Here is a 110174-nt window from a genome sequence, read left to right as displayed (position 1 = left end):
TTCATCAACCGTTCGCTGGGGCGACCAGACCTTCAGCTCGCAGGGTTAATCGCGGCCTGAAAAGTCGAACATCGCGTGAGTTTAGCTTTTTGTTGCGCAACGACTGGCCCGAACTGCGCTCCATCATCGACAAGGGACTGGCGTCCATCACAGAGCCCGAGCGGCGCGAATTGCGCGACTACTGGTTCGGCCCCCCGATCCTGGCTCCGGATCCGGCGGAGGAGGCGCTGTCACTCAGCCCGGAGGAGCAGGCCTATCTGCAGCGCAAGGGCCGACTCAAGCTATGCGTCGACCCCGACTGGCTGCCCTACGAGGGCCTCGACACCGAGGGGCGCCACCAGGGCATGTCGGCCGACTTTTTACAGCTGTTCGCGCGGCGGCTCGGCGTCGAACTGAGCGTGCACCCCACGCGCAACTGGAGCGAAACCCTGGCGGAGGCCCGGCTCCGTCACTGCGATCTGATCGCGCTGATCAAACCGACACCCGAGCGTCGTACCTATCTGGATTTCACGGCTCCCTATCTGTCCTTCCCCTATGTCGTGGCCACCCGCAACGACCAGTTTTTCATCGAGGACATCGAACGCAAGCTGGACGAGACCTTTGTCGTGGTGCGCGGCTATGCGGTCGCCAACGAACTGCGTCGACGCTACCCGGCGATTCGCCTGCTCGAGGTGGAGACGACCCGGGATGGATTGGAGAAGGTGCGCGACGGCGAGGCATTCGGCTATATCGGAGCCACGGCGGCGGTCGCTTATGCCCTGGGGCGCTACGGTATTCTCGGCGTCAAGGTGGCCGGCCGCTTGCCGGACGGCTTTGATCTGGGGGTGGCCACCCGCAACGACGAGCCGCTGCTGGGCCAGGTGTTCCAAAAGGCGGTGGACAGCCTGACTCCAGAGGAGATACGACGCATCCGAGACAAGTGGCTGGCCGTCGACGTGCAACGGGTGACCGACTACACCCTGTTGTGGTGGGTACTGGGAGCGGCGGCGGCGCTCTTGACGCTGTTCGCCTACTGGAACCGCCAGCTGCAACGATCCCGGCAACAGACCGAACAGGCGCTGGACGAACTCCATGTGGCCCAGCATCAACTCGAGCAGCAATACCGGCAACTGGAGCGGCTGTCGGTCACGGATCATCTCACTCAGATCCACAACCGGGCCAAGCTCGATGAGGTCTTGGAGCGCGAAATCCGCCGAGCCGGACGCCATTCGATCGGCGTGGGCGTGATCATGGTCGACGTGGATCACTTCAAGCTGGTCAACGATACCTACGGTCACCAGGCGGGGGATCAGGTTCTGGTGGCCATGGCCGAGCTGCTCCGGCGCCGAGTGCGAGACATCGACATGGTCGGCCGCTGGGGCGGCGAGGAATTCCTGGTGCTCTGTCCCGGCACGGACCTGGAGGGCGTCCAAACGTTGGCCGAGCATCTGCGGGCGGCGGTCGCTGAACACGAGTTCCCGGTCGTGGGACACAAAACCGCCAGCTTCGGCATCGCGACCTATCGGAGCGGCGACTCCGTCGAGAGCTTGGTCGCCCGGGCCGATCGCGCGCTCTACGCGGCCAAGGCCAATGGGCGTAACCGTGTGGAGGAAGCGCCGGACGACAGAAGGGCGATGTCGGCGGCAGCTTCCGAGTAGACCAGACATTCCAAGAGCGAATTGTTGGCCATGCGATTGGCTCCATACAGCCCGGTGTGCGGTCTCGCCGCTGGAATAGAGTCCGGGCAGATCTGTGCGAGCCCAGCGAAGAAAGGCGGACGCAACAGATGCGTCCTCTAGCAGCGCAACCGGCCGTCGATCACTCCAGATCGATAGACATCTCGGTCGCCCCCGCGCGCGCGCCGAACACGCGAATGTCCTCGCGGATACGCTCGCGGCAGGTCGCGCCGAGTGCTTCGCGATCGCCCTGCATGACGACGGTCAGGCGCAGATCCGGTTCGCGCAGACAGAGACACAGCCGCAGCTCGATGCGAGCGCGCTCGTGGGGCGGCTTCAGCCGCAGATCCAGCGTCAGCTCGAACGACGCTGTCGCCAGACGCGGACGCCGTGTCCAGACGCTCATCAGCACGCAGTTCGGATCCTGGCAGCGGCGGCGTAGCGCATAGGCCAGCTCGCGATCACAGAAGACACCGACGGTGCGCTCGATCTCGGTCAGGTGACGCTGGGCCTCGCGCAGCCGTTGGGGTGTCTCGACCTCGTGCTCGATCTGCCGGCGCATCACGCGCCGCAGACGATCGAACGACTTGGGCAGGGTTCCGCTATGGAAGCCGCGCCGCAAAAAGCCGCGCAGCGTCTCGCCATGACTGCCGATGATGGCCGGCTCGACCGGGGTCAGCGCCAGGTGCTCGCGCCGCACGGCATAGAGTCCGGGTTTGACGTCCACCGCGTTTGGCGCGCGCACATGATTGGCGGCATAGATCTTCCAGTTTTCCTTCAGCTCCCAGACCAGAAAGCCGGCCAGCCCAGGCAGCAGCAGCACAGTGAGCGTGACGAAAGGAATGGAAATCCATTTCGGCAGCAGCTGATCAAGCATCTCGACCATGAGCGAGGTGATCAGTGGCAGGAAAGGCAGCATCAGCTTGTGCGCGATGGTGACCAGCGGAAAATGCTTGATCGGGTTGATCTGCGGCTCCACCAGAACCGTGACATAGAACTGGATCACCCATTCCAGTACGCGCCACACCGGCATCAGCAGCGCCTTGAGCGTCAGGGCGATCCAGGATTCACCGAGATGATGACTCAGACGCTCTTCGATCCGGTGCAGTCCCTGCTGAAAGCGCCGCGTGACCTCCTTGAAGAAGAGCATCAGCTCCTGGATCAGCCCGATCACCAGGGTCTGGTTGAGGCGGCGCAGAAACTGGCCGCCGGCACTGACGAGGTCGTCGAGCAGACGGCGTCCACCGGGCGTATTGCGGATGAGTACGCCCAGCACCAGCGTCAGCGCGGTCAGCGAGAGATTCAGCTCGATCAGATCACCCTCGATGAGGCTAGCCAGCCCGATGACCGGCAGCATCAGCAGCGTTCCGCTCAGAAAGGGTCTGAGCAGATTGCGGTCCAGGCCCCGCACCAGTTCGGTCGCGAGGATGCGCCTGACCGGAGGCCAGCGCAGGAAGCGTCTGAGACCATCAAACAGCAGCAGTCGCAGCGTCCACCAGAGCACCTGCAGAAACACCCGCACACCGAGGCGTCCAGCCCGGGTGTAGGCGAGTCCGTTGATCACCAGCCCAAGCCCCAGGATCAGCCAGAGACTGGTCAGATGGAAGGTCGCCTCCAGAGTCGGCAGGATGCCGATGAGGACATCGAGCGTCTTGAGACCGAGAAAAGCCAGTCCGATCGGAAGGATCAGATGACGGAGCGCCAGCCGGCCCTGTGGCGTGCCGAAGAGTGGCGCGCCGAGTCGTTGCAGACCCTTGATGTAGATTTCGCCGGGGCGATAGAGGCCGGGCAGGGCGCGTTCGGCGCAACGATCGAAGCGTGCCAGCCGGTCGCCGGAGCGCCACTCGTCGAGCGTGAGATCGGGCAGACGCAGCAGGTTGCGCGCCACGATATCGCGCATGTCAGTGAACTTGAGATGACGCCGGTGCTCGATGACGTCCAGCAGCTCGCGCAGCAGCTTGTTGAACGCGACCTCTTCGCGATGGGTGCGCGGGGTGAATCCGGCTTCTTCCAGGGCGCGTTTGAGGTGCGGCTTGAGCTGATGCTCCAGATGCTCGGTGAGGCGGCCGGAGAGCGCGCTCAGCGGGCGGCTGCAACGTTCGACGTCCTCGATGGGCCAGCCGAGACGTTCCAGGCGATTCTGGATCGTATCGAGTAGGCGCAATGCCTTGAGATCGGCCTGGAAGGGTAGAATCTGGCGCGCCGGCACGCGCCCGAGCGAGCGCAGCCAGGCGATGGGGTTGAGCTGATAGTAGGTGGCGCGACTCTCGCGCAACACTCGCTCCAGATCCCGAAACAGATCGAGCGCGACCGGCTTGCCATCGAGGATTTCGTCGCCGAGTCGCTGGATCAGCGCTTTCAGCTCACGACTCATGCCGGCATTGAGCTTCCACAGCGACGCCAGCCGGTTGGCCAGCGATTCTTCGGCAGCACGATGGCGCTGGTCGATGAGCCACAGCACACGGCTCGACTCAGTCGTGCCGGGGTCGAACATGGACGCGAAACGCCGCCGGGCCACGGCCAGATGTGCGATGGCGGCGGCAGCGTGCTCAGCCCGATCGGCACGCCGGGCACGTCGGACCGCCAGTCTGAAAAGCGGCAGAAAGAGCGCCAGGCGCAGCCCCTGGGCCGGACGTGGCGAACCACGGCGCCAGAGTCGGTGGGTCAGATCCAGCAGGGGTTCCAGGATGATCGCGACCAGCACCAGGGCCAGATCCTGAAGCCGTGTCAGCCAGTTGCGTTGACTCGATCGCGGATCAGGGTGGAAGGCGGCCACGCACTGATCCATGGCTGTCCCCTGGATCTGGAACCTGGTCTGGATCCAGGGTGCCGTGTCTGCGGTCGGTTCGTCCTGGGGTGTGAGCGAATCCGGTTTGGCCGCGAGCGCCCGGATCGAACGGTGGATCTCCAGATCGGCGTCCGATTTGGCATAGGGAAATCCAGACGGCAGCAACGGTAGCCGGGTCGGATAGCCGCAGCCTGGGTCGGGCCGGGAGGATTCGAGCAGCATCGGGAGTGGCCCGTCCAGGCTCGGTGGTGGCAGATCCAGACCACTCTCGCCGATCCAGGCATCGAGGACACGCCAGTCGTGGATGGCTGGAAAGAAATAACCGCGCGCGCCCGGACTGAAGTAACGCAGGCGCATGACCAGTGCGACGAAGGCCCGACAGACCAGTGTGTCGTCCAGTCCAGTCGGCAGCACGCCATCGCGCGTGAGGACGTCGCGCACCTCGTCCAGAGCGATCTCGCCGATCAGCGTGCGCAGTCGCGCCGGTCCAAAACGCGCCCTGTCGGTATCGCGATCATGCGCCATCTGCCAGGCGCGCGCGATCTCGCCCTCGAAGCGGTGTGCCCAATACTCACGCAGCAGGCCGATGAACGCCTCGTGATCCAGGCGCAGATCCAGCGGGATCGGCAGCAGAATCACATATTCGGGCAGGTTGAGTCCCTCGATGACCACCAGGGCTTCGGGATTCTCGTACTCCAGTGCGCTCAGGAAGTCCTCGCGCGACATGACGTGATAGCTGAGGCTTGGGATGGAACCCGTGCAGCCGAAGGGTTCCAGATGCTCGGCGACCAGACGTTCGAGTGCGCGCGGATGGAAAAGAAAGATGCCTTCAGCCGGCTTGAAGACACTCGCGCGAAACTCCTTCGCGGCGGACTCGGCGGTTGTCGGCGGCGGACGGGACATGGCTCCAGACACGCTTGAACGGTGTCGAATCTTGGAGTCAACGAGGGATCGGGAGTTGAGCCGGCTGGACGATGGAATCATCGATGGGTGCCAGGGCGCTGTTCGGACATGGAATCAGGGGTATAATCAATCGTTTTGTACTGAACTGCCAAGGATTTCAATGGCACGGCTCGGAAGCATAGCATGCGCGAGCTGGACTCCAGATGGATCGACATTGCATTCATGGCCTCTCTTGGATAGCGAGCTCGCCCACTATGCACTACCGCGTCTTCTATCTCTTCGATCGCTCTGGTGAAGCCATCTCCTCGGTCAGTGCCGTGGAAATGAGCGCCAAGGCCATCTGCGAGCAGCTCCTGCCGCGTCTTCAGACCGAGGACGATTATCTCGGTCTCATCGATACGCGCGAGAGTATCCTGCAGATTCTCTATGAGCCGTCCGAGCACCGCTACTGGGTGGAGTTACCGGTCGATGCCGCCAAGGCGTCCTATGGGCGCTATATGGAACTCGACGAACTCAAGGAGTTCATGCTGACGCTGCCGGAAGTCTTCGAGCGCGAGGTCATTCCGGGTCTGGAGTACCGCCCCTGGTAGCGGAGAGCGTTTAAGGCCCCGCCCCAGGTTGTTTCAGGGTACCGCGCACCAGGCGCACGCGCCCGTTCTGCGACTTGCCGGCCCGGAAGTATTGGCCGCTGAAGAAGCTCACCGACCAGGCACGATCCAGCCCCCCCGTATCGACCGAGGACGACCAGTACAGACCCGAGGGTGTGTTCGGGAAAACCTGCGGATTGATCGCCGGGCCGTCATGACATTTTTCGACGATGGTCAGGAGTTCATCGCCGGTCGGCAGTCGCCACGCCTCCTGTGACTTGGCGGCCAACCGCATGGCTTTCGTCCAGGTATGCGTGGCGGGCCGTCCGGCACAGCCATTGGATTCAGCGTCCCAGCGCTGCCCGAGCGCGCAACGCTGCCATTCGAGACTGGTGCGCTCGTGTCGGACTACGGCCCCGTCCTCCAGCAGACTGAATTCGGTCGAGGGCGTCGTCTCGACCTCACCCTTCAGGCAGGCATCGGCCGCGAGCGGGATTGGAGTGTTCTCCTGCGCCCAGAGCGGGGCTGGGAGGCAGGGGATGAGTAAGCTGATGGACATGGCCATCTGTGTCAGGTATCGCATGATCGCAAGATGGGTGCATCTGAGTTAGGATCAGCGCCGGAATCTCCGCCTGCGCCAGTTTCGTGTATTCTTGAACGAGAACGCGGCCCGTCTCGGCGTTCAGTCGATGTCTCTAGCGAAACCCCGCCTCCTTAACACCGCGCATGAACGAGGAACAGAGGACTATGAACCAGCAGACCGCCATGACCTCCGAGCCGGATGTCCCCGCGACCATCGCCTTTCCAGCCGGCATTCCAGGGTTCGAGCATCTGAAGAGCTACCGCCTGACGCATTCAGAAACCGACGCGGGGCGCGTCTATCGTTTGCGCGCCGAGGATGACGCTGAGATCGAGTTCACGCTGGTCGATCCGAGACTCTATGCGCTCAATTATGTGCTCGAACTCGACGATGCGGAACAGTCCCTGCTGCAAGCCGACGATCCAGAGGATGTGATGGTGCTGCTCATGCTCTGGAAGGACACAGAGGCGAGCAGTACCGCGCCTGGGCTGAACGCCAATATCGGTGGTCCCATCCTCATCAATGTCGTCAAGCGCCTTGGGATGCAGAAGATCATCGACAGTCCGCGCGTGGAACTCAGTATCTCCAATTGATTGAAGGTGTTTCGATCGGACCAGAGTTGCGGATTTTGAATGTCGCACTCGAACACTCCAGTTTATCCTCCGTGCTCACTCGACACCGGGCGCTCCATCACGCGCGCCCGGTGTCTCCAAAGGCCAATAGCGGAGCGCGATAGACTGTGAAGAACTTCCTGGAACTCATCAAACACTGTCTGACCGAGGTGCACGAGATCATGCCCTGGGATCTGGAAGAACGTATCCAGGCCAACCCGGAGCTGCTGATCGTCGATGTGCGTGAACCCGAAGAGTTCGCGGCCATGCACATCGAGGGTTCGATCAACGTCGCGCGCGGCATTCTGGAGTCGGCGTGCGAGTGGGACTACGAAGAAACCGTGCCCGATCTGGTTCAGGCGCGCGAGCGCGAGATCGTGGTCGTCTGTCGCTCGGGCTACCGGAGCGTACTGGCCGCCCACTCGATGAACGTGCTCGGCTATAGCAATGTCGTCTCGCTCAAGACCGGACTGCGCGGCTGGAAGGACTATGAACAGCCGCTCGTCGATGGCGACGGCCAGCCGGTCGACCTCGACGACGCCGATGTCTATTTCACGCCTCGACTGCGCCCCGAACAACACCGTCCAGCCTGATGTCCGCCTGCCCGATATGCACGACCGTCTCACCGACAGCCAGCGTCACGCGATGATCGCGGTTGCCGCCTATTATCTGGCCGAACGGCGTGGTTTCGCGCCCGGTCAGGCTGAGGCCGATTGGCGGCTGGCCGAGCGCACCATCGATGCCATGATCGCCAGCCGACATCTAACGGCCGGCACAGATGACGAGGCGCGCGGGCGCCTCGTCCGCAATGCCCTGGTGATTCAGGAGACCGCCGGTGATCGCGCGGTTTCAGCAACGCCGGATCCCGCCTCTGAGACCGCCCAGGGTTGACTGACACCATGGAACATCGCGCACGCAAACGCTTCGGCCAGAACTTTCTCCACGATCCACTGGTGATCGACCGCATCCACGGCGCCATCGACGCGCAACCGGGCGAGCGTCTGGTCGAGATCGGGCCGGGGCAGGGCGCCATCACCCAGCGGCTGTTGACGCGGGCCGGTGCGCTCGACGTCATCGAACTCGACCGCGATCTCATCGAGCCGCTACGTCAGCGACTCGCTGATCTGGGTGAGTTGCGCATCCATAATGCCGATGCGCTCGACTTCGACCTGCGCACACTCGCAGACGCCGAAGCCGCTGCATCGCTGCGGCTCGTCGGCAACCTGCCCTACAACATCTCGACCCCGCTGCTGTTCCATTTCCTCGACCAGCTCGATGTGCTGCGCGACATGCACCTGATGCTGCAAAAGGAGGTCGTCGACCGGATCGTCGCCGAACCGGGCGATAAGACGTACGGGCGACTCTCGGTCATGGTCCAGAGCCGTTGTCAGGCCACGAGTCTGTTTCGCATCGGCCCCGGTGCCTTCAAGCCCGCGCCCAAGGTCGAATCGGCCTTTCTGCGTCTGCGTCCGCTGCGACCGCTCCCGCATCCCATCGACGATCCCCAGCTCCACGGGCGATTGGTGGCCGCTGCCTTCGGTCAGCGCCGCAAGACCCTGCGCAATAGTCTGTCTGGAGTCGTCGCCCCGGAACTCATCGAAGCGGCTGGAATCGACCCGAAACGTCGCGCCGAGGAACTGGATGTGGCCAGCTATGCGCGATTGGCCAATCTGGCGGCCTCAGCCATGGGTTGACGGCATTCAAGCCGAGCGTTCGCTGGCCGTTAAGGGGTGTATGCCCACCGTGCGCCGGAGCAGGTCTCATGAATATTCAGTCCCAGTTCTCATCACTCGTCTCCAATAGCCTGACCCTCAAGTCCCACACTCAGGTTGGAGCGCAGTCGGGTTCTCCATCCCTGCGCGAGCCGGCTGGGGCGCTCTCCAGCCTTCAGGAGAAGGCGCTCGGCGCTATCGCGCGCGAGATTCCAGGCATGGATGCCCCAGGGCTGAAAAAGCTCGATCCAAACGAATACACCCCGGAAAAAGTCGCTGATCGCATCACCAGCTTCGTCGCCATGGGGTTGGAGAATGCCCGCGCTCGCGGCAAATCCGAAGAGGAGATCCAGTCGCTCTACGAGAGTGCGGTCAGAGGCGCCGAGCAGGGCTTCAAGGAAGCCAAGGACATTCTGTCCAATCTCAAGGTGCTCGAAGGTAATGTGGCCGAACAGGTTGGGGCGACCGAGAAGCTGACCTTCGAGGGACTGGCCAAGCTGTCGCCGAACCAGCCCAAGACGGAGACGACCGGAGCACCAGCACCGAGCACAACCTCTGGCGTGGCGGTCGCCGAGCGTTATCAGCAGGCCGAAGACTTCAGTCTGAAGCTCAAGACCCGCGATGGCGACGAGGTCGAGATCAGCTTCAGTCGCAATTTCGATGCCCAGAGTAGCTTCGCTGTCTCGCAAGATGGCGAGGGCAACAGCGCCGCCGTCATGGATATCAGCCAGTCGGAGAAGACCGGCTATCTGTTTAGCGTGAAGGGCGACCTGAGCGAAGATGAGCTGAAGGCTATCCAGACATTGGTTCAGGATGTCGGCAATTTGGCCAAGGATTTCTTCGGCGGTGACGTACAGAAGGCGTTCGAGCAGGCGCCGGATGTCCGCTTCGACTCCTCCCAGCTCGCGTCCATGAACCTGACCATGAGCCGCTCCGAGAGCTACAGCGCCGCCCGTGCCTACGAAGGGACACAGAAACTGGCGGCGCCCGAGCAGGAAAACGCGGGTCGTCGTCTTGGACACATGATGCGCGAGCTGCGCGACAGCGTCGAGCGCCCGGAACTCGACTTTTTCAGCCAGCCCGATCAGGCCGCCGGCCAGATCCTGCAAGGACTCGTCGAGCAGGATGGCCGTTTCCAGGGCGCCGACGCCGATCAGCAGGCGCGCTACCAGGAGTATGTGCAACGTCTTCTGAGTTCGCTCGAACCGGAGCAATCAAACTAAAACATTGATCCAAAGCAGTGTTCAACAGACTGCAAAATGACTTAGGATCGTCCCTAGGGTAATCGAGTCCAGCCAGTACGCTCGTCGGCCTGTATGAGGCTCGGTTTGATCATCAAGGGGCGATTCCGCCTGTTGTACCGAGTGTGTTCTCTGCTCGGTTGGTGCATGAGGGAGAAACTGGTGTCCAACCAGCCATTGCCATCGCTTGCGGTCTGGGTCCGCGCTTCATGGAAGCCGGTTTTGTTTGGAATCCTGGCCGCTGGTTCGATCCTGATCGTCAACCATGCCGCGCCTTTGGCCTGGATTCTCGCGGCACTGATGCCCGTACTCGCTCTCCTGCTGGCCTTCGTCCAGCAGCGCGAATTCCAGGCCAGCCTCGCCGCCGCTCGCACCGAGATCCAGACTCAGCTCGATCACAAGACGCGCCAGTTGGACGCCTGGGAGCGGGCGTTCGAACGCCTGGGCATCGAGCTGTTCCCGATTTTTGCGCGCCACATCGAACATTCGCGCCAGCTCACCGAGCAAAGCATCACCCATCTGTCGCTCTCCTTCAGTGATCTGGTCAAAGATCTGGAAGAAGTCGTCTCGACCACCCAGTCGGGCAATCCTCAGGATCAGGCCATCGTCGGTCAGTTCGAGCAGAGCCGCGCGACCCTGACCGAGGTAATCGCCGACTTCGAAGCCATTCTGCGTCGTGAGTCGTCCATGACCGAGCATGTCGACCGTCTGGCCAGCTATGGCGATCAGATGCGCCAGATGGCTCAGGACGTGCGTTCAGTCGCCGAACAGATCAATCTTCTGGCACTCAATGCCGCCATCGAGGCCGCGCGCGCGGGCGATCAGGGACGCGGTTTCGCGGTGGTGGCCGACGAGGTACGCAAGCTGGCCGGCTCCTCGGCCGATACCGGTGCGCGCATCAGCGCCAAGGTCGAGGAGCTGGCGCGCTCGCTGGCCCAGACCCAGTCGATGGTGAAGTCCTCGATGTCGAGCGCCGATGAACTGGTGCGCGACTCCGAGCACAAGGTCGAGGTCGTCATGAACCGCCTGCTTCAGACCACCGAGTCACTCGACGAGGAGGCGCAGCGCTTGCGCGCTCTCAGCGAGGGAATTCGCACCCGCATCGCCGCCTCGCTGGTGGATCTCCAGTTCCAGGATCGCACCAGTCAGGTGCTGGTCCATGTCTGCGAGGGACTGGAGCGCCTGAGCGAGCGGTTACAGACGACCGCTCAGCACGACCTGAGCCAGCAGGAGCGCGATATCCTGGAACTCGACGGACTGCTGGCCCAGATGCTGGACTCCTATAGCACCATCGAGGAACGGGATCTACACCATGGCGGCGGTGCGCCGACGAGCGCGCCGGCAGCCGCCTCTGAGTTGACATTCTTCTGAAACGGAGTCGGGCATGGCGAAGACGATCATGGTGGTTGACGATTCGGCCTCCTTTCGCAGTGTGGTAGGGATTGCGCTCAAGGGCGCGGGGTATGAGGTTCTCGAAGCCTGTGACGGGCGCGACGCGCTGGCTAAACTCAATGGCACGAAGATCCATCTCATCGTCAGCGATGTGAACATGCCCAACATGGATGGCATCACGCTGGTCAGCGAGGTCAAAAAGCTGCCCAATTACAAGTTCACGCCGATTCTGATGCTGACCACCGAGAGTCAACCCGAGAAAAAAGAAGCCGCGCGCGCCGCCGGGGCAAAGGCCTGGCTGGTCAAGCCCTTCCAGCCGCCGATGCTGCTGGATGCAGTCTCCAAGCTGATCCTGCCCTGAAGCGTCGGCGTCACAGGCTCACAGCGATAACGAGGTCAGGATGAACGCTCAACCAGAATGTCCGACCGACACCGATCCACTGGTCCTCGACGGTGAGCTGACCATCTATACGGCGGCCGAAACGGCGGCGCGGCTGCGCGCACATCTGGCTGAGCGCCGCGTCTGCGCTCTGGATCTGTCCGGGATCAGCGAACTCGACGGCGCCGGTCTCCAGCTTCTGCTGTGGCTGCACGAGACCCTGCGCGCGCGGGGCGGAACACTGCGTCTGGTCGCGTACAGCCCGGTCGTAGCCGAAGTGTTGAGCCTGCTCCATCTCACCGCTCAGTTCGATCTCGATTCCGCCGGCGCGACGGTGGGAGGTGCCTCATGAGTCTCGACAGCGCACGCGAGGCGTTTCTGGCCGAGGTGGCTGAGCTGCTGCAATCCATGGAGGATGCCCTGTTGGCCCTGGAGGACGATCCCAAGGATCCGGAATCGCTCAACGAGGTCTTTCGGGCCATGCATACCATCAAGGGCACGGGTGGTGTGTTTGGTTATGACTCCATCGTCGACTTCACCCATACCGTCGAGACCCTGATGGATCAGGTGCGCTCGGGTCAGGTGCCCCTGACCCGGCCGCTGATCGCCGCCCTGTTCGAGTGCCGCGACCATACCGCGCGACTTGTCGAGGCCATTGTCGAAGCCTCGACGCCGGAAGCACCGCTGGATCCTGAGCTGGCGCGCGCCGGCGATGCACTGCTGGCGCAGCTCAGCCCCTCCGGCAAGGCCGCGCGTGCAACCGCGCCCTCGACCGCCGCGCCTTCGGCCGCAGACCCCAAGTATCTGCCCGTGGTCAGCGATCTCTGGATGATCACGCTCAAGTTCAAGCACGACACCTTTCGCGACGGCATGGACCCGTTGTCCTTCCTGCGCTATCTGGGTTCGCTGGGCGATCTGGTCCATGTGACGACCCTGCTCGACCCCGAGGCCACGCGCGAGGACGGCTTCGACCCCGAGAGCTGCTATCTGCATTTCGGCATCGGCTTTCGCGGCGAGGTCGATAAACCCACGCTCGCCGGTGTGTTCGAATTCGCCGATCAGGACTGCGAGATCCGCATCCTGGAGCCGGACACGGCGCAGTCGAAGTATCTGGAACTGCTGGCCGCCGTACCTGACGATCAGGTCGGTTGGATCGGCGATCTATTGTTGCGCATCGGCGCCCTGACTCAGGGTGAACTCGACCGCGCACTGGAGACGCAGGCTGCTGAGTCAGGCGAAGCGTCCGATGGCGAGGAGGCCGAGCGCAAGCGGCGAATCGGTGAAATTCTGATCGAACAGGGATCGATCAAGCCCGCCGTGGTCGAGCAGGCCGCACGCACCCAGGAGGCCGTGCGCACACGGCGTCAGGAGGAGGCACACTTCATCCGCGTCGACGCTCAGCGACTCGGGCATCTGATCGACCTCATCGGCGAACTGGTCACCAGCAGCGCGGCCATCCGCGTCCTGGTCAAGCGTGCCGGGGTCGAGGACATGAATGAGGTGATCGACGGGGTCGAGTATCTGGTCTCCGAGATCCGCGACAACGCGCTGCAACTGCGCATGGTGCCGATCGGCGAGTCGCTGTCGCGCTTCAAGCGCGTGGTGCGCGATGCCAGCCGTGAACTCAGCAAGGAGATCGAGCTGGTTATCACCGGCGGCGAGACCGAACTCGACAAAACCGTGGTCGAGAAGATGATCGACCCGCTCACCCATCTCATCCGTAACGCCATCGATCATGGTATCGAGACGCCCGAGGTGCGCCGGTCGCACGGCAAGCCGTCCCAGGGCACCGTTCGCATCAACGCCTATCACGACTCAGGCCACATCGTCGTCGAGATCGCCGACGATGGCGCCGGACTCGATGCCGAGCGCATCCGCGCCAAGGCCGAGGCCGTCGGTCTGGTCAAGTCCGATGACGTCTTGACACGCGAAGAGACGCTGCGCCTGATCTTCGCCGCTGGACTCTCGACCAAGGAGCAGGCGACCAACCTCTCCGGTCGCGGTGTCGGCATGGACGTGGTGCGGCGCAATATCGAGGCGCTGCGCGGCACGGTCGAACTCGACAGCCATTTGGGCGAAGGCACGCTGGTCACGATTGTGCTGCCGCTGACACTGGCCATCATCGATGGCTTTCTGGTCAGCGCGGGTCCGGATCAATATGTCATTCCCCTGGCCCAGGTCGCTGAGTGCGTCGAGATGGGCGCGGCCAGCGGCATTAAGCGTCATGGCGAGCACTACATCAATCTGCGCGGCGAGGTGCTGCCCTTCATCCGTCTGACTGAACTCTTCGAGAATGCCGACCCCAGACGCCGTGCCGGCCGGCGCGAGAGTCTGGTGGTGGTGCGCTTCGGCCATCACAAGATGGGACTGGTGGTGGACGCGCTGCTTGGCGAGTTGCAGACCGTCATCAAACCGCTCGGCAAGGTGTTCGAGCGGCTGCGCGGGGTGGCGGGCGCGACCATCCTGGGCACGGGCGACATCGCGCTCATTCTGGATGTCGCCGAGCTGGCGGCCATCGCCGAGGGGCAGCGCGATAGCGCCGGCAAGCGCCCGGTTGTCACCTGAGGGCGGTTGAGTCAAACGCAGGCTTCGATCCAATTCTTACTGGGAGAACACGCATGTTTCGCTCCATGACGATGGCCAGAAAACTCATCCTGGGTTTCACGGCGATCCTGACGTTGCTCGTCATCGTTGGCGTCCTGTCCTACTTCACCATCGATGGGGCTTCGATCGGGTTTGCCTCCTATCGCGAGAAGGCGATCCGCGCCAACCGGATGGGCGAGATGCAGGCCGCGATGCTCATGGGGCGGATGGAGGTCAAGGATTACATCAAGGCCCATTCCGATCAGGACGTGCAGCAGTTCGAACAGCACCTGGCGACGACCGAAAGCATCCTTAAGGAGCTACAGGGGATCATCCGGGATCCCGAGCGCAAGGCCAAGATCGACGCCTCGGCGACCAATATCGAGACCTATGGCAAGACGTTCGAGCAGGTCGTCGTCCTGACCCGCGAGAGCGACAAGCTGGACGCCGACGTGCTGGCCGTCAATGGCCCAGTGATCGAGCAACGTCTGACCCAGATCCTCGAAAGCGCCAACCAGTCCGGTGATACCGCGGCTGTTCTCAAGTCCGCGCGCGGTCTGCGTAATCTGTTGCTGGCACGCCTCTATGTGCGCCGCTTCATCGGCGACAACGCCCAGGCGGACGTGGATCGTGTCAATCAGGAGTGGGGCGAATTCGACACGCAGATGCAGGAGATGGACGCCAGCCTGCAAGATCCGCAGCGTCGCGCCCTGCTAGCCGAGGTCATGCGGCTCAAACGTGACTACAAGACGGCGTTCGACCGCGTCGTGCAGCTCATCGATGAACGCAATCAGCTCATCACCGAGACGCTGGACGTCCTGGGACCGCGCTTTGCGGCTAATATCGAAGCCATCAAACTGTCCTACAAGAGCGAACAGGATCTGCTTGGCCCCCAGGTTCAGGCGTCCAATGATCGCGGCATTTTCGTGATCTCAGTGCTGTCCCTGATCGCGCTCCTGGCCGGCATCGGCATCGCCTGGCTCATCATTCGCGGTGTCATGGCCCAGTTGGGCAAGGATCCGGGCGTGATCGCGGATGTCACCAAACAGGTCGCCGCCGGCAATCTGGCCATCGACTTCGATCAGACCAATCTGCGCGGCGTTTACAAAGACATGTATGGCATGGTCGAGCGTTTGCGCCAGATCGTCGGTGAGGTGCGGGTCGGGGCGGATAATCTGTCCTCGGCTTCCAGCGAGGTCAGTTCCACGGCGCAGGCCCTCAGTCAGGGCGCCACCGAACAGGCGGCGAGCGTCGAGGAGACCACGGCGAGCATCGAGCAGCTCAACGCTTCGGTACAGCAGAACACCGAGAACGCGCGCGTCACCAATGGCATCGCCAAGAGTTCCGCCGAGGAAGCCCGCCGTGGCGGCGAAGCTGTGACGCGCACGGTGTCGGCGATGAAGGAGATCGCCAGTAAGATCGGGCTGATCGAGGACATCGCCTACAAGACCAATCTGCTGGCGCTCAACGCGGCGATCGAGGCGGCGCGTGCCGGAGAGCACGGTAAAGGCTTCACGGTAGTCGCCGCCGAGGTGCGTAAGCTCGCCGAGAATAGCGGCGTAACCGCTCAGGAGATCAATCAGTTGGCCACCAGCAGCGTGTCGATCGCCGAGGAGGCCGGCAAGCTCCTGGAGCAGATGGTGCCCAACATCGTCAAGACTGCCGATCTGGTCGAGGAGATCACGGCGGCCTCCGGTGAACAGGCGGCGGGGATCGGCCAGATCAACGAAGCCATGAGCCAGCTCGACAAGGCCACGCAGCAGAACGCCTCCTCTTCGGAAGAGTTGGCCGCGACAGCGGAGGAGTTGAGCGGTCAGGCCGGTCAGTTGCAGGAGACCATGTCCTTCTTCCGCACCGGTGCGGGCGGATCGCGCGCCAAGGGACGCGCCCGCGCACCGGCGCCGGCGGCGACCCGCGTGCGCGAAGAGGAGCCGGGTACGGTCGACCTTGAGGACTTCGACCACAAGGACTTCGAGCGCTTCTGAGGAGGTTGACATGGGCGAGATGGTATTGAGCAACCGCACGAGCGCCGCCGCTCACAGCGAGGTCGACGACGAGGTCACCCAGTACCTGACCTTTGCCGTGTCTGATGAGCGCCTGGCCATGTCGATCGACGCGGTCAAGGAGATCATCGAGACGCCGGCCGTCACCCGTGTTCCCATGACCCCGGACTATATTCGCGGCGTGATCAATCTGCGCGGCAGCGTGGTGCCCGTGATCGATCTCGGCGCGCGCCTGGGACGCGGGCCGGTCGTCCTGACCAAGCGCAGCTGTATCGTGCTGGTCGAGGTGCATGTCGGCGACGAGGCCCATGTGCTCGGAATGCTGGTCGACGAGGTCAAGAATATCCTGGAGATCGCGCGCGAGGACATCAAGCCGCCGCCTGAGTTCGGCTCCGAGATCCGCACCGACTTCATCGAGGCGATGGGGCGTGTGGACGAGGTCTTCGTCATCATCCTCAGTGTCGATCATGTACTGTCCATGCAGGAGCTGGCGGCCCTGCGCCGGCTCAGTCAGGAGGCGGCCCTGGGGGGCGCGGATGGGGAGTCCTGAAGGATCGCCCGCGCGGGGTGATGCCCGCGCGGGCACGATGCCACAACCGGATGTCGTACCGCTCAAGGATCGCGAATTCGAGCGTTTCCGTCATTTCATCCACGAGCGAGCCGGCATCAATCTGGCGCCGCACAAACAACAGATGGTCAGCGCACGTCTCCAGCGACGTCTGCGCCATCTGGGGCTGCGCAGTTTCGATGCCTATCTGGAGCGGGTCTTCGAGCCGGACCAGGATCACGAACGCCAGCATCTGGTCGATCTGCTGACGACCAATGAGACCTACTTCTATCGCGAGCCGGCACATTTCGAGTATCTGCGCGAGCATGTCCTTCCGGCCTATCGTGGCCTCGGCCTGCAGGTCTGGAGCGCGGCCTGTTCGACCGGCGAGGAGGTCTACACCCTGGCCATGGTGCTGGCCGATGCTCTGGGACAGGGCGACTGGCACATCCTGGGCACGGATATCAGCCGGCGGGTGCTGGATCAGGCGCGCCAGGGACTCTATCCGCTCGAACGCGCTCGCCATCTGCCGCGCGCCTGGCTGGAGCGCTACTGTCTCAAGGGTGTGCGTGCGCAAGCCGGCAATCTGCTGATCGAGCCTAAGCTTAAGTCACGGGTGAAGCTGGAACAGCACAATTTGCTGCAACCGCGCCGCGACGGCGAGCGGTTCGATATCGTTTTTCTGCGCAACGTGTTGATCTATTTCGATCCACCGACCAAGCAGCGTGTCATCGATCGTCTGTTCGAGTCGCTGCGTCCCGGTGGACTGCTCTTCATCAGCCATGTCGAGTCGCTGCAAGGGATCAAGACCCCGCTGGTGATGATCCGCCCCTCGATCTTTCAGCGCCCGAGCGCGCGTCGGGGAGCGCCATGAGTACGATGGCTATCTCGGAAAAATCGATCAAGCGCCGTCTGGTGCGGCCCGGCGAACAGGCCGTCACCGACAAGTCCATGATCCTGACGACCCTCTTGGGGTCATGCGTCTCCGTCTGTCTCTTCGATCCCGTCGCGCGTCTGATGGGCATGAATCACTTCCTGCTGCCGATGCGCAATCCAGCCAACCGCGAGCCGCTCCTCGCCACCGATGCCGGACGCTATGGACTCTGGGCCATGGAGATGCTGGTCAACGACCTGCTCAAGCGCGGCGCCCGACGCGAGCAGCTACGCGCCAAAGCCTTTGGTGGCGCCAATGTCCTGCGCGAGTCGACGGATACGCGGATGGATCATTTCAATATCGGCACGTCCAATGTGCTCTTCGTGCGTCAGTTCCTCGACCGCGATGGCATCCCGCTCGTCGCGGAGGATCTCGGTGGGTTGCATGGACGCCAGATCCATTTCTACGGCGGGGATTATTCGGTGTTTCTGCGCCGGATTCCGCGCGCCGGTGTCGAGCGCGTACTGAGCGACGAGCAGCGCTATCTGCAGAGCGCCATCGCCGCCAAGCAGCGTGGTGCGCCAGCCGATTTTTTCTGAAAACATCCCGGCAGACGGATCGGTGGGCCACATCCCCGGCTGGGGCGCGCTTGAATGGACGGTTTTTCAATGACTGTGAAGGTATTGATCGTGGACGACTCAGCCGTCGTCCGACAGGTGCTCACCGAGCAGCTTTCGGGCATCGCGGGCATCGAGATCCTGGGCGCGGCACGTGATCCGCTGTTTGCGCGCAAACTGATGGAAAAACAGTGGCCGGATGTCATCGTGCTCGACATCGAGATGCCGCGCATGGATGGCCTGACCTTCCTGCGCCAGCTCATGGGCGAGCGTCCGACGCCGGTCATCATCTGCTCGACCCTGACTGAGAAGGGCGCTGAGATCACCATGCAGGCGATGAGCGCCGGCGCGGTCGACATCATCGCCAAGCCCAAAGTCGGTCTGCGCCAGTTCCTGGAAGAGTCCAAGACCCTGCTCGGCGATGCCATCAAGGCCGCCGGGCATGCGCGCATGGAGCGCGTCTCGTCCGGCTCGCGCGCTAAAACGGCCATGACACCCACCCAGAAGCTCCCGGCTGATGCGGTACTCGCCGAGCGCGCGTCCTTGCCCATCGCCGGCACGACCGAGCGCGTGGTGGCCATCGGCACCTCGACCGGCGGCACCCAGGCGCTCGAATATGTGCTCACCCGCCTGCCGCGCACCGCGCCCGGCCTCGTCATCGTTCAGCACATGCCTGGGCAGTTCACGGCGGCCTTCGCCGCGCGTCTCGATCAGCTCTGCCAGATCGAGGTGCGCGAGGCGCGCAACGGCGACCGCGTGATCCCCGGACTGGCCCTGATCGCCCCTGGTACCGATCATCTGTTGCTACGTCGCAGCGGCGCGCAGTACCGGGTCGAGGTCAAGGGCGGGCCGCTGGTCAGCCGCCATCGTCCCTCGGTGGATGTGCTCTTTCGTTCCACGGCTCAGGCCGCCGGACCCAATGCCGTCGGCATCATCATGACCGGCATGGGCGACGACGGCGCGCGCGGTCTGCTGGAGATGCACCAGGCCGGCGCCCTGACCATCGCCCAGGACGAGCAGACCTGTGTCGTCTATGGCATGCCCAAGGAAGCAGTCAAACTCGGCGGCGTGGATGCCGTGGTCGGGCTACCCAGCATCCCGGGCCTCGTCACCCAGGCGCCGACGCGCCTAGCCTATCGGCACCTGCATGGTTTGCCGGCGTCTGGGTGATCCGGCTGAATCCCGTCGGTTTCGCTCAAACCCTGAAGTGACCCACCAGCTCCTGCAACTCAGCAGCCAGCCGCGCGAGCTGTTCAGACGCTTCTGTGGTCTGGAGTGCGACCTGTGCATTGCTCTCGGCGGCATCCGAAATACTGGTAACGTTACGGTTCATCTCCTCGGCCACGGCACTCTGTTCCTCGGCTGAGCTGGCGACCTGGGTATTGACGTCGTTGAGCGTGGCAACGGCAGTGGTAATGGCGTCGAGAGACTGCTCGGCCTCCAGGGCACGGCTACGGCTGTCCTCGGCATGCTTACGGCTGTCGTCCATGACCGACACGGCACGGCGGCTGGCCTGCTGGAGACGCTCGATCATGGCCTGGATTTCCTGGGTCGAGGTCTGGGTCCGATTGGCCAGTGAGCGCACCTCGTCGGCGACCACCGCAAAACCGCGTCCGGCCTCGCCGGCGCGCGCGGCCTCGATGGCGGCATTGAGCGCCAGCAGATTGGTCTGCTCGGCCACGCCCCGGATCACGTCCAGGATCTTGCCGATCTCCTGACTGTCCTGACCCAGCGCGCGAATGACCTCCGAGGCCTTCTGGATCTCTTGGGCCAATTGCTCAATGTGCGACATGGTGCCATAGACCACGTCCTTCCCGGAGGTAGCAGCATCCTGAGCGACATGCGTGGTGTCGGCACCATGCTGGGCACTGCGTGCAACCTCCTGGGCTGTGGCGCTCATCTCGTTCATGGCCGAGGCCAGTTGATCGACCTCGTGGCGCTGCTGGCTGATGCCAGCATTGGTCTGCTCGGTGGCTCCGGCCAGGCTCTGCGCCGCCTGCGCAAGCTGTCCGGTGGAATCGAGGATGCGCCCGATGAGGTCGCGGAAATTGTCCATCATGGCGTTGAACGCCAGGCTGGCCTGGCCGATCTCGTCGCGGCCCTGGATGGGAAGACGTCGACTGAGGTCGCCATCGCCCTTGGCGATGCCGTCGAGCCCCTGGGTCATCTGCTTGAGTGGGCGCGTGACGAAGCGTTTGGTGAAGACATAGAGGAAGAGCAGGACGGGCAGGCTCAGCATGGCCGCAATCACGAAGATCTTGATGGCGAACACATCGACCGCGTGATTCACATCCTCGAGATCGATCCGCATGCTGACAGCGCCGAGCACCGAGTCGCGTGGCGCGAGTGCGTGGCAGGTCGTGCAGTTCTTGCCGAGATAGTCCTCGCGGGCGAAGGCTGCGGTAACCGCGCGTAGGGTCCGGCCATCCTCGGCGAGTTCGAGATAGGATTCGCCTGTTTCCAGAACACGGCGCTCGATGTCGTCGCGCGGCTGTTCATGCTCGGTGCCAGGCCCGTACTGCTTGGAGACATTCTCGCCACGCAGTACACGCAGATCCTCGACATTTTTCAGCTCGATGATCTGATCCAGGAAGGCGGCACGCTGATTGATGGTGCCGGTGATCATCAGGGTCGTGAGGCCGGCCAGGGTCATCTCGTGCAGGGTGCTGGTGAAGGCGGCCGCCTGATCAATGGCCGTCTGGCGCTGCTCGTTCGCGGTCCAGAGAATCAGTCCGCTCCAGGCCGGCAGCAGAATGAGCCACATCGCGCCCACGAGGCGTACCCAGATCGGTAGATCATTGATTCGTCGCATCACCGTTCTCGCTTATCGTTGTTCTTAAATCAGGGGTTGGACGCTGGACGCCGTGCCTGCTCGAACAAGACACGATTATCCGTGCCTGCCTCGCCACGCATGTGCGTGTAGAGCGCCTGAACCTGGCTCCAGTCTAATTCAGGAAAGTGTTCGCGTGCTTCCGCGATCTTCTCGTGTAGCAGGATCTCGGATTTCTCAGCGACGAGCGCGGCATGTCGGCCGATGCCTTCCTCACGGATGAAGAGGCAGCCGTCGATGAGATCGGCCAACTTGACGACATAGGCCAGCGCCGAACCGGCAAGTGCACGCTGGCGCTCGACGATCTCGGGAGCGATCTCGTGCTCGATGCGGGAGAGCGGATTCTGATCGCCCGCAATCTCGGCGATGCGACGCTTGAGTGGCGAGGGCAGATCGCCGGTCAGCAGTTCCGGCGTGTCATGCGTCAAGGCGTATTCGAGCACCAACAGCCGTGTTTCGGCGGCAATGTCGTCGCCAAGCAGACGTTGCATCAGCTCGCGCGCGATCATGGTCACCAGATAATGATGCTCAGCCAGCGTCTGATTGCGCGCACAGCGCACTGAATGCCAGCGGGTGACATGCCCCGAGCGGGCGATGTCCTGCATGTTGAGTCTGAGATGGCGCATACTGAAAATATTCCGTTGTCCTGGTATAAGCATCCACGCAAACAACTCAGAAGCCAAGCGACCCTATCGACGATCAGCCTCATGTCACTGGATCCTGATTGCCTTGCCCGGCTCAAACTGCGGCAGGCACCCTTTGATACCGCCACCAGCGAGGACTTTCTCTACAGCGATCCGCTGTTGGAAAGCCTGAGCGAGACGGCGGCGCGTGCGCTCGCGGCGCCGGGCGCTGTGGTCGTCCTGGCCGGTCCCGATGGCTCCGGGCGCAGTATCCAGCTGATGCGCCTGCTCGGCGCGCTCGATGGACAGTATGAGCTGATTGCCTTTCGCGGTCGGCCGAACATCCCCTTCGATGCGGTCGATGTCACCATTCGCGCTCACCTGCGTGCCGGCGGCTTCGACAATCCTAACCGCTCTGTAGCCGATTTGCTGGCCGAGCGCACGCGCTCACGCGCGCAGCTCATACTGGCGATCGATGATGCGCATCTGCTCGGCGGCGAGGGGCTGGTCAAGCTGGTGCGATTGCGCGCGACCGTCCTGGAAGCCGGCGGGCAGGGGTTGCGGCTCATCCTGGTGGGTGATCCATCCCTGAGTCGCGGGCGACTGCCATTGCCTGATCTGCTCGACGATTCGCAGGTCGTGCGCCTGAATCTGCGGCCCTTCAATCTCGAACAGGCGGGCGCCTATCTGCGGCATCGCCTGCGGGTCGCGGGCCTGGAAGATCCCGATAGCCTGCTGAGCCGGGGCGACATTGCCGTGCTGCAGGGCAGCGCCAAGGGGCTGCCGACGGCGCTCAATGCGCAGGCGAATGCCTGGCTGGCACGCCGCTGTAAAAGTCTGGATGGGGGACTCAAGTCGTCACTGGGCGGGCGGGCGGCCGGCTCCAGCCTGCCGCCGGTCGTGAGTCCCGAGCCGGTGCACGCCACTGCGTCTCAGGTCGAATCCCTACCCGACCTTGAAGAGGAGTCCTTTGCGCCCTCCGAGGAGTTCCTGGATCTCGAACCGGATACCTATGAACCCTCCGGGCTTCCGCCCAAGGAACCGCAGCTCTCGGACTTTCTGGTCGGCGAGGAGGTGCCCACGGCGCTGGCGCAGAGCGAGTTCGAGCAAATCCTGCAGCGTGTGCGCCAGCATCAACCCTGGGAGGCCACCACTCCCGAGCCCAAGGCCGCCTCGCGCGAGGAGATCAAGGCCACAGCCCCCAAACCCACTCTGCCTTACTGGAATCGTCCCTGGTTCATCCCGGTCGTTCTGGTCGTCGTCCTGCTCGCCATCGCGGCGCCCGTGGTCTGGCAACTCATGATCGACGCCAAGCCTTCGGCCTCACTCGAACGCACGACATCGCCACCCGTATCGCGGACGGCTGAATCTGAGTCGCCACCTGTGGCTCCAGACGTCGATCCAGCGTCGACGCCCTCTGAATCCGTGGCGGTGGCCGAGGTTCCACCATCACCAGATGTGGATGAGCCCCCGAACACACCGGATGAAGAGCGGCCATCCGCCAATGCCGTGCCGCAACCAGAGGCTGAGGCTGAGGCTGAGGCGCCCAAGGATGTGTGGAGCGAGGATTACGAGTGGCTGATGCGTCAGGATCGGGAGCGGTTCACCATTCAGCTCGTGGCCGCGCGTGATTTGCAAACAGCGCGCAGCGTACTCGATCCGCATGATCTGGAGGGTCTTCATTATCTTCAGACACGCTCCTATGTAATCGCTGTGCTCGGCAGCTTTCCGAGTCGAACTCAAGCCGCGCGTGAGCTGCCCGGTCTGCCGGGTCCGGTGCGTGACAACGGCCCCTGGATTCGCACCATTGGCTCAATTCGCGAGAGCTTGCCTTGAAGAATCGATGGGTGGATCACAAAATCGGCTTTCACCCGCTCGCTGATCGAGGGTATCGACTAAACTACTAGGGTAAGTTCATGGATCGAGGTCGAGTCTCTTGGAGATCCATTCGGTTGGTTATTTTTCAGCATCGCCACTGACGCGCCGTTCCGACACGCCAGCGTCGGCGGCGTTTGGCGCTCCGGAAAATCCAGTGGCGCAAGTGCGCGATCCCGCGCTCGAGGATCCCCGCGCCATTGAGGAAACGGCCGAGACCGAGGCCGAGCGGTCAACCGAGGATCAAGACCCGACGGCCGAGACGGGACCGGATGGCGAGACGCTCGCGAGCGACGATCAGCGTATGATCGAGCAACTCAAGCAGCGTGATACCGAGGTGCGTGCCCACGAACAGGCGCATGTCGCCGCCGGCGGTGGTAATGTCACCAGCGGCCCCAGCTATTCGTATCAGACCGGGCCTGATGGCAAGCGCTATGCCATTGGCGGCGAGGTCGGAATCAATACTTCGATGAGTTCGGGCGATCCCGAGGGTAATCTGGAAAAGGCCCGTGCCATTATTCGGGCCGCCATGGCGCCCGCCGAACCCTCGTCCCAGGACGTACGTGTCGCGGCCTCGGCCCGTTCCATGGAGGTGCGGGCGCAGCAGGAGATCCGGGAACGTCAAATCCAGGAATACGAAGCGGTGATGTCAGCAAGTGCTGGGGATCGCGACTCGACGTCGGCGGCCGAAACCTCACGCAACAGCGTCACGGATTCAGCGATGGGGCCGAGTTCTGGAATGACAGGCGGACAAGCGCGGCTAGCGCGACAGAACTCCAGCGTGTTCGCCGCTTCGGTCGGAGCAGGATTGAGCCAACTGGCCTAACCCAAGTGCGATGTCAAGGAACAGCGGATAGCCGCAGGCGCTAGGCCATCTCATTGACATAGCGGCCGGTGCCCTCGGGAGGCACTGGCGCGGGTGGAGTCGCCTCGGTGACGCTCTGAATCATTTGCTCAGCCGCATCGGCTTGCATTTTGTTGGCTTCGTTCAGCATAGCGATACCGGCACTGGTGTCAGTCTTGGTGCTGGCGAGTGTGTTGCTGTAGCTGGGTAGGGCCGTTGTGGATGAAACGTCCATCGCTTGACCTCGTGCTTTATCTTGGGTAATCCAGGACGCGATGCCTCGATGACCGGTGATGATCCACGTGGGATCCGGGGAGATGACGGAGGATTTGCGAATCCTCTCGCAACATCGACTCAGTCACATGATAGGACAGACTGCTCAATCATGTTGCGATAGGCGCCGCATTTTCAATATTTGAGGGTCGTGTACTGGGCAAGGTTCCCTTGGGTACCGACACGGGCGCGGCTCAAGTTGTACGTCCGGATGCCGTTAATGAGGGTGTATCCTGGAGGAGATGGTTGCCATGCCATTCGAACTCGAACCGCGCCTTGCATCAACGCTGCCCAGCAGGTTTCAGCCTGAGCCACGCCGTTTGGATTCCAGCGGATTGGTGAGTGGTTTTCTGCCGGCTTTCCGCCATCTTGCCACCGGTGAGATCCGGCTCTGTCAACTGGCCGATGGTCGTATCTCCGTGCGCCATCTGCTTGATTCACTGCCCGACGATTGGATTCAGGAACGCGATTCCAGCGGGCGGCCCGCGACACTGGTCAGCGACATCGAGCCAGGCTTTCTGCGCGGTATTCAATTCTGGACACTGGAAAATCTGGCCCATCCCGCACTCGATGGATGATTCCAGACGGCTGGTTGCTCAGATCAATGCATCCGTGTTCTGGCGGGCACGAAACGGTAAGGATTAACCGACGATGAATCCAGACAACGATAGACGCGAGCATCTGCGCCTACCCGTCGAGGTTGAGGTTGAGCTCTACCGCTCCGGACAGTCCATGTGCCTGGTGTGGACGGAGGATCTGAGCAACGGTGGGGTGCTGTTGATGATGAATGGTCACAGCAACTGGCCGCCGATCGGCACCAAAGTTCAGATACGGGTCTCGGGTCCACTGGGCGGAGACGAGGTAGCACCCCTCGTGCATGCGACCGTGGTGCGCCATACGGACGTCGGGGTCGCGGTTCAATTCGACGAGCTGCCCCATGCCTGAACGAGCCGGATCAATCGTCAGGATGACGCGAACTTCAGTGAGGTCGATGCGATGTTACTGACAGCCACCTCCAGTACCACACTCATGCTCTCCGCGACCAGAGAGCAGCCTCGGCCCGACACGGCTCGCGACACCCGCGTCCGCACGCCCGTACCAGCCGCCCCGAGTGCGATTCCATCGAGTTCCGCCGGCTCCGAAACACTGAATCTGTCCGAGCAGGTCAAGGCGCAGCTGGAGCAGGATCTGGATTATCAGATTCTGCGCCGTGCCTTCGCGCTCGATAATGATGGCGTGGAGACACAGGGACGCGCGTCCGAATCGACGCACACCGACCAGCCCGACACCCTGTCTGGCGTGAGCGCCGACCAGTTCGATCCGCCAGCGATCCCCGCTGGACTCTCAGCGCAGTCGTTCGAGCTTCAAGCCTCGACTCAGCGTCTGGAAATGTCGATGCGCGGTGGCGATGCCGCTGTCATGTTGGCCGGGGCGAATGCTCAGCGGTTCGAGTTGAACGTCAATGCGGTTCAGGTCGCCGATCCGCTGGTACTCGATCTCGGTGGAAGCGGTATCACGACTACGGGGCTCGAGTCCGGTGTCGACTTCGATCTGAATGGCGACGGTCGGCTTGAACGCATGAGTACGGTGACCGGGGATACCTGGTTCCTGGCGCTCGACTGGAACGACAGTGGGCGCATCGACGACGGGCGCGAACTCTTTGGCGATCAGAACGGAGCCGCGCACGGATTCGCCGAGCTGGCGCGTCATGATGACAATAGCGATGGCCGCATCGACGATCAGGATGCGGTCTTTGCGCGTCTGCGCCTGGTGCAGTTCGAGACCGACGGTTCGCAGACGAGTCAAACACTCGAACAGGCCGATGTCGCGGCCATCGAGCTGGCCTATAAGAACACGCATCAGGCACTCGATGCCTACGATCAAGTTGCCCAAACCGGGCGTTTCGTCCGCGCTGATGGCCGACAGGGTGAGGCGGCAGATATACTGCTTGGCTATCACGATCTCGCCTGACCCATCCTCGATTACGCCTGGCTGGGAACGCGGGTTTTCAGTCGGAGCATCCATTCGATCAACGGACGCGCCGATACATATCGGAACGCGACGTGATCCTGCTAGACTAGTTGTCAGTGTTGTCTGATCCTTCTTTAAGGAATCCATTCGTTATGCCGCAGACACCAGAAAGCCTGGAGGTTTTTTCGATGCTCGCTGAGATCGAACTCACGTGCGATTTCAGCGAAGAAGCGCGTCGGACGCTCGCCGAGCAGTGCCGCATCGAGGAGCATTCGATCAAGGAGCGCGTCAAGTTGACGGCCCTGAAGCCGGATCGCTTTTTTTTGATCGATGGCCATATCGCGCGTCTCGAGAATGGCGTCATCGAGCGACTCCAGGCCTTTCAGGGCCTCAGCGAACCGATTGATCTCATCGGTGAAACCCTGGCGCCCGATGCCTGTCTGGTGACCGAAACACCCTGTCTGTTTCTGAGGATTCCAGGCGCTGCACTCGAATCGGTGCACTCGACCGGTCTCGAAGTCAGTGACATCGAACTCGACCCGGCCGAGGGTGAGTTCCTGGCCGAACTCTACCACCTGATCAACAACAACCAGCTCGTGCTGCCGGCGCGACCCGAGGTGGCGCTCAAGATCCAGGAGATGACCAATGATCCGGAAGCCGGCATCGAAGCCTTGACCGAGATCATCCAGCGCGACGGCACCATCGCCGGCGCTCTGTTGCACACCACCAACAGTCCGCTGTTCCGGGCCACCAAGGAGATCAAGACCATTCGCGAGGCGGTGGTGCGTCTCGGATTTCGCAACACACGGATGCTGGCGGTGAATCTGGCCCTGCGCCAGGCGTTTCTGGCCAAGCACGAAGTCACCCGGATCGCGATGCAGGAATCCTGGACCGAGAGCGTACTCTGCTCGGCGTATGGCTGTGTCATCGCCGATGTCACTCAGCATCTCGACCGCGAACGCGCGCTGCTCGCCGGACTCGTGGCCGGAATCGGCGCCGTACCCATCATCCAGTTCATCGAGACACGCGCTCCGGGCAAGACGCTGCCGATGGTCCAGTCGCTCGTGGCCAAGCTCACGAGCATCACCGGCGTGTTGGTGATCAACTACTGGGGGCTGGGCGACGATCTCGTTGAGGTCGCCGAGCATTATGGCGACTGGGGATATCGCGCGGCGGCACCGGACTATACCAGTATCGCCACCGTAGCGCGTTGGGCGGCCCTGCAGAGCGAGGGTCGCGAGGTTCCGGAGGCCGGCACGGTACCGGCGTTCGAGGTGTTGGGACTGGCGCCGCCGCCGCCCGGCGAGCCGATCGCCGAGCTGGCTGGTAGCGAGCGGATGCTCAATACCTTGAAATCCATGTTCAATATGTGACGGCTCGCGTCACTGTCTTTGGTGTGAGGGAGTGTGCGGCGTGTCCTTACCGACCATCAAGAGCTTAGTTCAGGGAACCGGTCGATTACTGGCGATCCCGCGCGTGGTCGGCGAGGTGTTGCGCCTGCTCGACGATTCAAACAGTCGCCAGTCCGAGATCGCCCGACATCTGGAGCAGGATCCGGCGCTGGTGGCTATCCTGCTACGGCTGGCCAACAGTCCGGCTTTTGCTCCGGCGCGCACGGTCGATTCGGTTGAGCGCGCCATCATGCTGCTCGGGCGCGAACATCTGCGCCGACTGGTGATCGCCGGCGCCGTCACTCAGGCGGCGGATCATCTGCCCAATCAAGACATGCTGCCGCTGGAGATCTTCTGGCGCCACTCGGCGTACTGCGCGGTCATTGCGCGTTTGCTCGCTGAGCAGCTCGAACCCCGTCTGGCCGGTTCGGTCTTTCTCGGCGGGTTGCTGCATGATCTGGGGCAGCTCCTGCTCTTCACGCAGGAACCTCAGGCCGAGCATCAGGCGTTTCTGAATTCATTGGGCGAGCTCGACACGCTCTCGCCACCTGAGGCCGAACGCGCGGTGCTCGGCTTCGACCATGCGCAGCTCGGCGGCGCCCTGGCTGAACATTGGGGGCTGCCCGAGAGTCTGGTGGCCTGCATCCGCTATCATCACGATCCGCTCGCCGCGCCCGAGGAGCACGCGCTCGCCGTGTCCCTGGTGCATGTAGCCAACAGCATCGCCCATCTGGCCGAGTTCGACTCCAGGGATCTGCACGACGCCCCGCCGATCGAACCCGAGATCCTGGCGCGTCTCGATCTGCACACCGAGCAGCTCATGGCGCTCATCGAGCAGGCGCAGTATCAGATCCTCGCCGTCGAGGCGCTGCGCAATCCCAAGCTGGCCGAGTAGGGCGCCCGCCCGTCCTGGACCTCAGAACAGCGGTCCCCAGTAGACCCCGAACAGCAGCACCGCCGAAGCCGAGACGGTGATGAGGATGTTGTCGTCGATGGGGCCGAACTCATAGCGTTCGACCACGGTCGCGACCACCGCCGAGATCAGTCCCCACACCGGGATCGCCGGTTGCGCCATGGCCCCGATGATCCAGCCCATGGGCGCGCTGACGATCAGCATGAAGACACTGCCGATCGGACTCTTGGAACGCTTGCGGATGAAGGCATTGCGCACGATGCCGGTCACGCCGTCGCCGAAGGCCATGTAGAGCGCGGGCAGGATCGCCAGCCAGGGATCGTTGAGGATCCACCACAGCGCCGCGATCGAGGTCGACCACATGAGGGCAAACTTGACGTCGTTGCGGTTGTCGTCGGTCTGGAACCAGTAGAAGCGCATCCCGGTGGCATGAGCCAGGTTGGTCAGGAGCGTCAGCAGCAACCCGCTGACCAGTGGAAACCAGGGATCGACGAACACCAGCGGCACGGCCAGGGAGCCGACACCGCCGGCCAGCATGTGCACGATCTTACGGTTGTAGTAGACGGCGCGGATCGGCTCCATGCCGCGCCGGACCATGGCCTGATAGGGCAGCCGCGTCAGGACGAGCACGGCCAGCACATAGAGGCTCAGTCCGGCGGCCCAGTAGAGCTGAGAATGGAACTGCGGGTCGAGAGTCATGCGTGTCGAATCCTCGTCAGGGTCGAGAAGGATGGGCGCGCCATCATACTCAATCGTCCTGACTGGCGCGGTGTCCATTCACGTTATACTGTACGCCTTCGATCCGGCCGCGATGGCACGGATACCGGGCAACCCCTTCATCGACACATCCACCATCGACCCGATCCCCATGCCGAGCACAATGTCCGACTCGCCCGTGATCCGCGTGGAGTCCGTCAGCTTCTCCTATGGCGAGACCCTGGTGCTCGAACGCATCGACCTGAGCATCACGGCCGGCGAGTTCGTGGGACTGGTCGGACCCAATGCCGGCGGCAAGAGTACCCTGCTGAAGCTGATCCTGGGCCTGATTGAACCTCAGTCCGGGCGCATCCGCGTACTCGGTCGCCCGCCACGCGAGGCCGCGCGCGCCATCGGTTACGTTCCTCAGTTCCCCAGCTTTCCGCGCGACTTCCCGATCTGCGTCGAAGAGGTCGTGGCCATGGGGCGGATCGGACTCGGGTCGCGCTGGTCGCTCGGCTGGTCGAGCCGCGCCGACCGCGTGGCGGCCCGGCAGGCACTCGCCAAGGTCGAGGCCGCCGATCTGGCACGGCGCCCGATCGGCCAGCTCTCGGGCGGACAGTTGCAACGGGTGCTGCTGGCGCGCGCCCTGGTCGGTGAGCCACGAATCCTCATCCTCGACGAACCCACGGCCAACATCGACCAGCGTGCTGAGAACGACATCTTCGACCTACTCGCCGAACTCAACCAGCGTCTGACCATCCTGCTGGTCTCGCACGATATCGCTTTCATCTCCGAGTACGTCAGCCGCGTGGCCTGTCTCAACCGAACCCTGACCTGTCACGGGACCAGCGCCATCGACGGCGATACCATCCAGCATCTCTACGGCGGCCATGTCCGCCAGGTCGAGCACCAGCATGGCTGAATTTTTCACGGCACTCGCAACCTATGGCTTTTTACAGAGCGCGCTGACCGCCGGTCTGCTGGCCAGCGTCGGCTGTGGCGTGATCGGCCCCTTCGTCGTCGTCAAGCGCATCGCCTTCATGGCCGGCGGGATCGCGCATTCGGTGCTCGGCGGCATGGGCGCAGCACTCTATTTCGGGGTCGATCCGTTCGCCGGGGCGCTGATGGCGGCCATCTGCTCGGCGTTGCTGATCGGGGCGGTGCGTCTGAGCTGGAAGACCCAGGAAGACACGCTCATCGGCGCGCTCTGGGCGATCGGCATGGCCATCGGCGTGCTCTTCATCGCCAAGACGCCTGGGTATTCCTCGGACCTGATGAGCTTTCTGTTCGGCAACATCCTGCTGGTGCCGACGCGCGAACTCTGGTGGATGGCGGGGCTGGATCTGGTGCTGGTGGCGACTGTCGCGCTCTTCTATCGCCAGTTCATGGCCGTGACCTTCGACGAGGAATTCGCGCGTCTGCGCGGCGTGCCCGTGGCGCTGTTCTATCTGCTGCTGCTGTGTCTGGTCGCCGTGACCGTGGTGCTGCTGATCCAGGTGGTGGGGCTGATCCTGGTCATCGCGCTACTGACGCTGCCGGCCGCCATCGCCGGCCATTACGTCCATTCACTGGGGGTCATGATGCTGATCGCAACCGGACTCGGGGCGCTCTTCACCACGCTGGGTCTGGCGCTGTCGTTCGGACCGGATCTGCCGGCCGGACCGACCATGATCCTGCTCGCCGGCGGTGTTTATATCCTGTCGGCGCTGGTCAGCCGTCAGTTACACCGTCGGCGCGCCTGGCGTCAGGCGACGGCGGTTAGCGGGTAGGGGGGGCGCGTCATGCCAACCACGGGTGAAGCCCTGGAACGGGTGCTTGACCGCGCTGAGGCACTCTGCCGGCAGCGCGGCGTCAGACTCACGCCGCAGCGGCGGCGCGTGCTGTCGATCCTGTGTATGGCCGAACGCCCGCTCGGTGCCTATGAGATCCTGGAAATCATGCGCGAGGGCGCGCGTGCTCTGGCCCCACCGACCGTCTATCGGGCGCTGGATTTCCTGCTCGAACAGGGGCTTGCACACAAGATCGAGAGCCTGCATGCCTTCGTCGGCTGCACCCATCCCGAGCATCCACATGCCAGCCAGTTCCTCATCTGTGCCGAATGCGGTCGTGTGACCGAACTGGAGGATGCGACCATCGCACACAGCCTGACCCTGGCCGCCAGCGAGAGCGGTTTCCGGCCCAGTCGTCCGGTGGTTGAATTGATCGGCACCTGCGCCGATTGCGTGCTCAAGCACGCCTAGCGGCTCATGCCGGATTGGTTGCTATCGCTAGCCGTCCTGATCCCGGGGTTGGTTGGACTCATCCTGGGTGTTGCACTCCTGTGCGGGGCGATCACTGTTTCGGCGCGCGCGACCGGCGGAGCGCGCCGGTGGCCATCCGCACCCGTGTTCGCGCTGCTGATGAATCTCCCCGCGCTGGCGGTGCTGCTGCAAGCCGTCGGCTCTGGCGCCAGCCGCATGGCGCTTGGCGTCATCGTCGGCGGACACCTGCTGGGCGTCCTGCTGACGATCGGTGCTGTATCACCGAGCTGTTCCGCGAGCCGGCAAGACCGGCCGCGTGCTCAGCGTCTGCTCGGCGCCTCGGTCGGCGTCTGGGTGTTGATGCTCGATGGCGGTATCGCTCGAATCGAAGGGGGTGGACTGATTCTGCTGTGTCTGCTCTATCTGGCGTGGTCGGCCCGATGCTGCCGTGACGATGCAACTGGAATCGCACTGTTCCAGCCGGTTCTGGGTCTCGGTCGCTGCTGGCGCCGGATCAGTCGTGCGCTTGTCGGTCTGACCGTGCTGAGCCTGGGCGCGCAACTACTGGCCATGGGCGCGCTCGATCTGGCGTTCGTCCTGGAGCTCGACCGCTGGACGATTGGACTGACGCTGGTGGTGCCGGCCAGTCTTGGTTCCAGTTGGTTGGCCATGGTGACACGGAGGCCACGACAGGCGGATGCATCCGTGATCGGTCCAAGCCGCTGGCTCGATTTCAGTCTTGTCAACCTGCTCGGTCTAACCGGTCTGGTCGCGCTGGCGACGCCAGGCGGTCTCGATCTGACGCGCGAGACGGTGCAGGTGTCCTGGCTCCTGGTGATCCTGAGCGCGCTCCTGGTTTGGTTGTCGCTCGTGCGCGACGACGAAGGTTGACCCAATCGCGACGTTCGGCGCCGTCTGGCGCTTGACACCGATGGCGAGCGCGTCAAACTGGCTGGCCGCTGATCATGTAACTGGAGGAGTGTGTGGCCGAAGCGATCCTGACCCGTATCGAGATCAGCAAGGACTATCTCAATTTCAGTTCCGGTCATTTCACGCTGTTCTCGGCGACCGAGCGCGAGAACCTGCACGGTCACAACTTTCGGGTGCGCTGCGCGGTCACGGCCCAGGTGGGCGAGGGCGGTCTGACCTTCGACTATGTGATCCTCAAGCGCGCGCTCAAGGCACTCTGCGACGCACTCGACGAGCGCGTGCTGCTGCCGCTGGAATCGCCCTATCTGCGCATCGAGCATCAGGACGGGCTGGTGCTGGCGCACTTCGCCGACGAGCGCATCCCCTTTCTGGATCGCGACGTTCTGCTGCTGCCCATTCGTAACGTCACCATCGAGGAGCTGGCGCCGCTGCTGCTTGGGCGGCTGCGCGCGCATCCCGAGATTGCTGCCATGGCCCCAGCGATCCGCGCCATCGAACTCGGTGTCTCCTCGGGACAGGGACAGTGGGCCATCGCTCAATGGGAGTCTCTATTCGCATGAACCAACTCATCATCACCGGCGCCAGCTCCGGTATCGGACGGGCTATTGCGGCCCGCTTTCTAGCCGATGGCTGGCGCGTGCTCAATCTGTCGCGGCGGCCCTGCCCGGAGCCTGGGGTCGAGAACCTGAGCGTCGATCTGGAGTCGCCCGCCAGCCTGGAAACACTGGCCGAGTCGCTGCCGGGACGGATCGATGGCGAAGGCCGTACCTGTCTGGTGCACAACGCTTCGATCATGCGTGCCGATCGCATCGACGCCCTGCCGGATGTGGATCTGCGCGCGGTGCTCGAACTCAACCTGCTCGCGCCCAATCGGCTCAATCAGCGCATCCTGCCGCGTATGGGGGCGGGATCGAGTGTGATCTACATCGGCTCAACCCTGTCCGAGAAGGCCGTGCCGGGCGTGGCCAGCTATGTGATCGCCAAGCATGCGCTCGTCGGCATGATGCGCGCCACCTGTCAGGATCTGGCTGGACGCGGCATCCATACCTGCCTGATCTGCCCCGGCTTCACGGATACCGAGCAACTGCGTGCGCTCATCGGCGACAACCCGGAGACGCTGGCCGCCATCAGCGGGATGAACGCCTTCGACCGGCTGATCGCGCCCGCGGAAATCGCCTCAGCGGTCGCCTTCGCCGCCGAGGCGCCCATGCTCAATGGATCGGTCATCCATGCCAATCTCGGGCAGCGTGAACGCTGATGGCGACGCAACAGGACGAGGGCGATGATGCAGCGCGCGTCGTCTGCATCAGTGGCGGCACCTCGGGGATCGGCGCGGGTCTGGTCGCGACCTTTCTCGATGCGGGTGATCGGGTCTACACCTTCGGACGTCAGCCCACGAAGGTCGAAGACTTGCGTGTGCGCTGGCCGGATGCCGTTGCAGCGGGCCGTCTGGTGGCCCTGGTCGGCGATGTCGCGGACGCTGGTTTTCGCCGGCGGCTGACGGAACGGCTGGAACAGGACGCCGGTCGGCTGGATGTGCTGGTCAACAATGCCGGCGTCATTCGCGACAGCGGCACCCTGGAGGAGAGCCTGGAGCACTGGCGCGAGACCCTGGAGATCAATCTTGTCGCGCCCTTTGCACTGGTCCAGGTCTGCGCGCCTTTGCTGGAGCAGGCCGCCGCGCCGGTGGTGATCAATCTGTCCTCGGCCTGCGCCCAGCATCCCTTCACGACCTGCACCTCGACCAGTTATTCGGTTGCCAAGGCCGGACTCGACATGCTCACCCGCCGGCTGGCGCTGGCGCTCGGTCCGCGCGGGATTCGGGTCAATGGGGTCGCGCCCGGCGTGGTTGAATCCGAGATGTGGAGTGGGGCGGCTGATCTGATGCGCGCGACCTCTGAGCGCCGTCACGTCCTGGGCCAAGAGCCGGTCACGCCAGCCGACGTCGCTGAGGCGGTGCTCTTTCTCGCCTCGCCGCGTGCTCGGCTCGTGACCGGAACCACGCTCAACGTCGATGCTGGCTATACGCTGGGCTGATAGCGCCTCGCTCTTGGTCCGGCGGTTGCACGGTCGTAGCCGCTATCCCTCCCCGCCCTGAAGGACGGGGTTTCTCGTGGAGGAACTGATGAATTCCAGTCCCTTGGTCTGCACGGCGGCGGGCAGGGTGGTCATGCGCTTGATGACCTCGTTTTGCATCCGCTTGCTACTCCTGTGAGTTGCTCCAGTGCCGAAGTGTAGCCGAACCGTGGCGCGCGGTCGCTGATCGCGGTTAAGTCCGACAGGTGACGGGGCCAAGCGCTTTTCTTTGGCTTTTTGTAATCGCTCGATTACAATCAATCCCATGTTCACAATCAAACGCACCGACGCCTTTGCCGCCTGGCTGGACGGGCTGAAAGACCGGGCCACGCGCGAGCACCGACATCGCCCAGGCCATCGCCTTGGCGGCCACCATCGAGGACTGACCGATGACCGAGACGATCCGTATCGCTGACCTGCCCGACTTCGACCCCGCCGAGCACCTGAAGGACGAGGACGACATTGCGGCCTATCTGACGCTGGTGATCGAAGAAGGCGACCCATCTGAATTGGCCCATGCGCTGGGCATCGTCGCCCGTGCACGCGGCATGACCGAGATTGCCAAAGCCAGCGGGATCGCGCGCGAGGCGCTCTACAAGGCGCTGCGCCCCGATGCTCAGCCACGCTTCGAGACCGTCAATCGGGTCTGTCATGCCTTGGGGGTAAAACTGGTAGCCCAGCCGCTGGAACGCCATGCAGCGTCGGCACGGCTTCCACCGCAACCTTGCGTGGGTGATGCGGCTGAAGCCGCACCTACGACCCCATCGATATCAGGCTGATTTTAGACCGACAAGGGCCTTTTCCACAGCCTGCCACCAATTTTCGCCTTCGGCGATGACCTGATATCCGGCCTCGGTTCAGTGCTGGGCACACTGCGGCGCCTCACCCGTGCGCAAATCGGCAGCGGCTGGCCGCCGATCCAGTCATGTCTCACACAAAACACTGGGGCGCGATGCATCAATGGGTCCAACGATTGTCTCAACGCATTAACTCAATCAATAGAATTGATAAAAACAACTGTTGCGTGCAACTCGAATCGGCTATATGCCGCCTCTATCGTTATCGTCTCGTTTCGTTCAATCCCCGAGGTAGAGGAGATGCTGGATTCCGAAGTTGGTTATGGTGATGAGCTCATGGAGCGCGTCCCACCCATCCTATCCCAAGAGTCGCGCGGTCAGTCGGCCAACCTGGACGTGCGCCGCCGCATCGAGCACATGCGTGAAATCAAGCGCCTGCGCGAACTGCTCGATGATCCCGAGTTCAACGAACTGAACTGACAGTCGGTCCGGGCGGCACCCTCCGCCCATGTTTCACGCGACGATTTCACGCAATTCCGGCGCCTGAATTCCGCGGTGTCTCATCAGGCGACTGTAGCCGGACATCCAGCGGCGCTTTGGTATAGAGGTGCACATCGCGCTGCGGGAAGGCGATCCCGATGCCTTCGGCTTTGAAGGTGTCGTAGATCGCTTGATGCAACTCGGTGATGACACCGATGCGTCCATCGAGTGAATCCATGTAAGCGCGCAACACCAGTGTCAGCGCGTTGTCTCCGAACGACTCGAAGCTGATCAGCGGTGCCGGGTCTTTCAACACGCGCTCGTGCTTGCTGGCAATTTGCGCCAGGAGTTCAAGCGCCCTGTTGGCATCGCTTCCATACTCGATCCCGACCGGAATCGTGATGCGGTTCAATTGGTCTGTCAGTGTCCAGTTGAGCAGCCGGCCGGTGATGAACTCCTTGTTCGGCACCAGCAGCTCCTGTTTGTCCCAGTTACGGATGGTGGTAGCGCGGATGCGGATATTGGTCACCACGCCTGTGGTGTCGCCAATGGTCACGATGTCACCGACACGCACCGGACGCTCGAACAGGATGATCAGACCGCTGATGAAGTTGGCGACGATCTCCTGTAGACCGAAACCGATACCCACGCCAAGCGCGGCCACCAGCCATTGCACCTGCCCCCAATCGAAGCCAAGCGTACTGAAGGCGAGCAGAAAAGCGGCCGCCGTGATCAGATAGCTCGACAGGGTCTTGATCGTATAGCGCGCCCCGGCCGAAACCGAGTCACTCTGGAGCAGCAGGATTTCGAGCAGTGCCGGCAGGTTGCGCGCGGCAATGGTGGCCACGACCAAAATCAGTAGGATCAGCCCCATGTCGGCGATCGTGACCGGGATCGTTTGCTCGATCCCGTCGACGATGCCGGTGTGATACCAGAGTGCGAAGCGTTCGAGGAACCCGAAAGCCGGCAGCACCTCGGACCAGGTGGCCCAGATGGCGAAGGCGCCACCAATGAAAACCGACGCATTGATCAGGCGCCGGGTTTGTTCATCGAGTGCAGCGAGATTCGGCTCGGGTTCCTCGACCTGAAAGATCTCGGTCACGACTCCGGCCTCATGGTGCTCGCTATCAGCGGCCTGCTGGGCCCGACGTGCGGTTTGACGCTCAAGCGCCGCCTGGAACGCCAGGCGGCGGCGCGTGACGATCAGCCAGCGCACGATGGTCTGGTGCAGCGTGATCAGAGCAAGGATGGTCCAGACCTGATAGACCAGGGACTGAAACAGGATGCCCGCCGTGTAGACGTAGCCGACGATGGCCAGGACCGCCAGCGCCAGCGGCGCGCCAACGATCGCGGGGAACCAGACGCGACGCAAACGGTGGAGCCAGCCCTTGGGATGATCGGTCAGAAAGCGGCTGATGGCGCCGTGATTCGGGTTGAGCAGGCGCGCGAAGAAGACCGCGAAGCCGAGCATGGTGGCGATCAGGAGCAAGCGCCCGAGTCCATCGTCATGGACGGGATCGTTGTATTGATGCAGCGCAATGACGATGAAGGCAATCGGCACGATGTAGAGCGTGAACACGCCGAAGTCACGCCGCAGACGCTTGAGCACGTTCTCTTTCCAGCGAAAATGCCGCTCGGCGACACCTCCCGTCATGCACAGCAAGCGGAAGGCGCGTAGATAATAGAGTCCAAAGGCGACCTGGGCCAGGGCGGCGCCAAACGCGCGCGTATAGGCCGTGGCTTCGGTCGAGAGCAGGAGTTGCTGGCCGATTAGCCAGCTAAGAAAAGCAATCGGCGTGGCCGCGATGAGTGTCAGGCCGATCGACTCAAGCGTGAACTGGATGCCGTCGGTACGCACGCGGCGCAGTGGTTCGGCGCGTGCCCGGATCGCGCGCCGGATGGCTGGATTCTTCCAGATCAGGAGCACTCCGAGCGCCAGACCGAGCCAGAAGAGTGGCGAGTGACGCAGGCGCTCGACGAGCGCGCGTCCAATCTCGCGCCAGCCATCGAGCGAGACCAGCCAACCCAAGGCGCTGGGCAGGCTTTTGAGCGTCTCCAGGTTAATGCTCGTCGAACTGCGCACCCAGAGCAGGCGCTCGGCCAGGAAGTCGTCATAGGACTGGGTGACTTGCATCACCTGTTCGGCGCTATAGTTCAGATCACCGAGTTTGCGGATGTAGTCGTCCTCACTCTTGATGATCTGGCGTAACAGGCTGCGGCGCTGCTGGAGCACCTCCAGCAGCTCGGCGCGAATCGCTTTGGAGTCGACCGCTGGCGCGTCGAGCGCGAGATCCCCGATATAGCGGTCAATGTCGCGGAGATGACGTTCCTCTTCGCGATAGCGGATCTGGCGCAACGTGGCATCGGCGATCCGGTTTTCGCGCTCGCGGATGGTGTCACGATACTGGCGCAGATCCGGCATTTGATTACGCTGATCGAACAGAACCTGTCCAAGCGAGCGCGTGAGTCCGGCCGCCTCCAGTCGTTGCTGAGCACTCCGGTACTCGTCCTCGATACGCTTGCGTTCGGCTTCGGTATGTGAAAGATCATCACTCAATCCGGCGAGACGGCTGGCGCTCTCACCCAGTGCCTTCGTCAGCGCCGCATTGCCCTGGATGAACTCGCGCACCATGGGATCTTTGTCCTCGGCGTCGCGCTGCGCGCGATCGGAGGCAATCTGCTCGGCACGCGCCTGCTGCGAGCGCCGTTCGCTCAGCGCCTCCTCGAGTACATGCTGTTTGGCCTTGAGTTCGCGCAGATTGAGCGAAGCCAGCTCATGGCGGGCCTTGATCAACGCCTCACTCGCCGATTGGGTGAGCAACTCCTGTTCCAGCATCCGCGCTTCGCTCCAAAGCGCCTGTCGCTGTGTCTCCGACACCCAGTGCTTGGCTTGAGCCAGCTCTTCAGACGACTCGCCGGCGAGCGTGGTTGGCTGGGTGTCCTGGTCGAGTGCATCGAGGGCTTGTTTGATGGCGATCAAGCGCTCGCGCACCAGGCCCGGACGCGACTGGCTGGAATCAATGAGCTTGTCGAGTTCGCTGACACGAATCTCCTGCACGGTCGCATCGGCCATAACCTGGTTGAGCTGCTGGCTGATCTGGTCGATCGTGAGTCCACCCGGCACGGATGGTGGTGCCTTGGATTTGTCTAAAGCGAGTTGGCGCTCCAGAGATTTCTGGAGTTGCTGCGTCTGCTTGGGCGCGAGCTTCAGCGTCTCGGTCAGCTCAGTCAGACGCTCGCCGAATTTCTCGATCTCGTTGAGATTGGAGAGTGCGTGACGATAGAGATCGCTCAAGTTCGATTTGAGCGCCTCGTCCGTTCTCGTGCTCGACTGCAATTCGGCGAGCTGCTGCTCGATACGGTCTTTGGTTGGCAGTGAGGTCGTGGTGCTGGCTGCCGCAGAGAGTGGCAGGCGCGCGTTGGCGTCCTGGGCCCGGGTCGCCGCCGTCGAGACGAGCATCAGAAGCGCGAGCAGCCAGATTGAGAGGGCGGTGAGAGACGATCGTGACGCGCATCGCCCAAGCATAAAAGCCTGGTTTTTATGAATAAATTTTGACATATACACAAAACTTTAACGAACTCAGTTCCGGCTCTCAAGGCCGGGTTCAGAGGCTAGCCCGCTTGAAATAAGGGAATTGTTGACTAATTTAGTCCAGTGACCATTCATCCCCTAGCAGGCAGCACTATCATGAGACTATCGACCAAAGGCAGATACGCGGTGACCGCTATGCTCGACCTGGCCCTGCACGCGGGCAAGGGACCGGTGACGCTGGCAGACATCTCATCCAGTCAAGGCATCTCGCTATCTTATCTGGAACAGTTGTTCGCGGCACTGCGGGCGAAGAAGCTGGTGCGCGGCGTGCGCGGTCCGGGCGGCGGTTATTATCTGGGACGCGCGCCGAGCGAGATCACGATTGCCAACATCATCTGCGCCGTCGACGAGTGGGTGGAGCTGACGCGCTGCGGCGGGCGCCAGAATTGCCGCGAAGGCCAGCGCTGCCTGACCCATCATCTTTGGGATCAGTTGAGCGATGAAATCTTCGGTTTCCTCAGCGCGATCTCACTTCAGGATCTGGTCGACAGAGGCGGGCATCCAAGCCTTAATCAGGCGTCCCAGCCCGTTACGCTCGAACCCGAAAAGCACCGGCGGGCGGCTTGATCGCTTCCAGCACTGAAAAAACCCTCCCGGCAGTGGTATGCTTCACAGCTTCTGTCCAGGCCGCCCGCTGGACTCCGTCGGCGGACGGCTCGGCCTTTTCAACCACAGCTTGACGATTCATGGGTGCCATGGCAGAGCAGCCGGACGGTTTGATTTCGATTCAGGACTTCGTGCGCTGGGGCGCGAGCCGCTTCAACGCGGCCGGTCTCCACTTCGGGCACGGCACCGATAACGCCATCGACGAGGCGGCGCTGCTGGTGCTGAGCGCCCTGCACCTCGATCCCAATCTGCCCGCACACTTCCGCGACTGCCGGCTGACGCCTGTCGAGCGGGTGCAGGTCTGCGCACTCATCGAGCGCCGGGTCGTCGAGCGGGTGCCGGCGGCCTATCTGATCGGCCGCGCCTGGTTCGCGGGGCTGGAGTTTCGGGTCGATGCGCAGGTGCTGGTGCCGCGCTCGCCGATCGCCGAGTTGGTCGAAGTGGGTTTCGATCCCTGGATCGACGCCGATCGGGTCAGCCGGGTGCTGGATCTGTGCACCGGCAGCGGCTGCATCGGCATCGCGGCGGCCGTCTATCTGCCGGATGCCGATGTCGATCTGGTCGACATCTCGCCCGAGGCGCTGACAATTGCGCGTGACAATGTCGAGCGTCATGGTTTAGGCGACCGGGTGCAGGTGTTCGAGTCCGATCTGTTCGCCGTGCTCGGTGATCAGCGTTACGACGTAATCGTTTCCAACCCGCCTTATGTCTCGCGCGCCGAGTTCGAGACCCTGCCGGTCGAGTATCACAACGAGCCGCATCTGGGGCTGCTCGCCGGCGATGACGGACTCGACATCGTGCTACGCATCCTTGACGAGGCGGCGGCGCATCTCAACGAACGCGGCATCCTGGTCGTTGAGGTCGGCAACTCGCTGTCCTTCCTGGAGTCGCGTCTGCCGGGCGTGCCCTTCACCTGGCTTGAGTTCGAACGTGGGGGAGAGGGCGTCTTCCTGCTCACGCGCGAGCAACTCCTCGACTCTCAACCGCTCATCGAGGAGGCGCTCTATTCCTGAGTCCGTGACCAGGGATCTGGCCGGCAATCGTTGCACAAGCGATTCCATATCCAAGCCCCGCCTGAACCAGTGCATCGAGTCCCGGCGCCCCGGACTCGGTCCAGACGGGGATGATGCCTGAACAGGCTTTACACGACAGGCCGATCGGGGGCCACAGGCGCACCCCGCGGCTGGAGGATTGAACGGTGGAGCAAGGCGTTTCCTTCGACCTTGATTTGATTCGTCGCTACGACCAGAGCGGTCCGCGCTATACCTCGTATCCCACAGCGGTCGAGTTCGACGAGTCCTTCGACGAGGCGGCCTACAAGGCGGCCTGCGCGCGTAGCAATGAGAGCGGACGGCCGCTCTCGATTTATTTCCATATCCCCTTCTGCGATACGGTCTGCTTCTATTGCGCCTGCAACAAGATCGCGACCAAGGACCGCTCGCTGGCGCCGCCCTATCTGGAGCGCGTCTATCGCGAGCTGGAAATGCAGTCGGCGCTGTTCGACAGCTCGCGCGTGGTCGAGCAACTGCACTGGGGTGGCGGCACCCCGACCTTCCTCAGCGACGATCAAATGATCGAGCTGATGGAGGTGACGCGCCGTCATTTCACCCTGGCGGGCGACGATGTCGGCGAGTTCTCGATCGAGATCGACCCGCGCGAGGCGGATGCCTCCACGGTCAAGCTGCTGCGTCGCATCGGCTTCAACCGCATGAGTCTCGGCGTGCAGGACTTCGACGAGCGGGTCCAGGCAGCGGTCAACCGCTTCCAGACCGAGGCCCAGACCATGACGGTGCTGGAGGCCGCGATCGCCGAGGGCTTCCGCTCGACCAGTATCGATCTGATCTACGGCCTGCCGTTTCAGTCGGTCGAGAGCTTCGGCAAAACGCTGGAGCGCATCATCGAAGTCAATCCGCAGCGGCTGTCGATCTTCAACTACGCCCATCTGCCGGAGCGCTTCAAGGCGCAGCGTCGCATCAGCGAAGCCGACCTGCCGGCGCCCGAGGTCAAGCTCGATATCCTGCAATCGACCATCGCGCGTCTGACTGAGGCGGGCTATGTCTATATCGGCATGGACCACTTTGCGCGTCCCGACGACGAGCTGGCGCTCGCCCAGCAGGCCGGCACCCTGTACCGCAACTTCCAGGGCTACTCGACCCATGCCGACTGCGATCTGATCGGTATCGGTGTGACCTCGATCGGTATGGTCGACAACACCTACGGCCAGAACCGCCGTGAGCTGGCTGAGTATTACGCCGACCTCGACGCCGGGCGTCTGCCGGTGTTCCGTGGCATCGAGCTCAACCGCGACGATCTGATCCGACGCGACGTCATCACTCGCCTCATCTGTCACTTCGAGCTGGACAAGGCCTCGGTCGCGTCCATGTGGGATATCGCGTTCGACGACTATTTCGCCGACAGTCTGGCCAAGCTCAAGGGCATGGAAGAAGACGGCCTGGTCAGGATCGATGCCGACAAGATTCGCATCCTGGCGCGCGGCCGCTTGCTGGTGCGCAACATCTGCATGGCCTTCGACGCCTATCTGGCCGCCAAGACCGGACCGATCGGCTTCTCCAAGGTCATCTGAGTGAACAGCCAGGGTCGCCGATGGCGATCCTGGCTCCTGGTCGGCTGTCAAGTGCGCGGTTCGTGCTATACTGAACGGCTTTTGAAGGCGTGGCCCCAGCGTGGCGGCGTCGAGATTTTTTATTGACAGGCGTGGCGCAAGAGCTTGGCGTCCGCAGGAGAGATTCAATGCAAGTGTCGGTTGAAGCGGGCGAGGGGCTTGAGCGGCGGATGCGGATCGACCTCCCCTTCGAGGAGGTCAGCGCCGAAGTCGAGCAGCGGTTACAGAAACTCGCGCGGCAGGCCAAGCTGCCGGGGTTTCGTCCCGGCAAGGTGCCGATGAAGGTACTGCGTCAGCGCTACAACGAGCAGCTCCACCAGGAAGTCTTTGCCGACATGGTGCAGAAGAGCCTCTTCGAAGCACTCAATCAGCAGTCGTTGCAGCCGGCCGGAATGCCGCATATCGAACCGGATCTCGACATCTCCGCCGGTCGCGTGGCCTATACGGCTGTCTTCGAGGTCATGCCTGAGATCGCGCTGGCCCCGGTGGCTGACAAGGTCATCAAGCGTCCCGTGAGCGAGCTGGCCGACAGCGACCTGGATGACATGATGCAGCGTCTGCGTAAGCAGCACCAGACCTGGGAGCCGGTCGAGCGCGCGGCGCAGTTAGGCGATCAGCTCAGCATCGACTTCGTCGGCACGGTCGACGGCGAAGCCTTCGAGGGCGGCACCCTCAACGACTTCAAGCTCGAATTGGGTTCAGGCCGTCTGATCCCCGGTTTCGAGGAGGGCCTGATCGGCGCGACGGTCGGCGAGACGCGCGTGCTTGATCTGACCTTCCCCGATCCCTATCAGGCCGAGCATCTGGCCGGTAAGCCAGTGCGCTTCGAGGTCACGCTGGAGTCGATCACTGAGCCCTGTTTGCCTGAAATCGATGCGGAGTTCGTCAAGAACTTCGGGGTCGAGGACGGCGATGTCGAGCGTTTCAAGGCCGACGTGCGCCGCAATATGGAGCGTGAATTGAAAGAGCGTCTCACCGCCCGCACTAAGGAGCGGGTGATGGACATGCTACATGAGGCCAATCCGGTCGAGCTGCCCAAGGCGCTGATCCAGAGCGAGATGCGCACCATGGCCGAGCAGATGCGTCAGGCACTGGGTGGTGGTCAGATGCAACTGCCACCTGAGATGTTCGAGTCGGGTGCAAAGCGTCGGGTGGCGCTGGGCTTGATCCTGGGTCAGGTCATTCGCGATAACGACATTAAGGCAGATCCGGCGCGCGTGCTCGAGACGGTCGAGCGTATGGCCGCCAGCTATGAGCACCCGCAGCAGGTCGTCGATTACTACTATGGCGATGCCGAGCGTCTGAGTTCAATCCAGGGGCTGGTTATGGAAGAGCAGGTGGTCGATCTGATGCTCGAACAGGCTCAGGTCGAGGACGAACCCATGACCTTCGCGCAGCTCACCGAGTAAAGCGCTGCGGAAACACCCGCTCGTCCAGCGGCGGCGACCAGCATCGGAATGATTCCGATGCATCAATCCATGGGCGCCGCCGCCATCGCGGCTCGACATTTCTCTCTTTTCAACGATCATTCGAAGATTCCAATCCATGAGCACACCCCTGAGTCGCACCGATTGGCAGCCCCAAGGTCTGGGGCTGGTCCCCATCGTGGTCGAGCAGACCGCACGCGGCGAACGCTCGTTCGACATCTATTCGCGTCTGCTCAAAGAGCGCGTCATCTTTCTTGTCGGTCCGGTCGAAGACCACATGGCGAATCTGGTGGTCGCTCAACTGCTGTTTCTGGAATCGGAGAATCCGGACAAGGACATCCATCTCTATATCAACTCGCCCGGCGGTTCGGTCACGGCCGGTCTGGCCATCTATGACACCATGCGTTTCATTCGTCCCGACGTGAGCACCATGTGCATCGGTCAGGCGGCGAGCATGGGCGCGCTGCTGCTGGCCGGCGGCGCGGCGGGCAAGCGCTTCTGTCTGCCGCATTCGCGCATGATGATCCATCAGCCGCTCGGCGGCTTTCAGGGTCAGGCGACCGATATCGAGATCCATGCGCGCGAAATCCTCTATATCCGCGAGCGACTCAATCAGATCCTGGCCGAGCATACCGGGCAGCCGATCGAGAAGATCGCCGAGGATACGGATCGCGACCGTTTCATGGATGGCGAGACGGCGCGTGAATACGGACTGATCGACAAGGTCATCACCGAACGCGGTCCCGTGACATCATCGCAAAAGACCTGACCCGATTCATCATCCAGCGGCGCCTCTCTCCGTCGCCGGGACACAGGAGGGGCGCGCAATTTCGTAGCGAATCTGTGACGTTGTCCAGGTTCCGTGCTCAAGTTTCTTGCCATATAGCTCCAAATGGTTATGATTGAACCCGCCTCATTCGGGAATGCAGGAGTCGCATCCCTTACAGCCCCCCCGGAGACTTACACCCGATGAGTGGAAACAGCCACAAGAGCGACGACGGTAAACTGCTCTATTGCTCCTTCTGCGGTAAGAGCCAGCACGAAGTGCGCAAGCTCATCGCGGGTCCATCGGTGTTCATCTGCGACGAATGTGTCGAACTCTGCAACGACATCATTCGTGAAGAGATGGAAGAGAACGCCGCTGAGACGACCAATCATCTGCCCAAGCCGCGTGAGATCAACGCTAAGCTCGACGAATTCGTGATCGGGCAGGAGAAGGCCAAGAAAGTCCTCTCGGTCGCGGTCTACAACCACTACAAGCGGCTCGAAGTCGCCGAAGCCAAGGAAGACATCGAGATCGCCAAGAGCAATATTCTGCTCATCGGTCCGACCGGCTCGGGCAAGACCCTGCTCGCCGAAACGCTGGCGCGTCTGCTCAACGTCCCCTTCACCATCGCCGATGCCACGACTCTGACTGAGGCCGGCTATGTGGGCGAGGACGTCGAGAACATCATCCAGAAGCTGCTGCAGAAGTGCGACTACGACGTCGAGAAGGCACAGACCGGTATCGTCTATATCGACGAAATCGACAAGATCTCGCGCAAGTCGGATAACCCCTCGATCACGCGCGATGTCTCGGGCGAGGGCGTGCAGCAGGCACTGCTCAAGCTCATCGAGGGCACTGTCGCCTCGGTGCCGCCGCAGGGCGGGCGCAAGCATCCGCAGCAGGAGTTCCTGCAGGTCGACACCTCGAACATTCTGTTCATTGTCGGCGGTGCTTTCGCCGGTCTCGACAAGGTGATCCAGAACCGTTCCAAGAAGACCGGTATCGGCTTTTCGGCTGAGGTCCAGAGCAAGGACGACAATCGTCAGATCAGCGAGCTGCTGAGCGCGGTCGAGCCGGAAGATCTGATCCGCTACGGGCTCATCCCCGAGTTCGTCGGACGTCTGCCGGTGCTGGCGACCCTGGAGGAGCTCGACGAGGCGGCGCTGATGCGCATCCTAACCGAGCCCAAGCATGCGCTGGTCAAGCAGTATGCGCGGCTGTTCGAGATGGAAGGCGTGCAGATCGAGATCCGCGACGACGCCCAGCGCGAGATCGCCCGCAAGGCGATGGAGCGCAAGACCGGCGCGCGTGGTCTGCGGACCATCATGGAGCAGGTGCTGCTCGATACCATGTACGATCTGCCCTCCATGGATCACGTCAGCAAGGTCGTGATTGATGCTTCGGTCATCGCCGGCGAGAACAAGCCCTTCCTGATCTACGACCGGATCGAGAAACAGGCCGTCGCGGCTGATTGATCTTTCCGTTCGACGCGGTTTCCGCCGCGCTGGCACCACACGAGGGTGCCAGACGCGGTGGATGCGTGGTTCAGACATCACGGCGATGCCACGTCCGCCGGATTGCGCAAGGCCGAACGCTACCCGGCCATCACCCTGCCAGACAATCGGACTTGGTCCGCAGGCGTTGAAGAGGCTGGTCTCGGCCCCGATCCTGTCAGCATACTCACCATTCCGACGTTCTCCGATCCGCGACCGCGTCCCGGTACCGCTCGCGAACCCCACCTGGTGGAACGTCGCTTCAACGAGAACAGGTTTCCATGGCTCAAAACATCCCAGCGTCCGGTCGCGAGCAATTCACCCAGCAGGAAGTCCCCGTGCTTCCGCTGCGGGACGTCGTCGTTTATCCACACATGGTCATCCCGCTGTTCGTCGGGCGCGACAAGTCGATCCGAGCCCTCGATGCGGCCATGGCCACCGACAAGCAGATCCTGCTGATCGCGCAAAAGAGCGCCGATGTCGACGATCCGCAGGTCAAGGATCTCTATGAAATCGGCACCCTGGCTAATATTCTTCAGTTGCTCAAGCTGCCCGACGGTACAGTCAAGGTGCTGGTCGAGGGCAGCCAGCGCGCCCAGATCGACCGCTTTCTGACCACCGAGGACGCCTTCTCGGCGCTCATCCGTCCCATGTCCGAGACGCTGGAGATGGACGAGCGCGAGCAGGACGTACTCATGCGCTCGGCCCTGACCCTGTTCGATCAGTACGTCAAGCTCAACAAAAAGGTACCGCCCGAGGTGCTGACCTCGCTGGCAAGCATCGACGATGCCGGCCGGCTCGCCGACACCATGGCCGCGCACATGGCGCTCAAGCTCGATGAGAAGCAGCGCGTGCTGGAGATGATCGGCATTGCGGCGCGGCTCGAACATCTGATGAGCCTGATGGAGGCCGAGAACGACATCCTGCAGATGGAAAAGCGCATCCGTGGGCGCGTGAAGCGTCAGATGGAGAAGAACCAGCGCGAGTACTATCTCAACGAGCAGATGAAAGCGATCCAGAAGGAACTGGGCGAACTGGAAGACGCGCCCAATGAGATCGAGGATCTGGCCAAGCGTATCGAAACGGCCGGAATGCCGCGCGAGGCGAAGAGCAAGGCGCTCGGTGAGCTGAACAAGCTCAAGCTGATGTCGCCGATGTCGGCTGAGGCGACCGTGGTGCGCAACTATATCGACACCCTGGTCAGCGTGCCCTGGAAGAAGCGCACCCGTATCCGCAACGACATCAAGGTTGCCGAGGCGGTGCTCGACAAGGACCACTATGGTCTGGAGAAGGTCAAGGAGCGCATCCTCGAATATCTGGCCGTGCAGCAGCGTGTGCGCAAGCTCAAGGGACCGATCCTGTGTCTGGTTGGGCCGCCCGGTGTCGGCAAGACCTCGCTCGGGCAGTCGATTGCGCTCGCGACCAACCGCAAGTTCGTGCGCATGTCGCTCGGCGGCGTGCGTGACGAGGCCGAGATCCGCGGCCATCGTCGCACCTACATCGGCGCGCTGCCGGGCAAGATCATCCAGAATCTGTCCAAGGCCGGCTCGCGCAACGCCTTCTTCCTGCTCGACGAAATCGACAAGATGGCCATGGACTTCCGTGGCGATCCGGCCTCGGCGCTGCTGGAAGTGCTCGACCCTGAGCAGAACCACACCTTCGCCGATCACTATCTGGAGGTGGACTTCGACCTGTCCGAGGTCATGTTCGTCGCCACGGCTAACACGCTCAACATCCCGCCGGCGCTGCTCGACCGCATGGAAGTCATCCGCCTCTCGGGCTATACCGAGGACGAGAAGACGGCTATCGCCGAGCGTTATCTGGTGCCCAAGCAGACGCGCAACAACGGTCTCAAGAGTTCCGAGCTGGCGATTCGCGAAAATACCCTGCGCGACATCATTCGTCACTACACCCGCGAGGCTGGCGTGCGCAACCTGGAGCGCGAGATCTCCAAGCTCTGCCGCAAGGTGGTCAAGGAGATCCTGCTCAAGAAGCGCGACACGCCCACGGTCATCACGCCCAAGTCGCTGGAGAAATATCTCGGTGTGCAGCGCTATCGCTATGGTCGCGCCGACGAGCACGACCAGATCGGTCAGGTCACGGGTCTAGCCTGGACCGAAGTTGGCGGCGAGCTGCTGCGCATCGAGTCGGCGCTGGTCCCCGGCAAGGGTAAGTTCACCTACACCGGTCAGCTCGGTGATGTGATGCAGGAGTCCATCCAGGCCGCCATGACGGTGGTGCGCTCACGCGCCGACGCGCTCGGCGTACCGGCGGACTTCCACAACCAGTTCGACATCCACATCCATGTCCCCGAGGGTGCCACGCCCAAGGACGGACCAAGCGCGGGCGTGGCCATGTGCACGGCTCTGGTCTCGGCCCTGACCAAGATTCCGGTGCGCTCCACGGTCGCCATGACCGGCGAGATCACGCTGCGCGGCGAGGTGCTGCCGATCGGCGGACTCAAGGAGAAGCTGCTCGCGGCCCATCGCGGCGGGATCGAAAGTGTCATCATCCCGCTGGAGAACGAGCGCGATCTGACCGAAATCCCGAAGAACATCAAGCAGCATCTCAAAATCCATCCGGTGCGCTGGATCGACGAAGTGCTTGATCTGGCCCTGATTCGGCATCCCGCCCCCATCGAAACCAAGGTTGATGGGGAGGAGCCGGTCGTGGAAGCGGATGAGGCGCGCGAAGGCGCCGCCGAGCCGGGACGCGAGCAGGGCGCGCGGCTCCATCACTGAGTCTGGGCGCAATTGATGGTTGCCTCCCGCGCCCTCTGCGCATTAGGATGCCTGCACGATCGAGGCGCCCCGGTCCGGGGCGCATGAGCCTTTCCAGGCGATCGAAAGGCTAGACCGTATCCGCTAGCCGGGCGCGGCTCGACGCTGACCATTCAGGCATAAAAAACTGGGGATTCAAAGGGGAATTCTATGAATAAATCGGAACTCATCGAAAAAATGGCCGATGCCGCCGACATCTCTAAGGCTGCGGCTGGACGCGCCCTGGATGCCTTCACCGATTCGATTGCTGTTGCACTCAAGGAAGGAGATACTGTATCATTGATCGGGTTCGGTACCTTTTCTTTGAAAGAGCGTGCGGCCCGTACCGGTCGCAACCCGCAGACGGGCGCTACCATCGAAATCAAGGCATCGAAAACGCCTTCATTCAAGGCTGGTAAAGCACTTAAAGATGCGGTACAATAATTGCTCGCTTCACAAGGGTGCTTAGCTCAGCTGGGAGAGCATCGCCCTTACAAGGCGAGGGTCGCAGGTTCGATCCCTGCAGCACCCACCAGAATTTGGAGCGGTAGTTCAGTTGGTTAGAATACCGGCCTGTCACGCCGGGGGTCGCGGGTTCGAGCCCCGTCCGCTCCGCCAACTTTGAGTAAACGGGGTATCCATCACAGTGGATACCCCGTTTTTTTTGGATCTTTTTTGGACCCTGGATCTCCGCGAATCGCCATGCTTCAGACCATCCGTGAACGTGCCCAAGGTTGGATCGCTTGGGCCATTATCCTCCTGATCAGTATTCCCTTTGCCCTTTGGGGCATTCAGTCCTATCTGGGCGTCGGCGGCGAGCCGATCGCCGCGACCGTCAATGGGGTCGAGATCCCAGCGCGTGAGCTGGATCGACGGGTCCAGGAGACGCGCTTCGAACTGCGCGAACGCCTGGGGGCGGCCTATGACCCGGCCGCTTTCGATGACCAGCGACTCAGGTCAGAGGCGCTCGAAACCCTGATCCAGGAAGCCCTGCTCATGGACATCGTTGGGCGTCTGGGTCTGCGCGTCGCGGATCAAGAGGTCCAGATGCAGATCCTCTCCGATCCGGCCTTCGTCAGCGAAGGGCGTTTCGACAAGGATACCTATGAACGTCTGTTGCGCTTCCAGGGTCTGACCCCGGCGATGTATGAGGCGCAATTGCGCCAGAAAATGAACGCGACTCAGTTGATCCGCGCCGTCTCCAGCAGCGAGCTGGCCACGCGCGCCGAGCTGGACGCCTACAAGCGGCTCATGGGCCAGAAACGCGAAATCAGCTATCTGCGCCTGCCGCTGGCCGAACATCGCACCGAGGAGCCAATCGACGAGGCGCGTATCACGGCCTATTACGACTCCAATCGCGCGCGCTTCCAGAGTCCTGAGCAGGTCAAGCTCGAATACCTGGTGCTCGACACTGACAGCCTGTCGTCCAAGGTCGAGGTGAGTGAGGACGACCTGCGCCAGCTCTATGAGTCCGACCAGGCGCGTTTCGTCCAGCCTGAGCGGCGCGAGGTGCGTCATCTGCTGCTCAAGGTCGACGCGGACGCCGATGAGGCCACCGCGCAGTCCGTGCTCGACGAGATCCAGTCTATCCGCGCGCGCATCCAGGCTGGCGAATCGTTCGAGGAACTGGCCAAGACCCTGTCACAGGATCCGGGGAGTGCCGCTAACGGCGGATCGCTCGGCATCATCGAGTCCGGCATTATGGTTCCGGCCTTCGATCAAGCCGCTTTCGCGCTTCCGGTCGGTGAGCTGAGCGAGCCGGTGCGCACGCCTTTTGGTTATCACTTGATCGACGTCGTCCAGATTCTGCCGTCTGAGGTCAAGCCGTTCGAGGACGTGCGCGAGCAGTTGCGCGCTGAACTCGCCAAGCAGCGTGCTGAGGGGCTGTTCTATGATCTCGCTGAGCGTCTGGCCAACATCAGCTATGAGTCGCGCGACAGTCTCGACCCGGCGGCCGAGGAACTTGGGCTGACCATCCAGCGCAGTGATTGGGTGGGTCGCGATGGCAGCGGTGAAGGGCTGCTCGCGCAGCCCAAGGTACTGGCCGCCGCGTTCAGTCTGGACGTCCTGGTCGAGCGCAACAACAGCGATCTGATCGAACCCGAGCGTGACAAGCTCCAGGCCGTGGTGTTGCGCGTGGCCGAACATCGCGAGGCATCTACCAAGCCGCTGGATGAGGTGCGTGAGGAGGTCATCAGCGCCATCCGCGACGAGCAGGCGCGTTCGGCGGCCAAGGCGGCGGCTGAAACCCTGGTCGATCAGTTGCGCGAAGGGGCGGATTGGTCGGCGGTTAGCGGGGATCTGCAACCCGAGTCGCCCGGTCTGGTCGATCGTCAGACCGCCGATGTGCCGGCTGGCGTGCTGGATGCGGCCTTCAAACTGCCGGTGCCGGCTGAGGGCGCGGTCAGCGTTGGAACCGCGATCCTGGACGATGGTGATGCGGTGGTGGTGCGTCTGACCAAGGTCGAAGACGGTCAGGTCGAAGCGGACACGAAGGATGGTTTCTCGGCTGAGTCCTTCATCCTCACGCAGATCATGGGGCGTCAGGCGTATACCAACATGCTCGATGACATGAAATCGCGTGCCAAGATCGAGCGCAAGGCGTCACGAGACAGCGAAGAGGCACTATAAGTGCCATGCAACATGGCTCCCACGCCGGAGCGTGGGAGCCAGCGAAAGGCGTCGATCAGCCTAGCCCGAGGATGTTGTAGCCGGTATCGACATAGAGGATGTCGCCGGTGATGCCCGAGGCCAGATCCGAGCACAGGAAGGCCGCTGCATTGCCGACTTCCTCAATGGTGACATTGCGCCGCAGCGGAGTGCGTTCCTCGACCTTCTTGAGCATGTCGCGGAAATCCGAGATGCCGGCGGCGGCCAGGGTGCGGATCGGGCCGGCGGAGACGCCGTTCACGCGCGTGCCATGCGGCCCGAGTGAGGCGGCCAGATAGCGGACATTGGCCTCCAGGCTGGCTTTGGCGATGCCCATGACGTTGTAGTTCGGCACCGCGCGCACCGCGCCCAGATAGGTCATGGTGACCAGCGCACCGTTGCGTCCTTCCATCATTCCACGTCCAGCCTTGGCCAGTGCGGCGAAGCTGTAGGAGCTGATTTCGTGCGCGGTGTTGAAGCCCTCGCGGGTGACAGCGTCGACATAGTCGCCTTCCAGTTGCTCGCGCGGCGCAAAGGCGATCGCGTGCACGATGCCATCCAGCCCGTCCCAACGCTCACCGAGCGCCTTGAACAGGGCTTCGATATCGGCATCCTGGGCCACGTCGAGCGGCAGCGCGATATCCGACCCGCACTTGTGCGCCATGTCCTCGACGCGCGACTTAAGCTTGTCGTTCTGATACGTCAGCGCGATCTCGGCGCCCTGACGATGCATGGCCTCCGCGCAGCCCCAGGCGATCGAGCGGTTGCTCGCCACGCCGGTGATCAGAATCTTTTTGCCTTCTAGGAAACCCATGGGTGTTTTGTCTCTGTTGTAGCTTCAGTGGACGGTTGAAAAATCGTCGTGCCCGTTGACACTCGGGGCCGTGATTGCAACAGTACCGAATCTTGTCATCCGGTGAAAGGGTAGGGCGACGGTGCGCGACTGGATCGAACGATCGTGGATTGCAATACTCGGGCTGCTGGCGCTCGCGCTGACTGGTTGTAATGAGTCGGCCTGGAACGATCCCTATCCGGCGGCGGACGCGGAGGCCAACATCTATTACAGCTCCTTTGCCGAGCGTCCCAAGCATCTGGATCCGGCGCGTTCCTACAGTTCAGATGAATACGCCTTCCTGGCGCAGATCTACGAGCCGCCGCTGCAATATCACTTTCTGCTCCGCCCCTATCGCCTGGTGCCGCTTTCGGCGGCTGAGGTGCCCGAGCCGCGCTATTTCGACGCCAAGGGTAATCCGCTTCCAGAGGATGCGCCTGTCGACGCCATCGACCACAGCGATTATCTGATTCGCATCCAGCCCGGCATCCGGTTTCAGCCGCATCCGGCCTTCGCGCGCACCGATGACGGACGCTATCGCTATCATGATCTGCGCCCGTCAGATCTCTCGGGTATCAATCGTCTGGCCGACTTCGAGGCGACCGGCACGCGCGAGCTGACCGCAGAGGATTTCGCCTATCAGATCAAGCGTCTGGCTGCGCCCTGGTCGCATTCGCCGATCGCCGGATTGATGCGTGAGCATATCCGGGGCTTCGGCGAGCTGGCCGACCAGCTCGCGGGTCTGGAGTCGGCCGATGAGCTGGAGCGGGTCGCCGCCCTGCGTCAGGCGAACCTCAGTGGCGTCGAGGTGCTGGACAGCCAGACGCTGCGCATCCGTCTCGAAGGCAAGTATCCGCAGTTCCAGTACTGGCTCGCCATGCCGTTCTTCGCGCCCATGCCTTGGGAAGCCGATGTGTTCTATGCCCAGCCGGGGCTGGCTGAGCGCAATATCACGCTCGACTGGTATCCGGTCGGCACCGGCCCCTATATGTTGAGCGAGAACGACCCCAACCGGCGCCTGGTGCTGGAACGCAATCCCAACTTCCACGGCGAGTCCTATCCAAGTGAAGGGATGCCCGAGGATCAGGACTCAGGCATCCTGGCCGATGCCGGTCAGCCCATTCCCTTCATCGATCGCGCCATCTACAGCCTGGAGAAAGAGGACATCCCGCGCTGGACCAAGTTTCTCCAGGGCTATTACGACAGCTCGGGGATCTCGTCGGATGCCTTCGATCAGGCGATCCAGATCGACGCCTCGGGTGAGCCGATGCTGACCGAGGTCATGCGTGAGCGCGGCATCTCGCTGCTGACCTCGGTCGAGCCGTCCATCTACTACATGGGCTTCAACATGCTCGACCCGGTGATCGGCGGTGACTCCGAACGCGCACGTCTGCTGCGCCGGGCGATCTCGATCGCGGTCGACTTCGAGGAATTCATTTCGATCTTCGCCAACGGGCGCGGTCTGGTGGCTCAGAGTCCGCTGCCGCCCGGAATCTTCGGTCATCGCGAGGGCGAGGCGGGCATCAATCCCTTCGTCTACGAATGGCGCAATGGGCGACCCGAGCGCCGGAGTCTGGACGAGGCGCGAGTGCTGATGGAGCAGGCCGGCTATCCGAACGGCGTCGATCGCGAGACCGGACGCACGCTCAGTCTCAACTACGAAGCGGTCGCCACTGGCCCTGACGATCGCGCGCGTCTGAACTGGATCCGCAAGCAGTTCGCCAAGCTCGGCATCGAGCTGGTCATCCGCTCGACCGACTACAACCGCTTCCAGGAGAAGATCCGCAACGGTACCGGGCAGGTGTTCATGTGGGGCTGGAACGCCGACTATCCCGATCCCGAGAACTTCCTGTTCCTGCTCTATGGCCCCAATGGCAAGGTCGAGCACCAGGGCGAGAACGCCGCGAACTATGCCAACCCCGAGTTCGACCGGCTGTTCGACGCGATGAAGTACATGGAGGACGGCCCCGAGCGTCAGGCGCTCATCGACCAGTTGGTCGAGATCGCCCGGCGTGACGCGCCCTGGCTCTGGGGCTTCCATCCCAAGTCGTTCAGCCTGCATCATCGCTGGCTGCTCAATGCGCATCCCAATCAGATGGCCAACAACACACTCAAATACCGGCGTCTCGATCCGGCGCAGCGCCAGGCCGCACGACGCGATTGGAATCCGCCCATTCTCTGGCCGCTGTGGGTCGTCGGCGGCGTGCTGGTGCTGCTGGTGCTGCCGGCCTGGTGGATGGTGCGCCGCCGCGAGAGGAGTACGGCTCTGTGACCGCCTATATCGTGCGACGACTGCTGTATGCCATCCCGATCCTGATCGGGGTCAATCTCCTGACCTTCATGCTGTTTTTCGTCGTCAACTCGCCGGACGACATGGCGCGGATGCATCTGGGACAGAAGCGCGTGACCGAGGAGTCGATCCAGAGCTGGAAGGCCGAGCGCGGCTATGACCGACCGCTGCTCTACAATGCCGAGGCCGGTGGTCTGGCGAGCCTGACCGATACCATTCTGTTTCAGAAGTCGGTCAAGCTGTTCGTCTTCCAGTTCGGTTCGTCGGACGCCGGACGCGACATCGGCTACGACATCTCGCAGCGCATGTGGCCGAGTCTGGCGATCGCGGTGCCGGTGCTGCTGATCGGGCTGGCGTTCAACATCAGCTATGCGCTGTTCATCGTCTTCTTCCGCGCTACCTATGTCGATATTGGGAGCGTGGTGCTGCTGGTGGCCATGATGTCGATCTCGGGGCTGTTCTACATCATCGGCGGGCAGTTCCTGATCGGCAAGCTCTGGCATCTGGTGCCGATCTCGGGCTACGACCAGGGGCTGAATGCCTGGAAGTTCCTGATCCTGCCGGTGATCGTCGGTGTCGTCGGCGGCATCGGCGCGGGGACGCGCTGGTATCGCACCCTGTTCCTAGAGGAAATCGGGCGCGACTATGTGCGTACCGCGCGCGCCAAGGGCCTGAGCGAGCGGGTGGTGCTGTTCCGGCATGTGCTGCGCAATGCGCTGATTCCGATCCTGACCGGCGTGGTGGTGGTGCTACCGCTGTTGTTCATGGGCAGTCTGATCACCGAGTCGTTCTTTGGCATTCCGGGACTCGGCAGCTATACCATCGATGCCATCAGCAATCAGGACTTCGCCATCGTGCGCGCCATGGTCTTTCTCGGTGCCGTGCTCTATATCATCGGCCTGATCCTGACCGACATCTCCTATACCTTGGTCGACCCGCGCGTCAGATTGGAGTAGGCGTAACCGAACGGTTCGGAGTCCACCCTTGACCGTCATCGGCTAGCCAGTCAGGATTGGCGCGCGAGCTTCAAATCACCCAGCCACAGAATCCGGCCAATCTCCTGCGCTTTTTTGAAATAGCGCTCGTCTGCGGTGATCAGGACGGCATCGCGGGTCTGCAAGGCCAGGGCGTGGTACAGGGTGTCGAACAGGTGATGATTCAGCCGGATGGCGAGATCGCACGCACAGGCATAGATCAGGCTATCCTCGACGATCTGCAGATCGAGCGCCAACAGGTCGCGCAGATCCGTTTCGGCAACCTCGGGCTTCTTGCGCGCCAGGACAGCGGCGACCTCGGCGATGAAATGCGGCGGCTGGATAAACGCAACATCCAGCTCCCGACTGGCCTGAAGCAGGGCGATGGCCTGTTCGAGATGATCCTCGTCCGGCGCCGACTGAAAGAACCACTTGATGGCGACGCTGGCATCGACGACATAGCGCATCAGGGGCGTCCATCCTCGCGGGCGGTCCGTAGCTCTTCGGCACTCAAGCAGGGTGCTTGCCGACGCCGCTCGAGAATGCGATCGATTGCCTCGGCGTGACGTTGACGACGCTGAGTGCGCTCGATGGCCTCCTGCATCAACTCAGCGATGATGGCGCTTTTGTTCTGGTCCTTGAAGGTGGCGTTGAACGCCAGCTTGAGACTGTCGGGGACGCTGAAGTTGACGGTGGCCATGGCGAAATGCTCCGGTTGCATTGTTGATATTTTCAACAATAGTCTAACGCGATGCGCCGGACAAAGCAGTACGGCTACGGTGCTCACCGCTCCAGCTCCGCGCCGGGCGCTATACTGCGACGGCGGCTGGGATCGCTCCCGAATCGCCACGCCTCGCAGACCGTGGCTTGCCGCGCCCAGTCCGAGTCTGCGGTGACGGCGGAGATGCGTTGTGACACCGGATGCGTTCATAGCGAAATGGAAGGGCAACCCGCTGACCGAGCGTCAGGGAGCACAGCCCTATTTCGAGGATCTGTGCGATCTGCTCGGCGTCGACAAGCCGCGCGATTCCGAGAACTACTGCTTCGAGCACGGGGCGAAGAAGGCCGGCGGCGGTCAGGGCTGGGCGGATGTCTGGAAGCGCGGATACTTCGGCTGGGAGAACAAGAAGCCGGGGCTGGATCTGGACAACGCCTACAAGCAGTTGACCGACTACGCCGGTCATCTCGACAACCCGCCGCTGTTGGTGTTGTGCGACCGCGAGCGGATCATCATTCATACCCGACCGGATCATCGCCAAGCCGGAGCATGCTGCGGATCTCAAAAAACGCACCCTCACCAACCTCTACAACAATCCTCCCGCCTGGCTCACCAACGCCCACCGCGCTCTCGATGCCGCCGTCGCCCGCGCCTACGGCTGGGAGGACTACACGCCCGACCTTCCCGACGACACGATCTTGCAGCGCCTGCTGGCGCTCAACCTGCAACGCGCGTCCCCATAGTCCATCACCGAACGCCTGAGCGCACCGGCCGCACGGACGCAGCCCCGATCCCGAGAACCACTATGAGCACCATCACATTCGACACGCACAAATTCATCCGCACGCTGAAAGACGCCGGCATTCCTGAAAGTCAGGCGGAGGCCATCTCCGAAGCCTTCCGAGCAGCGCATATGGAAGCGGAAGTTGCCACGAAGACCGATCTGCGCGAACTCGAATACCGCCTGATCATCAAGCTCGGGGCGATGATGATGGCTGGGATCGCGACTGTCGCCGCGCTGGTGAAACTCCTTTGAAGAAGCGTCGCATCGCTGTTCCGTAGCCATCAGCGCTACGGGTGGCACCACGCGAGACGGCGTCAGGTGTTGAACTGGCTCCGATACTCCTGAAGATCGAGCAGGTTGTCCTGTTCCCAGGAGCCTTCCGCCTGGCAGCGGCGCATCGGCGGCGTGCATGGCCTGGATCTGCTCAGGGGTCAGTTCGGTGATGTGCGCGCCCAGGTAACGGCGTTCACTGTTGATCAGCGGCGCTTCGCCATCACCGGGGACTTGACAGGTAGACGTTTTCCAACCCGTATTGATAGCTCGCCAAAACTTGCGCGTAGGTCGTCATCGGCGTTCAAGGTGTCCTCAACTCGGCGCGGATCGTTTCCCGGACCACATCCGCTAGTACTTGGCCTTGGGCGACTTGGCGCAGAGCCTCATTCATCAAGGTCTGGTAGTTGCCGCCTGTCATCTCCGCGCGGGCTTTGAATATGGCCAGAATGTCGTTGTCGACGCGGATCGTGATCCGCGACTTGCCGCCGTGCGCGGCCTGAAGTTGCGCTAGGGCCGGGACATCGGAGACGGATTTCGCGTTCTCGAAGTCCAGATCCGCGTAACGGTTATACTCAGGGTCTGAATTGGCGTTCATAGCACCGACGTTGAGGTTGATTGGCTTTCCAGGATGAAATCAGACGGATGCGCTCACCGCGCAGTGTCCACATCACAATCAAGATCCGTCCCCGCGCGCCCATCTCCAGCGTCACGAAGCGCGGTTCGCCTTCGGCGTGCGGATCGTCGCGCGTCAGGGCATAAGGGTCGAGCAACGCGGCCTGCGCCTCGGCAAAGGTTACGCCGTCGTGGTTGAGCGGGTTCGCCGCCGCTTTCTCGGGGTCGAATTCGATCTCCATGCGCCGATAGTATGCACAAACGCATGTACTCACAAGTGCGCTTGACGCCCGCCGTCGCCGCCACCGCTGCCGTCATTTATACTGGAGACGCCACAGTGCTTGAGCAGGCGGATTCCGATCACGAATGAATCCCCTGCGGGCCTTGCGAAAGGCACTCGCTGGGCGGCACTATGCCAGACAATGTCTTCGCCGGATAAAAGTCTCCATGCCGTTGATCCCCGTCGTCCTCTGGACCGATGCCCTGGTCTTTCTGCTGCTGGCCGTAACGGCACTGTTCGCCGTCTGGGCGGCACGTCATGAGCATCTGCGCGCACCCTGGCGTCGGGTGGTGCGCTCGCGCATCGGGGTCGCGACCCTGGTAGTGCTCTCGGCCTATGCCGTGGTCGGCCTGCTGGATACCCTGCACTTCAAGCTCAAACTCGACCAAACGGACGAGTCGGGCGAGGTGCGTTATGCGCCCGAGGTGCTGAGTCTGCTCGATCTGGCGCTGAGCGGACTGCGCGAGCGGCAGGAGAAGACCTATTCGGCCCCCTTCGCCACCCATCTCCAGGCCAAGGAAGCGCTCGATCAACCCGACGGTACGGTGATCCGCGACTATCCGCGCCTGCAACATGGTGGCGCCCATCTGGCCGATCCCGAGCACGACCGTGCCTGGGACATTGCCTGGCGTTCGCTGATCGGACTGATCGAGGGCTTGATCCTTTGGGCACTGTTCACCGCCGGTCTCATCGGGTGGCTGGCGCGTCGTCACAAGCAGCCCTTCAGCGCGGTTCGCGACCGTATCCTCCGGGGTCAGACCCAGATTCCCTGGCGTACCGCGCTCGGCACTCTGGCGCTAGTGTTGATTCTGACCTGCGTCGTCGGCACGCTGGCGCTCAAGTACCATGTGCTCGGCACCGACAAGGTCGGCGAGGATGTGCTCTATCAGGCGCTGAAAAGCATCCGCACCGGACTCCTGATCGGTACCCTGACCACGCTCATCATGCTCCCGGCCGCCATCCTGCTCGGCATCATGGCCGGCTATTTCCGCGGCTGGGTCGACGATGTCATCCAGTATCTCTACACCACGCTCAACTCGATTCCAGGCGTGCTCCTGATCGCGGCCACCATCCTCATGCTCCAGGTCTACATGAGCAACCACGCCGATGAGTTCGCCAGTCTGGTCGAGCGCGCCGATCTGCGCCTGCTGTTTCTCTGCTTGATCCTGGGCGTGACCAGTTGGACCGGACTCTGCCGTCTGCTGCGCGGCGAGGCGCTCAAGCTGCGCGAGATCGACTATGTCCAGGCTGCGCAGGCGCTCGGCGTGGGTCACTTCACCGTCATCGCCCGCCACATCCTGCCCAATGTCATGCACATCGTGCTCATCACCCTGGTGCTCGACTTCAGCGGACTGGTGCTAGCCGAGGCGGTGCTGTCCTATGTCAACATCGGCGTCGATCCGACCATGAATTCCTGGGGCAACATGATCAACAGTGCGCGACTGGAACTGGCGCGCGATCCGATCGTCTGGTGGTCGCTGGCGGCGGCGTTTCTGTTTATGTTTACCCTGGTGCTGGCGGCGAATCTGTTCGCCGATGTGGTCCGGGATGCTTTCGATCCGCGCTTGAGAGGGGTTTGAGCCGATGACCAAGCCGCTCTTGCAAATCACGGGACTGACGACCGAACTGGGTGATCCGGCCCAACCCGCGCGCGTGGTCGATGGCCTGACGCTCGACATCCGTAGCGGCGAAACCTTCGCCCTGCTCGGCGAGTCGGGCTGCGGCAAGTCGATGACCGCCCTGTCGCTGATGCGTCTGCTGCCGCCGTCCGGGCGGATCACCGCCGGTTCGGTGCAGCTCGGCGGAACCGAACTCCTGAGTCTGACCGAAGCCGAGATGCGTCAGGTGCGCGGCGGCCAGATGGCGATGATCTTCCAGGAGCCGCAGACCTCGCTCAATCCGGTGCTGACCGTCGGCACCCAGATCGGCGAGGCGGTGCGGCTGCATCAGGGCGACGCGCGCCAACGGCTCGGGGCCGAACGCGCCCTCGAACTGCTGCGTGCCGTCGGCATCCCCGACCCCGAGCAGCGGCTGAACGAGTATCCGCACCAGCTCTCGGGCGGCATGAAGCAGCGCGTCATGATCGCCATGGCCCTGGCCGGCAATCCGCGGCTCCTGATCGCCGACGAGCCGACCACAGCGCTCGATGTCACCATCCAGGCCCAGGTGCTGCGCTTGCTGAAGGCGGTGCAGTCCGAGAACGGGCTGGCGGTGCTGCTGATCACACATGACCTGGGCGTGGTCGCTGAGACCGCCGAACGGCTGGCCGTGATGTACGCCGGTCAGATCGTCGAGACCGCGCCCGTGGCCGAGTTCTTCGTCCAGCCGCTGCACCCTTACAGTCGTCATCTGCTGGAAAGTCTACCGGAGGCCAGCAAGCGCCACGGGCGTTTGGCCGTGATTGCCGGGCGCGTGCCGTCCCTGGATCAGGTCTTTCAGGGCTGCCGCTTCGTCGATCGCTGTCCGGCAGCTATCGCGCGTTGTCGTCTGGAGGTTCCGGAATGGCGGATGCTCGATGAGGGGAGGGGGGTACGCTGTCATCTCGCTGAGTCGGTTGGTGTTGAAGTGCCGGATCGACCCGCAGTGCCAGTCGTCATTGCGGCGGCCCATGTCGCCAGCGACGAGAGCGCAAGCGAAACCGCGCAAGTGCCGCTTCTGACCATGCGCGGTCTCCAGGTCCATTTTCCCATCCATCAGGGCGTGCTGCGCCGCGTCGTTGGCTATGTCCGCGCGGTCGACGGCATCTCGCTCGATCTCTATGCCGGACGCACGCTGGCTCTGGTCGGCGAGTCCGGCTGCGGTAAAACCACGGCGGGTAAGGGTCTGCTGCAACTCGTGCCCCCGACCGGCGGCTCGGTGCGCTATCGCGGCCAGGAACTCATCGGTCTGAGTCATCGGCGCCTGCGCCCATTCCGCAAGGACTTGCAGATCGTCTTCCAGGATCCCTTCGCTTCGATGAACCCGCGCATGCTGGTCGGCGACATCATCGGCGAGGGACTCCAGGCATTGAAAATCGCACCCAAGCGGGCCGAGCGAATGCGCCGGGTGGCCGAGCTGCTGGAGCTGGTCGGCCTGGATCCCGAATCGGCCAGCCGCTATCCGCACGAGTTCTCGGGCGGACAGCGCCAGCGTCTCTGTATCGCCCGCGCTCTGGCCGTCGAACCCCGGATCATCATCTGTGATGAACCGACCAGTGCGCTCGACGTCTCGGTCCAGGCCCAGATCCTCAATCTACTCAAAGATCTCCAGGAGCGGCTCGGGTTAGCCTATCTCTTCATCACCCACGATCTTTCGGTCGTGTCCTATCTGGCGCACGAGGTCGCGGTGATGTATCTGGGGCGGGTGGTCGAGCACGGCCAGGTCGACGAAATCCTCGACGATCCGCGGCATCCCTACACGCGCGCGCTGCTGTCAGCCGTGCCCGTGGTCGATCCCGAGCGTCGTCGCCGGATCATCCAGCTTGAGGGTGATATGCCCTCGCCGCGCCATCCGCCCTCGGGCTGTCACTTCCATCCGCGTTGTCCTGAGGCGATCGAGGTCTGCCGGCATCACTATCCGGTCGAGACCCGACTGGGTTCCACGCGGCGAGTGTGCTGTCATTGTGTCGATGTTGGAGCCTCAGCGCGGACGGCTGATAGCAAAGATCGCGCGTAATCGTCGTCGCTCAGCGGCGACCGGTGCATAAAAAGAACGTCTGAATGCTGAGCAGCCGACGTGGTTTCTGAGTGCGCGAGAGACGTCCGACGCTGTTTTTTCGGCTTGCGCTTTCGTCTCGGTCGACGTATGTTTCGGAGCATGTGCGTGGCGTCCGTTGCCAAGTTCCATGCGCCGGGAGGCGTGCGGGTCGTCGGGCGTCGTTTCGTAGGCTCCAGGATCAAGGCCGGCGCGGGATGAAAAAAGTCAAAAAGATACTCTGCATCCATCCGGAGCCAGTTGAGCTGCGCGTCAGCGCACTCTTGAATCGTAAGGGACTCGTCGTCGACCTGACCGAGGCCGACACGCCCATGTCGCTCGAATCCGCGCTTCAAAATCCCGCGTGGTGGGATCTCATCCTCTGTGATGAGCAGGCGTTCACGACCCTCGATCTTGCCGCGCGGCTTGCCGGACACGCCGACCGACTCGATGCCTCGCTGATCCTGTTCAAGTCCCCCGAAAGTTCCCTGACTCCAGCCAAGGGATTCGCGCTCGGCGCGGCGGACGTGCTGATCCGGGGCGATATCGATCATCTCCTCATGGTCTGCGAGCGCGAACTCCGGGCGTGTCAGGCCCGCAAGCAATTACGTGGCTTGCGTCACTCCGCCCTGCCACCGGACGCCAATGACCGGCGCCCAGTCGTTCTGGCGACCATCAGCGATCTGTCCAGTTATCTCCATCGCGATGCGTCTCATGATGAACACGATGAGTCGCTCGACGCGGCCCGCGTCAGATCACTGATCAAGGATGGCGGTCTGGTGCTCGAATACCAGCCGATCGTCTCCTTCAGGGCCGATCAGAAACATCGCAATATGTTCGAGACGCTGGTGCGACTCAGGGACGAGCAGGGGCGCATTCTCCTGCCGGGCGCCTTTCTGCCGCTCGTCGCCGAGGCCGGATGGATGGGCCGGATCGATCATTGGATCGTGCTGCGATCATTGGTTTTATTGCAGCGTATGCAAAGCGGTGGCGCACGCGACACGACCCTGTTTTTGAATCTGGCTAACCAGACGCTCCTGTCGGGCGACATCCTGGAGGCGATCGGCACCGCTGTCGCCCAGGCCGATCTAGCGCCTGGCTCGATCATATTCGAAGTATGCCGCTCGGTGTTCGACGAAGCGCCGGATGGCCTGGAGCGCTTGCTCGGTCTGCTGGCCGAGAAACGTCATGGGTTGCTGGTCGAGGATCTCAGGCTTGATGACGTCGCCTTCATCGAGACCCATGGCGCTATTCTCACGCACGTCAAACTGTCGCGCGAGATCATGCATGGCCTTGTCGATGGCGCCGCCTCGCAGACGGCCCTGGAGAGGTTCGTGCGTGCCGCGCATAAGCAGAATGTTCGTGTCATCGCGCTCGCTGTCGATGGCGACGAACTTATGCCCATGCTCCATGCGGCCGGAATCGATGCCATTCAAGGCAACTTCATGAGCGTGCCCCATCAAGGACTCATGTATCCGGGTATCACAATCGTTGAGTCGAATCATCGGTCTTTCTGATGCGAATCAGAGATCGATCTTTGCGCGTACGAATTCTAGGGTATAATCGCGCCCCAACACGAATAAGCAATGAACGCGTCGAAGTGCGAACACTGGATCAACTGACAGCGTCTGAGTCGTCGACCGGATTTCGAATTCAATGAAATACTCATCCTCGACTCGTTAATACCCGATTTCATGACCCCGTTATGACCGCTTGATCCCCGCATCGACCGCCATGAATGGCTTCCCCCGCTTGATTTGCATCACTTCACCGATATCCGTGTCACCGCATCGTTCTGACGGCCCGTCGAGCTTGGCGCCGGGCCAGTCCTCGAAGATGTCGGGTGTGAGCATGGCCGCGCTGGAGTGTCGCGTTCTCAGGCATGAATCCCGGTTTGCGGCTCGATTCGCCGGAGTCGACGCAGGTGTCACATAATATCGAGCGATATCCTGTTGGTGAACGATCGAGAGTACAGCATGAACATCCGGATGATGTGCGAGCATCGTCCGATGAAAGATTCCGCTCCAACGCGAGTGGTCGTGACACCGTCTTCAAGGTGAAGACGGGTCATTCAATACCAACCATGGTTGGTGCGTTTTTATCGATGAGGTTGTTATGGCAGGCGAACTGATTTCTGGAACGGTCAAGTGGTTCAATGACGAAAAGGGCTATGGTTTCATCGAGCGCGAAGGCGGCAAGGATGTCTTCGTGCATTACAGCGCGATCAATGGCGGCGGTCGCAAGACCCTGGCCGAGGGTCAGCAGGTGACCATGGAAGTCACCCAGGGCCCCAAGGGCCCACAGGCCGAGAACGTGACGCCGAACTAACACGTCACCCGGACTGAGAGACCACTCGCCGAGCCGTCGTCTCACCAGGGACGGCTCGGCGACCGGCCGCCTTTCGCTGGATTCGCGCCCCCGATTTCTGGGAAATCGCGCGAAAAATCTCCCGTAACGCTATAATGCGCTGGAACATTTGGAGAAGCGCATGGGACAAGCAACACGCTACGGGCAATTGACGTTCACCGATCAGGTCGAGCGCGCGCTGCGCGAGGGGAGTCTATGGATTCTCATGTGCGCCTCACTCTACCTGGCACTGTCACTGATCAGTTATTCGCCTCACGACCCCGGTTGGTCCTACATCGGCAATGACATGCAGGTGACCAACGCCGGTGGGCGTACAGGTGCCTGGTTCGCCGACGCAGCACTCTATCTCTTTGGCTACTTCGCCTATCTGCTGCCCTTCATGATCGCCTGGAGTGCCTGGCTGCTCTTTCGTGGTCGTGGCGAGGACACCGAGACCAAAACCTGGTTGCTCTCACTGCGCTGGATCGGGTTCCTGGTCACCATGGCCGCCGGCTGCGGGTTCGCCTCGGTCAATCTGGCGGTGCAGGGCGACTATCTACCCAATGGCGCCGGCGGTGGGATCGGCCTGCTGGTCAGCGGGCGAATGCTCGAAGCCTTCGGCGCCATGGGCGCCAACCTGTTGCTGCTCGGGGCGCTCTTCGTCAGCTTGACGCTCTTCTTCGGCATCTCCTGGCTCAAGTTGATCGACCTGACCGGGGCGGTCGTGCTTCATGGCGCTGAACTCGGCTGGCAGCGCCTGAGCCAGTTGCGACCCGGTCGTATCTTGCATCACTCATCCGGGTCACCCTTGACGGGCACGCGCCAGCCCCCCCGTGATCTGCCGCAGGCACTCAGTCTGATCGACCCGGACGCTGCGCTGTCGATGCTGGACGAGGCACCACGTCGCGTGCGGACGCGACGTCCACCAAAACACCTGCCGCCCGAGGTTCAGGCGCTGTTGACTGATCCGGCGGCCGAGGACTCCGATGATCTGCCGGCTGCCAGACCCAGGGCGGAAGATCGCCGCCCGCCTGAAACGCGCCGCGAACATCCAGCCGTTCAGCGTGAAATCAGTAAGGCCGCGCCGCTACCGATGCCGGTCGAACCCGAGCCGCCGGTCAGGCGTGCTCCCGAGGAGAAGCGCGGCTTTTTTCAGAAGCTGGCGCGTGTCAGTGGCGCCTCCAGCGTGTCCAGCGACGGCGTCAAGCCGCGTCCACCGTTGAATCTACTCGATGCCCCACGCAAAAGCGGCTTCGGCTATTCCGAAGAGCAGATCGAGGAACTCTCGCGTCAGGTCGAGGCCAATCTGGCGCATTTCGGGGTCGATGTGCAGGTGGTCGCCGTCTATCCCGGCCCGGTAGTCACCTTGTTCGAACTGCAACTGGCACCCGGCATCAAGGCGAGCAAGATCACGGGGCTGGCGCGCGATCTGGCGCGAGCGCTGACAGTCGTCAGTGTGCGCGTGGTCGAGATCATTCCCGGCAAATCGGTCATCGGCATCGAGATCCCCAACCGAGAGCGCGAGACGGTGTTCCTGCGCGAGATCTTCGACTCGCCCTCTTATCAGGACGCCAGCTCGCCGCTCACCATCGGTCTGGGCACCAACATCTCCGGTCTGCCGGTGGTCGCGGATCTGGCGCGCATGCCACACGCGCTGATCGCCGGCACCACAGGCTCGGGCAAGTCAGTGGCGATCAACGCCATGATCCTGAGCCTGCTCTACAAGTCCGGACCCGAAGACGTGCGGCTGATCATGGTCGACCCCAAGATGCTCGAACTCTCAGTCTACGAGGGCATCCCGCATCTGCTGACGCCGGTCGTCACCGATATGAAGGAAGCGGCCAATGCGCTGCGCTGGTGTGTCGGCGAGATGGAGCGGCGTTATCGGCTCATGGCCAAGCTCGGGGTGCGCAACATCGGCGGCTACAACCGTCAGGTCGCCGAGGCCGAGGCGGCCGGTACGCCGATCCCGGACCCGACCATCAAGCCCGAGGATCTGCTGGCCTATGGTGGCGAGGTGCCGAATCTTCAGCATCTGCCCTATATCGTCGTCATCATCGACGAGCTGGCCGACATGATGATGGTGGTCGGCAAGAAGGTCGAGGAGCTCATCGCCCGTCTGGCGCAGAAAGCGCGCGCCTCCGGTATCCATCTGCTGCTTGCGACCCAGCGGCCCTCGGTCGACGTGCTCACCGGACTCATCAAGGCCAACATCCCGACGCGCGTCGCGTTCCAGGTCTCCTCGCGCATCGACTCGCGCACCATCCTCGATCAGATGGGTGCCGAGCAGTTGCTTGGTCACGGTGACATGCTCTATCTGCCGCCCGGCGGCAATATTCCGCATCGCGTGCATGGTGCCTTCGTCGATGACCACGAGGTCCATCGCGTGGTCGAGTTCCTCAAGGAGCAGTACGGCGAACCGAGCTATATCCACGATGTGTTGCGTGAGCCGACCGAGCTGCTGCCCGGTATCGATCCTGAACCGCGCGGCGGCGACACCGAAGACAATGATCCATTGTTCGACGAGGCTGTGCAGTTCGTGGTCGACAGCCGTCGTGCTTCGATCTCGGGCGTGCAGCGCAAACTCAAGATTGGCTACAACCGCGCCGCGCGCATGGTCGAGGAGATGGAGCGCATCGGCATCGTCGGTCCGGCTGAGACCAATGGTAATCGCGAAGTCCTTGCGCCGCCGCCGCTGAACGACGACTGAGCGGGAGCCGGATCTTTGCGCCTTACGCCCGGTCTAATCGGCTTCCAAATCACATCCAGGTATTTCGATCCATGCCGTCTCCGTCTCGCTCCGACTTCGGGCGTCCGCGCGCCCTTCATTGGCTGATCCTGGCGCTGTTTGCGCTCTGTTGCTCAGGTGGCGTCTTCGCCGCCGAGGGTGCACAGCGGGTCGACGACTATCTCAACGGTCTGAACAGTCTCAAAGCCGATTTCGAGCAATTCACCTTCAACGCCGAGCGCACGCAGATGATGGAGACGCGCGGCACCCTCTATCTCCAGCGCCCAGGCCGTTTTCGTTGGGAATATGCCGGCCCCAACCCGCAGATCATCATTGCCGACGGTAATCGGGTCTATCTGCACGACGTCGAACTGAAACAGGTCTCACATCAGAGTCAGGCCAAGGCCTTGCGCGGCACGCCAGCACTGCTGCTGTCCAATGCTGAGCCGATCGAGCACCATTTTGAGGTGCGCCCGATCGAGAGTACCGATGGGCGCGACTGGGTGGAATTGATTCCGAAGGACGCCGAAACTGACGTGGTGCGTATCGAGCTGGGCTTCGGCAAGGACACGCTCGATAGCCTCATCATGGAGGACAGCTTCGGTCAGGAGACCCGGCTCAACTTCACGGGCGCGCAACGCAACGTTCAGCTCAAGCCGGAGCTGTTCAAGATCGATCAGCGCGCCGTCGACGACTTCCTGCCCTTCGATTGACGCGCCGGACGCTCCCTATTTTTCGCGCGGATAGGGCCAGGCCATGACGCCGCCTTCCAGCACCTTGACGTTGCGCCAGCCGTGCGCCTGGAGGATGGCAGCGCCCTCGTAGCCGCGCAGTGAGATCTTGCAGTAGAGGATGATCTCGCGGTCTTTGTCTTCGGGCAGTTCGTTCAGTCGCCCGCGCAGCGCGCCGAGCGGGATCAGGGTCTCGCCGATGCCAAGCCGCATCTCCTCGAACTCCTGGGGGCCACGGGTGTCGATGATGGTGCAGTCGGCGCCCGAGTCGACGCGCTGCTTGACCTCGGCGGCCGAGAGACCGTGCAGGCGTCCATGCAGCTTGTTCTCCAGCACATGGGCCGAGACGATGACATGGTCGAGCGCGAGCGAGTAGGGCGGGGCATAGGGCAGATCGGCGTTGCCCAGATCCTCGACCGTCAGACCGCCGCGAATGGCCATGGCCACGGTGGCAACGCGCTTGCTGGCATCTCCTGGACCGATGCACTGGAAGCCGAGCACCCGACCGCTGGCCCGCTCGGCAATCATCATGCTGATCAGGAGCTTGCCCTGCATGTAGCCGGGGATGTCGAGTCCGGAGACAGTCGCCGTTTCGATGTCGAAGCCAAGCGCGCGTGCCTGCCGGGCGCTCAGACCCGTGATGCCGACCGTGTAGTCGAAGATCTTGCAGATGCCGGTATGGGTGACGCCGGGGAACCGGGCGCTGTTGGGTTCGATCAGGTTCTGGCCGATGACCCGGCCCTGAAGGTTGGCGATGTCGCCATAGGGGGCGCGCACCTTGTGGCCAGTGATGAGCGAGGTACATTCCACGCAGTCGCCGGCGGCATAGATGTCGGGGTCGGAGGTCTGCATGTAGTCATCGACCGCGATGCCGCCCTGTTCGCCGATCGTCAGTCCAGCCGCCTGAGCCAGCGTGATGTTCGGGCGCACGCCGACGGCGACCACGGCCAGCTCGCACGGTAGTTCAGTACCATTGTCGAGTTTGACGGCGGCCAGCCGTCCCTGTTCGCCGAGGAAGGCTGCCACGCCGTTGCCGGTAATGATGTCGGCGCCATTGGCCCGGACATGGTTGGCAACCAGATGCGCCATATCCGGATCGAGGAAGGGCAGAATCGAATCGGTCTTCTCGATCACCGTGGTCTGGATGCCGGCCAGATGCAGGGCCTCGCAGACCTCGAAGCCGATCAGACCGCCGCCGACCACCACCGCGCGGCGCACCTGTCTTTGATCGCGGATGGCGCGCAGCGAATCGGCATCACCGAGCGAATGCAGTGTATGGATGCCGGCCAGCTCGGTTCCCGGCACCGGCGGAAACAGCGGCGTGGCGCCGGTGGCGATCACTAATCGATCATAGGGGATGACGCGCGTCTCGCCGCTGGGCAGATGGCGGCAGCTGACCGTCTTGGCCGTGCGGTCGATGGCCAGCGCCTCGGTCAGGACCATGGCTTCGATGCGTTTGGCCTTCTCGAAAAAGTTCGGGTCGCGCACGATCCCGGCCGGGGTACAGATGAGCTGGTTGCGATCGTCGAAGACGCCGCCGATGTAATAGGGATAGCCGCAGGAGGCCATCGACAGATCCGGGTCTTTCTGGATCAGGGTGATGGACGCCTGTTCGTCGAGGCGGCGTGCTCGCGCGGCGGCCTTGGGGCCGGCCGCCGAGCCACCGATGACGACGATTTTGAGCGGAGATGATGACATGGCGGAATCCTTGAGTGTGATCGGCTAAAATCTAGAGTTTAGGTCAGGTAATTCAGTGTGCCTCAAACCTGTTAAAACTGATTTGAAGATTCTCAAATCGGTTCTCAGGTGACGCCCGTCAACCATCCATCGAAATACGAGTCAAGACCATCATGCCCATCGAACTGCTCTGGCTGCTCCCGCCCTGGGCGCTCGCCTTCGTCTTTCTGGGGCGGATGCGCCGCTGTCCGCCGCTGCCTGAGCGGCTTGATGACCGGCGCGTCTCGGTCATCATCCCAGCGCGTAACGAGGAGGCGCGTCTGCCGCCGCTGCTGGCTTCGCTGCGCATTCAGGATCACCCCGATTTCGAGGTCATTCTGGTCGATGACAACTCCAGCGACCGCACCGCCGAGCTGGGACGTGCAGCCGGTGTCACGACCCTGAGTCTGACCGAGCCGGAGCCAGGCTGGATCGGCAAGCCGCATGCCTGCTGGGCCGGAGCCTGCGCGGCCAGTGGCGAGCGGCTGATCTTCCTTGATGCTGATACCGAACTCGAACCCGGTGGTCTGCGGCGCATCGTCGCCACCCAGGCGCGCTACGGCGGTCTAGTCTCGATCCAGCCGTATCATCGGATGCGCCGCGTCTATGAACGGCTCTCGGCCAGCTTCTCGCTGATCATGATGGGCGGTATCCGCTCGTTTACGCTGCTGGGCGATCGGCTGGAACCCAATGGTGCCTTCGGGCCGTGCATGGTCTGTTCGCGCGAGGACTATTTCCGCACCGGCGGCCATCGTCTGGTGCGCGAGGAAATCATCGACGACGTGGCACTGGCGCGCGAAATGGGCCGGCGCGGCGTGCCGACGCACAATTTCATCGGCGAGGGCGTCATCGCTTTTCGCATGTATCCGGGCGGACTGCGCGATCTGGCCGACGGCTGGACCAAGAACTTCGCGCGCGGGGCCATGACCACCGACCTCGTGATGCTGGTTCTGATCAGCGTCTGGATCGCCGCTGGCATGGCCGCCTTCGATGCCTTCATCGACTGGCCGCACGAGGGCTGGACCAATTGGACGGTGGCCGGAGGCATCGCCTATGGCGCCTATGTGCTCCAGATTCACTGGCTGCTGCGGCGGCTGGGTAATTTCGGCTGGCTCACGGCGTTGAGCTATCCGGTCTCGCTGCTGTTCTTCATGGCGATCTTCACCCGCTCGCTCTATCTCACTCTGGTGCGTAACAGTGTGCGCTGGAAGGGCCGTTCGATTCCGGTTCGCGCGACGGGTTGAAGATGAGCGTCAGTGCTATTCTTGAGACGGTTCCGGAGGCCGCGCTCCGCGAGCTGTCCGCGCCGCCTGTGCATGGCGGACGACTGCGCGAGGCGGCCAAGCGCTTCGGGCGTCCGCTGGAAGCGTGGATCGATCTGTCGACCGGCATCAATCCTAACGCTTGGCCGGTGCCGGCGGTGCCGCCGAGCGTCTGGGCGCGTCTGCCCGAGGACGACGATGGGCTGGAGGTCGCCGCCGAACGCTACTATGCCGCTTCGGGCGCGCTGCCGCTCGCCGGTTCACAGGCCGCGATCCAGCTTCTGCCGACCCTGCGTCCGCCCGGTCGGGTCGGAATTCCCGAGGTCGGCTATCGCGAACATGCGCATGCCTGGCATCGCGCCGGGCATCGCGTGATCAGTCTGCCCGACGGCGATCCGGGCGACTGGCTCGACGACGGCCCGGAGCACGAGCGGCTCGATGTCTTGGTGGTTATCAATCCCAACAATCCGACTGGACGGCGCTGGCCGGTGGCGACCCTGCTCGACTGGCACGCGCGTCTGGCCGCGCGCGGCGGCTGGCTGGTGGTCGATGAAGCCTTCATGGACGTCACCCCCGCCGGCAGTCTGCTGCCGCATGTGGGACGGCCGGGTCTTGTCGTGCTGCGTTCGCTCGGTAAGTTCTTCGGGCTGGCGGGGGCGCGGGTCGGGTTCCTGTTCGCCGAGCCTGAATTGCGTGAGCGGGCCGCGCGCGCGTTCGGTCCCTGGACCCTGAGCGGCCCCTCGCGCTGGATCGCGCGGCTGGCGCTGGAGGATCGGGCGTGGCAGTCAGCCACACGCGCCGCGTTGCCGCTGGCTTCTGACCGACTCGCCAAACTTCTGAGCCGTCATGGTTTATCTCCGGCGGGCGGAACCGCGCTCTTTCAATGGGTGCTGACCCCAAGGGCTGAGCAGATCCAAACCGCGTTGTGCGCACAGGGAATTCTCACGCGGCGTTTCGATCATCCATCCAGTCTGCGGTTTGGTCTGCCGGAGTGCGAAGCCGAATGGGAACGTTTGGAGCAGGCGCTCGGGGCACTGGACAGGCGTTGATGGGATTGCCCGAATGGCTGACGATTTCGGTCGCTGAATCTGGTCGTGGGCGTGGATCGAAGGGGCAGGGGCGAATTGGAGGTCTCTGTTTCATCGCCGATCCCATCCTGGCCGAACGCTTGCGGCGCACGTCGACGGCGATATTCGACCTGGACGCCTGGGCGCTCGTGGATCGCGGCGAGTTCGTCGATCCGGGCAGCCTGACTCCCTTTGCATCGCACGCAGACGAGCCGCTGGACCGCCATCGTCTCGATGTGGCCTTGAGCCGAGGACGGCATGCCGCCGAGCGGGCGAAGCTCGCAGGTTGTCAGACGCTGATATGCCTGGGTATCGCCGATGACGACGGACTGAATGACTGGTTTCGGCTCGACACCGCCAAACCGCCGTGCCGGACCACGGCCGCGTCCGACTATCCCCGATGCAACCGGCACGACAGCGCGTCTTCCGGCCAAGCCGCCTATGCCAGATTGCGCCAAATCGCCCGTTTCGAGATTGCCGCGCTCACCGGCGCACTGATCGCCAGCGCCCAGATGGGACTCCAGGCGTATCCGCGCGGCTATCTGGCCTGGGTCGCCGCCCGGATCGCGCTCGAACTCAATCCGGGGGTCGGTGACTGGCTCGTCGACTCAAGGAGCGCGACGCCCCAGGTGTCGAGGATCGAACCGACCTGTTCGATCACCGCTGGAATCGCCGCCGTGACGGGTGAGGACAGGTCGAGCGTCAGTTCCAGGCATTCAGGCACGATGCCGACGAGGACGATCTCGGTCGGGCCATAGTCGAGCAATTGGACCAGCGCCAGCAGATCAGACACACCCAGATGATGCACCGAAAGCTTGTGATTAAGCACGCTGCGGATGTCGGCATCGCGAAAGACGGCGATATGCCCCGGCGGTGCGTCGAGCGCAATGGCATCGATCATCAGAATCCGCCGATGGTCGGCGAACAGCGGCAATAGATCCAGCCCCGAAGTCCCGCCGTCGACGAGCGTGATGGCCGGCTCGAAGCTGTAGTCGCATTCGAGCCGGCGCAGGACATGGACGCCCACGCCCTCATCACCGAGCAGCAGATTGCCCAATCCGATCAGCAGGATGTCTGCGCCTGGATCGTCGTTCGCGTCCAATTCAGATTCCACTGTCGATTCCAACTCTCAGAGCGCCCGCACCCGCACGATGTCCCGGCGTTCGTTGTCGTGCAGATGCACCGCGCATGCCAAACAGGGATCGAATGAATGGACGGTTCGCAACACTTCTAACGGGCGCTCCTCCTCCAGGATCGGATTGTCGAGCAACGAGGCTTCATAGGGTCCGAGCGCATCGTTCTGATTACGCGGCCCGGCGTTCCAGGTCGAGGGCACCACGGCCTGATAGTTCTTGATCTTGCCGTTCTCGATCACGATCCAATGCGAGAGCACTCCGCGCGGCGCTTCGTGGAAGCCGAATCCCATCTGCTCACCCTTGGGGAAGACCGGCGCGTTGAAGCTGGTGTAGTCGCCGCGCGCGATATTGCCGACAAGCGCCTCATAGTTCTCGACCAGTTGGTCATAGAGCACCTGAGTACGGATGCAGCGCGCCAGATGACGTCCGAGCGAGGAGTGCAGGGCGCTCATCGGCACCTCGGTCCCGGCGATGGCCCCGATCCGCGCGATGGCGTCGTTCAGATAGCCGATGGTCCCCTGATGTCCCGCCGCCACCATCGCCAGCACATTGGCCAGCGGGCCGACCTGAGCCGGTTCGTCGAGGAAGGTCGGCGACTTGACCCAGGAATAGGCCGCGTCTTCCTGGAAATCGGTGTAATCGGGCACGGTCTCGCCCTGATACGGCGAGCGCGTCCAGTCGCCCTGATACCAACTGTGCTTGATGCTCTCCTTGACGTGCTGCTCGAAGAAGGGATCGCCGAAATGCTCGACCGACTGGAAGCGCGCCAGATCGCCCGCCGGGATATAGCCGCCCGGCATCGCGAAGTCCGTCCCCTTGGTGTCGCGCGGAAAGTCCGGCACTGACAGATAGTTAGTCACCCCAGCCCCATAGGGCAGCCAGTCGGCATAGAGCGCGGCGATCGCGATCACATCGGGCAGATAGACCTGACGCACGAAGGCGCCCAGCTCGTCGATCAGGGTGCGGACATAGGCCAGGCGCTCCAGATTGAGCGTCGATTGATCGTCGGGATTGATGGCATTGGCCACGCCGCCGACGGCCAGATTCTGGATATGCGGGGTTTTGGAACCGAGAATGGCCGTGATCTGGTTGGACTTGCGCTGATAGTCCATGGCTTCCAGATAGTGCGCGACCGCCATCAGATTGGCCTCGGGCGGCAGCTTCATGGCCGGATGACCCCAGTAGCCGTGCGCAAAGATGCCAAGCTGGCCGCTTTCGACGAAACGTTTTACCCGCGCCTGAACCTCGGCGAAATGACGCGCGTTGTTGTTTGGCCAGTCCGAGAGGCTCTGGGCCAGGGTCGCAGTGGCCTGCGGATCGGCCTGGAGCGCCGAGACCACGTCTACCCAGTCGAGCGCCGACAGATGATAGAAGTGCACTACATGATCGTGGATGCCATGGGCGGCGATGATCAGATTGCGGATCAACTGAGCGTTGAGCGGGATCTCCAGGTTCAGGGCATCCTCGACCGCACGCACCGAGGCGATGGCATGCACCGTGGTGCAGACGCCGCAGATGCGCTGGGTGTAGAGCCAGGCGTCGCGCGGGTCGCGGCCGGTGAGGATGGTCTCGATGCCGCGCCACATCTGACCGCTCGACCAGGCATTGACGACCTTGCCGTCCTGGATATCGCAGTCGATGCGCAGATGTCCCTCGATCCGCGTGACCGGATCGACGCTGATTCGTGTGCTGCTCATGCCGAAGCCCCTCTGATCGTCGTGTGCTGTGAATGCGGCGCCTGGCCGGTCGTTGTGTATTTGGCGTGCGGCTCGGCGGCCAGGATCGGTGTCTTCTTGACGAAGAACAGATAGGCCATGATCTCGAAGGCGATGATCGCCAGCGTAATCATCATTTCGCCAACGGCCGGGAAATAGTGCCATCCCGGACCTGGATCATAGGCGACCAGGAAGGCATCGAAGCGATAGAGCGCCCCGGCCAGCACCACCGCCAGCGCGCTCCAGAACAACTGGGTCGGGCGCCGGCGCTTTTCGGCGTCGAGCAGGATCAGGATCGCATAGAGGAAGAGCGCCACCTCGACCGCAAACAGCCAGGGTTCGAGGCCCGGCTGCCACAGATGGGCGAGGTCGCCGCTGAGTGCCAGCTCGCCGATCCGGATCACGAGATAGGCGATCAGCAGCCAGGGGATGATGGCCCCGACCCGCGACAGCAGATCCGTCTCCAGCCGTCGTCCCAGATTGACGGCGGCATAGAGCGACTCGAACACCACCATGCCGTAGCCCATCGCAATCGCCGTGATCAGGAACAGCAGCGGAATGATCGGCGTCTGCCACAGCGGATGGACCTTGTGCCCAGCGATGATCAGCAGCGAGCCGAGCGAGGACTGATGCATGGTCGGCAGCAGGATGCCCAGCCCGATGAAGAAGAAGAGCGCATGACGCACCAGCCGCAGCGCGCGATTGGCCTTCATCGCCTCCAGGATCGCGGGCGAAAACTCGATCCACAGCACCAGCGTGTAGAGCGTCACGCAGAGCGCGACCTCCAGCATCACCGAGTTGAGGTTCATGTATTGCGGCAGGAAGACGTTGTAGAGCTGCCAGTAGCGCCCGACATCGACGATGATCGAGGCGCCGGCGAGGGTGTAGCCGAAAGCACTGGCCAGGAGCGCGACCCGAATCATGGGATGGAACTGGCCGCGATTGAAGATATAGACCAAGAGCGCCATGGCATAGCCGCCGCAGGCGACGGCGGTGCCGGTCACGACGTCATAGGTGATCCAGATGCCCCAGGGGAAACCGTCGCTCAGATTGGACACATCGCCAATGCCGAAGATGAAGCGGCGCAGGGTGAAATAGGCACCGATCAGGACGATGACCCCGAGAAAGTAGAACTGGCGGGTGAGCAGTCGCCCGCCGAGAGGACGATAGACCTCAGTCATGGCGGCGGTCCTCCTCGTCGGCTTGGGAGGCGGGATCGTCGTGCCGCTCGTCCTCGGTGCGCCGATAGACGGTGTAGACCAGTCCGCCGAGCAGCAACGCCGGCGCGGCCAGGCCCTGATAGATCGTGTGCTGGATGGTCTCGGACAGACGCGCGCTCGACTCCGGACCCAGCGGCGGCAGTCCCAGATCCTCGAACGGCACGCCCGCGAGCAGCAGGTACTGAGTGCCGCCGGTCTCGGTCTCGCCATAAACTCGGGGGTAATAACCGCGCACTTCGGCGCTTCGAGAGTCGCCCGAATCCAGGCTGTGGATGGGATACTCCTGGCGCTCGCCCGGCTTGAAGCTCAGACGCCGATGTCCTTCCTGCAGCAGATCCGAGACGCGCCCGAACAGACTCGCGCCGGTCGGACAGGCCGCGCAGCAGGCCGGGATGCCGCCCTCGGCCTGGAGGTGCCGGCACATCTCGCACTTGACGATCTTGGGGAAGGGCTTGTCGAACTCGAACTTGGGGATGTTGAAGGGACAGGCGAGCTGACAGTACCGGCAACCGATGCAGGCGTCTGGGTTGTAGCCGACGATGCCCGTGACCGGATCCTTGGTGAGCGCGCTGACCGGACAGGCCGAGACGCAATCGGGATCGACACAGTGCATACAGGCACGCTTGATGAAGCTGTAGCCGTCGTGGTCGCGATCCTTGACCGCTGCCGTACCCTGGGCATAGGCCTTGATCTTGTTCAGGGTGCGGCTATCGAGATCACTGGACGCATCCCAGATACCCTGCACACCCTCGGCCTGTTCGAGGGCCGGATCGGCCTCCATCGGCATGGCATTGGCGTCCTTGCAGCCGACCTCGCACGCCTTGCAGCCGATGCAGAGCGTCGCGTCGTAGAGGATACCGACCGCGTCGGGCGACAGCTCCTTGGGTGGGCGCGCCTGAGCCGTCCCGGTGGTCAGGGCCGTGGTCGCACCGGCGAGCGCGACCTTGAGGAAATCACGCCGATCGATGTTCATAAATCACCTCAACTCGATTCGGACTCGGATTCGGATTCAGTCGTGGCAGTGTTCGACTTCGCCGCTTCCTCGGACTTGAGCTTCTGCCCCGCACCGACGGCATAGACCAGCGCACCGCCGCCGATGGCCCCGGCCACCGCCGCACCGGCAAGTGAGGCCCCGCCTGCGTGCTCGGCGAAGACACCGGGGAAGAAGGCCGGCGGTGTCACCGACTCGACCTCGGATTGCTCGTGCAGCGCCTTGTGGAAGCCCACACCCTGTTCGGCACAGCCGAAGCAGGGATGTCCGATGCCGACCGGCCAGGTATTGCCGCCCACGTCACCGAACTCGATGGCCGGACAGTTGGCATGGGTCTCCGGCCCCTTGCAGCCGAGCTTGTAGAGACACCAGCCCTGACGATGGCCTGCGTCGCCGAACTGCTCGGCAAAACGCCCGGCGTCGAAGTGCGGGCGGCGCTCGCAGTTGTCGTGGATCAGGCGTCCATAGGCGAACAGCGGCCGGCCCTTGGCGTCGAGTTCGGGCAGCTTCTGGAGCGTCAGATAGTAGAGAACGGTCGAGAGCAGGTTGTAGGGCGAAGCCGGACAGCCGGGCAGGGTGATGACGGGCAGGGCCGCCCCATCGGCGCGGGTGATGCCCTCGCGAGCGAGGGCTTCAGGAATGCCGACGGCCTCGGTCGGATTGGGCGCGGCGCTCTGCACCCCGCCCCAGGACGCACAGGAGCCGATGGCGATCACAGCCGCAGCGTGCGGGGCGATCTCGTGGAGCAGCTGTTGCGGCGTCTTGCGCGCAATCTTGCAATAGATGCCACCATCACGCATCGGCACTGAACCTTCGACGACCAGGATGAAGCGCCCCTTGTTGCGCGCGATGGAGTCGGCGAGCGCCTGCTCGGCCTGATGACCGGCGGCGGCAAGCAGGGTCTCGGAATAATCGAGCGAGATCAGATCCAGAATCAGCGACTCGACCGTCGGATGGGTGGCACGCAGCAGCGATTCGGTGCAGCCGGTGCACTCCTGGAAGTGCAGCCAGATCACCGCCGGGCGGCCCTGGGTCTCCTCGATCGCGGCCAGCACCTGATCCGACATCCCGAACGGCAGCCCCATGGCCGCCGTGAGACCGAGCGCGAACTGGATGAAACCACGGCGGCTGATGCCCCGCAGTTCGAGCTGATCGGCCAGGCGCGGGCCAATCTCGATCGGGCGTGGATCACCGGCTACTTCTTTCATGGTCAGGCCCCTCAACAACAGTCTTCAGGATGAGCATTCGCCGAATCGCGTGTGCGGAATCTATCCCCTTCGCTGCCAGCGACATGCCCCGCCGAAAATAAGGATGTGACGTTGCGAATTGTCATCCCCATCGATCCGCGTTTCGGCACAGGATCGGGTGCCCAAGGCGGCTGTGACGTTCGGACGACGATTCAGCCGTTTGCTTGATCCGCGTCAAATAAAATTTCTGTTTATATTCTTATATTCTGACTATCTTATAGACTTGGTTTAGCCGGTTGTCCAACCCGATCGATCAAAATATTGATCTCGGACAATTGAATGGCACGCACGGGCGATTCATGCCGGCGCTCGGAGAATCGGATTGGCCAACAGCGGGGTGTTTGACTAAGGTGTAGGGAAGGGGACAGACCACGCGAACGGGAGCGACCCAGTGATGAACGATCGAGACATCTCAGTAAGAGCTGGCGGCTGGCTCGCTTTGGGCCTGCTCCTGAGCGCGCTACTTGGATCGGTGCCGGAGACCGAAGCCTCAATCCAGGGCCGGCTGGGCACCGACAACGCTGACTGTCTGCGCTGTCATCGCATGGAGACGCTGGCCTATCGCGACCCGCGCACCGGCGACATCGTCGATCTGCACGTTGATAGTCGAGCGTTCGGGCACTCGGCTCACGGCGAGCTCCAGTGCATCGACTGTCATGAGGGCGACTTCGGCCAGTATCCGCATCCGGAGTCCGCGCTTGGAGAACGGCTCGACTGTGTTGGCTGTCATAAGGAACTGCATAAAGCGGATAAACGCGCCTACACATTCAAGACCATCGACGAGGAATTCGCCCTCAGCATCCATGCCACCTCGGACTCGCCCAAGGCCGAGGGCTTCGACTGCCATCGCTGCCATGATCCGCATGGTTTCCGCAACTCCGAGGTCGGGCAGCCGATCGCCGAGATCGTGCGCGCCGACAACCAGATCTGTCTGTCCTGTCACACCAAGATCCGCGATCCGCACAGCACCGCCCATCTGTGGCTGCCAAAACGCGATAAGCATTGGACGTCGGTGCGCTGTCTGGACTGTCACACACCACTGACCGATCCAGGCCAGCCGGTCTCGCATCAGATCCTAGCCGGTGCCGACAGCAATTTTGACTGCGTCAACTGTCACTCCAAGGAACCGCGTTTGCTCCAGCGACTCTATCAGTACCGTTCCGAGACCGATCTGGCCGGCAGCGGCTGGCTGTCGAAAGCGGTCTTCAACCAAGCCTATGTCGTCGGCATGAGTCGCAGCCCACTGCTCGACGCGCTGGGGCTGAGCGTGATCGGTCTGACCCTGCTGGTGCTGATCGCGCACGGCTGGGGCCGCTATCGCGCCTATCTTCGTCTGAAGGAGGATCGGTCATGAGCGCACTCTATCTCTATCCGCGCTGGCTGCGTGCCTGGCACTGGATCAATGCGCTGCTGTTCCTGGTGCTGATGTATACCGGCGCCAGCATGCACTTTTCCGGGGGCGGCTGGCTGATGCCCTTCGATCTGGCGGTCACAGTTCACAATACGGCGGGCATCCTGCTGACGCTGGGCTGGATCGGCTTCGTGATCGGCAATCTGTCCACCGAGAACGGGCGGCACTACCGGGTGCGCGTGTCGGGCTTTTTCGGGCGACTGTTTGTGCAGGCGCGCTATTACGGCTACGGCATCTTCCACAACGCGCCGCATCCCTTCCATGTCAGCGCCGAGATGAAGCTCAACACGCTCCAGCAGCTCAGCTATCTGGGCGTGATGTACGCGCTGATGCCACTGCTGATCCTGAGCGGCTGGGCCTTCCTGTTCTCGGTCTCGCTGCCCGAGACCCTGCTCGGTCTGCCGAGTGTGTGGCTAGTGGCCATGGCCCATCTGACCCTGGCCTATCTGCTGGTGCTGTTTCTGCTCGTCCACATGTACATCATCACCACCGGCGAGACCGTCACCACCAATCTGCGCGCCATGATCACCGGCTGGCACCGTGAGGATGAACCCAGTTCCGGCCAGACCGAGGAGGCGAAATCATGAATCCCATCGCCACACTGCTCGACCCCAAGACCAAACGCCGCCTGATCGTCGGCGCCAGCGTGCTCGTCGTCCTGGCGCTGGCCTATCGCTTCCTCTATCCGGTGTTCTTCGATGCCTATGTCGGCAAGACCAACGCCCCCCTGACCTATGAGAGCAGCCAGCCGTTGACGGACGCCGAATTCGAGGCGCTGGCTCAGTCGCTGAGCGAGGAGGCGCGCCGGCTCAAGGCCGAGGCGGTCGTCGCCGAAGATCAGGATGCGTTCGCGCGTCAGGTCAAGATCGAAATGCTGATGAACACCGAATCCTTCATCCGCGACAGCGAACCGAGCCACATCAAATACTTTCGCGAGGCCGGCATCCGTCAGTACGAAGGCCCAAAAACCTGTCTGACCTGTCACGCCACCATCGAGGTCGATCATCCCGACGGCACGCGCTCGACCGTCGACACACTCGACGATCTCGTCAACTCGGTGCACTTCAAGTTCCAGAGCGCCGCCGGCGGCTTCTCGACCTATGGCTATGACGGCCGTCAGGTGAACGCCGGCCCGCACAAGATCCCGGTCGGTAAGATCGACCGCGCCTGCGGCATTCCCGGCAGCTTCACCTGGACCGGCTGGGCGGCATTGGTCGAAAGCCGTCCAGACCATGTCGAGGACGGCGAGGTGGTACTGCGCAGTGAGGGTTGCGGCCAGTGTCACATCGGCGGCAACTATCAGCCCGCGACCGAGAAGATGATGCCGATCGGCGACGTGCCGAGCATGGCTAAGGAGGGCATCGACTGTCTGATCTGTCATGCGACCGACTACGACATGAACCAGCGCGTCGTCATCCAGGACCAGTACGGGTTACGCTGGGATCAGGATCGAAGTCTGCGTGCGGCGCTCACCGTCGCCCCGATCAGCTCCGAGACCTGTCTGCGCTGCCACCAGCACAACATGGGCGGCGATGTCTATGAACACAATGCCGCCGCCCAGTCGCTCGGTTATAAGCACCAGCGCCTGCTGCATCGCGGCGCCAAGCGCGGCAATCCCTTCAGTCCCGAGGACGACGTTCACGCTGCCGCCGGCATCCAGTGCACCGACTGCCACCGTCCCGAGGGCCACAAAATTCCGCGCGGGCGCCTGGGTGTGGATCTGGTCGCCAACGATCTGCCGGACAAGGAGGTCTCGTGCGAGACCTGTCACGGTCGCGCGCCGCACAACAGCTCTGAGAACAAGGCCCTGCTCAACGGCCATATTGCGCGGCTCGCCTGCGAGACCTGCCATATTCCGCGCCTGGAAGCAGAGAACGTGGTGCTGCGCGACTGGGTCCATCCGACCTGGGATGCCGAGGAAGGGGTCTGGGAACCGACCGACGTTTATCGCTCGGGCGAGCCAGGCAAGGGCTTCACCTATCTCTGGTTCAACGGCAACGGCACCTTCCTGGCCAACGCGCTGGGCAACAATCCAAACGGGACTGATACCTATGATCCGCTGATGCGTCAGGTCGCGCACATCGACAACCCCGAGGTCATTGCCGCCGTGCGCGCTAAGGCGATCGAACTCAAGGAGCGCTATCCCGACATCGACGTCGAGCGTTATGTCCAGATGGCTACGGATCCCCTGTCGCAGCTCTCGCCCGAGATGCTCGACCGGCGCCGTGCCATGATCCAGGCCAACCTGCGCGCGGCCATGAACGATGGCGAGAGCCGGATTTATCCGTTCAAGCTCTTCAACGCCATGATGTACGAGGACATGTCCAACCAGGGACCGTTCGGGGCCATGATCCTGCCGTTCGACTACGCGACCTACTATGAGACGGGTGACACCCAGGCCGCCGTCAAGCGCGCCATCCAGGATCCGATCGTGCAGCGCATGTATCAGGAACCGTTCAAGCTCTACATGATGGACGAGTTCATGGCCTATTTCGGTGTCAGCGGCGGCTGGAAGACCATCTATCCGCTCGTCGACGGCCAGCTCGTCAACGTCGAGCCGCACTGGATGCGCCAGATGGGCACGCTCATGGTCAACCACGGCATTCAGGGCCAGGGGCATGACTGCGCCGACTGTCACGCGCCCAACGGCATCATGGATTTCGAACAGCTCGGCTACGCGCCCGAGCGGATCGCTGAACTCCAGGATCCGGAACTGCTCCGACAGCCGCCGGCGACCGAGACGAGCGAAACTACGGAGCCATCCGCGCCATGATCGAGCGCCTGACCATCACACAACTGGCCGAGAACGTAGCCAGCTCACCTGGGCTGCTCGGTGAGCATGGCGCGGCCTTCTTCATCGAAGCCGATGAGCACTGTCTGCTGCTCGACACCGGGCAGGGTTTGACGCTGCTCCATAATGCCGAGCGGTTGGGGCTGGCGCTCGAACGGGTGACGGCGGTCGCACTCAGTCATGGTCACTATGACCATACCGGCGGGCTGGACGCGGTGCTGGAGCGTACCGGCGGCGCAATGGATCTCTATCTGCATCCCGAGGCGCTGGCGCCCAAGTTCAACCGTGATGGGCGCTCGATCGGGTCGCCGATCACGGATCTGGAGGCGCTGCGACCGCGCGTGCGGCGGCTCATCGTCAGCACTGAGCCGGTTGAGATCCGGCCCGGTATCCAGCTCAGCGGCGAAATTCCGCGCCGCCATGCCATCGAGGACACCGGCGGCCCCTTTTATCGCGACGCCGCACGCACCGAGATCGATGATCTACCCGACGATCAGGCGCTCATTATCGATACCCTGCCGGGACTGGTGGTGGTGCTCGGCTGCGGCCATTCCGGACTGATCAACACGCTCGATCAGGTTCAGACGCTCGTGCCCGGACGTCCCATCCGCGCTGTTCTCGGCGGAACCCATCTGCTGCGCGCCAGCGCCGAGCGCCTGGACTTCACCGTCCGTGCACTCGAAGGATTCGGCATCGACTATCTGGCGCCCAATCACTGCACCGGACTGGCGGCCACCTGCCTGCTGCGCCAGCATTTTCCGCGTCAGTTCCACGAGTCCCCAAGCGGCACCGTGCATCGGTTCGGCGCCTCGACCTGATTGCGCCGGACCGAACCGTTCGGCGTATCGACTCCATCACATTCGTCACGCCGGTGCAGTGGGTATACTGACAAGCCACAGCCATAGGTGACCCGCCTCTACCTGGATTGCCACATGGCTGGCCTGTGGTCGGCGATTGGCGTCTTCATCGCGATGCTGTTTGCGCTCGGCTCACCCGCTTGCGGATCAACGAACGGACGATGCCCCGGCGAATCCTCAACACTCTTGCATGCATCGTGCTGTTCTGGCTCGGTCTCGCCGCTGGCCCCGTGTCGGCGATCGATCTGGACTCCGGCTGGGAGTACCGCTGGGGCGATTCACCCTTCACGGCGGCGGGCGTCCCGGTCTGGACGCTCGAAACACCCGAGCAGAGCGCCGACGCGTGGCACGCTATCGGCTTTCCCTCCAACCCACCCGGACGCGATGGACGCGAGAACGTCTGGTTTCGAACGGTCCTGCCGGACGGACACTGGCGCGATCCGGTGCTCTATATCTTCAGCGTCGATCTCATCGTCGAGGTCTATGTCGATGGACACAAGATCTACGATTACGGTCAGTTCGACGCGCACGGCAAGGGCCATTTCGAGGGCTGGCCCTGGCACATGATCGCCTTGCCCGAGGACAGTGCCGGCAAACCGATCTATTTCCGGATCTTCTCCAATTACATGGACATCGGCCTCTGGGGCGAGGTCAAGCTGATGGAGCGCCTGGAGCTGCTGCGCTACATCCTGGGCAACTCGATCGAGCGCCTGATCACCAGCGGTTTCAGTCTCCTGATCGCGCTGCTGGCGCTGGTGTTCGCCCTGCTGCGCTACGAGCCGCGCCGCTTCGGCGCCATCGCACTGTTCGCGCTAGCCTCCGGCGGCATGGTGCTCAGCGGGAGTCAGATCAACCTGCTGCTGATCGACCGGGCGCTCGTCTGGGACTATCTGGGCGCCGGCGGCTACTTCCTGATCCCGGTTGCCATGGCCCTGCTGCTGGAAGACTGGTTGCGTCCGGCCTGTTCGCGTTTGTTCAAACTGATCTGGCGCTTCCATCTGCTCTATCTGGTTGGCGCCATCGGGTTGTCAGCCGCGGGTGTCGTCTCGCTGGCCAGCACCTATCCGGTGTTCGACGCCCTCTTCGCCCTGACTCTGGCGCTGCTCTGGACGCCGGTGTTGCGTTTCTGGCGACGAGCCAACAGCGACCAGCGTGCCATCCTGAGCGCCTATGCCATCTTCAGCCTGCTTTTGCTGCTCGACATGGCGGTGGCGCACAGTCTGCTGCCCTGGTATCAGATTCCAGTCGCCTGGGGGACACTGGTCTTCTCGATGGCCATCGTCACCATCAGTCTGCGTCACTACAGCCGGACGCAGGATGCGCTCAAGGCCATGAACCGGGTGCTGGAAGAGCGCGTGTGCCAACGCACCGCCGAGCTGGAGGCGCTGGCCACGCGCGAGACCGAGCGCGCGCGTTTTCTCACGCTGGAAAACCGCAAGCGCATCGAGATCGAGGATCTGATCTCGGCCTTGCAGGATCGGCGTTCACTGCGCGAGAGCGGCCCGATCCTGGGCGAGGCGCTGCCCAGGTTGTGCCGGCCACTGGGCGGTGCCTTCTATCAATTCAGCACGACCGAGGGTGTCTACCAGCTCAAAGCACATTGGGGCGATCCGCCGCCGGCTGTTCCATCCGAACGGATCGTGTCCAGTCAGGCGCTCGATAGACGCGAGGCCCCGTCCGAGCTGGGTCAGTGGTGTTTCGAGATCGGCTATCAGGATCCTCGTCAGGGTGAACACATCCTGGGATGCCTGTGGCTGCACTGTCCGGATGACACGCCAGCCGATCACCGCCTGACTTGGCGGCGGCTGATCGAGCGCGGTGTCGAACGGATCAATTTGACGCTGTCGACGATCAGTCTCCACGAAACCCTGAGCCAGTTGTCCTACGAAGACGGACTCACCGGACTCAAGAACCGCCGTTTTCTCGACGACGCACTGGCGCGGGAAATCGATCTCGCACAGCGCCATAATCGACCGCTGTCGGTTCTGATCTGCGACATCGACCATTTCAAGCACTTCAACGACACCTACGGACACGAGGCCGGCGATACCGTGATCAAGACCGTTGCCGAGCATCTGACCGAGGTCTTTCGGCATACCGATATCATCTGCCGCTATGGCGGGGAGGAGTTCGTGATCGTGCTACCAGGCGCGCCGGCTGAGGACGGACACCAGCGCGCGGAGACACTGCGCACGCGCGTGGCGGCACTCGACCTCCAGCATGAAGGGACGACACTCGGTTCGATCACGCTCTCGACCGGCATCGCCAGTTGGCCGGAGATGATCGCCGATCCGAGCGAACTGCTGACCCGCGCCGACCAGGCACTCTATCGCGCCAAGCAGGCGGGGCGTAATCGGGTCGAGCGCGCGCTCTGAAGTCCAGCCGCGCGCGGCGGGGAGGGGTCAGTCGTTCGCGGCCGGGGTCTGGGTGAAGGTGACGACGAACACCACGGGCACGGCCTCGCTGATGCTCGGCAATCCAGCAATTTCACGCAGTTTTTCGACGCTGTCGCTCAAGCCGAACTTGGAGGCATCGATCAGCAGCGGCTCGGTGCTCGCCACCATCAGGGTGTTGGCGTCGAGCCGACCGACCATCATCGACAGGGTCAGCGGCTGGATTTCGCCATGCAGGCTGAGATGACCCTCGGCGGCGACACGGGTCATCTGGCCGATGGCCAGGGTTTCCAGGATCTTCGGGTCGATCTTGGCCTTGAGTTCGGCGTCCTTATAATCGGCGGTGTCGAACAGGATCTCGCGCATCCGTTCGTTGCGAATCGGCACCAGGGTTTCGACACTGTCGAGCATCAGGGTCACGGACGCCTGACCGGTGTCGTCGATGCTACCGCGCATCTCCTGGAAATGATTGTTCTCGGCGATATCTTTGGACTTGATGGTGACATAGGTCACCGCCGAGTGTTCGGGATCAAGCGTCCAGCCGGCCAGGACCGGCGAGGCACTCAGAGCGAGCGCCCCAGTCAGAGCAATGGAGAGAATCGAATCGCGCATCACAGCCTCCAGATTCAAACGCCTAGGTTGAAAACACGCGACCAGCCGTCGGGCGGATTCATGAAACTCTTAACCGAACCAAGCCCGATGCCCGACCGCGCGAACGGATACGCCCTTAACATGGAACTGAAATGCTCGGATACAAGACGCGCTGGAGGACGCCTGGTCCTCGGCTGGTGCTGACACAGTCATCGATGGAGGTCGAAAAATGGAACAGCAAAACGCGATTCGGATCGAGCTTCCGGCGTGGATCGACGATGTACTCGCCGCGCACGAGACCAGCGGTCTCGACGACACTGGACGCATGGCGATGGTCCTGGATCTGGCGCGCGCCAACATCCGCGCCGGCACTGGCGGCGGTCCCTTCTCGGCGGCCATCTTCGAGCGCCGGAGCGGTCGACTGGTCGCCGCCGGCGTGAATCAGGTGATCGCCTCGTGCTGCTCGATCGCGCACGCCGAGATGGTCGCCATCGGTGTTGCCCAGCAGCGGCGCGGACACTTCGATCTGCGTCAGGCCGTTCCAGGGGGCTGTGTGCTTTTCAGCAGTGCTGAGCCGTGCGCCATGTGCATGGGCGCCATTCCCTGGGCCGGAATCGACCGCGTGGTCATCGGCGCGCGCGATAGTGACGTGCGTGCAATCGGCTTCGACGAAGGGCACAAGCCGGCTGACTGGATCGCCGGTTATGTCCAGCGCGGCATCGAGGTGACGAGGGATCTGTTGCGCGCCGAGTCGGCGCAGATTTTGCGAGACTATGCCCAGGCGGGCGGGGCGATCTACTGAGTCGCGGGCTGCGATGCGACGGCCTATCGCGACGGCTCACGACTCGGATCGAGTTCCGGCTCATCGGGAAGGAGGATCATCCGCTCCACATCGGCGAGCCGGATCTCGCGTCCGTCGAGTGTCCGAAACCGCCGCCCCTCGACTGAACCGCGTCTGGACTCATAGGACGTGATCCGGCCAGTATTGGCATTGATGACCTGGACCTGTACCACCTCCTGATCCTCCAGCCAGCGCTGGGCAAGATAGAGCGCGCTGCCCACCGCCATGATGGCGATCAGCAGCGAAGCGGCAAGACGCATCGTCTGCCAGGACACATCCGGCGATTCCCGCCGCTCCAAGCCAGGCCCGGCACGATTGGCCCGCCAACGCGCCCGCAGTACGCCATAGGCGCCGAGTAAAACGGCTAGTGTGAGCAGTAGCTTTCCGATCATGTGCCAACTCTAGCCGGACGGCTGGTGATCGCACAACCGCAGAATGGCTGACCGTCTGCGATGGATGATCGACACGCGCTTTTGGAGCCGCTACAGTCGTGTCATACGCGCGTCGCTGGCCTGGACTCGGATTTCACGGTCTATCGGATGCAGAATCGCGCTGGATTCCGCACTCTGTTCTTTGAGCGTTGATACGCGCACGCATCCCCAGGTGGTTTTCACGCTAGACGCGGTTTAAGATCCCAGGCATCGATTGGATCAGCCGCGTTGTTCGCCGTCATGTTCCGTCCCATGCTCGTGTCGCTCTGTCTGTCGGTGTTCCTGCTCGTCGCCTGTAGCGAGCCGGCGCGACCGACTGTGAATCTCCATCGGGCCGTTGGTATCGGCGACCTGGATCAGGTCAAGCGTCACGTCTATTGGGACACGGACCTCGATCAGCCGAATGCACAGGGCGATTATCCGCTGCATGTGGCCGCACGCCAGGGTAGCGTCAATGTCACACGCGCCTTGCTGGAGGCCGGGGCCGATCCATCCGTGCGCGATGCGGCGGGCGCGACTCCCTTGCAGGTGGCCCTGCTGACGGGCAAGACGCAGGTGGCCAAAGACATCATCGCGCATGGCGTGCCGCTGGAGCCAAACGCCTTGCTCCTGGAGCTGGCGGATGCCGGGATCTCGGATCGCGACAGCTTCGAGTTGCTACTGCGCCAGGGGGCCGGGCTGAACCGGATCGGCCCCGACGGCGACACCGCGCTCACGCTGGCGATCAAGCGCGGACATCTGGAGACGGTTGCACGGCTGATTCTGCTGGGTGTCGATGTCAATCAACCCGACGCGCAAGGCCGGCAGCCGCTGGATGTCGCCCTGGAGCACGCCGGCGGACGACGCGACGACCGCACCCAAATCGTCGAGCGGCTGCAACGCCTCGGAGCGCTTTCAGCCAACACACACTGAACATACGAGTAATGCCGCATGGCCGAAAAGATCGAAGACCTGACCGTCACCTATGTCGAGGACGGAATCGAAACCGTCAAGGAACTCGACAAGGTCGTCCTGTCGAAGGGGAGCTGGACCACCATTATCTTCCACTATCGCGACTGGGATCGCGCCAAGGAGACCTATAGCCCGGACCGCTATACCATCCGGCGCTATCAGAAGCGCAACGGCGAGTATCGTCAGCAATCCAAGTTCAACATTTCGAGCCGCGCCCAGGCTCAGAGCCTGATCACGGCGCTGCAAGGCTGGCTGGATCTGCCGGAGGACTGATTGGCGGATCGTCTCAGCGTCCAGGTCGCACCCTCGGCTTTACAAGCCACGCCAACGGGTGACGATGGTGAGTCGTTATTCATCTCCGATTTGCATCTCGCGCCCGACCAACCGGCGACGCTGGACTGTTTTCTGCGATTTCTTGCCGGACGGGCGCGCGCGGCACGGCGGCTCTATATCCTGGGCGATCTCTTCGATGCCTGGATCGGTGATGATGACGAGACAGCCATGCATCGGGCGGTGCGAGCAGCACTGCGCGAGCTGACCGCCTCGGGCACCGAGTGCGCCCTGCTGCACGGCAACCGCGACTTTCTCATCGGGCGCGCCTTTCTGCGCGAGACGGGCTGCCGACTCCTGCCCGATCCGTGCCGGATCCTGATCGACGGCGAGCCGACCCTGTTGATGCACGGCGACCGGCTCTGTACCGACGATCTGGCCTATCAGCGTTTCCGGCGCCGGGTGCGCAATCCGCTGGTCAAGCGGCTCTTTCTGTGGAAATCGCTTGCCAGCCGTCGCGCCATCGCCGCCGACTACCGCCGCCGCAGCGCCGAGGCCAATTCAGCCAAGACCGCGACCATCATGGATGTCAACCAACAGACCGTCGTCGACACACTCCGGCGTCATGGCGCAACACGGCTCATCCATGGCCATACCCATCGCCCGGCCGATCATGTGCATGCGCTCGATGGGCGAGCGGTCCAGCGTCTGGTGCTGGCCGAATGGCGCGCCGGCATGGGCGAAGCGTTGAGCCATGCGTCTCTGGGCTGGCGGCGTCTGCCCATCGCGTGATGGTGCGCATCCTGATCGAATTCTGTGAATTCTGCTCATCTCTATCTGTTCTATCTGTATCGAGGAACCTTCCATGTCTTCATCGGCGCCGTCTTTTATTCGACGGGTCTCCATCGCCTTTGGCAGTCTGCGTCGTGCGCTGAAAGATCCTGAGTTCGCGCGTTCGGTCGCGGCGCTCGCCAGCGCGACCCCGGTCCACCCAGCGGCGCATCCAGCCGTGCCCGCCACCGTGCCACTTGGTGAAGCCGCCCCGGATTCGGCCCTGCTGCTGCTCGGATTGCTGCAAAAGGAAGGACGCCTGGTCGATTTCCTGCAAGAGGAGATCCAGGGCTATTCGGACGAGGAGATCGGACGCGGGGCGCGCGTAGTGCATCAGGGCTGCCGTAAGGTGCTCCGCGACTATCTGAGCCTCGCGCCGGTGCGCGACGAGCCAGAGGGCAGCCGTGTGACCCTGGCGCCTGGATTCGATGCCGCGGCCATTCGCCCCACCGGCCATGTCGTCGGCGATCCGCCCTTCAGCGGGACGCTCGCCCATCGCGGCTGGCGCGTGACCGACACCCGCCTGCCCAAGCTCACCAGCGGCCATGATCCGCGCATCATCGCGGCGGCGGAGGTGGAGCTGTGAGTGCTTCGCGTTACGCCATCGGCATCGATCTGGGCACCACCCATTGTGCCCTGTCCTGGGTCGATTCAGAGCGCAGCGAGGGCGAGCGCATCGTCCAGGACATGCTGCCGATCCCGCAGATCGTCTCGCCCGGCGCGGTCGAGTCGCGCCCGCTGTTGCCGTCCTTTCTCTATCTGCCGCACGCCGATGAGTTCCGACCCAGCGATTTGGGCCTGCCCTGGCAGTCCGATCCGACCCGGATCGTCGGCGAGCTGGCGCGCAATCAGGGCGTGATGACCCCGATCCGACTGGTCTCCAGTGCCAAGAGCTGGCTCTGTCATCCCGACATCGACCGTCAGGCGCCGATCCTGCCGCCTGGCGTGCCGGATGAAATTCCACAGATCTCGCCCTTCGATGCGGCCATTCATTATCTGGCTCATCTGCGCAACGCTTGGAACGGCGCGCATCCCTATGAGCCGCTCGACCGGCTCGAAGTCACGGTCACAGTGCCGGCCTCCTTCGATCCGGCCGCGCGCGAGCTGACCGCCGAGGCGGCCAAGGCGATCGGCATCAAGCATCTGGTGCTGCTGGAAGAGCCGCAGGCGGCGCTCTATAGCTGGGTCAACGACAGCCAGGGTGAATGGCGCCAGCAGGTCCAGGTCGGTGACATCATCCTGGTGGTCGACGTCGGCGGCGGCACCACGGATCTCTCGCTGATCGCCGTGACTGAGCACGAGGGCGCGCTCGAACTCAACCGGGTTGCGGTCGGTGAGCATATTTTGCTTGGCGGCGACAACATGGATCTGGCGCTCGCCTATGGTCTGCGTCACAAGCTCGCCACCAGCGGGGTCGAGCTTGATCGCTGGCAGTTGCAGGCACTGACCCATGCCTGTCGTCAGGCCAAGGAGGTGCTGCTGGCCGATGCCGAGCTGGAGCGCGTGCCGGTCGTGGTGCCGAGTCGAGGCTCGCGGCTGATCGGCGGCAGCATCCGCACCGAGCTGACCCGTGACGAAGTGCGTGCCAGTCTGATTGAGGGCTTCTTCCCGGCGGTCGAGTCGAGCAGCCGTCCGGCGACCCGTTCGCGCGGCGCCCTGACCAAGGTCGGTCTGCCCTATGCCCAGGATCCAGCCATCACCCGCCATCTGGCCGCCTTCCTCGGGCGCCAGGCCGGCGCAACTCAGGATCTGGCCGGCTTCGTCGCTCAACCGGCACACGCTAGCTTCCTGCGCCCGACAGCGGTGCTCTTCAACGGCGGCGTCTTCAAGGCCGGGCTGTTGCAGGAGCGGGTGATGGAGGTGCTCAACGGTTGGCTCGCCGCTGAGGAGGCACCGCCCGCGCGCCGGCTGGAGGCGCGTGATCTGGATCTGGCAGTCGCCCGGGGCGCGGCCTTCTATGCCCATGCGCGCCGCCATGGCGGAGTGCGCATCCGGGGCGGCACCTCGCACACCTATTATGTCGGGGTCGAGAGCGCCATGCCGGCCATCCCCGGCCTGGAGCCTGAGATCCAGGCGCTGTGTCTGGTGCCCTTTGGTCTGGAGGAAGGCTCCGAGCCGGTTGCCCCGCCGCAGGAGTTCGGCTTGGTCGTCGGCGAGCCGGTGCGCTTCCGTTTCTTCGGCTCCAGCGTGCGCCGTGAGGATCAGGTCGGCGAGTTGCTCGAAGACTGGCACGCGGACGAACTCGCCGAACTCGACGAGATCCAGACCACGCTCAACGCCGAGGACCGTAAAAAGGGCGAGGTGGTCGCAGTCCAGCTCCAGGCCTCGGTGACCGAGGTCGGCACGCTGGAGTTGACCGCCATCCCGGTTGATGGCGGCGACGAGCGCTGGAACGTCGCCTTCAATACGCGCGGCCAGCGAGCCTGAGGCGCGGATCGGCCCAGCGTCCCGCGATCCCACAATCTCGCGATCCTGGACGGCCCTTCGTGGCAAAATGGGCCGATCCAGATTCGTGTCAATCCATGACCCGACCAAGCCGTAGGAATCGAGCGCATGGCCAAGAAGACCACTGGCACCCAAGAGTCGAATACTTCGAGCACCGCCAAGACCAAGACGCCGGGCAAGAAGACACCCAAGAATATGCAGGCGCCTGAACCCGCCACGACTGACGCAGTCTCCCGCGCCGTTCAGCCGCAACCCGGCGCCACCTACACGCCGGTCATCAAAAAGACTACCGCTCGCAAGATATCCACGGTGTCCGACCCCAAGAAAGCAGCGCCTGAGCCGGATCCTGAACCGACTCAACCGCCCGTTGTCGATGACGCCGTCACGCCGCCAGTCGATTCGACGCCCACGTCCGAACACACCATTAAGCCCGAACCACGGCCCTTTTCGGAGTTCGGGCATGCGCCCACGCTCGATTCGACCTCCGGGGTCGGGTCGACCGCTGAGCCTGAAGCGCCCGCTGAACACGAGCAACCCTGGCACGCCCCCGAGCCGCAGTGGGAGCCGGCCGCGCCACCTGTCTGGCGTCCGAGTCTCTACATCGTCCACATCACGCCTGAGCTGGCGACCGTGGCCAAGGTCGGCGGACTGGCGGACGTGGTCTTCGGTTTGACCCGCGAGCTGGCCATTCGCGGCAACCATGTCGAGATCATCCTGCCCAAGTACGCCTCGATGCGCTACGACCAGATCTTCGAGCTGCACGAGGTCTACAAGGATCTGTGGGTGCCCTGGTACGAAGGGGCCATTCACTGCACGGTCTTCTTCGGCTTCGTGCACGGGCGCAAGTGCTTCTTCATCGAACCGCACTCGCCGGACAACTTTTTCGGGCGTCACAGCATCTACGGCTTCCGCGACGATGTGATGCGCTACGCCTTCTTCTCGCGCGCGGCGATCGAGTTTCTCTGGAAAGCCGGCAAGCATCCCGACATCATCCACTGTCACGACTGGCAGACCGCGCTGGTGCCTGTGCATCTGTTTGAACAGTATCAGGCGCTCGGCATGACCCATCCGCGCATCTGCACCACCATTCACAACTTCGCCCATCAGGGCGTCACCGGCCCCGAGCTGCTGAGCGCCACGGGTCTGCACCGGCCCGAGCATTTCTTCTCGCACACCCGGCTCGGCGACCCTCGCTATCCCAACGCACTCAATCTGCTCAAGGGCAGCATCGTCTATTCCAACTTCATCACCACCGTCTCACCGCGCTATGCCTTCGAGACCAAAGACCAGGGGCAGGGCTTCGGTCTGGAGCCGGTGTTGCACACCCATCACATCAAGTACGGCGGCGTGGTCAACGGCATCGACTACGACATCTGGAACCCCGAGGTCGACCAGCACATCCCGGTCCAGTACGGCATCGATAGTCTGGATCGCAAGTACGACAACAAGCGTGCACTGCGTCAGCGTCTGATGCTGGCCGACAACGAGAAGGCCATCGTTGCCTTCATCGGTCGGCTCGATCCGCAGAAGGGTCTGGATCTGGTACGTCACGCCATCTTCAACACCCTAGAGCGCGGCGCCCAGTTCGTGCTGCTGGGGTCAAGCCCCGATGATCGGATCAACGCTGATTTCTGGGGGCTCAAGCGCATGCTCAACGACAGCCCGGACTGCCATCTGGAGATCGGGTTCGACGAGGATCTGTCGCATCTGATCTATGCCGGAGCCGACATGATGCTGGTGCCCAGCCGCTTCGAACCCTGTGGCCTGACTCAGCTCATCGCACTGCGTTACGGCACCATCCCGGTGGTGCGTGCCGTCGGCGGGCTGGCCGATACCGTGTTCGACAAGGACCACTCCAACCGCGCACTGCACGAGCGCAACGGCTATGTCTTCAACGACTACGACAATGCCGGACTGGAATCGGCGCTCGGGCGCGCCATCGACTGCTACAACGCCTTCCCCGAGCACTTCCGCGAGCTGATGAAGAACGCCATGCGCTGCGATTACTCATGGAACCAGCCCGGTCAGGACTATCTCAATATCTACGATTACATCCGCGACGCTTAATGAAAATTTATAATATATTTCCGCGGCTTGCAGGCCGTTTCGGGGACTGGGGACCGCATCTGGAGCGGGCGGCGGCCATGGGCTTCGACTGGGTGTTCATGAACCCGATCCAGACGACCGGGCGCTCGGGCAGTCTCTACTCGGTTGCCGACTATTTCGCCATCAATCCGGATTTCGTCGACCGGCGCTCCAAGCTCGACGCCGATGCCCAGGTGCGCGCCATGATCGCCGAGGCCGAGCGGCTGGGGCTGTCGGTGATGATCGATCTGGTCATCAACCACTGTGCCGTCGATGCGCCGCTGGTCAAGGAACATCCCGAGTGGTTCGTACGCGAGGGCGGACGGATCGCCAATCCATTCTGTCTTGAAACCGATGGCACCAAGGTCGTCTGGTATGACCTGGCGCAATTCGATCACGAGCATTCATCTGATCGCAAAGGATTGGAGAACTTCCTGCATCGCGTCATCGCCCATCTGGCCGATCTCGGCGTCAAGGGCTTTCGCTGCGATGCCGCCTATCAGCTCCCGACCGACCTCTGGAAACGCCTGATCACCCGCGCGCGCAAGGCCCATCCAGAGACGGTCTTTGTCGCGGAGACGCTCGGCTGTTCTCCCGAGCAGACGCGCGCCACGGCGGGCGCCGGTTTCGACGCGATCTTCAACAGCTCCAAGTGGTGGGATTTCGAGGGTGACTGGTTGCTGGAGCAGTACGACCTGACCCGGCAGATGGTGCCCTCGATCAGCTTCCCCGAGAGCCACGACACCGAGCGGCTGTTTCTGGAGTCGGGCCAGAATCCCAATGCCATGCGTCAGCGCTATCTGTTTGCCGCGCTGTTCTCGACCGGGGTCATGATCCCGATCGGCTTCGAATACGGTTTCACCAGCCGGCTCGACGTGGTCAACACCCAGCCGGATCAATGGGAAGGGATCAATGTCGATCTCACCCACGAGATCGCCCAGATCAACCAGATCAAAGACGACTATCCGGTGTTCCAGAGCGAGGGGCCGATCAAGCGTCTCGACTGTTCGAATCCAGCGATCCTGCTGCTGCACAAGTCGCATCCCAAGGGGCAGGGTGAGGCGCTGCTCGCGCTCAACAAGGATCCCTGGAATCGCCAGTATCTAAGGATCGAGAACCTCTATCAGCACATCCGCGCGCCCGGACAGTTGCGCGACGTTTCGCTGGAATGGGCGATGGAGTTTTTGCCCACGCCCTTCGAGTTCGATCTGGCGCCGGGGATGGGGCGCGTGTTGGTCACGGAGGTCTGAGGGCAACGCCTTCATGGCGAGAATGCGGCTGAATCCAACAGACATCTGGTATGGCCACGACAGCCGCCATCCGCTCACGTGGCTCTTGCGGCCGCTGTCCTGGCTCTACGGTGCCATCGTTCGTGTCCGGCGCCTGGCCTATCTGAAGGGCTGGCGAGCCAGTGAGCGACTGCCAGTGCCGGTGGTGCTGGTCGGCAATCTCACGGTCGGCGGAACCGGCAAGACACCTTTAGTCTTGCATCTGGTCGCGTTGTTGCGCACCCAGGGCTGGAATCCGGCGATCATCACCCGCGGCTATGGCGGACGCGCCGAACACTGGCCGCAACAGGTCAGGCCTGAGTCCGATCCCGACCGGGTCGGTGATGAGCCGGTGCTGCTGGCTCGTCGCTCGGGGTGCGTCGTGGTTGCCGGGCCGGATCGGATCGCCGCCGGACGCCTGGCGATCGAACTGAGCGGCTGTGACATCCTGGTCAGCGACGATGGTCTCCAGCACTATCGGCTGGCGCGCGATCTCGAAATCGTCCTGATCGACGGGGTGCGTGGTTTCGGCAACGGGTTTTGTCTGCCGGCCGGTCCATTGCGTGAACCGCCGGCACGCCTGAACAGCGTGGATCTGGTGCTCTATAAGGGCGGCACGGGGCAGGGGCTGGGGCAGCGGATGCAGTTGCGTCCGGGCGCGCTGGTCAATTTACGCAATCCGACCCAACAACGCCCGCTGGCGGATCTGAGCGGCCAACCGGTGCGCGCGGTCGCCGGCATCGGTGATCCAGAACCGTTTTTCAGACAACTGGAGTCAGTGGGACTGGTGGTCGAACGCTGGCCCTATCCCGATCATTATCGCTATCGTCCAGAGGACGGCGAATGCTGGCGCGGTCTACCGGTCATCATGACCGAGAAGGACGCCGTCAAGTGCACGGCCTTCGCTGAGGCCGATCACTGGTGGCTGCCGGTCGAGGCAGTTCTGGACCCGGATTTTGAGTCGCGTCTTCGCAGAATGCTCGATCAACTCAGAGTGAGTCGCTGAATGGACAAAGAGTTCAAAGTCGTCATCCCGGCCCGTTACGGCTCGACCCGACTGCCGGGCAAGCCGCTGCTCGACATCGGCGGTAAACCCATGATCCAGCGCGTCGTCGAACGCGCCCAGGCCAGCGGCGCCAGCGAGGTGGTGGTTGCGACCGACGATCAGCGCATCCTTGATGTCTGCGCCAGACTCGGCATCGACGCCGAGCTGACGGCGGCCAGCCATCACAGCGGCTCGGACCGGGTCGCCGAGGTCATCGAGCGGCGCGGCTGGAACGATGACAGCATCATCGTCAATCTCCAGGGCGACGAACCCTGTATGCCGCCCGCGCTCATCGATCAGGTCGCCGCCAATCTCGCCGCGCGCAAGGAGGTCGGCCTGGCCACGCTCGCCCATCCGATCGACGACAGCGCCATGCTCTTCGATCCGCATGTGGTCAAGGTCGTCATCAGCTCAGCGGGCTTCGCGCTCTACTTTTCGCGCGCGCCCATCCCCTGGCATCGCGACGAATTCCGCGGCAGCAAGGCCCGTCTGCCCAAATCAGTCGATTTTTTGCGTCACATCGGACTCTATGCCTACCGCGCGGCCTTTCTTGCCCGTTTTGTCAGGCTGGCGCCTGCGCCGCTGGAGATTGCCGAATCGCTCGAACAACTGCGCGCGCTCTGGCACGGTGCGCCCATCCATGTCGGATTAGCCGCCGAGGCACCCGGTCCGGGCGTGGATACACCAGACGATCTGCAGCGGGTCGTCCAGTATCTGAGTATCGCCTGAGCGGTGCGGGTCGCCATTGGACCAAGCGTGTTCACGGCGACTGGTTCAAGACGTTGACGTTCAACCCGGCTTTCAGATCGGTCTGATCGACTGCCGACATAGCGGCGTACCGTCCAATAGCCGATGTATTTGTCCTCGTCCTGACCGAGATAGCGCTCCAGAAAGCGTTGGCGCAGGCGGTTGCCCGGACGCAGATCGACCGGGAGGACACGCACTCCATTCAGCTCGACTACCTTGCCGGGAACCTGGGGCGATGTCCTGATCAGACGACTGATCACTAAACAATTCGTGCTAGGAAATCTTCGATGGCGGCGATGAACGCCTCGGGTCGCTCCTCCTGGGGCAGATGACCGGCGTCGGCGATGACCCTGAACTCGGCACCGGCAATGGCCTGGGCCAGACGCTCGCTTTCCTCTGGCTTGACCGCCCGGTCGTGCTCGCCGGTCACAACCAGCGTCGGCACGTCCAGCGCGTCGAGACGGGCATCCAGGTTCAGCCGCCGGGTGGCGAGAAAGAGTTCCATGAACGCCTTATCCCAGGGACCAAGCATGAAATCACGCTTGAACTCAGCGAGGCTCGCCTCGCTCAAACGCTCCTGAACATACCAAAACTTGCGGATCGCCTTCGCGTAGAGCCGGTCGATCATGACGCCCATGAGTCCTGTGAAGGCCGGTTTCAGAGTGCGCATCATCGCCAGCACCGGACCTGGAACTTCACTGGTGGCATAGCCGCTGTAGACCATGGCATCGACCAGGATCAAGCCCTGAACACGCTCGGGATGGCTCAACGCCGTCATGAGCGCGATCGTGCCGCCGGTCGAGCTGCCGATCAGGATGGCGCGCTCGAAGCCCAGTGCCACGATCAGGGCGGCGATCAGTTCACCCTGTGCCGCAGCGCTGTAGAGCGAGGCGCCTGACTCCTTGCCGCTAGGCAGTGGACGCGACGTCAATCCGCACACCGGCCGGTCGAAGGCCACCACCGTCGCCTGTTCGGCCAGCGGCGCCATGACACCCGACCAGGACTTGAGACTCAGAAAACTGCCATGCAGCAACAGAATCAGGGTCTGGCCCGATCCCCGGCGCTTGTAGTGGAGCCGGAAGCCGTTGACCTCGATGAACTGGCTGTCGGGATCGGCGAGCTGGGTTTGATAAGACTCGAAGGTATCCATGGCGCGAGGAGCGTCTCCTGGGGTTGGCGCGGCGATCCAGGATCGCCATCTTCGATGAAGGCTGGAGGCGCGTGACGCCCAACGCTGGTGGCTGGACATTACGCGCCATTCAGGCGATGCGTGTTTATCCGCGTGCTAGCGATAGTTGCGATAGCGCTCGATACAGTTGTTGTAATAGATGTCGTAGACCTGCTGAGTATTTTGCAGCGTGCCCTGACTGAGCGCCGCGCCTGTGGCCGCACCCGCGAGCGCGCCAGCACCGGCCATGTCATTGGTCCGAGGGCGACCGGGGCCGCCCGGACCACCCGGTCCTCTTGGCCCGCGCGGTGGTCCGTAACGACCGGGCGACTGGATCTGATTGCCGATCACGGCGCCGGCGATGGTGCCAATGGCCGTGAAGGCGACCTCTTTGTTGACATTGTCCTGCTTGACCTTTTCAGCGGCCTGATAGGCTTGTTGGCGGCACAGGCTGTCGGACTCCATCGAGACGCCGCTCGGACCGCCGATCTGAGCGGGATAGGTCGGCATCATCGGCGTGGGTTGCATGCCCGAGCATCCGGTGAGGAGGCCGAACCCCAGTACGGCGAAAAGCCGGTTACGCGCATATCCAATCGTGTTTGCCATGCGAGACTCCCTGAAGATGTTTTGAAACGCCATTCAGCTTAAAGACGATTCTGAGGAACATTAACGGGTCGCTGGTTTACAAAGCAAATCGCGACGTCATCGTCAAAACTCGATACACTACACTGCTTTTCGGCGCCCGAGGCGAAAGACCATGTTCGAGAAGACACAACAGATCAGCGACTACGACCCGGAACTCTGGGCCGCCATCCAGGATGAGGAGCGTCGACAGGAAGAACATGTCGAACTCATCGCCTCGGAGAACTATACCAGCCCGCGCGTGATGCAGGCGCAGGGCAGCGTGCTGACCAACAAATATGCCGAGGGCTATCCAGGCAAGCGCTACTACGGCGGCTGTGAGCACGTCGATGTCGCCGAGCAACTGGCCATCGACCGCGCCAAGCAACTGTTCGGCGCTGATTATGCCAATGTTCAGCCGCATTCGGGTTCACAGGCCAACGCCGCCGTCTACATGGCCCTGTGTGCGCCGGGCGACACCGTGCTCGGCATGAGTCTGGCGCACGGCGGACACCTGACCCACGGCGCCAAGCCGAACTTTTCGGGCAAGATCTATAACGCGGTTCAGTACGGACTCGACCCTGAGACCGGCGAGATCGATTACGCTGAGGTCGAGCGTCTGGCCCATGAGCACAAGCCGCGGATGATCGTCGCCGGTTTTTCGGCCTATTCGCGCGTCGTCGACTGGCAGCGTTTCCGCGACATCGCCGACAGCGTCGGGGCCTATCTGATGGTTGACATGGCGCATGTGGCTGGTCTGATCGCGGCTGGACTCTATCCAAGTCCGGTTCAAATTGCCGATGTCACCACCACGACCACACACAAGACGCTGCGCGGCCCGCGCGGTGGCCTGATCCTGGCCAAATCCAACCCCGAGCTTGAAAAGAAGTTCAACTCGCTGGTCTTTCCTGGCACCCAGGGCGGTCCGCTGATGCATGTGATCGCGGCCAAGGCCGTGGCCTTCAAGGAAGCCTTGGAACCGAGCTTCAAGACCTATCAGGCCCAGGTGATCGCCAACGCCCGCGCCATGGCCGAGGTCTTCATTGCCCGTGGCTACGATGTCGTCTCCGGTGGCACCGACGATCATCTGTTTCTGGTCAGCTTCATCCATCAGGGTCTGACCGGTAAGGATGTCGATGCCTGGCTGGGCGCGGCCAACATCACGGTCAATAAAAATGCCGTCCCCAACGATCCGCAATCGCCCTTTGTCACCAGCGGCATTCGCATCGGCACCCCGGCCATCACCACCCGTGGCTTCGGCACCGAAGAAGCGCGTGAGCTGGCCGGCTGGATGTGCGATCTGATTGACGCGCGTGGCGAACAGTCGGTCATCGAATCCGTCAAGACCAAGGTGCTGGATCTGTGTCGGCGTTTCCCGGTCTACAGCCACTGACCTCAAGCCATTGTTCCATCGCTACTGCGATCTCGCTGGATGCGTGTATGACATCAAGTTCGTTGCAAGCGCCATCGTGTGCCGTTGACCCAGCCGGACGCTGGACGTCGACGGCTGGATGCTGACCCATGCGCTGTCCTTTCTGCGGTGCGCAGGACACCAAGGTCGTCGATTCACGGCTCGCCGGCGAGGGCGATCAGGTGCGCCGGCGGCGCAAGTGTGAGCTCTGCGGCGAGCGCTTCACGACCTATGAGACCGTCGAGCTGAATCTGCCGCGCATTGTCAAGCGCGATGGCAGCCGTGTGCCCTTCGATGCACACAAGCTGCGCGCCGGCATGATGCGCGCGCTCGAAAAGCGCTCTGTGAGCACTGAGCACGTCGATAAAGCGGTTGCGCGTATTCAGCGCAGTCTCATGTCGAGCGGTGAAAGCGAGATCCCGGCGCTGCGGGTCGGCGAGCTGGTCATGGACGAGTTACGCCAGCTCGATCAGGTCGCCTATGTGCGCTTTGCCTCGGTCTATCGGCACTTCGAGGACGTCGCCGCCTTTCGCGAGGAGATCGAACGACTGGAGCGCCACCCGCCCGAGGCCCGTCGTCAGCAGCTCGACCTGCTCGAAGATCTGGAGCCGGATGACTGATGTCGATACCGCCCTCAGTCGCTGCCGGTGATGGACACGATCACGTCCACATGGCTCGCGCCATCCAGTTGGCCGCGCTTGGACGCTATACCACGGACCCCAACCCGCGTGTCGGCTGTGTCCTGGTGCGCGACGGCCAGGTCGTCGGCGAGGGCTGGCATCGTCGCGCCGGCGAACCGCACGCCGAGCCGCTAGCGCTGGCGGCGGCAGGCGAACGCGCGCGCGGAGCGACCGTCTATGTGACTCTGGAGCCATGCGCGCATCAGGGCCGCACGCCGCCCTGTGCCGAAGCGCTGATCGCCGCTGGTGTGGCGCGCGTCCTCTGTGCCATGGTCGACCCCAATCCGCGCGTTGCCGGTCGCGGCATTGAGCGACTGCGTCAAGCCGGGATCGCGGTCGAGGTCGGTTGTCTGGAGTCCGAGGCGCGGACGCTCAATCCAGGCTTTATCAAGCGCCATGAACAGGGACGGCCCTATGTACGCTGCAAGCTGGCCGCCAGCCTCGATGGTCGTACCGCGCTGGCGACAGGCGAGAGCCAGTGGATCACCGCTGAAGCGGCGCGACACGACGTCCAGCGTTGGCGCGCGGCCAGCTCGGCGATCGTCACGGGGCTGGGCACGGTGCTCGGCGACGATCCGAGCCTGAATGTGCGTCTGACCGCCGCCGAACTGCCGGGCCTGGACCCGGACGACCCGGTGCGCCAACCCTGGCGGATCGTGGTCGACAGTTATTGGCGCACGCCACCCCAGGCGCGCCTGCTCAGTCTTCCGGGGCGCACGCTGATCGCCGGAATCGGCCCTAAAAATGCCGCTGCGGCTGCGCTCGAAGCGGCTGGCGCTGAGTTGATTCAGCTGCCTGAGCGCGCCGGTCGGGTGGATCTGGTGGCATTCATGGCGGAACTGGCGCGGCGCGAGGTCAATGAGGTGCTCCTTGAGGCCGGTTCAACGCTGTCTGGCGCGGTGGTGCACGCCGGTCTGGTCGACGAGATTCTGCTCTATCAGGCACCCTGTCTCATGGGGCAGGCGGCCAAAGGGTTGTTCGATCTGCCCGGCATCGACACCATGGCCGATCGTGTAGCACTGGAGATCCTGGATGTGCGGCGCATTGGCCGTGACCTGCGGATCCGGGCGCGTCCTGATTTATAGCTTCGACCCGTTGTTGCGCTGTGGCCAAAAACCTCAAATCGCCCAATCAAGCCGCGAATGCGCTCCAGCGTCATTTTCGCCAGCGCGCCTCGACGCGCGTGCTGATCGTCGACGATATGTTTGCGATGCGCAAGCTGATTGCCGCCGTGGTGCGGGAGATGGGGATCGAGCAGATCGCCGAGGCGAACAGTGGTCAAAATGCACTGGATCACTTAGCGCGATTCCCCATCGATCTGTTGATCTGCGATTGGAACATGCCCGGCATGACCGGACTGGAAGTGCTGATGGCGGTGCGTGCCGATCCGAGGCTCCAGACTCTGCCGGTGCTCATGGTCACGGCCGAGCAGAGTGCGCAGCAGGTCAGCGATGCGATTCAGGCCGGCGTCACGAGCTATGTCGCCAAGCCCTTTCTGCCGCCGACGCTCAAACTGCATATCCATAAATGCCTGATGCGGGGCGAGTCTGCGTCGAACTCCCCATCGAAGTCCTAACGCCGGGCACGGCGGGGTCGAATACCGAGAGTCTTTATGTTCACAGGCATCATCCAATCAGTCGGTCTGATTCAGCGTCTGGAGCCGCGCAGCGGCGATGCGCGTCTAATGATCGAGACCGGCAAACTGCCGCTCGACGGCGTCGTCCTCGGCGACAGCATTGCAGTCAATGGCGTCTGTCTCACGGCCGTTGCGCTGACCGAGCACGGCTTTGCGGCTGACGTCTCACGCGAGACCCTGACCCTGACCACGCTCGGCGATCTCAAGCCCGGCTCGCGGGTCAATCTCGAAAAGGCCCTGACCCTGTCGACACCGCTCGGCGGGCATCTGGTCAGCGGGCATGTCGATGGGGTCGGTACCCTGCTGGAGCGTCACGAGGACGCACGTTCCTGGCGCCTGCGGATCCAGGCCCCCGATGAGGTGGCGCGCTATATCGCCCACAAGGGTTCGATCTGCGTCGACGGAACCAGTCTGACCGTCAACCGGGTGGAGGGCGCGGTGTTCGAACTCAACATCGTGCCCCATACCATCCAGGAAACCCTCATCGGCGACTATCGTCCCGGCACGCGGGTCAACCTGGAAGTCGACCTGATCGCCCGCTATCTGGAGCGTCTGCTGCTCGGCGATCAGGCGGCCAATCCACAGGCCCCTGGCCTTACACTCCAATTTCTGGCTGAGCATGGCTTCGTCAAGTGACGCGACCGCCGGCTCAGGCACACCGATAACCGAAGATAGATCAACGCTTATGAGCAGTACCGGCCTGAACACGACCGAGGACATCATCGACGACCTGCGGGCGGGCAAGATGGTCATCATCATGGACGACGAGGACCGCGAGAACGAGGGTGACCTGCTGATGGCCGCCGATTGTGTCACGCCCGAGGCTGTGAACTTCATGGCCAAGTACGGGCGCGGTCTCATCTGTCTGACCCTGACCAAAGAGCGCTGCGAGCGTCTGCGTCTGCCGCTCATGGTCAGCGACAATCAAGCGGCCCACTCGACGGCTTTCACCGTCTCCATCGAGGCCGCGCGCGGCGTGACCACCGGCATCTCGGCCGCCGATCGCGCCACCACCATCCGTGCCGCCGCCGCACCGGAAGCCGGTCCCAAGGACGTGGTCCAGCCGGGACATATCTTTCCGCTCATGGCTCAGCCGGGCGGGGTGCTGGTGCGAGCCGGGCATACCGAGGCCGGTTGTGATCTGGCGCGGCTGGCCGGACTGACACCGGCGGCGGTGATCGTCGAGATCCTCAACGAGGACGGCACCATGGCGCGCCGTCCGGATCTGGAGGTCTTTGCCAAGACGCACGGCATCAAGATCGGCACCATCGCTGATTTGATCCACTACCGGATGCGCAATGAAACGGCCGTGATCCGCGAGTGCACCTGTGAGCTGCCGACGGTCCATGCGACCTTCAATCTGGTCGCCTATCGCGACACCATCGACGATGAGATCCATCTGGCGCTGACGCTCGGTGAGATCGATCCTGAGCGACCGACCCTGGTGCGCGTGCACTTACAAAATACGCTCTGCGATCTCTTTGGCACCACGCACAATGCCTGCGGCTGGCCCTTGCAGGATGTGATGCGCCAGGTGGCCGAGGTGGGGGCGGGCGTGATCGTGGTGCTGCGCAATCGCGACCATTCCGCTGACCTGCTGTGCCGTCTCAAAGATTTTCAGCTCCACGACAGCGACGATCCGGTGCCCGTGCGTCAGGATCGCGGTGAGCTGCGCACCTATGGTATCGGCGCCCAGATTCTGGCCGATCTCGGGGTGCGCAAGATGCGAGTCATGAGCGCGCCCAAGGCAATGCACGCCATCTCCGGGTTCGACCTGGAAGTCGTGGAATATACCGGCGGGCGATCCGTGTAGCCTGCGTGCGACCGAAGCCCCGGATTCAACAGTCATACCTGAGTAAAGAGACCTGATGAGCATCACAACGATCGAAGGCGCCCTGCGCGCCGACAATGCCCGCTTCTGTCTGGTGGTAGCGCGCTGGAACAGCTTCGTGGTCGAAAGTCTGGAGAAGGGCGCGATCGATGCGCTGCTGCGTCATGGTGCCAGTGAGTCCGATCTGACCATCGTGCGCGTCCCCGGCGCTTTTGAGATGCCGGTGGCCATCGAGCGTCTTGCCACCCAGGGTGGCTATGATGCCATCATCGCGCTTGGCGCCGTCATCCGCGGCGGCACGCCGCATTTCGACTACGTCGCCGGCGAGTGCGTCAAAGGCATGGCCCAGGTCAGCCTCAAGCATGGTCTGCCGGTCGCCTTCGGCGTGCTGACCGTCGATACCATCGAGCAGGCCATCGAGCGTGCCGGCACCAAGGCCGGCAACAAAGGGGCTGAGGCCGCCATGTCTGCGCTGGAGATGGTGAATCTGCTGAGACAGATCGACTGATATGACCAAACCTGCAACCAATCCACGCCCGATCAGTCCGCGCAGTCAGTCGCGTCGCTATGCCGCGCTCGCGCTCTATCAATGGCGTCTGACCGGCGACGATCCCATGGCGATCAAGCGCCATCTGCTCGACGATCCAAAATGGCTCGACGCCGTCGCCGCCTCGCTCAATGGCGTGAGCGACGACGATGAGCTGGCGGCTGAGGCGCGTTTCAACTTCAACGTCGAGCTGCTCGATGAGCTACTGAGTGGCGTGCCGGCGCATATCGAGGCGATCGACACCCAGCTCGACCGCTTCCTCGACCGTCCGATCAGCCAGGTCGATCCGGTGGAGCTGGCGATCTTGCGGCTCGGCGCCTACGAGATCCTGTTCTCGGACAACATCCCCGACCGGGTCGCCATCAACGAGGCTGTCGAGCTGACCAAGCTGCTCGGTGCGCACGAGGGGCACAAATACGTCAACGGCGTGCTCGACAAGATCGCCCGTCGCAAGGCCGGCGACATGGACCGCAAGCTCTGAGCCGGCCAGCGTGTCTGAGTTCGATCTGATCGGCCGCTATTTTGCCGCGCTCGGCCCCGAGCGTTCGGACGTCGTGCTTGGCGTGGGCGACGACTGCGCCCTGCTGGAAATTCCGGCTGGACAGACGCTGGCGGTGAGCATCGACACGCTCGCGTCCGGCGTGCACTTTTTCGCCGACTGTGATCCTGAGCACATCGGGCATAAATCACTGGCGGTGGGACTCAGTGATCTGGCTGCTATGGGAGCCGAGCCGGCCTGGGCGACCCTGGCCCTGACCCTGCCCGAGTCCGATGAGAACTGGATCCGCGCCTTTGCGACTGGCTTCGGACGACTGGCGAGCGCGCACGGGATGCGTCTGGTCGGCGGCGACACCACGCGCGGCCCGCTGAGCGTGGCGGTGCAGGTCCATGGTCTGGTGCCGACGGGCGCGGCGATCCGGCGTTCGGGAGCGCGTCCGGGTGAGGCGATCTTCGTCAGCGGCACACTCGGCGACGCGGGTCTGGCGCTGCGCCGGAAGCTGGCCGGTGAGCCGGTCGCACCCGAACTCTGGCACCGTCTCGAATGCCCCGAGCCACGGGTCGCGCTTGGCCGGCATCTGCGCGGAATCGCCTCGGCGATGATCGATCTCTCAGATGGCCTGGCGGGTGATCTCGGGCATATTCTCGCGGCCTCTGCTGTCGGTGCCGAACTGGAGCTGGAGCGTTTGCCGCTGACGTCCTGGGTCGCCGAGGTTGTGGCCGCGACGGATGATTGGTCGCTGCCGCTCGCCTCGGGCGACGACTATGAACTGTGCTTCTGTGTCCCGCCCGCGCACATCCCAGTCGTCGAGCGACTGAGCGAAACACTTGGCTTAACGCTGACCCAAGTCGGTTGGATTCGCTCTGACGCTGGACTCGACGTCCGTCGACCTGATGGCGGACAACTGCGGATGCCCGCGCGGGGCTATGATCATTTTCCAGCCGCCAATGACGGCGCCGACTAGGAGCTGCCAGATGCCCAAAATCACGGATTCCAACACGACTCGCACCACGGGCTTCGACCGCCGCAAGCTCCATCACTGGATCGCTTTTGGTTTCGGCTCCGGACTTGCGCCAAAGGCACCTGGAACCTTTGGGACGCTGGCGGCGATTCCGTTCTACCTTCTTATGAGTCCACTTGCCTGGCCCTATTATCTGGGGCTAGTCGTGCTGTTTACCGCCATCGGACTCTGGGCCTGCGACCTGACGGCCCGCGAGTTGGGCACCAAGGATCCCTCGGCCATCGTCTGGGACGAGTTCGTCGGTTTCTTCATTACCATGCTGGTCGTGCCATCGGCGCTGTTGACTGAATCCTATGGCTGGGCCTGGGTTCTCGCCGGCTTCCTGGCCTTCCGGCTCTTCGATATCTGGAAACCCTGGCCGATCCGGGTCATCGACGAGCAGGTCGAGGGTGGACTCGGCATCATGCTCGACGACATCCTGGCCGGAATCATGGCCGCTCTGGTGTTGCTGATCGCCATGCGCGTCCTGTCTTGACGGCACCATTTCCGACACACGACTCAAACCTTAAAACCAAGCCCCGTTTATTGATATTCTTGGCCACTATTGAGCTTTTCGTGTTCGATGAGGTGTCAAGATGTCCGATCATTCCACCGCCGGACGGGTGCTCCTGCTGTTGCAGGATCCCGAGCAGGCCGATCCCTTATGCTTAGCCTTGGCCGCGCGCGGTGTTCGACTCGAAACCTGCTCGGATCTCCAGCGCGCGCTCGCCGCTCTCCACGTCAGAACGCCTGATCTTCTGGTGCTGTCGCTGGCCTCGGACACACCCCCGGAAGCGGTCGCTGAGTCGATCGGTCGTCTGCGGGTGAATGACTCGACGCAACCCCGTCTGGTCGTACTCATCCCATGCGAAGACATCCGCCTGCGACTTGCTGCCATGCGCGCTGGCGCTGAACTCTGCCTGCTCCAGCCCGCAATGATCGATGAGCTGGCTGATCGTTTGGCCCGATTGCTCGGGGCACGGCGCCAGGAATCTGATCGTGTCCTCGTGATCGACGATCAGCCGGTCGCGGCGCTCTTTGCCTCGCGCGTACTACAGGGGGCGGGGATCACGACCGAATGCGTGAATGATCCATTGCGTGTCATGGATGCCCTGGAGCGCTTCGACCCGGACCTGGTGCTCATGGATCTGCACATGCCGGGTGCCTCCGGGATCGAGCTGACCGGCATCCTGCGTGGACACGAACGCTTCGCCGACCTGCCGGTCATCTTTCTATCCAGTGAGCTGGACCCTGATCTTCAATTGAGGGCGCTGCGGATCGGTGGCGACGATTTTCTCTCCAAGCCAGTCGCGCCTAGCCAGCTGGTGGCCTCGGTACGCGATCGGTTGCAACGGGTACGCGATCGGCAGCGCCGCCTGTATGCGCCGGACGCAATCGATCCGCTGACCCGCTTGGTCACGCGCGAACCCTTTCTCAAGCGTCTCGACTGGCTCATCGGTCAGGCGTACTCGGCCAAGTTGGCTGCCGATGGCGCCTCTGGACAAGGGGATTTGAGCGGCCAGCGGGCTATCGTCGCGCTGGAACTCAGTGGTGACGATGCGGCACTGGAAGTGTTGGCCGCTGAGGTTGCGGCGCGCCTCCATCCCGACGATCTGGCTGCCCGCATCGCCGATCGGTCGGTGGCTATCCTGGTCTGGCGCGTCAATCATGAGTCGATCATTCAATTCGCCCAGGATCTGCTCTATCGCGTCAATCAGGCACTGGCATCCACAGGTCCGGCCGTCTCGGTGGGTGGTGGCTGGTATCCGCTGACGGGTGCCTGTCAGGATGCGGTGACACTGTTGTCGCGAGCCGGCAAGACCGCACGCTTATCATTGCAGCACAATGCTGGAGCCGCGACTGAGCGCCGTCCGGAATTCGACCCCGGGGCTGAGTCAGCGCGTCGCGACCACGCCATTCTGGAGGCCATCGAGTCCGAGTGGATGCAGGTGCTCTTCGAACCCATGTTCACGCTGACCGACCTGAAGGGTGAGCGCTATGAGATGACACCACGCGCGCGAATTGGCGACGGCGAATTGCTGCCGCCCGCTGAGTTCGTCCCGCTCGCGATCCAAGCCGGCCTAGCGGCTCGACTCAACCGCTGGCTATTGCTGGCGGGCTTGGAGGTACTGGTGACACGTCTGCACCACAACCGGCCCGTACAGCTTTTTATCCATCAAGCACTGGCGGGCCTGGATGACGACGCCTGGACCGACTGGCTGCGCGATCAAATCAATGCGCGCGACCTGATCCGCCTGCGTCCCGTGATCCAGTTTGAAATCAACGAGGCGGATCAGCATCTCGAACTCGCCATACAGCGTTCACGCGAGCTGGCCAAGCTCGGTATCCGGCTGTGCTTGAACGGCCTTGACCTCAGCGAACGCAGTCGGCGAGTCCTGACTGCCTTGCCCATGACCTATGTTCGAGTCAGCCGTTCCGTCATCCATGGTCCGGATGCCCATTCGATCAGCAAGTTGATCAAGTCCGTCAAAGGATACGGAGCCAGAGTCGTGGCCACTGGAGTCGACGGGCCGGCCACCATCGCGCGGCTCTTTGGCGCGGGCGTCGATTTGATCCAAGGGCCTTATGTGCAGCCGCCAACACCTGAGATGGACTTTGAGTTCTGTAGCCAATGATGCGACAAGGGCCTGACTCGGCTTGGATCAGGTTTGATATTTCGGTGTGGAGCAAAATTTTTTCGCCCCGTGGGTTGACAGGGATTTGGAGGTAGTTAAAATGCGCGGCTTCCCAAGGAACGGGGGATGAGGAGGCCGAAGCGAACGCGGAGGCCATCCGGGGAAAGCGGACTTGAAGCGCCCCGGGGGCTGAAAAAAAGGAGTTGACAGTCGGAAGGGAGTCTGTAGAATAGTCGGTCTTGGCGAGGCGCAGGTTTCGCGAAGA

102 protein-coding genes, 2 tRNA genes and 1 pseudogene are annotated in these 110174 nt (G+C 62.8%); 82 read left to right on the top strand and 23 right to left on the bottom strand.

Translation table 11 applies throughout. The features are described 5' to 3' along the window. Positions 1–89: 89 nt before the first annotated feature. Positions 90–1637: a diguanylate cyclase gene (locus tag GJ668_RS07640; protein ID WP_343032186.1), complete on the top strand. Its 1548-nt coding sequence runs from the start codon at positions 90–92 to the stop codon at positions 1635–1637. 160 nt (positions 1638–1797) lie between these two features. On the opposite strand, the gene GJ668_RS07635 is transcribed toward GJ668_RS07640, so the two are convergent. Beyond that, on the bottom strand, positions 1798–5346 hold the full coding sequence (locus GJ668_RS07635) for a sulfite exporter TauE/SafE family protein (RefSeq protein WP_155449547.1): 3549 nt from the start codon (positions 5344–5346) through the stop codon (positions 1798–1800). A gap of 254 nt (positions 5347–5600) precedes the next feature. On the opposite strand from GJ668_RS07635, the gene GJ668_RS07630 reads away from it, so the two are divergent. Next, a complete protein-coding gene (locus tag GJ668_RS07630; protein WP_155449546.1) occupies positions 5601–5936 on the top strand; it encodes a hypothetical protein in 336 nt (111 codons plus the stop codon). A 10-nt stretch (positions 5937–5946) separates the two neighbouring features. Here the strand turns inward: GJ668_RS07630 and GJ668_RS07625 are convergent, their stop codons facing one another. After that, complete coding sequence (locus GJ668_RS07625) at positions 5947–6492, bottom strand: Lcl C-terminal domain-containing protein (protein WP_246194686.1); 546 nt, start codon at positions 6490–6492, stop codon at positions 5947–5949. A 188-nt stretch (positions 6493–6680) separates the two neighbouring features. Here GJ668_RS07625 and fliW point away from each other — a divergent pair, with 188 nt between their 5' ends. The 14 genes from fliW (at position 6681) to GJ668_RS07555 (ending at position 19642) form a co-directional block, all read left to right on the top strand. Beyond that, positions 6681–7106: a flagellar assembly protein FliW gene (gene fliW, locus GJ668_RS07620; RefSeq protein WP_155449544.1), complete on the top strand. Its 426-nt coding sequence runs from the start codon at positions 6681–6683 to the stop codon at positions 7104–7106. Positions 7107–7252: 146 nt separating this feature from the next. Next, positions 7253–7717, top strand: a complete 465-nt coding sequence (locus GJ668_RS07615; protein ID WP_186342954.1) for a rhodanese-like domain-containing protein — start codon at positions 7253–7255, stop codon at positions 7715–7717. Then, positions 7668–8015 (top strand): DUF2934 domain-containing protein, encoded by a 348-nt coding sequence (locus tag GJ668_RS07610; RefSeq protein ID WP_246194685.1) that lies wholly within the window; start codon positions 7668–7670, stop codon positions 8013–8015. Before GJ668_RS07615 ends, GJ668_RS07610 begins: the two co-directional genes overlap by 50 nt. An 8-nt stretch (positions 8016–8023) precedes the next feature. Then, positions 8024–8818, top strand: a complete 795-nt coding sequence (gene rsmA / locus GJ668_RS07605; protein WP_155449543.1) for a 16S rRNA (adenine(1518)-N(6)/adenine(1519)-N(6))-dimethyltransferase RsmA — start codon at positions 8024–8026, stop codon at positions 8816–8818. Positions 8819–8886: 68 nt separating this feature from the next. Continuing rightward, entirely contained in the window at positions 8887–10059 is a 1173-nt protein-coding gene (locus tag GJ668_RS07600) for a DUF5610 domain-containing protein (protein WP_155449542.1), read from the top strand. A gap of 240 nt (positions 10060–10299) precedes the next feature. Continuing rightward, positions 10300–11448, top strand: a complete 1149-nt coding sequence (locus tag GJ668_RS07595; RefSeq protein ID WP_246194683.1) for a methyl-accepting chemotaxis protein — start codon at positions 10300–10302, stop codon at positions 11446–11448. 13 nt (positions 11449–11461) lie between these two features. Then, positions 11462–11830, top strand: a complete 369-nt coding sequence (locus GJ668_RS07590) for a response regulator (protein ID WP_155449540.1) — start codon at positions 11462–11464, stop codon at positions 11828–11830. Between the two features lie 40 nt (positions 11831–11870). Continuing rightward, on the top strand, positions 11871–12200 hold the full coding sequence (locus tag GJ668_RS07585; protein ID WP_155449539.1) for an STAS domain-containing protein: 330 nt from the start codon (positions 11871–11873) through the stop codon (positions 12198–12200). Beyond that, complete coding sequence (locus GJ668_RS07580; protein WP_155449538.1) at positions 12197–14413, top strand: chemotaxis protein CheA; 2217 nt, start codon at positions 12197–12199, stop codon at positions 14411–14413. The genes GJ668_RS07585 and GJ668_RS07580 overlap by 4 nt, the downstream gene beginning before the upstream one ends. A gap of 53 nt (positions 14414–14466) precedes the next feature. After that, positions 14467–16416 (top strand): HAMP domain-containing methyl-accepting chemotaxis protein, encoded by a 1950-nt coding sequence (locus tag GJ668_RS07575; protein ID WP_155449537.1) that lies wholly within the window; start codon positions 14467–14469, stop codon positions 16414–16416. Between the two features lie 10 nt (positions 16417–16426). Next, positions 16427–16984, top strand: a complete 558-nt coding sequence (locus GJ668_RS07570) for a chemotaxis protein CheW (protein WP_155449536.1) — start codon at positions 16427–16429, stop codon at positions 16982–16984. Positions 16985–17021: 37 nt separating this feature from the next. Next, a complete protein-coding gene (locus GJ668_RS07565; RefSeq protein WP_246194681.1) occupies positions 17022–17855 on the top strand; it encodes a CheR family methyltransferase in 834 nt (277 codons plus the stop codon). 5 nt (positions 17856–17860) lie between these two features. Continuing rightward, positions 17861–18454, top strand: coding sequence for a chemotaxis protein CheD (locus GJ668_RS07560; protein WP_246194679.1), 594 nt, complete (start codon positions 17861–17863; stop codon positions 18452–18454). Between the two features lie 69 nt (positions 18455–18523). Further along, on the top strand, positions 18524–19642 hold the full coding sequence (locus GJ668_RS07555) for a protein-glutamate methylesterase/protein-glutamine glutaminase (protein ID WP_155449533.1): 1119 nt from the start codon (positions 18524–18526) through the stop codon (positions 19640–19642). Positions 19643–19667: 25 nt separating this feature from the next. On the opposite strand, the gene GJ668_RS07550 is transcribed toward GJ668_RS07555, so the two are convergent. After that, positions 19668–21284: a methyl-accepting chemotaxis protein gene (locus tag GJ668_RS07550; protein ID WP_155449532.1), complete on the bottom strand. Its 1617-nt coding sequence runs from the start codon at positions 21282–21284 to the stop codon at positions 19668–19670. 29 nt (positions 21285–21313) lie between these two features. Beyond that, complete coding sequence (locus GJ668_RS07545) at positions 21314–21928, bottom strand: YfbR-like 5'-deoxynucleotidase (protein WP_155449531.1); 615 nt, start codon at positions 21926–21928, stop codon at positions 21314–21316. 81 nt (positions 21929–22009) lie between these two features. Between GJ668_RS07545 and GJ668_RS07540 the strand changes: the two genes are divergently transcribed. Together GJ668_RS07540 and GJ668_RS07535 are read left to right on the top strand one after the other, a co-directional pair. After that, positions 22010–23761: an AAA family ATPase gene (locus GJ668_RS07540; protein ID WP_155449530.1), complete on the top strand. Its 1752-nt coding sequence runs from the start codon at positions 22010–22012 to the stop codon at positions 23759–23761. Positions 23762–23957: 196 nt separating this feature from the next. Continuing rightward, complete coding sequence (locus GJ668_RS07535) at positions 23958–24626, top strand: putative metalloprotease CJM1_0395 family protein (protein WP_222930760.1); 669 nt, start codon at positions 23958–23960, stop codon at positions 24624–24626. A gap of 40 nt (positions 24627–24666) precedes the next feature. Here the strand turns inward: GJ668_RS07535 and GJ668_RS07530 are convergent, their stop codons facing one another. Then, positions 24667–24879 (bottom strand): putative motility protein, encoded by a 213-nt coding sequence (locus GJ668_RS07530; RefSeq protein WP_155449529.1) that lies wholly within the window; start codon positions 24877–24879, stop codon positions 24667–24669. A 289-nt stretch (positions 24880–25168) separates the two neighbouring features. Between GJ668_RS07530 and GJ668_RS07525 the strand changes: the two genes are divergently transcribed. The 5 genes from GJ668_RS07525 to GJ668_RS07505 all read left to right on the top strand — a co-directional run bounded on the left by GJ668_RS07525 (position 25169) and on the right by GJ668_RS07505 (position 29174). Further along, a complete protein-coding gene (locus GJ668_RS07525) occupies positions 25169–25495 on the top strand; it encodes a hypothetical protein (protein WP_155449528.1) in 327 nt (108 codons plus the stop codon). Between the two features lie 73 nt (positions 25496–25568). Further along, complete coding sequence (locus tag GJ668_RS07520) at positions 25569–25862, top strand: PilZ domain-containing protein (RefSeq protein ID WP_155449527.1); 294 nt, start codon at positions 25569–25571, stop codon at positions 25860–25862. A gap of 51 nt (positions 25863–25913) precedes the next feature. Further along, positions 25914–26888: a hypothetical protein gene (locus GJ668_RS07515; protein ID WP_155449526.1), complete on the top strand. Its 975-nt coding sequence runs from the start codon at positions 25914–25916 to the stop codon at positions 26886–26888. A gap of 152 nt (positions 26889–27040) precedes the next feature. Further along, complete coding sequence (locus GJ668_RS07510; RefSeq protein ID WP_155449525.1) at positions 27041–28261, top strand: HDOD domain-containing protein; 1221 nt, start codon at positions 27041–27043, stop codon at positions 28259–28261. Between the two features lie 40 nt (positions 28262–28301). After that, complete coding sequence (locus tag GJ668_RS07505; RefSeq protein ID WP_186342952.1) at positions 28302–29174, top strand: HDOD domain-containing protein; 873 nt, start codon at positions 28302–28304, stop codon at positions 29172–29174. A gap of 21 nt (positions 29175–29195) precedes the next feature. On the opposite strand, the gene GJ668_RS07500 is transcribed toward GJ668_RS07505, so the two are convergent. Further along, entirely contained in the window at positions 29196–29891 is a 696-nt protein-coding gene (locus GJ668_RS07500) for a hypothetical protein (protein WP_155449524.1), read from the bottom strand. Between the two features lie 181 nt (positions 29892–30072). Between GJ668_RS07500 and GJ668_RS07495 the strand changes: the two genes are divergently transcribed. The 10 genes from GJ668_RS07495 to GJ668_RS07455 all read left to right on the top strand — a co-directional run bounded on the left by GJ668_RS07495 (position 30073) and on the right by GJ668_RS07455 (position 36414). Continuing rightward, the gene (locus tag GJ668_RS07495; protein ID WP_155449561.1) at positions 30073–30813 is read left to right on the top strand and encodes a metal ABC transporter ATP-binding protein; all 741 of its coding nucleotides are present in this window, start codon (positions 30073–30075) and stop codon (positions 30811–30813) included. Then, positions 30806–31660, top strand: a complete 855-nt coding sequence (locus tag GJ668_RS07490; RefSeq protein WP_155449523.1) for a metal ABC transporter permease — start codon at positions 30806–30808, stop codon at positions 31658–31660. Before GJ668_RS07495 ends, GJ668_RS07490 begins: the two co-directional genes overlap by 8 nt. A 12-nt stretch (positions 31661–31672) precedes the next feature. Beyond that, positions 31673–32131: a Fur family transcriptional regulator gene (locus GJ668_RS07485; protein ID WP_155449522.1), complete on the top strand. Its 459-nt coding sequence runs from the start codon at positions 31673–31675 to the stop codon at positions 32129–32131. Positions 32132–32137: 6 nt separating this feature from the next. Then, complete coding sequence (locus GJ668_RS07480) at positions 32138–33022, top strand: hypothetical protein (protein WP_155449521.1); 885 nt, start codon at positions 32138–32140, stop codon at positions 33020–33022. A gap of 92 nt (positions 33023–33114) precedes the next feature. Next, the gene (locus GJ668_RS07475) at positions 33115–33621 is read left to right on the top strand and encodes a 6-carboxytetrahydropterin synthase (protein ID WP_186342951.1); all 507 of its coding nucleotides are present in this window, start codon (positions 33115–33117) and stop codon (positions 33619–33621) included. After that, the gene (locus tag GJ668_RS07470; protein WP_155449519.1) at positions 33618–34319 is read left to right on the top strand and encodes an SDR family NAD(P)-dependent oxidoreductase; all 702 of its coding nucleotides are present in this window, start codon (positions 33618–33620) and stop codon (positions 34317–34319) included. The genes GJ668_RS07475 and GJ668_RS07470 overlap by 4 nt, the downstream gene beginning before the upstream one ends. Next, a complete protein-coding gene (locus GJ668_RS07465) occupies positions 34319–35098 on the top strand; it encodes an SDR family NAD(P)-dependent oxidoreductase (RefSeq protein WP_155449518.1) in 780 nt (259 codons plus the stop codon). The genes GJ668_RS07470 and GJ668_RS07465 overlap by 1 nt, the downstream gene beginning before the upstream one ends. Before the next feature lie 304 nt (positions 35099–35402). Next, positions 35403–35552: a type II toxin-antitoxin system RelE/ParE family toxin gene (locus tag GJ668_RS20100; RefSeq protein WP_186342950.1), complete on the top strand. Its 150-nt coding sequence runs from the start codon at positions 35403–35405 to the stop codon at positions 35550–35552. After that, a complete protein-coding gene (locus tag GJ668_RS07460) occupies positions 35527–35916 on the top strand; it encodes an addiction module antidote protein (RefSeq protein WP_155449517.1) in 390 nt (129 codons plus the stop codon). Before GJ668_RS20100 ends, GJ668_RS07460 begins: the two co-directional genes overlap by 26 nt. A gap of 318 nt (positions 35917–36234) precedes the next feature. Then, positions 36235–36414 carry a PA3496 family putative envelope integrity protein gene (locus tag GJ668_RS07455; protein ID WP_155449516.1) on the top strand — a complete coding sequence of 60 codons (180 nt, stop codon included), beginning with the start codon at positions 36235–36237 and terminating at the stop codon, positions 36412–36414. Positions 36415–36460: 46 nt separating this feature from the next. On the opposite strand, the gene GJ668_RS07450 is transcribed toward GJ668_RS07455, so the two are convergent. Further along, on the bottom strand, positions 36461–39874 hold the full coding sequence (locus tag GJ668_RS07450; RefSeq protein WP_246194677.1) for a mechanosensitive ion channel domain-containing protein: 3414 nt from the start codon (positions 39872–39874) through the stop codon (positions 36461–36463). Positions 39875–40102: 228 nt separating this feature from the next. Between GJ668_RS07450 and GJ668_RS07445 the strand changes: the two genes are divergently transcribed. The 11 genes from GJ668_RS07445 (at position 40103) to GJ668_RS07395 (ending at position 52311) form a co-directional block, all read left to right on the top strand. After that, the gene (locus tag GJ668_RS07445; RefSeq protein WP_155449560.1) at positions 40103–40573 is read left to right on the top strand and encodes an Rrf2 family transcriptional regulator; all 471 of its coding nucleotides are present in this window, start codon (positions 40103–40105) and stop codon (positions 40571–40573) included. A 128-nt stretch (positions 40574–40701) separates the two neighbouring features. Further along, complete coding sequence (prmB, locus tag GJ668_RS07440) at positions 40702–41625, top strand: 50S ribosomal protein L3 N(5)-glutamine methyltransferase (protein WP_155449559.1); 924 nt, start codon at positions 40702–40704, stop codon at positions 41623–41625. Between the two features lie 185 nt (positions 41626–41810). Further along, positions 41811–43196, top strand: a complete 1386-nt coding sequence (gene hemN, locus GJ668_RS07435) for an oxygen-independent coproporphyrinogen III oxidase (protein ID WP_186342949.1) — start codon at positions 41811–41813, stop codon at positions 43194–43196. Positions 43197–43363: 167 nt separating this feature from the next. Then, positions 43364–44644 carry a trigger factor gene (tig, locus tag GJ668_RS07430; protein ID WP_155449514.1) on the top strand — a complete coding sequence of 427 codons (1281 nt, stop codon included), beginning with the start codon at positions 43364–43366 and terminating at the stop codon, positions 44642–44644. Positions 44645–44780: 136 nt separating this feature from the next. Beyond that, complete coding sequence (gene clpP, locus GJ668_RS07425; RefSeq protein WP_155449513.1) at positions 44781–45431, top strand: ATP-dependent Clp endopeptidase proteolytic subunit ClpP; 651 nt, start codon at positions 44781–44783, stop codon at positions 45429–45431. Between the two features lie 200 nt (positions 45432–45631). Further along, the gene (clpX, locus tag GJ668_RS07420) at positions 45632–46903 is read left to right on the top strand and encodes an ATP-dependent Clp protease ATP-binding subunit ClpX (RefSeq protein WP_155449512.1); all 1272 of its coding nucleotides are present in this window, start codon (positions 45632–45634) and stop codon (positions 46901–46903) included. Between the two features lie 299 nt (positions 46904–47202). Then, on the top strand, positions 47203–49662 hold the full coding sequence (gene lon / locus GJ668_RS07415) for an endopeptidase La (protein ID WP_155449511.1): 2460 nt from the start codon (positions 47203–47205) through the stop codon (positions 49660–49662). 189 nt (positions 49663–49851) lie between these two features. Next, positions 49852–50124 (top strand): HU family DNA-binding protein, encoded by a 273-nt coding sequence (locus tag GJ668_RS07410; protein ID WP_155449510.1) that lies wholly within the window; start codon positions 49852–49854, stop codon positions 50122–50124. Between the two features lie 15 nt (positions 50125–50139). Beyond that, a tRNA-Val gene (locus GJ668_RS07405) sits at positions 50140–50215 on the top strand. A gap of 6 nt (positions 50216–50221) precedes the next feature. Next, positions 50222–50298: transfer RNA gene (locus GJ668_RS07400), tRNA-Asp, on the top strand. An 84-nt stretch (positions 50299–50382) separates the two neighbouring features. After that, positions 50383–52311, top strand: a complete 1929-nt coding sequence (locus GJ668_RS07395; RefSeq protein ID WP_155449509.1) for a SurA N-terminal domain-containing protein — start codon at positions 50383–50385, stop codon at positions 52309–52311. Positions 52312–52366: 55 nt separating this feature from the next. On the opposite strand, the gene GJ668_RS07390 is transcribed toward GJ668_RS07395, so the two are convergent. Next, positions 52367–53143 (bottom strand): enoyl-ACP reductase FabI, encoded by a 777-nt coding sequence (locus GJ668_RS07390; RefSeq protein WP_155449508.1) that lies wholly within the window; start codon positions 53141–53143, stop codon positions 52367–52369. A 121-nt stretch (positions 53144–53264) separates the two neighbouring features. Here GJ668_RS07390 and GJ668_RS07385 point away from each other — a divergent pair, with 121 nt between their 5' ends. Both GJ668_RS07385 and GJ668_RS07380 read left to right on the top strand, forming a co-directional pair. Next, entirely contained in the window at positions 53265–55433 is a 2169-nt protein-coding gene (locus GJ668_RS07385) for an ABC transporter substrate-binding protein (protein ID WP_186342948.1), read from the top strand. Further along, positions 55430–56407 (top strand): ABC transporter permease subunit, encoded by a 978-nt coding sequence (locus GJ668_RS07380; RefSeq protein WP_186342947.1) that lies wholly within the window; start codon positions 55430–55432, stop codon positions 56405–56407. Before GJ668_RS07385 ends, GJ668_RS07380 begins: the two co-directional genes overlap by 4 nt. A gap of 50 nt (positions 56408–56457) precedes the next feature. Here GJ668_RS07380 and GJ668_RS07375 read toward each other — a convergent pair whose 3' ends face one another. Then, entirely contained in the window at positions 56458–56892 is a 435-nt protein-coding gene (locus GJ668_RS07375; protein WP_155449507.1) for a type II toxin-antitoxin system VapC family toxin, read from the bottom strand. Continuing rightward, positions 56892–57125, bottom strand: coding sequence for a hypothetical protein (locus GJ668_RS07370; RefSeq protein ID WP_155449506.1), 234 nt, complete (start codon positions 57123–57125; stop codon positions 56892–56894). Before GJ668_RS07370 ends, GJ668_RS07375 begins: the two co-directional genes overlap by 1 nt. A gap of 211 nt (positions 57126–57336) precedes the next feature. Here GJ668_RS07370 and GJ668_RS20315 point away from each other — a divergent pair, with 211 nt between their 5' ends. Then, positions 57337–58179 (top strand): CCDC90 family protein, encoded by an 843-nt coding sequence (locus GJ668_RS20315; protein WP_222930759.1) that lies wholly within the window; start codon positions 57337–57339, stop codon positions 58177–58179. A gap of 322 nt (positions 58180–58501) precedes the next feature. Here GJ668_RS20315 and GJ668_RS07360 read toward each other — a convergent pair whose 3' ends face one another. Continuing rightward, positions 58502–58795 (bottom strand): BrnA antitoxin family protein, encoded by a 294-nt coding sequence (locus tag GJ668_RS07360; protein WP_155449505.1) that lies wholly within the window; start codon positions 58793–58795, stop codon positions 58502–58504. Continuing rightward, a complete protein-coding gene (locus GJ668_RS07355; RefSeq protein ID WP_155449504.1) occupies positions 58773–59054 on the bottom strand; it encodes a BrnT family toxin in 282 nt (93 codons plus the stop codon). The genes GJ668_RS07360 and GJ668_RS07355 overlap by 23 nt, the downstream gene beginning before the upstream one ends. 205 nt (positions 59055–59259) lie before the next feature. Here GJ668_RS07355 and GJ668_RS07350 point away from each other — a divergent pair, with 205 nt between their 5' ends. The 3 genes from GJ668_RS07350 to GJ668_RS07340 all read left to right on the top strand — a co-directional run bounded on the left by GJ668_RS07350 (position 59260) and on the right by GJ668_RS07340 (position 64281). Then, positions 59260–60672 (top strand): ABC transporter permease, encoded by a 1413-nt coding sequence (locus tag GJ668_RS07350; protein ID WP_155449503.1) that lies wholly within the window; start codon positions 59260–59262, stop codon positions 60670–60672. Between the two features lie 4 nt (positions 60673–60676). Then, on the top strand, positions 60677–62746 hold the full coding sequence (locus GJ668_RS07345) for an ABC transporter ATP-binding protein (protein ID WP_155449502.1): 2070 nt from the start codon (positions 60677–60679) through the stop codon (positions 62744–62746). Positions 62747–62982: 236 nt separating this feature from the next. Continuing rightward, the gene (locus tag GJ668_RS07340) at positions 62983–64281 is read left to right on the top strand and encodes an EAL domain-containing protein (protein WP_155449501.1); all 1299 of its coding nucleotides are present in this window, start codon (positions 62983–62985) and stop codon (positions 64279–64281) included. A gap of 186 nt (positions 64282–64467) precedes the next feature. Here GJ668_RS07340 and GJ668_RS07335 read toward each other — a convergent pair whose 3' ends face one another. Then, positions 64468–64617: a hypothetical protein gene (locus GJ668_RS07335; RefSeq protein WP_155449500.1), complete on the bottom strand. Its 150-nt coding sequence runs from the start codon at positions 64615–64617 to the stop codon at positions 64468–64470. 262 nt (positions 64618–64879) lie between these two features. Between GJ668_RS07335 and GJ668_RS07330 the strand changes: the two genes are divergently transcribed. From GJ668_RS07330 to lolA, 3 genes are all read left to right on the top strand, one after another. Then, positions 64880–65092, top strand: a complete 213-nt coding sequence (locus GJ668_RS07330; RefSeq protein WP_155449499.1) for a cold-shock protein — start codon at positions 64880–64882, stop codon at positions 65090–65092. Positions 65093–65252: 160 nt separating this feature from the next. Then, the gene (locus GJ668_RS07325; protein ID WP_155449498.1) at positions 65253–67820 is read left to right on the top strand and encodes a DNA translocase FtsK; all 2568 of its coding nucleotides are present in this window, start codon (positions 65253–65255) and stop codon (positions 67818–67820) included. 71 nt (positions 67821–67891) lie between these two features. After that, the gene (lolA, locus tag GJ668_RS07320) at positions 67892–68551 is read left to right on the top strand and encodes an outer membrane lipoprotein periplasmic chaperone LolA (RefSeq protein ID WP_155449497.1); all 660 of its coding nucleotides are present in this window, start codon (positions 67892–67894) and stop codon (positions 68549–68551) included. A gap of 15 nt (positions 68552–68566) precedes the next feature. On the opposite strand, the gene GJ668_RS07315 is transcribed toward lolA, so the two are convergent. Further along, positions 68567–70267 carry an FAD-dependent oxidoreductase gene (locus GJ668_RS07315; protein ID WP_155449496.1) on the bottom strand — a complete coding sequence of 567 codons (1701 nt, stop codon included), beginning with the start codon at positions 70265–70267 and terminating at the stop codon, positions 68567–68569. A 152-nt stretch (positions 70268–70419) separates the two neighbouring features. Between GJ668_RS07315 and GJ668_RS07310 the strand changes: the two genes are divergently transcribed. The 3 genes and pseudogenes from GJ668_RS07310 to GJ668_RS21220 all read left to right on the top strand — a co-directional run. After that, positions 70420–71529, top strand: coding sequence for a glycosyltransferase family 2 protein (locus tag GJ668_RS07310; protein ID WP_155449495.1), 1110 nt, complete (start codon positions 70420–70422; stop codon positions 71527–71529). Positions 71530–71597: 68 nt separating this feature from the next. Next, the gene (gene cobD / locus GJ668_RS07305) at positions 71598–72596 is read left to right on the top strand and encodes a threonine-phosphate decarboxylase CobD (RefSeq protein WP_343032188.1); all 999 of its coding nucleotides are present in this window, start codon (positions 71598–71600) and stop codon (positions 72594–72596) included. Next, positions 72551–73174: pseudogene (locus tag GJ668_RS21220) on the top strand (hypothetical protein); the annotation flags it as partial. The gene cobD and the pseudogene GJ668_RS21220, both read left to right, overlap by 46 nt. On the opposite strand, the gene GJ668_RS07295 reads toward GJ668_RS21220, so the two are convergent. Genes GJ668_RS07295 through GJ668_RS07275 form a run of 5 tightly spaced genes read right to left on the bottom strand, consistent with a single transcriptional unit; the run spans position 73153 to position 78884 of the window. Beyond that, positions 73153–73728 carry a hydrogenase maturation protease gene (locus tag GJ668_RS07295; protein ID WP_186342946.1) on the bottom strand — a complete coding sequence of 192 codons (576 nt, stop codon included), beginning with the start codon at positions 73726–73728 and terminating at the stop codon, positions 73153–73155. The pseudogene GJ668_RS21220 and the gene GJ668_RS07295 overlap by 22 nt on opposite strands. A 15-nt stretch (positions 73729–73743) precedes the next feature. Then, the gene (locus tag GJ668_RS07290; protein WP_155449491.1) at positions 73744–75447 is read right to left on the bottom strand and encodes a nickel-dependent hydrogenase large subunit; all 1704 of its coding nucleotides are present in this window, start codon (positions 75445–75447) and stop codon (positions 73744–73746) included. Further along, complete coding sequence (hybB, locus tag GJ668_RS07285) at positions 75444–76646, bottom strand: Ni/Fe-hydrogenase cytochrome b subunit (protein ID WP_155449490.1); 1203 nt, start codon at positions 76644–76646, stop codon at positions 75444–75446. The genes GJ668_RS07290 and hybB overlap by 4 nt, the downstream gene beginning before the upstream one ends. Further along, positions 76639–77658, bottom strand: coding sequence for a hydrogenase 2 operon protein HybA (gene hybA, locus GJ668_RS07280; RefSeq protein ID WP_155449489.1), 1020 nt, complete (start codon positions 77656–77658; stop codon positions 76639–76641). Before hybA ends, hybB begins: the two co-directional genes overlap by 8 nt. Positions 77659–77666: 8 nt before the next feature. Beyond that, on the bottom strand, positions 77667–78884 hold the full coding sequence (locus tag GJ668_RS07275; RefSeq protein ID WP_155449488.1) for a hydrogenase small subunit: 1218 nt from the start codon (positions 78882–78884) through the stop codon (positions 77667–77669). A gap of 433 nt (positions 78885–79317) precedes the next feature. Here GJ668_RS07275 and GJ668_RS07270 point away from each other — a divergent pair, with 433 nt between their 5' ends. From GJ668_RS07270 to GJ668_RS21215, 5 genes are all read left to right on the top strand, one after another. Then, positions 79318–80277 carry a cytochrome c3 family protein gene (locus tag GJ668_RS07270; RefSeq protein WP_155449487.1) on the top strand — a complete coding sequence of 320 codons (960 nt, stop codon included), beginning with the start codon at positions 79318–79320 and terminating at the stop codon, positions 80275–80277. Continuing rightward, entirely contained in the window at positions 80274–80921 is a 648-nt protein-coding gene (locus GJ668_RS07265; RefSeq protein WP_155449486.1) for a cytochrome b/b6 domain-containing protein, read from the top strand. Before GJ668_RS07270 ends, GJ668_RS07265 begins: the two co-directional genes overlap by 4 nt. Then, positions 80918–83107, top strand: a complete 2190-nt coding sequence (locus GJ668_RS07260) for a multiheme c-type cytochrome (RefSeq protein ID WP_155449485.1) — start codon at positions 80918–80920, stop codon at positions 83105–83107. Before GJ668_RS07265 ends, GJ668_RS07260 begins: the two co-directional genes overlap by 4 nt. Beyond that, positions 83104–83943, top strand: a complete 840-nt coding sequence (locus tag GJ668_RS07255) for an MBL fold metallo-hydrolase (RefSeq protein WP_155449484.1) — start codon at positions 83104–83106, stop codon at positions 83941–83943. Before GJ668_RS07260 ends, GJ668_RS07255 begins: the two co-directional genes overlap by 4 nt. Positions 83944–85184: 1241 nt before the next feature. Beyond that, complete coding sequence (locus GJ668_RS21215; RefSeq protein ID WP_425482479.1) at positions 85185–86357, top strand: sensor domain-containing diguanylate cyclase; 1173 nt, start codon at positions 85185–85187, stop codon at positions 86355–86357. A 27-nt stretch (positions 86358–86384) separates the two neighbouring features. On the opposite strand, the gene GJ668_RS07245 is transcribed toward GJ668_RS21215, so the two are convergent. Continuing rightward, positions 86385–86987 carry a YceI family protein gene (locus GJ668_RS07245; RefSeq protein ID WP_155449482.1) on the bottom strand — a complete coding sequence of 201 codons (603 nt, stop codon included), beginning with the start codon at positions 86985–86987 and terminating at the stop codon, positions 86385–86387. A gap of 208 nt (positions 86988–87195) precedes the next feature. Here GJ668_RS07245 and GJ668_RS07240 point away from each other — a divergent pair, with 208 nt between their 5' ends. Further along, complete coding sequence (locus tag GJ668_RS07240; RefSeq protein WP_155449481.1) at positions 87196–87768, top strand: nucleoside deaminase; 573 nt, start codon at positions 87196–87198, stop codon at positions 87766–87768. A gap of 23 nt (positions 87769–87791) precedes the next feature. Here GJ668_RS07240 and GJ668_RS07235 read toward each other — a convergent pair whose 3' ends face one another. Beyond that, positions 87792–88199 (bottom strand): hypothetical protein, encoded by a 408-nt coding sequence (locus GJ668_RS07235; RefSeq protein ID WP_155449480.1) that lies wholly within the window; start codon positions 88197–88199, stop codon positions 87792–87794. Positions 88200–88466: 267 nt separating this feature from the next. On the opposite strand from GJ668_RS07235, the gene GJ668_RS07230 reads away from it, so the two are divergent. The 9 genes from GJ668_RS07230 to kdsB all read left to right on the top strand — a co-directional run bounded on the left by GJ668_RS07230 (position 88467) and on the right by kdsB (position 97862). Next, positions 88467–89150: an ankyrin repeat domain-containing protein gene (locus tag GJ668_RS07230; RefSeq protein ID WP_246194675.1), complete on the top strand. Its 684-nt coding sequence runs from the start codon at positions 88467–88469 to the stop codon at positions 89148–89150. Between the two features lie 18 nt (positions 89151–89168). Next, positions 89169–89462, top strand: coding sequence for a hypothetical protein (locus tag GJ668_RS07225; protein ID WP_155449479.1), 294 nt, complete (start codon positions 89169–89171; stop codon positions 89460–89462). Next, entirely contained in the window at positions 89463–90251 is a 789-nt protein-coding gene (locus GJ668_RS07220; RefSeq protein WP_155449478.1) for a UDP-2,3-diacylglucosamine diphosphatase, read from the top strand. Positions 90252–90324: 73 nt separating this feature from the next. Continuing rightward, complete coding sequence (locus tag GJ668_RS07215; RefSeq protein WP_155449477.1) at positions 90325–90876, top strand: DUF2760 domain-containing protein; 552 nt, start codon at positions 90325–90327, stop codon at positions 90874–90876. Further along, on the top strand, positions 90873–92717 hold the full coding sequence (locus GJ668_RS07210; RefSeq protein WP_186342945.1) for an Hsp70 family protein: 1845 nt from the start codon (positions 90873–90875) through the stop codon (positions 92715–92717). Before GJ668_RS07215 ends, GJ668_RS07210 begins: the two co-directional genes overlap by 4 nt. A 126-nt stretch (positions 92718–92843) precedes the next feature. Further along, positions 92844–94802, top strand: coding sequence for a glycogen synthase (gene glgA / locus GJ668_RS07205; protein ID WP_155449476.1), 1959 nt, complete (start codon positions 92844–92846; stop codon positions 94800–94802). Then, a complete protein-coding gene (locus tag GJ668_RS07200; protein WP_155449475.1) occupies positions 94802–96070 on the top strand; it encodes an alpha-amylase family glycosyl hydrolase in 1269 nt (422 codons plus the stop codon). The genes glgA and GJ668_RS07200 overlap by 1 nt, the downstream gene beginning before the upstream one ends. A gap of 22 nt (positions 96071–96092) precedes the next feature. Next, on the top strand, positions 96093–97094 hold the full coding sequence (gene lpxK, locus GJ668_RS07195; protein WP_155449552.1) for a tetraacyldisaccharide 4'-kinase: 1002 nt from the start codon (positions 96093–96095) through the stop codon (positions 97092–97094). Continuing rightward, positions 97095–97862, top strand: coding sequence for a 3-deoxy-manno-octulosonate cytidylyltransferase (gene kdsB / locus GJ668_RS07190; RefSeq protein ID WP_155449474.1), 768 nt, complete (start codon positions 97095–97097; stop codon positions 97860–97862). It abuts the gene before it with no gap. 277 nt (positions 97863–98139) lie between these two features. On the opposite strand, the gene GJ668_RS07185 is transcribed toward kdsB, so the two are convergent. Together GJ668_RS07185 and GJ668_RS07180 are read right to left on the bottom strand one after the other, a co-directional pair. After that, positions 98140–99030 carry an alpha/beta fold hydrolase gene (locus GJ668_RS07185; RefSeq protein WP_155449473.1) on the bottom strand — a complete coding sequence of 297 codons (891 nt, stop codon included), beginning with the start codon at positions 99028–99030 and terminating at the stop codon, positions 98140–98142. A 135-nt stretch (positions 99031–99165) separates the two neighbouring features. After that, positions 99166–99654: a YMGG-like glycine zipper-containing protein gene (locus GJ668_RS07180; RefSeq protein WP_186342944.1), complete on the bottom strand. Its 489-nt coding sequence runs from the start codon at positions 99652–99654 to the stop codon at positions 99166–99168. Positions 99655–99805: 151 nt separating this feature from the next. Between GJ668_RS07180 and glyA the strand changes: the two genes are divergently transcribed. The 11 genes from glyA to GJ668_RS07125 all read left to right on the top strand — a co-directional run bounded on the left by glyA (position 99806) and on the right by GJ668_RS07125 (position 109909). Further along, on the top strand, positions 99806–101062 hold the full coding sequence (glyA, locus tag GJ668_RS07175; RefSeq protein ID WP_155449471.1) for a serine hydroxymethyltransferase: 1257 nt from the start codon (positions 99806–99808) through the stop codon (positions 101060–101062). A gap of 128 nt (positions 101063–101190) precedes the next feature. After that, on the top strand, positions 101191–101700 hold the full coding sequence (nrdR, locus tag GJ668_RS07170) for a transcriptional regulator NrdR (protein ID WP_155449470.1): 510 nt from the start codon (positions 101191–101193) through the stop codon (positions 101698–101700). A gap of 50 nt (positions 101701–101750) precedes the next feature. Next, positions 101751–102845: a bifunctional diaminohydroxyphosphoribosylaminopyrimidine deaminase/5-amino-6-(5-phosphoribosylamino)uracil reductase RibD gene (ribD, locus tag GJ668_RS07165; protein ID WP_155449551.1), complete on the top strand. Its 1095-nt coding sequence runs from the start codon at positions 101751–101753 to the stop codon at positions 102843–102845. A gap of 20 nt (positions 102846–102865) precedes the next feature. Then, positions 102866–103336 carry a response regulator gene (locus GJ668_RS07160; RefSeq protein ID WP_425482478.1) on the top strand — a complete coding sequence of 157 codons (471 nt, stop codon included), beginning with the start codon at positions 102866–102868 and terminating at the stop codon, positions 103334–103336. Positions 103337–103372: 36 nt separating this feature from the next. Next, the gene (locus GJ668_RS07155) at positions 103373–104032 is read left to right on the top strand and encodes a riboflavin synthase (protein WP_155449469.1); all 660 of its coding nucleotides are present in this window, start codon (positions 103373–103375) and stop codon (positions 104030–104032) included. 49 nt (positions 104033–104081) lie between these two features. Then, positions 104082–105209 carry a bifunctional 3,4-dihydroxy-2-butanone-4-phosphate synthase/GTP cyclohydrolase II gene (gene ribBA, locus GJ668_RS07150; RefSeq protein ID WP_155449468.1) on the top strand — a complete coding sequence of 376 codons (1128 nt, stop codon included), beginning with the start codon at positions 104082–104084 and terminating at the stop codon, positions 105207–105209. A gap of 55 nt (positions 105210–105264) precedes the next feature. Beyond that, positions 105265–105735 carry a 6,7-dimethyl-8-ribityllumazine synthase gene (ribH, locus tag GJ668_RS07145; RefSeq protein WP_155449467.1) on the top strand — a complete coding sequence of 157 codons (471 nt, stop codon included), beginning with the start codon at positions 105265–105267 and terminating at the stop codon, positions 105733–105735. 1 nt (position 105736) lies between these two features. After that, positions 105737–106255: a transcription antitermination factor NusB gene (gene nusB, locus GJ668_RS07140; protein ID WP_155449466.1), complete on the top strand. Its 519-nt coding sequence runs from the start codon at positions 105737–105739 to the stop codon at positions 106253–106255. 10 nt (positions 106256–106265) lie between these two features. After that, complete coding sequence (thiL, locus tag GJ668_RS07135) at positions 106266–107237, top strand: thiamine-phosphate kinase (RefSeq protein ID WP_186342943.1); 972 nt, start codon at positions 106266–106268, stop codon at positions 107235–107237. A gap of 10 nt (positions 107238–107247) precedes the next feature. Then, positions 107248–107769, top strand: a complete 522-nt coding sequence (locus GJ668_RS07130; protein WP_155449465.1) for a phosphatidylglycerophosphatase A family protein — start codon at positions 107248–107250, stop codon at positions 107767–107769. 100 nt (positions 107770–107869) lie between these two features. Beyond that, on the top strand, positions 107870–109909 hold the full coding sequence (locus GJ668_RS07125) for an EAL domain-containing response regulator (protein ID WP_155449464.1): 2040 nt from the start codon (positions 107870–107872) through the stop codon (positions 109907–109909). Positions 109910–110174: the final 265 nt, after the last annotated feature.

This window comes from Allochromatium palmeri (genome assembly GCF_009720725.1).
GTDB classification, from domain to species: Bacteria; Pseudomonadota; Gammaproteobacteria; order Chromatiales; family Chromatiaceae; genus Thermochromatium; species Thermochromatium palmeri.
The sequence above is the reverse complement of the archived record's forward strand: the minus strand, read 5'-3'. Positions and strand labels throughout refer to the sequence as shown.

What these genes read in the sequence shown, in the direction of transcription:
- GJ668_RS07350 (WP_155449503.1), top strand. Translation starts at nt 59,260, where the DNA reads ATGCCGTTGATCCCCGTCGTCCTCTGGACCGATGCCCTGGTCTTTCTG.
- GJ668_RS07455 (WP_155449516.1), top strand. Translation starts at nt 36,235, where the DNA reads ATGCTGGATTCCGAAGTTGGTTATGGTGATGAGCTCATGGAGCGCGTC.
- GJ668_RS07500 (WP_155449524.1), bottom strand. Translation starts at nt 29,891, where the DNA reads ATGACTCTCGACCCGCAGTTCCATTCTCAGCTCTACTGGGCCGCCGGA.
- GJ668_RS07125 (WP_155449464.1), top strand. Translation starts at nt 107,870, where the DNA reads ATGTCCGATCATTCCACCGCCGGACGGGTGCTCCTGCTGTTGCAGGAT.
- GJ668_RS07555 (WP_155449533.1), top strand. Translation starts at nt 18,524, where the DNA reads ATGACTGTGAAGGTATTGATCGTGGACGACTCAGCCGTCGTCCGACAG.
- GJ668_RS07630 (WP_155449546.1), top strand. Translation starts at nt 5,601, where the DNA reads ATGCACTACCGCGTCTTCTATCTCTTCGATCGCTCTGGTGAAGCCATC.
- GJ668_RS07185 (WP_155449473.1), bottom strand. Translation starts at nt 99,030, where the DNA reads ATGGATACCTTCGAGTCTTATCAAACCCAGCTCGCCGATCCCGACAGC.
- glyA (WP_155449471.1), top strand. Translation starts at nt 99,806, where the DNA reads ATGTTCGAGAAGACACAACAGATCAGCGACTACGACCCGGAACTCTGG.
- prmB (WP_155449559.1), top strand. Translation starts at nt 40,702, where the DNA reads ATGGCAGAGCAGCCGGACGGTTTGATTTCGATTCAGGACTTCGTGCGC.
- GJ668_RS07515 (WP_155449526.1), top strand. Translation starts at nt 25,914, where the DNA reads ATGTTACTGACAGCCACCTCCAGTACCACACTCATGCTCTCCGCGACC.
- GJ668_RS07395 (WP_155449509.1), top strand. Translation starts at nt 50,383, where the DNA reads ATGCTTCAGACCATCCGTGAACGTGCCCAAGGTTGGATCGCTTGGGCC.
- GJ668_RS07410 (WP_155449510.1), top strand. Translation starts at nt 49,852, where the DNA reads ATGAATAAATCGGAACTCATCGAAAAAATGGCCGATGCCGCCGACATC.
- GJ668_RS07485 (WP_155449522.1), top strand. Translation starts at nt 31,673, where the DNA reads ATGCCAACCACGGGTGAAGCCCTGGAACGGGTGCTTGACCGCGCTGAG.
- rsmA (WP_155449543.1), top strand. Translation starts at nt 8,024, where the DNA reads ATGGAACATCGCGCACGCAAACGCTTCGGCCAGAACTTTCTCCACGAT.
- GJ668_RS07525 (WP_155449528.1), top strand. Translation starts at nt 25,169, where the DNA reads ATGCCATTCGAACTCGAACCGCGCCTTGCATCAACGCTGCCCAGCAGG.
- GJ668_RS07265 (WP_155449486.1), top strand. Translation starts at nt 80,274, where the DNA reads ATGAGCGCACTCTATCTCTATCCGCGCTGGCTGCGTGCCTGGCACTGG.
- tig (WP_155449514.1), top strand. Translation starts at nt 43,364, where the DNA reads ATGCAAGTGTCGGTTGAAGCGGGCGAGGGGCTTGAGCGGCGGATGCGG.
- hybB (WP_155449490.1), bottom strand. Translation starts at nt 76,646, where the DNA reads ATGACTGAGGTCTATCGTCCTCTCGGCGGGCGACTGCTCACCCGCCAG.
- GJ668_RS07590 (WP_155449540.1), top strand. Translation starts at nt 11,462, where the DNA reads ATGGCGAAGACGATCATGGTGGTTGACGATTCGGCCTCCTTTCGCAGT.
- GJ668_RS07570 (WP_155449536.1), top strand. Translation starts at nt 16,427, where the DNA reads ATGGGCGAGATGGTATTGAGCAACCGCACGAGCGCCGCCGCTCACAGC.
- GJ668_RS07325 (WP_155449498.1), top strand. Translation starts at nt 65,253, where the DNA reads ATGGGACAAGCAACACGCTACGGGCAATTGACGTTCACCGATCAGGTC.
- GJ668_RS07345 (WP_155449502.1), top strand. Translation starts at nt 60,677, where the DNA reads ATGACCAAGCCGCTCTTGCAAATCACGGGACTGACGACCGAACTGGGT.
- GJ668_RS07315 (WP_155449496.1), bottom strand. Translation starts at nt 70,267, where the DNA reads ATGTCATCATCTCCGCTCAAAATCGTCGTCATCGGTGGCTCGGCGGCC.
- GJ668_RS07580 (WP_155449538.1), top strand. Translation starts at nt 12,197, where the DNA reads ATGAGTCTCGACAGCGCACGCGAGGCGTTTCTGGCCGAGGTGGCTGAG.
- GJ668_RS07510 (WP_155449525.1), top strand. Translation starts at nt 27,041, where the DNA reads ATGCCGCAGACACCAGAAAGCCTGGAGGTTTTTTCGATGCTCGCTGAG.
- GJ668_RS07355 (WP_155449504.1), bottom strand. Translation starts at nt 59,054, where the DNA reads ATGGAGATCGAATTCGACCCCGAGAAAGCGGCGGCGAACCCGCTCAAC.
- GJ668_RS07260 (WP_155449485.1), top strand. Translation starts at nt 80,918, where the DNA reads ATGAATCCCATCGCCACACTGCTCGACCCCAAGACCAAACGCCGCCTG.
- GJ668_RS07610 (WP_246194685.1), top strand. Translation starts at nt 7,668, where the DNA reads ATGTCTATTTCACGCCTCGACTGCGCCCCGAACAACACCGTCCAGCCT.
- ribH (WP_155449467.1), top strand. Translation starts at nt 105,265, where the DNA reads ATGAGCATCACAACGATCGAAGGCGCCCTGCGCGCCGACAATGCCCGC.
- GJ668_RS07460 (WP_155449517.1), top strand. Translation starts at nt 35,527, where the DNA reads ATGACCGAGACGATCCGTATCGCTGACCTGCCCGACTTCGACCCCGCC.
- GJ668_RS07585 (WP_155449539.1), top strand. Translation starts at nt 11,871, where the DNA reads ATGAACGCTCAACCAGAATGTCCGACCGACACCGATCCACTGGTCCTC.
- GJ668_RS07375 (WP_155449507.1), bottom strand. Translation starts at nt 56,892, where the DNA reads ATGCGCTATGTCGTCGATGCCAGCGTCGCCATCAAGTGGTTCTTTCAG.
- GJ668_RS07530 (WP_155449529.1), bottom strand. Translation starts at nt 24,879, where the DNA reads ATGGACGTTTCATCCACAACGGCCCTACCCAGCTACAGCAACACACTC.
- GJ668_RS07450 (WP_246194677.1), bottom strand. Translation starts at nt 39,874, where the DNA reads ATGCTCGTCTCGACGGCGGCGACCCGGGCCCAGGACGCCAACGCGCGC.
- GJ668_RS21215 (WP_425482479.1), top strand. Translation starts at nt 85,185, where the DNA reads ATGGCGGTGGCGCACAGTCTGCTGCCCTGGTATCAGATTCCAGTCGCC.
- ribBA (WP_155449468.1), top strand. Translation starts at nt 104,082, where the DNA reads ATGAGCAGTACCGGCCTGAACACGACCGAGGACATCATCGACGACCTG.
- nusB (WP_155449466.1), top strand. Translation starts at nt 105,737, where the DNA reads ATGACCAAACCTGCAACCAATCCACGCCCGATCAGTCCGCGCAGTCAG.
- GJ668_RS07520 (WP_155449527.1), top strand. Translation starts at nt 25,569, where the DNA reads ATGAATCCAGACAACGATAGACGCGAGCATCTGCGCCTACCCGTCGAG.
- GJ668_RS07255 (WP_155449484.1), top strand. Translation starts at nt 83,104, where the DNA reads ATGATCGAGCGCCTGACCATCACACAACTGGCCGAGAACGTAGCCAGC.
- GJ668_RS07625 (WP_246194686.1), bottom strand. Translation starts at nt 6,492, where the DNA reads ATGTCCATCAGCTTACTCATCCCCTGCCTCCCAGCCCCGCTCTGGGCG.
- GJ668_RS07330 (WP_155449499.1), top strand. Translation starts at nt 64,880, where the DNA reads ATGGCAGGCGAACTGATTTCTGGAACGGTCAAGTGGTTCAATGACGAA.
- GJ668_RS07470 (WP_155449519.1), top strand. Translation starts at nt 33,618, where the DNA reads ATGAACCAACTCATCATCACCGGCGCCAGCTCCGGTATCGGACGGGCT.
- GJ668_RS07480 (WP_155449521.1), top strand. Translation starts at nt 32,138, where the DNA reads ATGCCGGATTGGTTGCTATCGCTAGCCGTCCTGATCCCGGGGTTGGTT.
- GJ668_RS07370 (WP_155449506.1), bottom strand. Translation starts at nt 57,125, where the DNA reads ATGGCCACCGTCAACTTCAGCGTCCCCGACAGTCTCAAGCTGGCGTTC.
- GJ668_RS07575 (WP_155449537.1), top strand. Translation starts at nt 14,467, where the DNA reads ATGTTTCGCTCCATGACGATGGCCAGAAAACTCATCCTGGGTTTCACG.
- lolA (WP_155449497.1), top strand. Translation starts at nt 67,892, where the DNA reads ATGCCGTCTCCGTCTCGCTCCGACTTCGGGCGTCCGCGCGCCCTTCAT.
- hybA (WP_155449489.1), bottom strand. Translation starts at nt 77,658, where the DNA reads ATGAACATCGATCGGCGTGATTTCCTCAAGGTCGCGCTCGCCGGTGCG.
- GJ668_RS07270 (WP_155449487.1), top strand. Translation starts at nt 79,318, where the DNA reads ATGAACGATCGAGACATCTCAGTAAGAGCTGGCGGCTGGCTCGCTTTG.
- GJ668_RS07155 (WP_155449469.1), top strand. Translation starts at nt 103,373, where the DNA reads ATGTTCACAGGCATCATCCAATCAGTCGGTCTGATTCAGCGTCTGGAG.
- GJ668_RS07635 (WP_155449547.1), bottom strand. Translation starts at nt 5,346, where the DNA reads ATGTCCCGTCCGCCGCCGACAACCGCCGAGTCCGCCGCGAAGGAGTTT.
- GJ668_RS07360 (WP_155449505.1), bottom strand. Translation starts at nt 58,795, where the DNA reads ATGAACGCCAATTCAGACCCTGAGTATAACCGTTACGCGGATCTGGAC.
- kdsB (WP_155449474.1), top strand. Translation starts at nt 97,095, where the DNA reads ATGGACAAAGAGTTCAAAGTCGTCATCCCGGCCCGTTACGGCTCGACC.
- GJ668_RS07565 (WP_246194681.1), top strand. Translation starts at nt 17,022, where the DNA reads ATGCCACAACCGGATGTCGTACCGCTCAAGGATCGCGAATTCGAGCGT.
- GJ668_RS07200 (WP_155449475.1), top strand. Translation starts at nt 94,802, where the DNA reads ATGAAAATTTATAATATATTTCCGCGGCTTGCAGGCCGTTTCGGGGAC.
- GJ668_RS07540 (WP_155449530.1), top strand. Translation starts at nt 22,010, where the DNA reads ATGTCACTGGATCCTGATTGCCTTGCCCGGCTCAAACTGCGGCAGGCA.
- GJ668_RS07390 (WP_155449508.1), bottom strand. Translation starts at nt 53,143, where the DNA reads ATGGGTTTCCTAGAAGGCAAAAAGATTCTGATCACCGGCGTGGCGAGC.
- clpX (WP_155449512.1), top strand. Translation starts at nt 45,632, where the DNA reads ATGAGTGGAAACAGCCACAAGAGCGACGACGGTAAACTGCTCTATTGC.
- GJ668_RS07130 (WP_155449465.1), top strand. Translation starts at nt 107,248, where the DNA reads ATGCCCAAAATCACGGATTCCAACACGACTCGCACCACGGGCTTCGAC.
- GJ668_RS07215 (WP_155449477.1), top strand. Translation starts at nt 90,325, where the DNA reads ATGTCTTCATCGGCGCCGTCTTTTATTCGACGGGTCTCCATCGCCTTT.
- GJ668_RS07600 (WP_155449542.1), top strand. Translation starts at nt 8,887, where the DNA reads ATGAATATTCAGTCCCAGTTCTCATCACTCGTCTCCAATAGCCTGACC.
- lpxK (WP_155449552.1), top strand. Translation starts at nt 96,093, where the DNA reads ATGCGGCTGAATCCAACAGACATCTGGTATGGCCACGACAGCCGCCAT.
- GJ668_RS07225 (WP_155449479.1), top strand. Translation starts at nt 89,169, where the DNA reads ATGGCCGAAAAGATCGAAGACCTGACCGTCACCTATGTCGAGGACGGA.
- GJ668_RS07335 (WP_155449500.1), bottom strand. Translation starts at nt 64,617, where the DNA reads ATGCTCACACCCGACATCTTCGAGGACTGGCCCGGCGCCAAGCTCGAC.
- ribD (WP_155449551.1), top strand. Translation starts at nt 101,751, where the DNA reads ATGGCTCGCGCCATCCAGTTGGCCGCGCTTGGACGCTATACCACGGAC.
- clpP (WP_155449513.1), top strand. Translation starts at nt 44,781, where the DNA reads ATGAGCACACCCCTGAGTCGCACCGATTGGCAGCCCCAAGGTCTGGGG.
- GJ668_RS07180 (WP_186342944.1), bottom strand. Translation starts at nt 99,654, where the DNA reads ATGGCAAACACGATTGGATATGCGCGTAACCGGCTTTTCGCCGTACTG.
- GJ668_RS07495 (WP_155449561.1), top strand. Translation starts at nt 30,073, where the DNA reads ATGTCCGACTCGCCCGTGATCCGCGTGGAGTCCGTCAGCTTCTCCTAT.
- GJ668_RS07340 (WP_155449501.1), top strand. Translation starts at nt 62,983, where the DNA reads ATGAAAAAAGTCAAAAAGATACTCTGCATCCATCCGGAGCCAGTTGAG.
- lon (WP_155449511.1), top strand. Translation starts at nt 47,203, where the DNA reads ATGGCTCAAAACATCCCAGCGTCCGGTCGCGAGCAATTCACCCAGCAG.
- GJ668_RS07550 (WP_155449532.1), bottom strand. Translation starts at nt 21,284, where the DNA reads ATGCGACGAATCAATGATCTACCGATCTGGGTACGCCTCGTGGGCGCG.
- GJ668_RS07310 (WP_155449495.1), top strand. Translation starts at nt 70,420, where the DNA reads ATGCCCATCGAACTGCTCTGGCTGCTCCCGCCCTGGGCGCTCGCCTTC.
- GJ668_RS07465 (WP_155449518.1), top strand. Translation starts at nt 34,319, where the DNA reads ATGGCGACGCAACAGGACGAGGGCGATGATGCAGCGCGCGTCGTCTGC.
- glgA (WP_155449476.1), top strand. Translation starts at nt 92,844, where the DNA reads ATGGCCAAGAAGACCACTGGCACCCAAGAGTCGAATACTTCGAGCACC.
- GJ668_RS20100 (WP_186342950.1), top strand. Translation starts at nt 35,403, where the DNA reads ATGTTCACAATCAAACGCACCGACGCCTTTGCCGCCTGGCTGGACGGG.
- GJ668_RS07235 (WP_155449480.1), bottom strand. Translation starts at nt 88,199, where the DNA reads ATGATCGGAAAGCTACTGCTCACACTAGCCGTTTTACTCGGCGCCTAT.
- GJ668_RS07240 (WP_155449481.1), top strand. Translation starts at nt 87,196, where the DNA reads ATGGAACAGCAAAACGCGATTCGGATCGAGCTTCCGGCGTGGATCGAC.
- GJ668_RS07275 (WP_155449488.1), bottom strand. Translation starts at nt 78,884, where the DNA reads ATGAAAGAAGTAGCCGGTGATCCACGCCCGATCGAGATTGGCCCGCGC.
- nrdR (WP_155449470.1), top strand. Translation starts at nt 101,191, where the DNA reads ATGCGCTGTCCTTTCTGCGGTGCGCAGGACACCAAGGTCGTCGATTCA.
- fliW (WP_155449544.1), top strand. Translation starts at nt 6,681, where the DNA reads ATGAACCAGCAGACCGCCATGACCTCCGAGCCGGATGTCCCCGCGACC.
- GJ668_RS07560 (WP_246194679.1), top strand. Translation starts at nt 17,861, where the DNA reads ATGGCTATCTCGGAAAAATCGATCAAGCGCCGTCTGGTGCGGCCCGGC.
- GJ668_RS07490 (WP_155449523.1), top strand. Translation starts at nt 30,806, where the DNA reads ATGGCTGAATTTTTCACGGCACTCGCAACCTATGGCTTTTTACAGAGC.
- GJ668_RS07290 (WP_155449491.1), bottom strand. Translation starts at nt 75,447, where the DNA reads ATGAGCAGCACACGAATCAGCGTCGATCCGGTCACGCGGATCGAGGGA.
- GJ668_RS07245 (WP_155449482.1), bottom strand. Translation starts at nt 86,987, where the DNA reads ATGCGCGATTCGATTCTCTCCATTGCTCTGACTGGGGCGCTCGCTCTG.
- GJ668_RS07445 (WP_155449560.1), top strand. Translation starts at nt 40,103, where the DNA reads ATGAGACTATCGACCAAAGGCAGATACGCGGTGACCGCTATGCTCGAC.
- GJ668_RS07545 (WP_155449531.1), bottom strand. Translation starts at nt 21,928, where the DNA reads ATGCGCCATCTCAGACTCAACATGCAGGACATCGCCCGCTCGGGGCAT.